Source organism: Bacillus sp. UNC41MFS5, from assembly GCF_000686805.1.
On record NZ_JMLP01000016.1, the window covers coordinates 1 to 115,343 of the forward strand.

General features: G+C 38.4%; 100 protein-coding genes and 1 pseudogene (1 of these 101 running past the window's edge). 64 read left to right on the top strand and 37 right to left on the bottom strand.

What is annotated here, in order from left to right; all coding sequences use genetic code 11:
• From BR30_RS32890 to BR30_RS0108960, 10 genes are all read left to right on the top strand, one after another.
• Nucleotides 1-229 (top strand): group II intron maturase-specific domain-containing protein (locus tag BR30_RS32890; RefSeq protein WP_026565194.1); only part of this gene is annotated, 229 nt, incomplete at its 5' end.
• Nucleotides 230-399: 170 nt separating this feature from the next.
• On the top strand, nt 400-1,572 hold the full coding sequence (gene ltrA, locus BR30_RS32895) for a group II intron reverse transcriptase/maturase (protein WP_231507656.1): 1,173 nt from the start codon (nt 400-402) through the stop codon (nt 1,570-1,572).
• A 1,090-nt stretch (nt 1,573-2,662) separates the two neighbouring features.
• The gene (locus tag BR30_RS0108925; RefSeq protein ID WP_026564730.1) at nt 2,663-3,988 is read left to right on the top strand and encodes an aromatic ring-hydroxylating dioxygenase subunit alpha; all 1,326 of its coding nucleotides are present in this window, start codon (nt 2,663-2,665) and stop codon (nt 3,986-3,988) included.
• A 75-nt stretch (nt 3,989-4,063) separates the two neighbouring features.
• Nucleotides 4,064-4,624: an aromatic-ring-hydroxylating dioxygenase subunit beta gene (locus BR30_RS0108930; protein WP_026564731.1), complete on the top strand. Its 561-nt coding sequence runs from the start codon at nt 4,064-4,066 to the stop codon at nt 4,622-4,624.
• 30 nt (nt 4,625-4,654) lie between these two features.
• Nucleotides 4,655-4,990, top strand: a complete 336-nt coding sequence (locus BR30_RS0108935) for a non-heme iron oxygenase ferredoxin subunit (RefSeq protein ID WP_026564732.1) — start codon at nt 4,655-4,657, stop codon at nt 4,988-4,990.
• A gap of 54 nt (nt 4,991-5,044) precedes the next feature.
• Nucleotides 5,045-5,911 (top strand): 3-(cis-5,6-dihydroxycyclohexa-1,3-dien-1-yl)propanoate dehydrogenase, encoded by an 867-nt coding sequence (gene hcaB / locus BR30_RS0108940; RefSeq protein WP_026564733.1) that lies wholly within the window; start codon nt 5,045-5,047, stop codon nt 5,909-5,911.
• A 248-nt stretch (nt 5,912-6,159) separates the two neighbouring features.
• A complete protein-coding gene (locus BR30_RS0108945) occupies nt 6,160-7,533 on the top strand; it encodes a PucR family transcriptional regulator (RefSeq protein WP_155928501.1) in 1,374 nt (457 codons plus the stop codon).
• 101 nt (nt 7,534-7,634) lie between these two features.
• Nucleotides 7,635-8,570 carry a DODA-type extradiol aromatic ring-opening family dioxygenase gene (locus BR30_RS0108950; RefSeq protein ID WP_026564735.1) on the top strand — a complete coding sequence of 312 codons (936 nt, stop codon included), beginning with the start codon at nt 7,635-7,637 and terminating at the stop codon, nt 8,568-8,570.
• Between the two features lie 30 nt (nt 8,571-8,600).
• Entirely contained in the window at nt 8,601-9,455 is an 855-nt protein-coding gene (locus BR30_RS0108955) for an alpha/beta fold hydrolase (protein WP_026564736.1), read from the top strand.
• Between the two features lie 99 nt (nt 9,456-9,554).
• Nucleotides 9,555-10,340, top strand: a complete 786-nt coding sequence (locus BR30_RS0108960; RefSeq protein ID WP_026564737.1) for a 2-keto-4-pentenoate hydratase — start codon at nt 9,555-9,557, stop codon at nt 10,338-10,340.
• Between the two features lie 182 nt (nt 10,341-10,522).
• Here the strand turns inward: BR30_RS0108960 and BR30_RS0108965 are convergent, their stop codons facing one another.
• The gene (locus BR30_RS0108965; protein ID WP_026564738.1) at nt 10,523-11,605 is read right to left on the bottom strand and encodes a branched-chain amino acid aminotransferase; all 1,083 of its coding nucleotides are present in this window, start codon (nt 11,603-11,605) and stop codon (nt 10,523-10,525) included.
• Between the two features lie 299 nt (nt 11,606-11,904).
• On the opposite strand from BR30_RS0108965, the gene BR30_RS0108970 reads away from it, so the two are divergent.
• On the top strand, nt 11,905-12,339 hold the full coding sequence (locus BR30_RS0108970) for an SRPBCC family protein (RefSeq protein WP_026564739.1): 435 nt from the start codon (nt 11,905-11,907) through the stop codon (nt 12,337-12,339).
• A 45-nt stretch (nt 12,340-12,384) separates the two neighbouring features.
• On the opposite strand, the gene BR30_RS36565 is transcribed toward BR30_RS0108970, so the two are convergent.
• Together BR30_RS36565 and BR30_RS0108980 are read right to left on the bottom strand one after the other, a co-directional pair.
• Nucleotides 12,385-12,552 (bottom strand): hypothetical protein, encoded by a 168-nt coding sequence (locus tag BR30_RS36565; protein WP_155928503.1) that lies wholly within the window; start codon nt 12,550-12,552, stop codon nt 12,385-12,387.
• A gap of 76 nt (nt 12,553-12,628) precedes the next feature.
• Nucleotides 12,629-13,411: a GNAT family N-acetyltransferase gene (locus BR30_RS0108980; protein WP_026564740.1), complete on the bottom strand. Its 783-nt coding sequence runs from the start codon at nt 13,409-13,411 to the stop codon at nt 12,629-12,631.
• A gap of 184 nt (nt 13,412-13,595) precedes the next feature.
• Here BR30_RS0108980 and BR30_RS0108985 point away from each other — a divergent pair, with 184 nt between their 5' ends.
• Together BR30_RS0108985 and BR30_RS0108990 are read left to right on the top strand one after the other, a co-directional pair.
• A complete protein-coding gene (locus BR30_RS0108985) occupies nt 13,596-14,558 on the top strand; it encodes an alpha/beta hydrolase (RefSeq protein WP_026564741.1) in 963 nt (320 codons plus the stop codon).
• 298 nt (nt 14,559-14,856) lie between these two features.
• Complete coding sequence (locus BR30_RS0108990) at nt 14,857-15,729, top strand: alpha/beta hydrolase (RefSeq protein ID WP_026564742.1); 873 nt, start codon at nt 14,857-14,859, stop codon at nt 15,727-15,729.
• A 73-nt stretch (nt 15,730-15,802) separates the two neighbouring features.
• On the opposite strand, the gene BR30_RS0108995 is transcribed toward BR30_RS0108990, so the two are convergent.
• Entirely contained in the window at nt 15,803-17,512 is a 1,710-nt protein-coding gene (locus BR30_RS0108995) for a PucR family transcriptional regulator (RefSeq protein ID WP_026564743.1), read from the bottom strand.
• A 269-nt stretch (nt 17,513-17,781) separates the two neighbouring features.
• Between BR30_RS0108995 and BR30_RS0109000 the strand changes: the two genes are divergently transcribed.
• From BR30_RS0109000 to BR30_RS0109045, 10 genes are all read left to right on the top strand, one after another.
• On the top strand, nt 17,782-18,675 hold the full coding sequence (locus BR30_RS0109000; protein WP_035445274.1) for an oxamate carbamoyltransferase subunit AllH family protein: 894 nt from the start codon (nt 17,782-17,784) through the stop codon (nt 18,673-18,675).
• Entirely contained in the window at nt 18,672-20,216 is a 1,545-nt protein-coding gene (fdrA, locus tag BR30_RS0109005; RefSeq protein ID WP_026564745.1) for an acyl-CoA synthetase FdrA, read from the top strand. The genes BR30_RS0109000 and fdrA overlap by 4 nt, the downstream gene beginning before the upstream one ends.
• 3 nt (nt 20,217-20,219) lie before the next feature.
• On the top strand, nt 20,220-21,647 hold the full coding sequence (locus tag BR30_RS0109010; protein WP_026564746.1) for a YlbE family protein: 1,428 nt from the start codon (nt 20,220-20,222) through the stop codon (nt 21,645-21,647).
• A gap of 99 nt (nt 21,648-21,746) precedes the next feature.
• Nucleotides 21,747-22,937 carry an ankyrin repeat domain-containing protein gene (locus tag BR30_RS32900; RefSeq protein WP_231507658.1) on the top strand — a complete coding sequence of 397 codons (1,191 nt, stop codon included), beginning with the start codon at nt 21,747-21,749 and terminating at the stop codon, nt 22,935-22,937.
• The gene (gene arcC / locus BR30_RS0109020) at nt 22,937-23,887 is read left to right on the top strand and encodes a carbamate kinase (protein ID WP_026564747.1); all 951 of its coding nucleotides are present in this window, start codon (nt 22,937-22,939) and stop codon (nt 23,885-23,887) included. Before BR30_RS32900 ends, arcC begins: the two co-directional genes overlap by 1 nt.
• A gap of 36 nt (nt 23,888-23,923) precedes the next feature.
• On the top strand, nt 23,924-25,375 hold the full coding sequence (locus BR30_RS0109025) for a cytosine permease (RefSeq protein WP_026564748.1): 1,452 nt from the start codon (nt 23,924-23,926) through the stop codon (nt 25,373-25,375).
• Nucleotides 25,376-25,456: 81 nt separating this feature from the next.
• On the top strand, nt 25,457-25,909 hold the full coding sequence (locus BR30_RS0109030; protein ID WP_026564749.1) for a nucleoside deaminase: 453 nt from the start codon (nt 25,457-25,459) through the stop codon (nt 25,907-25,909).
• A 352-nt stretch (nt 25,910-26,261) separates the two neighbouring features.
• A complete protein-coding gene (locus BR30_RS0109035; RefSeq protein WP_026564750.1) occupies nt 26,262-27,731 on the top strand; it encodes an amidohydrolase family protein in 1,470 nt (489 codons plus the stop codon).
• A 126-nt stretch (nt 27,732-27,857) separates the two neighbouring features.
• Nucleotides 27,858-29,423: a glutathione ABC transporter substrate-binding protein gene (locus BR30_RS0109040; RefSeq protein WP_026564751.1), complete on the top strand. Its 1,566-nt coding sequence runs from the start codon at nt 27,858-27,860 to the stop codon at nt 29,421-29,423.
• Between the two features lie 78 nt (nt 29,424-29,501).
• Nucleotides 29,502-30,725, top strand: coding sequence for an amidohydrolase (locus BR30_RS0109045; RefSeq protein ID WP_026564752.1), 1,224 nt, complete (start codon nt 29,502-29,504; stop codon nt 30,723-30,725).
• A gap of 28 nt (nt 30,726-30,753) precedes the next feature.
• Here BR30_RS0109045 and ncs1 read toward each other — a convergent pair whose 3' ends face one another.
• The 8 genes from ncs1 to BR30_RS0109085 all read right to left on the bottom strand — a co-directional run bounded on the left by ncs1 (nt 30,754) and on the right by BR30_RS0109085 (nt 38,972).
• Nucleotides 30,754-32,226: an NCS1 family nucleobase:cation symporter gene (gene ncs1, locus BR30_RS0109050; protein WP_155928505.1), complete on the bottom strand. Its 1,473-nt coding sequence runs from the start codon at nt 32,224-32,226 to the stop codon at nt 30,754-30,756.
• A 23-nt stretch (nt 32,227-32,249) separates the two neighbouring features.
• Nucleotides 32,250-33,554 carry an SLC5/6 family protein gene (locus tag BR30_RS0109055; RefSeq protein ID WP_035445276.1) on the bottom strand — a complete coding sequence of 435 codons (1,305 nt, stop codon included), beginning with the start codon at nt 33,552-33,554 and terminating at the stop codon, nt 32,250-32,252.
• On the bottom strand, nt 33,551-34,243 hold the full coding sequence (locus BR30_RS0109060; RefSeq protein WP_026564755.1) for a response regulator transcription factor: 693 nt from the start codon (nt 34,241-34,243) through the stop codon (nt 33,551-33,553). Before BR30_RS0109060 ends, BR30_RS0109055 begins: the two co-directional genes overlap by 4 nt.
• A 13-nt stretch (nt 34,244-34,256) precedes the next feature.
• The gene (locus BR30_RS0109065) at nt 34,257-34,997 is read right to left on the bottom strand and encodes a sensor histidine kinase (RefSeq protein ID WP_026564756.1); all 741 of its coding nucleotides are present in this window, start codon (nt 34,995-34,997) and stop codon (nt 34,257-34,259) included.
• A gap of 97 nt (nt 34,998-35,094) precedes the next feature.
• Nucleotides 35,095-36,090: an ABC transporter ATP-binding protein gene (locus BR30_RS0109070; protein ID WP_026564757.1), complete on the bottom strand. Its 996-nt coding sequence runs from the start codon at nt 36,088-36,090 to the stop codon at nt 35,095-35,097.
• Nucleotides 36,090-37,109, bottom strand: coding sequence for an ABC transporter ATP-binding protein (locus BR30_RS0109075; RefSeq protein ID WP_026564758.1), 1,020 nt, complete (start codon nt 37,107-37,109; stop codon nt 36,090-36,092). The genes BR30_RS0109070 and BR30_RS0109075 overlap by 1 nt, the downstream gene beginning before the upstream one ends.
• A 16-nt stretch (nt 37,110-37,125) precedes the next feature.
• Nucleotides 37,126-38,046 carry a nickel ABC transporter permease gene (nikB, locus tag BR30_RS0109080; protein ID WP_026564759.1) on the bottom strand — a complete coding sequence of 307 codons (921 nt, stop codon included), beginning with the start codon at nt 38,044-38,046 and terminating at the stop codon, nt 37,126-37,128.
• 23 nt (nt 38,047-38,069) lie between these two features.
• Nucleotides 38,070-38,972: an ABC transporter permease gene (locus BR30_RS0109085; RefSeq protein WP_026564760.1), complete on the bottom strand. Its 903-nt coding sequence runs from the start codon at nt 38,970-38,972 to the stop codon at nt 38,070-38,072.
• 293 nt (nt 38,973-39,265) lie between these two features.
• Here BR30_RS0109085 and BR30_RS0109090 point away from each other — a divergent pair, with 293 nt between their 5' ends.
• The 3 genes from BR30_RS0109090 to BR30_RS0109100 all read left to right on the top strand — a co-directional run bounded on the left by BR30_RS0109090 (nt 39,266) and on the right by BR30_RS0109100 (nt 43,410).
• Complete coding sequence (locus tag BR30_RS0109090; protein ID WP_035445295.1) at nt 39,266-40,843, top strand: glutathione ABC transporter substrate-binding protein; 1,578 nt, start codon at nt 39,266-39,268, stop codon at nt 40,841-40,843.
• 86 nt (nt 40,844-40,929) lie between these two features.
• On the top strand, nt 40,930-42,168 hold the full coding sequence (locus BR30_RS0109095) for an amidohydrolase family protein (protein WP_026564762.1): 1,239 nt from the start codon (nt 40,930-40,932) through the stop codon (nt 42,166-42,168).
• Nucleotides 42,169-42,189: 21 nt separating this feature from the next.
• Nucleotides 42,190-43,410 carry an amidohydrolase gene (locus tag BR30_RS0109100; protein WP_026564763.1) on the top strand — a complete coding sequence of 407 codons (1,221 nt, stop codon included), beginning with the start codon at nt 42,190-42,192 and terminating at the stop codon, nt 43,408-43,410.
• Nucleotides 43,411-43,594: 184 nt separating this feature from the next.
• On the opposite strand, the gene BR30_RS0109105 is transcribed toward BR30_RS0109100, so the two are convergent.
• Nucleotides 43,595-44,440, bottom strand: coding sequence for a DUF2935 domain-containing protein (locus BR30_RS0109105; protein ID WP_026564764.1), 846 nt, complete (start codon nt 44,438-44,440; stop codon nt 43,595-43,597).
• A gap of 328 nt (nt 44,441-44,768) precedes the next feature.
• On the opposite strand from BR30_RS0109105, the gene BR30_RS0109110 reads away from it, so the two are divergent.
• The 3 genes from BR30_RS0109110 (at nt 44,769) to fabF (ending at nt 47,228) form a co-directional block, all read left to right on the top strand.
• The gene (locus tag BR30_RS0109110) at nt 44,769-45,152 is read left to right on the top strand and encodes a hypothetical protein (protein ID WP_026564765.1); all 384 of its coding nucleotides are present in this window, start codon (nt 44,769-44,771) and stop codon (nt 45,150-45,152) included.
• Nucleotides 45,153-45,558: 406 nt separating this feature from the next.
• Complete coding sequence (locus BR30_RS35740) at nt 45,559-45,846, top strand: phospholipase A2 family protein (RefSeq protein ID WP_331280777.1); 288 nt, start codon at nt 45,559-45,561, stop codon at nt 45,844-45,846.
• Between the two features lie 140 nt (nt 45,847-45,986).
• The gene (fabF, locus tag BR30_RS0109115; RefSeq protein WP_155928507.1) at nt 45,987-47,228 is read left to right on the top strand and encodes a beta-ketoacyl-ACP synthase II; all 1,242 of its coding nucleotides are present in this window, start codon (nt 45,987-45,989) and stop codon (nt 47,226-47,228) included.
• A 424-nt stretch (nt 47,229-47,652) separates the two neighbouring features.
• On the opposite strand, the gene rlmN is transcribed toward fabF, so the two are convergent.
• Nucleotides 47,653-48,711: a dual-specificity RNA methyltransferase RlmN gene (gene rlmN, locus BR30_RS0109120; protein ID WP_026564767.1), complete on the bottom strand. Its 1,059-nt coding sequence runs from the start codon at nt 48,709-48,711 to the stop codon at nt 47,653-47,655.
• A 511-nt stretch (nt 48,712-49,222) separates the two neighbouring features.
• Here rlmN and BR30_RS0109125 point away from each other — a divergent pair.
• The 4 genes from BR30_RS0109125 (at nt 49,223) to BR30_RS0109140 (ending at nt 53,440) form a co-directional block, all read left to right on the top strand.
• Nucleotides 49,223-50,566, top strand: a complete 1,344-nt coding sequence (locus BR30_RS0109125; RefSeq protein ID WP_026564768.1) for an amino acid permease — start codon at nt 49,223-49,225, stop codon at nt 50,564-50,566.
• A gap of 206 nt (nt 50,567-50,772) precedes the next feature.
• Entirely contained in the window at nt 50,773-51,786 is a 1,014-nt protein-coding gene (locus tag BR30_RS0109130; RefSeq protein WP_026564769.1) for an SIS domain-containing protein, read from the top strand.
• Nucleotides 51,787-51,861: 75 nt separating this feature from the next.
• Nucleotides 51,862-52,644: a fructoselysine 6-kinase gene (gene frlD, locus BR30_RS0109135; RefSeq protein WP_026564770.1), complete on the top strand. Its 783-nt coding sequence runs from the start codon at nt 51,862-51,864 to the stop codon at nt 52,642-52,644.
• Nucleotides 52,645-52,711: 67 nt separating this feature from the next.
• A complete protein-coding gene (locus BR30_RS0109140; protein WP_026564771.1) occupies nt 52,712-53,440 on the top strand; it encodes a GntR family transcriptional regulator in 729 nt (242 codons plus the stop codon).
• 350 nt (nt 53,441-53,790) lie between these two features.
• Here the strand turns inward: BR30_RS0109140 and BR30_RS35745 are convergent.
• The 7 genes and pseudogenes from BR30_RS35745 to BR30_RS38660 all read right to left on the bottom strand — a co-directional run.
• A pseudogene (locus BR30_RS35745) lies at nt 53,791-53,991 on the bottom strand (helix-turn-helix domain-containing protein); the annotation flags it as partial.
• A gap of 47 nt (nt 53,992-54,038) precedes the next feature.
• Nucleotides 54,039-54,383: a DoxX family protein gene (locus tag BR30_RS0109145; RefSeq protein WP_026564772.1), complete on the bottom strand. Its 345-nt coding sequence runs from the start codon at nt 54,381-54,383 to the stop codon at nt 54,039-54,041.
• Between the two features lie 50 nt (nt 54,384-54,433).
• Nucleotides 54,434-55,660: an MFS transporter gene (locus BR30_RS32905; protein WP_231507659.1), complete on the bottom strand. Its 1,227-nt coding sequence runs from the start codon at nt 55,658-55,660 to the stop codon at nt 54,434-54,436.
• A 19-nt stretch (nt 55,661-55,679) separates the two neighbouring features.
• Entirely contained in the window at nt 55,680-56,249 is a 570-nt protein-coding gene (locus tag BR30_RS0109155) for a TetR/AcrR family transcriptional regulator (protein WP_026564773.1), read from the bottom strand.
• Between the two features lie 357 nt (nt 56,250-56,606).
• Nucleotides 56,607-57,344: a pirin family protein gene (locus BR30_RS0109160; protein ID WP_026564774.1), complete on the bottom strand. Its 738-nt coding sequence runs from the start codon at nt 57,342-57,344 to the stop codon at nt 56,607-56,609.
• Complete coding sequence (locus BR30_RS32910; protein ID WP_269320605.1) at nt 57,341-58,111, bottom strand: SDR family NAD(P)-dependent oxidoreductase; 771 nt, start codon at nt 58,109-58,111, stop codon at nt 57,341-57,343. Before BR30_RS32910 ends, BR30_RS0109160 begins: the two co-directional genes overlap by 4 nt.
• A 175-nt stretch (nt 58,112-58,286) precedes the next feature.
• Complete coding sequence (locus BR30_RS38660; protein ID WP_035445278.1) at nt 58,287-58,931, bottom strand: winged helix-turn-helix transcriptional regulator; 645 nt, start codon at nt 58,929-58,931, stop codon at nt 58,287-58,289.
• Between the two features lie 217 nt (nt 58,932-59,148).
• Between BR30_RS38660 and BR30_RS0109175 the strand changes: the two genes are divergently transcribed.
• From BR30_RS0109175 to BR30_RS0109190, 4 genes are all read left to right on the top strand, one after another.
• The gene (locus BR30_RS0109175) at nt 59,149-59,958 is read left to right on the top strand and encodes an SDR family NAD(P)-dependent oxidoreductase (RefSeq protein ID WP_026564775.1); all 810 of its coding nucleotides are present in this window, start codon (nt 59,149-59,151) and stop codon (nt 59,956-59,958) included.
• A 27-nt stretch (nt 59,959-59,985) separates the two neighbouring features.
• A complete protein-coding gene (locus BR30_RS0109180; protein WP_026564776.1) occupies nt 59,986-61,047 on the top strand; it encodes an alkene reductase in 1,062 nt (353 codons plus the stop codon).
• A 321-nt stretch (nt 61,048-61,368) separates the two neighbouring features.
• Nucleotides 61,369-61,599, top strand: coding sequence for a hypothetical protein (locus BR30_RS0109185; RefSeq protein ID WP_026564777.1), 231 nt, complete (start codon nt 61,369-61,371; stop codon nt 61,597-61,599).
• Nucleotides 61,600-61,959: 360 nt separating this feature from the next.
• Nucleotides 61,960-62,964, top strand: coding sequence for a DUF3231 family protein (locus BR30_RS0109190; protein ID WP_026564778.1), 1,005 nt, complete (start codon nt 61,960-61,962; stop codon nt 62,962-62,964).
• 273 nt (nt 62,965-63,237) lie between these two features.
• On the opposite strand, the gene BR30_RS0109195 is transcribed toward BR30_RS0109190, so the two are convergent.
• Nucleotides 63,238-64,677 carry a flavin monoamine oxidase family protein gene (locus BR30_RS0109195; protein ID WP_026564779.1) on the bottom strand — a complete coding sequence of 480 codons (1,440 nt, stop codon included), beginning with the start codon at nt 64,675-64,677 and terminating at the stop codon, nt 63,238-63,240.
• A 238-nt stretch (nt 64,678-64,915) separates the two neighbouring features.
• Between BR30_RS0109195 and BR30_RS0109200 the strand changes: the two genes are divergently transcribed.
• Nucleotides 64,916-65,128 carry a hypothetical protein gene (locus BR30_RS0109200; RefSeq protein WP_026564780.1) on the top strand — a complete coding sequence of 71 codons (213 nt, stop codon included), beginning with the start codon at nt 64,916-64,918 and terminating at the stop codon, nt 65,126-65,128.
• Nucleotides 65,129-65,426: 298 nt separating this feature from the next.
• On the opposite strand, the gene BR30_RS32920 is transcribed toward BR30_RS0109200, so the two are convergent.
• The 4 genes from BR30_RS32920 to BR30_RS0109220 form a co-directional block, all read right to left on the bottom strand.
• Nucleotides 65,427-65,708, bottom strand: a complete 282-nt coding sequence (locus tag BR30_RS32920) for a hypothetical protein (RefSeq protein ID WP_035445281.1) — start codon at nt 65,706-65,708, stop codon at nt 65,427-65,429.
• A gap of 142 nt (nt 65,709-65,850) precedes the next feature.
• A complete protein-coding gene (locus BR30_RS0109210) occupies nt 65,851-66,171 on the bottom strand; it encodes a hypothetical protein (protein ID WP_026564781.1) in 321 nt (106 codons plus the stop codon).
• Nucleotides 66,172-66,378: 207 nt separating this feature from the next.
• Nucleotides 66,379-66,927 (bottom strand): DUF3231 family protein, encoded by a 549-nt coding sequence (locus BR30_RS0109215; RefSeq protein ID WP_026564782.1) that lies wholly within the window; start codon nt 66,925-66,927, stop codon nt 66,379-66,381.
• A gap of 5 nt (nt 66,928-66,932) precedes the next feature.
• Complete coding sequence (locus BR30_RS0109220; protein ID WP_231507660.1) at nt 66,933-67,475, bottom strand: DUF3231 family protein; 543 nt, start codon at nt 67,473-67,475, stop codon at nt 66,933-66,935.
• Between the two features lie 264 nt (nt 67,476-67,739).
• On the opposite strand from BR30_RS0109220, the gene BR30_RS0109225 reads away from it, so the two are divergent.
• On the top strand, nt 67,740-68,600 hold the full coding sequence (locus BR30_RS0109225; RefSeq protein WP_026564784.1) for an alpha/beta hydrolase: 861 nt from the start codon (nt 67,740-67,742) through the stop codon (nt 68,598-68,600).
• Between the two features lie 235 nt (nt 68,601-68,835).
• Nucleotides 68,836-69,834 (top strand): biotin synthase BioB, encoded by a 999-nt coding sequence (gene bioB / locus BR30_RS0109230; protein WP_026564785.1) that lies wholly within the window; start codon nt 68,836-68,838, stop codon nt 69,832-69,834.
• A gap of 69 nt (nt 69,835-69,903) precedes the next feature.
• Here bioB and BR30_RS0109235 read toward each other — a convergent pair whose 3' ends face one another.
• Complete coding sequence (locus tag BR30_RS0109235) at nt 69,904-70,737, bottom strand: RMD1 family protein (protein WP_026564786.1); 834 nt, start codon at nt 70,735-70,737, stop codon at nt 69,904-69,906.
• A 216-nt stretch (nt 70,738-70,953) separates the two neighbouring features.
• Between BR30_RS0109235 and BR30_RS0109240 the strand changes: the two genes are divergently transcribed.
• From BR30_RS0109240 to BR30_RS0109250, 3 genes are read left to right on the top strand one after another with little or no spacing between them, the layout of a single operon-like run.
• Nucleotides 70,954-72,537: a spore germination protein gene (locus BR30_RS0109240; protein ID WP_026564787.1), complete on the top strand. Its 1,584-nt coding sequence runs from the start codon at nt 70,954-70,956 to the stop codon at nt 72,535-72,537.
• On the top strand, nt 72,534-73,736 hold the full coding sequence (locus BR30_RS0109245; RefSeq protein WP_026564788.1) for a Ger(x)C family spore germination protein: 1,203 nt from the start codon (nt 72,534-72,536) through the stop codon (nt 73,734-73,736). Before BR30_RS0109240 ends, BR30_RS0109245 begins: the two co-directional genes overlap by 4 nt.
• Nucleotides 73,733-74,824 (top strand): GerAB/ArcD/ProY family transporter, encoded by a 1,092-nt coding sequence (locus tag BR30_RS0109250; RefSeq protein WP_026564789.1) that lies wholly within the window; start codon nt 73,733-73,735, stop codon nt 74,822-74,824. Before BR30_RS0109245 ends, BR30_RS0109250 begins: the two co-directional genes overlap by 4 nt.
• A 107-nt stretch (nt 74,825-74,931) precedes the next feature.
• On the opposite strand, the gene BR30_RS0109255 is transcribed toward BR30_RS0109250, so the two are convergent.
• From BR30_RS0109255 to BR30_RS0109265, 3 genes are all read right to left on the bottom strand, one after another.
• Complete coding sequence (locus BR30_RS0109255; protein ID WP_035445283.1) at nt 74,932-76,383, bottom strand: L,D-transpeptidase family protein; 1,452 nt, start codon at nt 76,381-76,383, stop codon at nt 74,932-74,934.
• A gap of 257 nt (nt 76,384-76,640) precedes the next feature.
• Nucleotides 76,641-77,324, bottom strand: coding sequence for a DUF4956 domain-containing protein (locus BR30_RS0109260; protein WP_026564791.1), 684 nt, complete (start codon nt 77,322-77,324; stop codon nt 76,641-76,643).
• 26 nt (nt 77,325-77,350) lie between these two features.
• Nucleotides 77,351-78,049 (bottom strand): polyphosphate polymerase domain-containing protein, encoded by a 699-nt coding sequence (locus BR30_RS0109265; protein ID WP_026564792.1) that lies wholly within the window; start codon nt 78,047-78,049, stop codon nt 77,351-77,353.
• Nucleotides 78,050-78,288: 239 nt separating this feature from the next.
• Between BR30_RS0109265 and BR30_RS0109270 the strand changes: the two genes are divergently transcribed.
• Nucleotides 78,289-80,388 (top strand): carbohydrate-binding domain-containing protein, encoded by a 2,100-nt coding sequence (locus BR30_RS0109270; RefSeq protein ID WP_026564793.1) that lies wholly within the window; start codon nt 78,289-78,291, stop codon nt 80,386-80,388.
• A gap of 563 nt (nt 80,389-80,951) precedes the next feature.
• The gene (locus BR30_RS32925) at nt 80,952-81,884 is read left to right on the top strand and encodes a fumarylacetoacetate hydrolase family protein (protein WP_051633540.1); all 933 of its coding nucleotides are present in this window, start codon (nt 80,952-80,954) and stop codon (nt 81,882-81,884) included.
• A gap of 485 nt (nt 81,885-82,369) precedes the next feature.
• On the opposite strand, the gene nspC is transcribed toward BR30_RS32925, so the two are convergent.
• From nspC to BR30_RS0109295, 4 genes are all read right to left on the bottom strand, one after another.
• Nucleotides 82,370-83,497 carry a carboxynorspermidine decarboxylase gene (gene nspC / locus BR30_RS0109280; protein WP_026564794.1) on the bottom strand — a complete coding sequence of 376 codons (1,128 nt, stop codon included), beginning with the start codon at nt 83,495-83,497 and terminating at the stop codon, nt 82,370-82,372.
• A gap of 1 nt (nt 83,498) precedes the next feature.
• Nucleotides 83,499-84,737: a saccharopine dehydrogenase family protein gene (locus BR30_RS0109285; RefSeq protein ID WP_026564795.1), complete on the bottom strand. Its 1,239-nt coding sequence runs from the start codon at nt 84,735-84,737 to the stop codon at nt 83,499-83,501.
• 678 nt (nt 84,738-85,415) lie between these two features.
• Nucleotides 85,416-86,402, bottom strand: coding sequence for a glycoside hydrolase family 43 protein (locus tag BR30_RS0109290; RefSeq protein ID WP_026564796.1), 987 nt, complete (start codon nt 86,400-86,402; stop codon nt 85,416-85,418).
• 254 nt (nt 86,403-86,656) lie between these two features.
• On the bottom strand, nt 86,657-87,418 hold the full coding sequence (locus BR30_RS0109295) for an IclR family transcriptional regulator (protein ID WP_026564797.1): 762 nt from the start codon (nt 87,416-87,418) through the stop codon (nt 86,657-86,659).
• Nucleotides 87,419-87,663: 245 nt separating this feature from the next.
• Between BR30_RS0109295 and BR30_RS0109300 the strand changes: the two genes are divergently transcribed.
• The 10 genes from BR30_RS0109300 (at nt 87,664) to BR30_RS0109345 (ending at nt 100,501) form a co-directional block, all read left to right on the top strand.
• Nucleotides 87,664-89,658 carry a YjhG/YagF family D-xylonate dehydratase gene (locus BR30_RS0109300; protein ID WP_026564798.1) on the top strand — a complete coding sequence of 665 codons (1,995 nt, stop codon included), beginning with the start codon at nt 87,664-87,666 and terminating at the stop codon, nt 89,656-89,658.
• A gap of 115 nt (nt 89,659-89,773) precedes the next feature.
• Complete coding sequence (locus BR30_RS0109305; protein WP_026564799.1) at nt 89,774-90,709, top strand: dihydrodipicolinate synthase family protein; 936 nt, start codon at nt 89,774-89,776, stop codon at nt 90,707-90,709.
• Nucleotides 90,710-90,910: 201 nt separating this feature from the next.
• On the top strand, nt 90,911-91,066 hold the full coding sequence (locus BR30_RS35750; RefSeq protein WP_442852963.1) for a hypothetical protein: 156 nt from the start codon (nt 90,911-90,913) through the stop codon (nt 91,064-91,066).
• A gap of 83 nt (nt 91,067-91,149) precedes the next feature.
• Nucleotides 91,150-92,532: a glycoside-pentoside-hexuronide (GPH):cation symporter gene (locus tag BR30_RS32930; RefSeq protein ID WP_035445284.1), complete on the top strand. Its 1,383-nt coding sequence runs from the start codon at nt 91,150-91,152 to the stop codon at nt 92,530-92,532.
• An 8-nt stretch (nt 92,533-92,540) separates the two neighbouring features.
• Nucleotides 92,541-94,142, top strand: coding sequence for a glycoside hydrolase family 43 protein (locus BR30_RS0109320; RefSeq protein ID WP_026564800.1), 1,602 nt, complete (start codon nt 92,541-92,543; stop codon nt 94,140-94,142).
• Nucleotides 94,143-94,171: 29 nt separating this feature from the next.
• Nucleotides 94,172-95,653 carry a glycoside hydrolase family 5 protein gene (locus BR30_RS0109325; protein WP_026564801.1) on the top strand — a complete coding sequence of 494 codons (1,482 nt, stop codon included), beginning with the start codon at nt 94,172-94,174 and terminating at the stop codon, nt 95,651-95,653.
• Between the two features lie 290 nt (nt 95,654-95,943).
• Complete coding sequence (xylA, locus tag BR30_RS0109330; RefSeq protein ID WP_026564802.1) at nt 95,944-97,275, top strand: xylose isomerase; 1,332 nt, start codon at nt 95,944-95,946, stop codon at nt 97,273-97,275.
• A gap of 78 nt (nt 97,276-97,353) precedes the next feature.
• Nucleotides 97,354-98,853 carry a xylulokinase gene (xylB, locus tag BR30_RS0109335; protein ID WP_026564803.1) on the top strand — a complete coding sequence of 500 codons (1,500 nt, stop codon included), beginning with the start codon at nt 97,354-97,356 and terminating at the stop codon, nt 98,851-98,853.
• Between the two features lie 48 nt (nt 98,854-98,901).
• Nucleotides 98,902-99,885: an aldo/keto reductase gene (locus BR30_RS0109340; protein ID WP_026564804.1), complete on the top strand. Its 984-nt coding sequence runs from the start codon at nt 98,902-98,904 to the stop codon at nt 99,883-99,885.
• Between the two features lie 13 nt (nt 99,886-99,898).
• Entirely contained in the window at nt 99,899-100,501 is a 603-nt protein-coding gene (locus tag BR30_RS0109345; RefSeq protein WP_026564805.1) for a polysaccharide deacetylase family protein, read from the top strand.
• Between the two features lie 69 nt (nt 100,502-100,570).
• Here the strand turns inward: BR30_RS0109345 and BR30_RS0109350 are convergent, their stop codons facing one another.
• Entirely contained in the window at nt 100,571-101,185 is a 615-nt protein-coding gene (locus tag BR30_RS0109350) for a YesL family protein (protein ID WP_026564806.1), read from the bottom strand.
• Between the two features lie 172 nt (nt 101,186-101,357).
• Here BR30_RS0109350 and BR30_RS32935 point away from each other — a divergent pair, with 172 nt between their 5' ends.
• The 5 genes from BR30_RS32935 (at nt 101,358) to BR30_RS0109375 (ending at nt 107,389) form a co-directional block, all read left to right on the top strand.
• A complete protein-coding gene (locus BR30_RS32935; RefSeq protein WP_051633531.1) occupies nt 101,358-103,136 on the top strand; it encodes a sensor histidine kinase in 1,779 nt (592 codons plus the stop codon).
• A complete protein-coding gene (locus BR30_RS0109360; protein WP_026564807.1) occupies nt 103,102-103,893 on the top strand; it encodes a response regulator transcription factor in 792 nt (263 codons plus the stop codon). Before BR30_RS32935 ends, BR30_RS0109360 begins: the two co-directional genes overlap by 35 nt.
• Nucleotides 103,894-104,028: 135 nt before the next feature.
• Nucleotides 104,029-105,318, top strand: a complete 1,290-nt coding sequence (locus tag BR30_RS0109365; RefSeq protein WP_035445304.1) for an extracellular solute-binding protein — start codon at nt 104,029-104,031, stop codon at nt 105,316-105,318.
• Between the two features lie 284 nt (nt 105,319-105,602).
• The gene (locus tag BR30_RS0109370; protein WP_026564809.1) at nt 105,603-106,478 is read left to right on the top strand and encodes a carbohydrate ABC transporter permease; all 876 of its coding nucleotides are present in this window, start codon (nt 105,603-105,605) and stop codon (nt 106,476-106,478) included.
• A 17-nt stretch (nt 106,479-106,495) separates the two neighbouring features.
• Nucleotides 106,496-107,389 (top strand): carbohydrate ABC transporter permease, encoded by an 894-nt coding sequence (locus BR30_RS0109375; protein ID WP_026564810.1) that lies wholly within the window; start codon nt 106,496-106,498, stop codon nt 107,387-107,389.
• A gap of 278 nt (nt 107,390-107,667) precedes the next feature.
• On the opposite strand, the gene BR30_RS0109380 is transcribed toward BR30_RS0109375, so the two are convergent.
• On the bottom strand, nt 107,668-108,837 hold the full coding sequence (locus BR30_RS0109380; protein WP_026564811.1) for an endo-1,4-beta-xylanase: 1,170 nt from the start codon (nt 108,835-108,837) through the stop codon (nt 107,668-107,670).
• A 451-nt stretch (nt 108,838-109,288) separates the two neighbouring features.
• On the opposite strand from BR30_RS0109380, the gene BR30_RS0109385 reads away from it, so the two are divergent.
• The 3 genes from BR30_RS0109385 (at nt 109,289) to BR30_RS0109395 (ending at nt 113,622) form a co-directional block, all read left to right on the top strand.
• Complete coding sequence (locus BR30_RS0109385; protein ID WP_026564812.1) at nt 109,289-109,561, top strand: hypothetical protein; 273 nt, start codon at nt 109,289-109,291, stop codon at nt 109,559-109,561.
• A 56-nt stretch (nt 109,562-109,617) separates the two neighbouring features.
• Nucleotides 109,618-112,245, top strand: coding sequence for a winged helix-turn-helix domain-containing protein (locus tag BR30_RS38390; RefSeq protein ID WP_026564813.1), 2,628 nt, complete (start codon nt 109,618-109,620; stop codon nt 112,243-112,245).
• 144 nt (nt 112,246-112,389) lie between these two features.
• A complete protein-coding gene (locus tag BR30_RS0109395; protein ID WP_026564814.1) occupies nt 112,390-113,622 on the top strand; it encodes an NAD(P)/FAD-dependent oxidoreductase in 1,233 nt (410 codons plus the stop codon).
• A gap of 182 nt (nt 113,623-113,804) precedes the next feature.
• Here BR30_RS0109395 and BR30_RS0109400 read toward each other — a convergent pair whose 3' ends face one another.
• The gene (locus BR30_RS0109400; RefSeq protein WP_026564815.1) at nt 113,805-114,701 is read right to left on the bottom strand and encodes a LysR family transcriptional regulator; all 897 of its coding nucleotides are present in this window, start codon (nt 114,699-114,701) and stop codon (nt 113,805-113,807) included.
• A gap of 131 nt (nt 114,702-114,832) precedes the next feature.
• On the opposite strand from BR30_RS0109400, the gene BR30_RS0109405 reads away from it, so the two are divergent.
• Nucleotides 114,833-115,343: the beginning of a YeiH family protein gene (locus BR30_RS0109405; RefSeq protein WP_026564816.1), read on the top strand. The gene runs 536 nt beyond the window's last position; the window shows 511 of its 1,047 coding nt (coding positions 1-511); it begins with the start codon at nt 114,833-114,835; the stop codon falls past the right edge of the window.

Below are 115,343 nucleotides of genomic sequence, written 5' to 3' on the forward strand. Positions count from 1 at the left end.
TCCTGTTATCAGAGGATGGGGTAACTACTATCGTAAAGCTCACGTTAAAAAACTCTTCAATAAACTCCAACGCTGGATTGTAAGAAGAATATGGAGCCATCGATTTAAAAGATGGCGAAACATGGGTTGGAAGAAACTTCACGAATCCAAACTCTATTCGGATTACAAACTTGTAAACCTTATTTCATTAATTCCAGATTTAGAATCTAAAGTTGCATCTAAAGGATGACATAAAGGAAAGCGGATTACGGGAAAACTGTACGATCCGTTTGATTGAGCGGACGGAGGAAGGCTTTTGCCGACCTCCTTCGACTCTACACCAATGATGACAAGGACAACATAACTTTGTCTAGGAAAGGAACCCTACTTCGTTCATATGTTGGAAGGGGGTAAGAGTCAGTGAATGCCAAGAAAATGGCTAACTACACCAATAATGCAAAAGCTCAAGAACTCTGGAAGACGTTATATCTTTGTGCCAAGGAAAACACTGGTCGCAAGTTTCATGCTTTATATGATAAAATCTATCGTCCTGACATCCTATGGGAAGCATGGCAACGTGTGAAACGAAAGAAAGGTAGTGGAGGTGTAGATGGACAATCGATTGAAAGTATCGTCGAGGAGTATGGGGAGAAGAAATTCTTGAACGAACTCTACCTAGAGTTAAAGGAAAATAGATATCATCCACATCCGGTCCTAAGAACCTACATACCAAAAGACGACGGAAGGAAACGTCCATTAGGAATTCCAACTATAAAAGACCGAGTAGTACAAATGGCAACCAAAATGATTATTGAACCTATCTTTGAGGCAGACTTTCAGGATTGCTCATTTGGCTTTCGCCCTAAGCGTAATGCTCATCAAGCCATGGCGAAGATTCGTAAGGCAAGTAAGAAATGTTTTTGGGTAGTAGACGTCGATATCCAAGGGTATTTTGATAACATCAACCAAGATAAGCTGATGAAACTAGTGGAGCAACGTATAAGCGACCGAAGAGTTTTAAAATTACTTCGTAAATGGTTGAAAGCTGGCATTATGGAAGAGGGGAAAATAAGCAATCCAATTACAGGAACACCGCAAGGTGGTGTGATATCTCCACTATTAGCAAACATTTATTTAAATCCAATGGACAAGCTCTGGGAGAAAAAGTTTAAACACCTAGGTGAAATAGTGAGGTATGCGGATGACTTCGTCATCATGTGCAATACCAAACAGAAGGCGCTTGAAAGTATTCGCGTGATTCAAGCTATTATGGAAAAACTTGACCTTTCAATAAATAGGGAGAAATCAAGATTGGTTCGCTTATGGGACAATGTAGAAGGATTCGACTTTCTAGGTTTTCACAATCGTAAATTTCCACTCCGTTTAAAGGGTGGTAAAACAATTCATGTCATGTCGCATATACCGAAAAAGAACGCTATGAAGAAAATGCGTGCAAAGATTAAGGCGTATACAGAGCCAAGAGGAAAACTGTATATGGATCTTTATGATTTGGTGATGGGATTAAATAAGAGACTACAAGGTTTCAAAAAAAAATTACTATCAAATATCATCACAAGCAAAGAAATGGCTTAACCGGATTGATTGGTATGTGATAGAGCGCCTTACTTTATTTTATAACAAGAAAAGAAATAGGCATTCGAAACACGGAAATTCAACTGACGTGAGAAGAATGATTAGTCATATATTGGTGAAGTTAGCAAGTTAGTTTCTGTAATGCCAAAGGAAGAAGAACGTCGGAAAGCCGTATGAGGGAAAACCTCACGTACGGATTGATGAGGAGGAACTGAAAGTAGGTGAGATAGCCGAAGGCTATCCCATTGAAATCAGTTTCTTACTCTACTTCACTAAAGATGCAGTTTAAGAACCATATTTGTTAAACTTAAGGAAAAGGAAGAAAAGCTGAGGTATGAAAAATGTATGAATTTAAAGATGAGTCTAGGAGAAAAGAAAAAAAATTCAAGACATACATTTTTTTATTTTGTTAAGGTTTTAGGATTATAGTAAAAAAAATGGTTCTTCAACTATTACACTACCGGGTAGCTTTAGTTGAAGAAGCAGAAGATAAAGAAAAGGCTCAGTTTACTAGAATTGAGCCTTTTCTTTATTTACTACAAAATGCAGACTAACTATTAGAGTTTTCCATTCATTTTCAGCAAGTTTTCGGTATTACCATTTGCATATTTTTAACAAAAAGAAAAAGCCTTGATAAATCAAGGTTTTTTTGACGTCCCGAAGTTGATTAAAATGCGTATTTATCAAGCCTTTTAGTAAATTAAAATATGGTTTTACTGAGTTTTTCGGCACCGAAATGGTCGATCTCTCGTAAAACACCATTCTACCAAAGAGTTGGAGCATTTTTTTCAAAGAAAGTTACTTTCGAAATTCAGGATTATGTCTTTCGTCTAATATTTTTTATTTTGTTTTGTGTCTTGGTTTGTATTTAACGCTTAAATTGCGCGGCTTTGAAAGTACTTTGGTTACATATGTTTAAATTTCGAGTGTAGTAAAATAGGAATTTTTGTAATCTTATTTATACTAAATGTTCAGAAAATCCACAAATAAAAAGCACTTTTTGTTGTATTTTTTAATTGTAAAAAAATTTAAACTTTATACAAGAAAGCGATTTCAATTCTCGATTAAATAGAAAGGAAGGTTTTAATCTATGAGCCTTAATTTAGGAAAATGGACACCCGAAGCAATTCGTGCACTTATAGATGAGGAAAATGGAGTTTTAGATCCACGTATTTATACGGATCAGGAACTTTATGAGTTGGAATTGGAGAGGGTTTTTGGTCGTTCATGGCTGCTTCTTGGCCATGAGAGCCACGTTCCCAAACCGGGAGATTACTTGACCACCTATATGGGAGAAGATCCTGTTGTGATGGTACGGCAGAGAAATGGGAGCATTAAGGTGTTCCATAACCAATGCCGTCATCGTGGGATGAAAATTTGCCGGGCGGATTGCGGGAATGCAAAAGCGTTCACGTGCACTTACCATGGCTGGGCGTATAACACAGCAGGCGATCTTGTCAATGTACCGTTTGAAGAAGAAGCATTCTCCGGATTTAAGAAAGAAGATTGGGGACCGATGCAGGCTAGGGTGGAGATATACAAGGGGTTAGTATTTGCCAACTGGGATCCGGAAGCGCCGGATTTGTTGACTTATTTGAGTGATGCAACCCCTTACATGGACACCATGTTGGATCGTTCCGAGGCAGGGACAGAAGCCATCGGGGTCATGCAAAAGTGGGTGATTGAGTGTAACTGGAAGTTTGCTGCAGAGCAATTTGCCAGTGACATGTACCATGCCCTGTCATCTCATTTGGCTGCTGTAGTTGCAGGGTTGCCACCCGAGCAAGATTTGTCCAATTATGAGCCGCATATGAAAGGACATCAGTTCCGATCCGAATGGGGCGGTCATGGCTGCGGCTTTTATATTGATACAGCAAGAGGTTCGGTACGTGTAGGACCAATAGTCGACAAATATTATAGCGAAGGCCCGGCTTATGAAAAGGCAAAAGAACGTTTGGCTCCTCTTTTGCCATACGACAGAATGGCAACAAGCCACATGACAATCTTCCCAAACTGCTCATTTTTGCCGTATGGGATGAACACTGTGCGGACTTGGCATCCAAAGGGACCGAATCAGATTGAGGTGTGGGCCTTCGTCGTCGTTGATAAGGATGCGCCGCAGGAAATCAAGGATGAACTGTCTCGTCAAAATGTCCGTACGTTCAGTGCCAGTGGAGTGTTCGAGCAGGATGACGGGGAAAACTGGGTTGAAATTCAGAGCGCTCTTCGTGGGTACAAGTCCAGAACTGCACCGCTGGCTATGCAAATGGGGCTGAATGTTCAGGGGAAAAACAATCCGGAATTTCCGGGAAAAACCTCCTATGTATTTTCTGAAGAAGCAGCTAGAGGGTTCTATTCCCACTGGGCCCGCATGATGTCGGAACCAAGTTGGGATACATTGAAGCCCCAATCTTAAGTTAGGGTCGTTGCCTACACATATGAGGGATCGGATGTCATACGATTTAGGATAAAACAAGGGGTGGTAAAGGGTATGGATATAAAGGAGTTAATTAAACCGTTTAAATGGGAGGAAAGTAGCTCAAGTCTGGAGCTGCAACATGAAATTGAGCAGTTTTACTACAAGGAAGCGCAGCTGTTAGACCACTCGGAGTTTGAAGCGTGGTTCGAGCTGTTGGACAAGGATATTCATTATTGGATGCCGATTCGCATGAACCGAGTAGGTAGAGAAATATCGCAGGAGTATACGCCTCAAGGAAAAGGAGCGCACTACGACGATACCTTTGAAACGATGCGAGGACGTATTCGAGCGAGAGTATCCGGAGTGAACTGGGCGGAGAATCCGGTGTCACGTACACGGCACATGATTTCCAACGTTATGATTCGGGAATTGGAGGATCCGAACACGTATGAGGTGGCATCGTCATTTATCGTGTATCGCAACCGTTCGGAGCGTCAGTCTGATATTTTTCCGGGAGAGCGTCGGGATATACTGCGGCGTTCAGAGGGAGGATTGGGTTTTAAAATTGCCCGCCGAACCATTTTGATTGATCAAAGTACGCTATTGTCAAATAACTTGTCTGTCTTTTTTTAATCATTACTACAGGCTGAAAGGAAGTGCAGTATGAAGTTTACAAAGGTTTGCACGTTGTCAGATCTACCAGATGATGAGGGGTTAAAGGTAGTGGAAGGAGACACGGCAGTAGCGGTGTTTAATGTCAATGGCGAAGTATTTGCAACACAAGACCGCTGTTCTCACGCCAAATGGTCGCTGTCTGAAGGTGGTTATCTAGAGGGAGGTGTCATCGTGTGCTCATTGCATATGGGAAAGTTTTGCGCCCGCACAGGAGAGGTAAAGATGGCCCCCCCATGGAAACCTTTGAAAAAGTATCCGGTACAGGTTGATGGAGACGATGTATATGTGGCATTTGAAGACGGATACTTTGAAAAAAAAGAGTAACCAACCTAAGACCATGCTGCATGTGACTATTTATACGAGTGGGGAGCTATAATTATGAGATTGACCAATGAAGTGGTCTTCATTACAGGCGGTGCATCCGGCGTCGGCCGTGCCATTGTAGAACGATTTGTGGCTGAAGGTGCCAAAGTTGCAGTGTTTGACAAGTCAGCAGATCGTCTGAATCAGCTTGAACAAGAGTATGGTGAAAATGTCATTGGAATGGTTGGAGACGTACGCCGGTTCAGTGACCTCAAGTCAGCGGTTAGCCGGTGTACTGAACATTTTGGAAAAATTGACACGTTAATTGCAAATGTCGGTATTTGGGATTACAACATGTCGCTGGTGGATCTTCCGGAAGACAAGATTGATCAAGCATTTGATGAATTGTTCCATATCAATGTCAAGGGTTACTTGCTTGCGGCCAAGGCGTGTCTGCCGCAATTGGCGGAAACCCGGGGGAATATGATCTTTACTGTCTCTAATGCAGGCTTTTACCCAAACGGAGGCGGACCGCTTTACACATCCACCAAGCACGCCGTTGTTGGTTTGGTTCGCCAGTTAGCATTTGAATTAGCTCCTTATATCCGAGTGAACGGCATTGCCATTGGCGGTGCACTGACTGATTTGAGGGGACCTGCCTCTCTGGAAATGGACAATAGGTCTATATCGAGCATGTATCAAGAATGGTACAAAGACGATGACTTGGAACCTGGTAAGGAGAATGTAGAGTCAGCCTCTCCGATCGGACGTATATTGCACGGAGAAGATTATACTGGGTCTTACGTATTTTTTGCCTCGCGAAATGACAATATTCCGGCTACAGGAGCGGTATTGAATTTCGATGGAGGCTGGGGTATTCGGGGACTTCGCAGAAAAACGGGAAGTCAGGGATTGCTGGAGAAATTAAGGATTAGAGATTGAAAAAGTACTATTAATTCCATTTCACCAATCAGAGCAGTTTAGGTAAGGATGAGATAGCACGGCAATTGGAAAGATGGGATATTTGGTTTTTTCTGTGAAGGATGTGCCCGCATGAAATCGACAAGCACACTCAGGAGAAGTAGAATAATCTTAAAATGCTAATTTTTCAGGGGAGCTAATAAGCTTGTAACTTTCTTAAGTGGGTGAATATATTGCAAAATAAGGTCCAATATCCTAAAGCATTGGAAATGTTTATTCAAATGTCGTCGCATTTTGGAAACTATAACTTCACAGAGAAGGAGTTCGAATCGGGACTGCCACAAATGCTTCTGAACTGCCTTGATACGGTTTTAACTGAAAAAAATAACTTGCAGGCTGCCATGGATTTCAATAACCAAGCCATAGGGCAGTTTCTAAATGGCATTGGGGAAACACGATTGGCTGACGTATGCTATCAGCTTACAAACATCCCCATCATTCTTGAGGATCTAGGCTTTAACTATCTTTACTCAATAGGCCTAGATTCGGAACTGGCTCGACAATATAGCAGTAACTTAAAGAAAATCGCTAAAAATAATCTCGATGGAGATAATCATATCAAACTGACTGAGCTTATTGAGAGGCAACAAATTGTCGAACTGGTTCAATCTGATGAACATAAGAGATTAATTGCTCCGATGATATCCAGAGGCAAGATTGTTGGGTATTGCTCCTTTATAAACACCTCTTTTTCTGCAGTTGATTGGTTGAAAATGAAGCAATTGTGTCTCATCGGATCTGTGAGTAATTATAACAACGAAACAATCCTTGATACAGAACTGAAGTTAAACATCAAAGGCGGATTGTTAGAAGATATGATCCAAAATCGTTTAAACCCTGTAGTATTATTCAAAAGGGCCAGACAAATTGGAGTGGATTTGGGCAAAGAGTATCAATTTTTAGTTTTGAAGGTGGATCCAAATTTTTATCAAAATGAAAAGGATCCAATCGGCGGCATGAATTTGATTGAAGTTTTTTCAAGATATTTTATAGAGCGTAATCTGAATATCTTAATTTCGGAAGACTCTCAAACCATAGCTGCGTTGCTGCCTGTTGACTTGTTTGCGAAATATTTTATAAATGTCGATGAATTTGTCAGAAAATTACTTTGTTTTCTGAAAGTAAAATACCCTAATATACCTTTTAAAATCGGGATGAGTTCAAGATCAGAGTCTCTTGAAGATATACCGATTCTGTACAATGAAGCTCTCATTCTATTGAACATGAACTATCAGCAAAAAGAAATTATGTACTTTGATGATTTAGGAGCGGTGGGGATTTTATTTCGCGCAGGAAAAATGGAAGATATCAGGCATTTCTGCAACAAAATGCTTTCGAAATTACTTGAATACGATCGAGGGAAAGAATCAGAGTTAACCAAAACTATATATTATTACATTAAAAGTGGCCAAAATATCTGTAAAGCAGCAAGAATAATGAATTTGTCGATTGGTGGATTACGATATCGGGTGCAAAAAATATGTGAAATATTAGATGCTGATATCAATGATTTACAAACCAGTAGTCAGCTTTTCTTGGCACTGCAAGCGGGTATCATTTTGGGCGATCTGAAAATTGAGTGAATAAATTCACCATTTGGTTTTGAATTTTTGATAAATGGATTAGAACGGGGTAATCCTCGCCCGAATCGTAAAAATATATTCAGATTAGAGGGGTGGAAGACATGGCTGAAATCGTTGCAGGAATAGCAATGTCACATAGTCCAATGATTATGACCAATCAAGCTGGCGGCGGAGAAAAAGGGCAGCGTTTTCTAAATACAGTTGCCGACATGAAAAAATGGCTGGAGGATATTGGAACAGATGTGATTATCTTAATTTCAGATGATCATTTCAATAGTTATTTTTATGATCATATGCCATCCTTCACGATTGGGATTGATCGATGTGAAGGATGGGGCGACTGGCAAATTCCTGAATATCAAATTCCTGTCGAGCAAGAATTAGCGAAGCATGTTCTTGATACAGGTTTGGCGAACAATGTGGATTTTGCTTTTTCAATGAGAATGAAAGTGGATCATGGCCACACTCAAGCCGTCCACTTTTTAAACCCTGATTTAAAGATACCGGTTGTGCCGATTGCTGTGAATACAGCAGCACCACCGCTGCCTACAATGGACCGCTGTTTCCAAGTCGGAGAAGTCGTCCGCAAAGCAATTGAATCATGGGAAAGCGAAAAAAAGGTAACGATTGTCGCTTCAGGAGGGATCTCTCACTGGGTTCCAATTCCAAAGATTGATAGTGAAAAGCATGAAGATCAAGAGTTAATTAAGGTCCTAACAAATGGCCGTCAAGAAATTGAGCGGCTTGACGAATATTTGAACACACGTAAAACACGTGTGACAAGTTTGAAATCCGGACCGGTCAATGAAGAGTGGGATCGTGAATTTTTACGATTTATTACAGAAAAAGACTATCAAGCACTAAGACAATGGGACCCTGATTTTATCGAGGAAAATGGAGGCAATGGCGGTCAGGAAATTCATAACTGGCTTATGCTGCTAGGAATTCTTCAAGGGTTTGAACCAGAGGTGGCTTATTATGAGCCAATCCCAGAATGGGTGACGGGAATGGGCGTTGTCAAGTTCCATAAAGGATAAGACTTTCAAAAAACGGAGGAGGAGAACGAAATGACAATTTGGACAGATTTAGCAGATTTAGAGTTTAAGAATTATTATGTGGATGCAAATGGAATCAAAACGAGAGTACTAGAAGCAGGAACTGGGGAACCGCTTATTTTGCTTCATGGTACTGGCGGTCATATTGAGGCTTACGCCCGGAACATTAGAGGGTTGAGTGAGCATTTCCGTGTAATCTGCATTGATATGCTCGGGCATGGTTACACAGAAAAACCGGATCGGCCTTACGGAATCGATTCTTATAGTGATCATCTATTATGGGTCATCCAGGCTTTAGACCTGAAAGAAGTCTATCTATCTGGTGAATCACTAGGCGGTTGGGTTGCAGCATGGTTCGCTGCCCATCACCCAGGGATTGCTAAAGCATTAGTTTTAAATACTCCAGGAAATGTTAACAACAAGGCTGAAGTTATGAAAAAGCTGAAGGAATCCACCGTTAAAGCCGTTCTGGAAGCAAGTTATGAAAATGTAAAAACTAGACTTGAATGGTTAATGTACGATAAGAGTCAAGTCACCGATGAGCTTATTGAAGCTCGTTACAAAATTTATACACAGCCATCGTACCAAGAAGCTGTTCAGCACATTGTTGCCCTTCAAGAGATTGAATATCGGAAAAATTATAGCTGGGATCCATCCTGGTGTGGAAAGATTGATGTTCCAACCTTATTAGCATGGACCGATCATGACCCAACCTCTACAGTCGAAGAAGCAAAACCCATTCAAGAGATGATTCCTGGCAGTGAATTAACCGTCATTAACGATGCTGGACATTGGCCGCAATGGGAAAAGGCAGAAGAATTTAACAAGGTCATTATTGACTTTTTTTGTAAAATTCCCGTGAAATAAGTTTTGATATTTTCACCCAGCTTTGATAGTGCGAGTGTAGAAACCTGTACTATCAAAGTTCTTTTTATTATTTAAAAGAAAGAGGTTTTTTCTTTGAGCATGCAAGAAACAGATATAATAAAAGATGCATACGAGCATTTGCTCCATGCAGAGAAAATGAAAAAATCCGTCACGCCGTTAACCGACCTGTACCCAAGCCTGACTGTTCATGAAGCGTATCAAGTCCAATTAAAAGCGATTGATCAGAAAGTCAAGGCTGGACAGAAAATCGTTGGGAAAAAGATTGGGTTAACTTCCTTTGCCATGCAAGAGCTATTAGGAGTCGACCAGCCGGATTACGGTCACTTATTGGAGAGCATGAGTGTTCCAAATAAGGGCAGTATCGCTGTCGATTCGCTTTTCGAACCAAAGGTTGAAGGTGAGATCGGCTTTGTTCTCAATAAGGATCTTAAAGGTCCAAATGTGACAGCGGAAGACGTTTTAGCTGCAACTGAGTCCATCATTCCTTCATTAGAGATTGTGGACAGTCGAATTGTGAATTGGAAGATCAAGCTCCAAGACACTATTGCCGATAATGCTTCCTGCGGGCTTTATGTATTAGGCGACGAAAAATTCGCTGTCAATGGTTTAGAACTGACTAAGATCAAAATGAATCTTTATAAAAATGGCGAGCTTATGAACAAAGGGACAGGGGCAGATGTATTAGGTCATCCGGCCACGTGTGTAGCCTGGTTAGCGAACAAATTATCTGAATATAATGTCCTTTTAAAAGCTGGAGAAGTGATTTTATCAGGTGCTTTATCCGCAGCAGTAGTTGCACAAAAAGGGGATGTGTTTACTGCTGAGTTCAGTGATTTAGGAAAAGTGGAAATTTCTTTTCGGTGAGTATATTAATACGGTGTGTGTAGCCTAGGTTCATTAAGAGCCAGGGCTATTTTTTATAAACAAAAAGCACCGCAAATACGGTGCTTTTTGTTTTGCATTTTTACTTTAAATAATTAGCTGTAAATTCACGTTTTGCGATAGGAAACGGAAACCGTTAGCGATTTGCCCGGCCCGGTTTCTTTTTACACCTCTACCTGTTCAATCTTCACTGTCCAGTTAAACGGATCTTCTTTTTTCCCAAGTTGGATGCCGGTCACTTCATCATAAATGCGCTGCGAAAGTTCGCCGATTTGACGGTCATTTATTGTAATCGCTTGGTCATTCCAAGTTAATTCGCCAACAGGGGAAATAACAGCAGCTGTTCCTGCCCCAAACACTTCCTCAAGCTCACCGCGCGCATGTGCTGCAAATACCTCTTCAATTGAAATTTTCTCTTCTCGTACAGGGATATTCCAATATTTTAGTAATTCAATCACGGAATCACGTGTTACCCCTGGTAAAATACTTCCGTTTAATCGTGGTGTGACCACTTCGCCATTAATTTTGAAGAAGATATTCATGCTGCCAACTTCTTCTACATACTTATTCTCTTTAGCATCAAGCCAGAGAATTTGGGCAAATCCATTTTCATCTGCCTTTTCCTGCGCTTTCAGACTTGCTGCGTAGTTTCCAGCAGTCTTTACATGACCTACTCCGCCAATAACAGCGCGAACATAGTGTTCTTCTACATAAATTCTAACAGGGCTTAACTGGTCTCCATAATAAGCTCCAGATGGTGAGAGGATAACAAGCAATTTATATTGTTTCGCAGGGCGGACGCCGAGATATGGCTCCGTTGAGAAAATAAACGGACGAATGTAGAGCGATGTCCCTTCACCTTCAGGAACCCAATCTTTTTCCGTTAAAATTAATTGTTTAATCGCTTTTAATAGAAATTCCTCATCTATTTGGGGAATACATAGTCTTTCGCATGATTCATTCAAACGGCTCATGTTTTTTTCTGGACGGAAAAGCTGAATTGCACCATCAGCTGTCTTATAGGCCTTCATTCCCTCAAAGATTGCTTGTCCATAGTGAAATACCATCGCAGACGGTTCAAGCGTTAATGGTTCGTAAGGAGTAATTCTCGGATCAAACCAACCCACTTCATGTTGATAATCCATGACAAACATATAATCACTAAAATACTTCCCAAAACCAAGTGAAGTAAAGTCAGGCTTTTCCTTTAACACTTCTCTTTGAATAAATCCAATTTCTTGTTTCATGGTTAACACCTCTTGTCGATTCTCTACTTTATCTTGTTGATTAGTAGGCTTTTGCACTATAGAAATTCTAAATTGAAGTAACTTTATTAACTAACTATACCACTTAAGCAGCATCTACTCCATTCTCTAGATTAAAAAAATCGAATAATTCCAAAAATAAAGAACCGATTTCTGTATGCTTTTAGGATATTAACATAATTAACTAAGAAGATGAAGAAACTAGAAATTAATACCCAGAATGGATACACTTTTGAAAAATTAAAGCGTATCCCAATCAATTTAGATAGTGGAGGGTAATAATGGTAGATGTTTTTACAGAGATAATAATTAATCGCCCTGTTGATGTGGTATCTCACTATGCAGGTAATCCTGACAAGGCCCCAGAATGGTATGTCAATATCCAATCGGCCGAATGGCAAACGGAAAAACCATTGCAGTTGGGCACAAGAGTGGCTTTTAAAGCACATTTTCTTGGAAGGGAACTTGCCTATATCTATGAAATAACTGAATATATACCTGAAAAAAAGCTAGTTATGAAAACCGCCCAGGGGCCGTTTCCGATGGAGACCATCTATACTTGGGAATCGATAGAGGGAAATCGTACACGGATGATGTTAAGGAATATAGGGAATCCAACTGGTTTTTCAAAAGTATTTGCTCCGTTTATGGCTCCAATGATGAAACGAGCAAACATGAAAGATTTAAAAAATATTAAAGAAATTCTTGAGTCTTAACCGTACTGATGAAAAAAAACGCCACAAATGGGCGTCTAAAAGAAATCATGATTGTTCATTGTTTTCAGCGGCATTAGTAAAAGCATTGGGGTCGACCGTGTTTGCTCCATAATCAGGAACATTACTCGCATGCTCCTCGTGATACTGAGACCCCGCGCCTTGTTGATTAGGATTGGTTTTCCCTTTTTGTTGGTTATTTTGTTGATTTGGCATATACTCACCCCCTAAACCTAAAGAGTAGTATACGTAATATGGATGGAATTATTCTTACTCCCCATTTATTTACAAATCAGCGATGCATGGTCCACATTCCAATATCTTTAAAGCCCAGCCGCTTATAAATTCGGCCGGCTTCAGGATTATCATAAAATAGGCAAAGTGTTTTGCCTTCATTTATAACATCCTGAACTACCTTTTTCATAATAGAAGTGGCGAGACCTTTTCGGCGGTAATCTGTTCTGGTGCAGACACCGACAATCATTGCCGACATTGAATTTTCTGCTGCGGTTGAAACACAAGCGGTCATAACACCATTGTCTTCTGTAAAATAGGTTCTTGATGTATTTGCCTCAATCGACTGTACCAATACGTCCCGAGCATCACTTCTGACATTAAATTCTACAATTGATTTGCGGAGTTCTAAAATTTGATCAACATCCTCGATGCTAGCCTTTTTATATCCGACATTATCAGGAGACAGTAATTCATCCGTACGACATTCGGCAAAATAAGTCACTTGCTTTTTACCAAGCTGGAGCTCATCATATGCTTCAAACTTCTCTACGATATCTGATTTTCCGGATAAGAGAATAGGCTGGCTATAGCTCTTCATAATCGATACAAAACCGTTCGTATCGAATTCTCCTTTTGCATAAGGTATAAAAGATTGATGGAACCTAAGAAGTACGGCTGTAATCGTGTTCTGTTCATCAAACTCGGCCCAGAGTTCTTGGGACTCCGAAGAATAACCGAATGCCTCAATATCCCCGATGATAAATAGATTTATAGATGGTTCCTCACTTAAAAAAGCAAAAACCTGGTGATGATCTTGATCCGTAAGCTTTCTAATCACGTCCATTCCTCCTTAAAAAAATCCTATGAATCTTCTATTCATCTACAATACAGCAAAATATAACAGATTTGTATTTATTTTTGCAATAATCTAAAAGCAAAAAAAGGCATATCTTCTGTATTGTAAACGTATACATTGATGTTGAAATACTAAAATAAGATTTTACTAGTAAAGGGGAATATGGATGAAAAATAGAATTGATCCTGAATTAAGAGAGACGCTTGAATTATTTCCACCGCTTGATTTGGACAACCTGAAGGAATTTAGACAGTTTATGGCTGAGGCGGCACTTGCTATCGAAATACCAGTAGACGAGCATGTTGATATATATGACCGGATGATTCCTGGTCCAGAGTCTAACCTTAAGGTTAGGGTGAGAATTTATGAACCAAAGGAAAAACACGAGAGATTACCAGGTCTCTTGTGGATTCACGGAGGTGGATATGTCCTCGGAACGCCAGAGGATAATGATGTCTTATGCCAGCAATTTGTCATTGATGCGAATTGTGTGGTGGTTTCCGTTGATTATCGTTTAGCTCCTGAGAATCCATATCCGGCAGGTTTGGAAGATTGCTATGCAGCCCTAAAATGGGTGTCTGAAAATGCAGATGAATTAGGCATTGATTCGTCCCGTATTGGAGCAGCGGGGGCTAGTGCAGGTGGAGGTTTAACTGCAGCCCTCGCACTATTGGCCCGCGATCGAAAAGGTCCAGAGTTATGTTTCCAAATGCCGCTGTATCCGATGATTGATGATCACAATAATACACCATCAAGTTTAGAAATAACCGGAAATATGATTTGGAATCATGACCTCAATGAAAAAGGCTGGTCCATGTACCTCAATGGGGAAAATCGCACAGAAAATGTTTCGGAGTATGCAGCCCCAGCGCGAGCAACCGATCTGACGGGACTTCCGTATACGTATACTTGCGTAGGGCAATTAGATCCATTCCGTGATGAGACACTTACCTATGTAACCAAGCTTAGCCAGGCTGGCGTTGATGTGGAATTCCACCTTTATCCTGGATGTTACCATGGATTTGAAGGACTTACTCCTAACGCGGCTATCAGTCAACGGGCCGTTGCCGAGTATGTTAGTGCAGTAAAGCATGTATTGCACCGTAAGATAACTGTGAAAAATGGGTAAAACTTAGTTTCACTAAAAGTAAACAAAAAAGGCGGACAGTACCACTGTCTGCTTTTTTCTCTTCCATTTTCTTACTTTGTAGGAAACTCTAATAACCTTATTGTTTACCCAGACCAAAAATATAGGGTATTTATTAGGCATGTTGTACAATTTATAATACGTAAAATATGTCGTAAATTTAGAGTAGGGATTATCCCAATTTAAGATAATGGCTTACCGTTTGGATTTTATTAGACTAGAAAATAATCTACAATTTAGCAATTCGATTTTACTTACAAGAAGGACGTGTAGTGTTCAAATGAAGAAAACAGTTATATATAAGAGTAATGATTGTTTTTCGATAAAGGCTGATTTTTATGGAAATAGCAATGATCATGCACCAGTTATAGTTTATATTCATGGTGGTGGGCTTGTTTGGGGGACAAGAGAAGAAATAAGTGATGAGATGATAAAATTCTATAATGATAATGGATTTGCTTTGTTTTCTATCGACTATAGGCTAGCTCCTGAGACAAAATTGCCGGACATTCTGGATGATGTTCAAGATGCATTACAGTGGCTAAAATCAGAAGGACCAAATGAATTTTCCATTGATCCGAAAAGAATTGCTGTTGTTGGTAGCTCTGCAGGTGGTTTTTTGGCGCTTTGTACGGGTTCATTTACACATAAACCACGTGCAATTGTCTCTTTTTATGGCTATGGAGATATCATTGGTAAATGGGCAACAAATCCCAGCAGTTTCTATTTACAAAAGGACAATGTCACTAAAAATATTGCTAGAAGGCTTATCTCCGACCAAGTGATTACAGAGGCATCGATAGAACAGAGGTTTCTCTATTATGTGTATGCTCGACAACAAGGGATATGGATTCAAGAGATTACGGGGATAAATCCAAAAATACATAAGGATGCACTCTTAAAGTTTTGTCCAAAGCAAAATATTACTAGGGATTATCCACCAACCCTACTGTTACACGGGACAAAGGATGATGATGTTCCATATGAACAATCGGTATTTATGAGAGGAGCACTGATAAAAGAAAGGGTTGAAACCAGGTTAATCACAATTCCAAATGGAGAGCATGTATTCGATAAGGATTTTGATAATCCGGTTGTTCAAGGTGCATTTAAACAAGTGATTGAATTCCTACAATACCATTTATCGGAATAAGGTCATATCGACTTCTTATCCCCCAAAAAAATAGACGGGTCCCGTGGTTCATTGAGAACGGGACCCAGCTGATTTAAGAATTGATAGGAAGTTTTTTATTTAAGAGTCTAAATATTTTTAAAGCTAATTGTATTTGCAGTAATTCCTCTGAGTTTTTTAAATCGGTATTTAAGATTTCCTTAATTTTCTCGATTCTGTAAATGAGCGTATTTCGGTGTAAAAACATCGCCTTTGCTGTTTCACTAATATTAAGGTTATTAATAAAATAGTTCTCGAGCGTAATGATATAACTCGTCCCATGTAAATGATCATGCTCATAGATTTTCCCAAGGCTTTTCTTAAAAAACTCTTCTAATTCTGAATCTTTGATATTACTGTCCAAAAAGTGATAGATGGAATGATCCTCATAATGAGATACTCCCCCTCGTATATTAAATTTCTCCATAAGCCGAATAGATTCATTGGCTTCAGAAAAGCTCTTATGAAGGGAATGAATGGTTTCGTACTGACGGCCAATTCCAACTAAGAAGGTTGTGTTATTTATTTCCGTTTCAAGAACATTATAAATTTTATTCCCGTATTGTTTTATCTCATTTACCGATAGAGAAGGTTTATTGTCATTTTGTCCAATCATTATAATGATACGATTGTTTCTATGAAAGCATGTGACCTCAGCGTTTGAATAGTTCGAAAGATTATAGACTATGTCCACACATTTTCTGGATTTGTTCTCCAACCGAACCCTCCTTGCAACCATATCATCATAACTGTCATTTTCCTCTGATTCTAAATTAATGACTATACAGTAGTAACGATAACTCGGATTTAATCCATGCATTTCACTAAAGGTGTGAATAGTTTCGACGGATGTTATTTTTCCAGTCAGCAAATCATCAAAGAAATCCTGTTTGATTTTTAATTTTACCTCCTCGATCTCCTTTGCTTTTATACGTTCCAGTGCCATTATAGTTGACGCCTGCTCTAAAATTATAAAGTCAAACTCCGTTAATTCTTGAACAGTCTGCCATACAACAATATATCCATAAATATTATTTGAAACTGCGATAGGAAGGATGCGGCATTTTATTTCCATACTTTCTAAGTAATAAGTGCGTTGAATACTTTTTTTCATTTCACTTATCTCTTTAGGAACAGATTGAATAAACTCTTTATTGAAAATAGGTCGATTTTTAACAAGATTGAAGCAGTATGAAAGAGGTACCTTATTATTTAGATGTTCTGTGTAGTGAAGCAACTTCCAATCCGGGTCAACGAAAATAATTGGATTATTAATAGAGCCCGATAACATGGAAGAAATCCTTTCAATCCCTCCGCCCTCCAGTGTAATTCGAAAAAATAAGTTATGCATGTCTAGGGTTTTTCTATTTAATAAATCATAACGGCCAGATGCTTTCTCATTAATAATAGAAATAACCTTTGATAAGGTATATTCAAAAGGCAACTCAATCAATGGAAAACCCAATTCGTTTGCATAATCGATCATTTTCTGTGGGAGCTTTTCGAAGTATCGTTTCATTTTAACAATGAGACCAGCGCAATTAATAGCTGAAAGCTCGTTAAGTATTCTAATTTGTAAATCCTCATTATCTTTAAAAATATAACCCGTAGATAATAGGAGTTCATTAGGTGAAAGCCAGTCAAATGCCTCGGGATTTTCAATGATATTTACAATTGAAATTTCATTATCAATTCCTTTTTCCCCAGCAACTATCTTTATTCCATCAATCGCTTGTATTTCAAATAAATCCTTAACGGTCAGCAAGGTTATCACTCCTTTGTCGAAAAATCGACATATATAATTGTATAACATGCACAAACGATATCTAATTTTTTTGGTTTGCTTAAACGATGAGGTTTTTATGCATTCTATCTAAAATAAACATGTAAGGTCATAGCCTGTCAAACTAAAATAGCAGTTAAACAAATATTTCCCTTTTAGGGAAATGGAAAGTTGGGGCTTATTTTTATACTGTACTTTACAAATATATCCTTTGAAAGGGGCTGCATGTACAGACGTTCCAGATCAATGATGTGCCACAATCGAGGAATGCGAAATCTGGTGAACTTGGGTTTATCGAAAGAATTAATAATTCGGATTTAACTGGGTTTGTTCATAGCACATTTAAAAGGATTATTAATATCCATTGTCATGAAAATGGAGAATTATTTACGATTGCCAGCACCCAAATTGATAATGGACCTAATACGCTTGTGATTCATTCTCCCAGCATGGAAGAATTCAATATCGATGTCAATGATGCAGTGTATGTAAAAAATAATGTATTGCACATTTCAAATAAGCTTGCCATATCTACGAATCAAGCTGATAAATGGTTTAGTATTTTACCAGAGTACCCTGCGAACACGGAAAACATCAATCGAAATTTAAAAAGAATGATGGCATACATCGATATCCATGGGAAGGCTGGAGGAATGAAAGAGAAAGTAGTTGGCCAAAGTCCTTTTGAAGCTGAAATGTCTAAATTGCTCGAAGAACGAACCAAGTTATTATTAGAGGGATTATTAAATAATCGGATGACCAGTGCCTTGCATCATGCTGTTTCGTTAATAGGTCTTGGTCCAGGATTAACTCCCTCAGGGGATGACTACCTAGTTGGATTATTTACGATTATTAATTTGAGGAATAGCCCTCTCTATCTACATCAATCATTTTGTGAAGAAGTGTTGCAGAATGCAAAAAACTTAACGAATGAAATAAGCTATATGGCGTTAAAAAAGGCATCAATTGGTCAAGTGAGAGAGTCTGTTATTCACTTAATCCATTCCATACTTTATGGAGAAGAAGAAGACTTGTATCTCACTTTAAATAAAGTACTAAATATCGGCTCTTCATCAGGAACAGATTTAGCCTTAGGGCTTGTCTGCGGGTTGAAAGCCAATCTTAAAGCAGGAGGTCAATCATGACAGTAAAAGCAATTGTAAAAGCAAACACCTATTTTGATTCTGTATCTTTGATGTCACTGTCAACAAAAGCGAACCAAATAGAAGGCGTTGAACAGGCTATTATCGCAATGGGTACAGAAATGAATAAAGAAGTAATGAAAAATGTGGGATTAATGACATCAGAAGTGGAAGAGGCAAAATCAAGTGATTTAATCATTGTGGTTAATGCTGCAAATGATGAAAAGTGTGAAAGCGCATTCATAGGTATTGAAGAATTAATGACAAAAAAGGAAACCTCCACTGAGAAAGGTGAAGTCAAATATTCAACGATCACATCAGCATCTCAAGGTATTCCTGAAGCTAATCTAGCAGTAATTGCTGTAAATGGAGCATATGCCACGAGAGAAGCTAGAAAAGCTCTTGAAAACAATCTCCATGTCATGCTATTTAGCGACAATGTATGCATAGAAGATGAAATTGAGTTAAAGAAGTTGGCCCATGAAAAAGGTTTATTAATGATGGGACCAGATTGCGGAACAGCAATAATTGGCAATGTTGCCTTGTGCTTTGCCAATGTTGTAAGAAAAGGGAACATTGGTATCGTTGGGGCATCAGGAACAGGAAGCCAAGAAGTAAGTGTACGTATTCATGAATTCGGCGGTGGAATCACACAGATGATTGGTACTGGCGGCAGAGATTTAAAAGAGGAAATTGGCGGAATCATGATGCTTGATGGTATCAAAGCACTTGAGGAGGATGACGCCACGAAAGTCATTCTTCTTGTATCAAAGCCACCTGCACCAAGTGTTGAAGAGAAAGTATTAGCACAAATAAAACAATGCAAGAAACCAGTTGTTGTTTGGTTTGTTGGTGGAGATGAAGAGAAGGTCAAACAAGCGGGCGGACATTTTGCGAAAATGTCTAAAGAGGCTGCGCTTAAAGCGGTATTATTGGCTGGTGCTGATGAAAGCAAAATTAATAAAAGGGCACTAAACATACCACTTATTGAAGAGGTTCGTACCAAATTAACACCAGAACAAAAATATATTCGCGGGCTATTCAGCGGCGGTACCCTTTGCGATGAGGCCATGCATGCTGCAATAGAGAAGTTCGATAATGTCTATAGTAATATCCAAAGAGATCCTAACTATCGCTTGAAAGATAAAAATATTAGTCAAGAACACACATTTATTGATTTTGGTGATGATGAGTTCACACAAGGTAAACCACATCCAATGATTGATCCGTCCACAAGAATTTCAAGGTTTATCCAAGAGGCGAAAGATCCATCCGTTGGTGTCATCGTCATGGACTTTGTTTTAGGATATGGGGCGCACGAAGATCCAGTTGGAGCAATGCTTCCTGCAATCATTGAGGCAAAGCAAAATGCGGAACAAGAAGGAAGGCATCTTGAAATTATCGGATACGTTCTTGGAACAGATTTGGATCCTCAAAACCTTGAAGAACAGGTAGAAAAGCTGTTAGCTTCAGGTGTGACACATGCCAGCAGCAGCCAGAATGCAGGCCTTTTGGCAAGAGAATTTGTTGTGAAGGGAGAATAAGCCATGAGTAAAATAAATGAGCTTTTTAATCAAAAACTTAATGTTATTAACGTGGGAATCGAGTCATTTAAGGATGATCTAGTAAAACAAAATACAGAAGTGACTCATCTAGAGTGGACCCCGCCAGGCAGAGGCAACCCTGAACTTATTGCAGCCCTTGATATGCTTGAGGATCCATCTATTCTTGAAAAAATTGAAGCAGCAAATAGGGTAGCTGTTGAAAGAATTATTAACTCACAGCCAGTATTAGTTGGTTTTGAAAAAGCAATTGATTGTGTGCCAGGTATGACGAAATCAACGATTCTTCACGCTGGACCTCCAATAACTTGGGATAAAATGAATGGTCCGATGAGGGGGGCTGTGACTGGGGCAATTGTATTTGAAGGACTTGCAAAGGATTTAGAAGAAGCGGCAGAACTGGCTGCATCTGGTGATATTACCTTCTCTCCATGTCATGAGCACAACTGTGTTGGCTCAATGGCTGGTGTAACATCTGCTTCGATGTATATGCACATTGTAGAGAATAAAACCTATGGAAATATTGCTTACACAAACTTGAGTGAGCAGCTATCAAAAATCCTTCGAATGGGTGCTAATGATCAAAGTGTTATTGACCGTTTAGTTTGGATGCGCGATGTTTTCGGTCCAATCCTAAGTGCAGCCATGAAGTTAAATTCGAATGGAATTGATTTGCGTTTAATGCTTGCTCAAGCCCTTCATATGGGTGACGAGTGTCATAACCGCAACGTTGCAGGAACAACGCTTTTAATCCAGGCGTTAACACCTTATATTATTCAAACAGATTTTACACTTGAACAAAAACGAGAAGTTTTTGAGTTTGTTGCAAGCAGTGATTATTTCTCTGGTCCAACTTGGATGGCCCTTGCGAAATGTGCTCTTGACGCAGCACATGGCATTGAAAATAGTACGATTGTAACAACAATGGCGCGTAATGGTACTGAGTTCGGTATCCGTGTAAGTGGAATTCCGGGGAATACATGGTTTACAGGTCCGGCGCAAAAAGTAATTGGGCCAATGTTTGCCGGCTACAAGCCTGAAGATTCTGGATTGGATATTGGGGATAGCGCAATTACTGAAACTTATGGAATCGGTGGATTTGCGATGGCGACAGCCCCTGCTATTGTTGCTCTTGTAGGCGGAACAATCGAGGACGCAATTGGCTACTCTAAAAAAATGAAAGAAATTACAACAGCAGAAAATCCAAACGTAACGATTCCATTGTTGAATTTCATGGGTATTCCGACTGGAATCGATGTTCGAAAGGTTGTTCAGACGGGAATCATGCCAATCATTAATACGGCAATAGCCCATAAGGAAGCGGGAATTGGAATGATTGGAGCAGGAATCACTAATCCTCCAGTTGGAGCGTTTGAAAAGGCACTACGTGCTCTAAGCGAAAACATTAAGTAATAGATTCTGGTCCTAATTCTGTTAGGACCAGAACCGATTTTAATCATATTTAAATTGATAGACTTCATGTTGGGAACACAACAAAAGGAGAGAATCACTTTGGAAAATCATTCATTACACAGCAAACTGATTGAAGCAAGTGAGCAGGGCAATCTAACAACTGCAAAACAGCTTTTAGATGTTGGTGCAGACGCACACTATAAAGATGCTGTAGGTCGAACAGCGTTAATGGCAGCAACACAAAAAAATCAAATTGATGTAGTTAAATTATTACTTGAGGCTGGCAGTGACGTAAATACACGAGATATAACACAGCTAACTCCATTTATTTGTTCCGGTGCAAACGGATTTCATGAAATTTTAAGCTTAATGCTCCAGTATGGTGCGGATTTAAATAGTGTGAACCGTTTTGGAGGCACTGCATTGCTTCCATCTAGTGAGAAAGGCTATTTGAAAACCGTTCAAGTTTGCTTGGATGCTGGGGTTCCGGTAAATCATGTGAACAATTTAGGCTGGTCCGCTCTGCTTGAGTCCGTGATTCTGGGTAATGGCGGTCGGTTATATTCCGATATCATTCAAGAACTAGTAAACGCCGGTGCAGATGTGTTTCTCCCTGATAGAGACGGGAAATCAGCATTAAAGCATGCAAAAGAAATGGGCCACGATAAGATTTCAGCCATCTTGAACAAGGAATTTGAAGAAAATAATGAATCTATTAAAAAGGCTAAACAACTTGCAAGAAGCGGTCATTATGAGGAAGCTATCTTGGAAATTGAAAAGGACCTTGAACATGATGGTCAAAACCTTGATTTGATTTACTACAAAGGCTATTTCTTACAAGAATTAAAGAGATATGAGGAAGCACTTGAGGAATACAACAAAGCATTAGCCCTTGATCCAATGGATTTAGACTTCTATTTCTATACGGCCAATTGTTTAAGAGCAATGAGGAATCCGGAGGAAGCACTTTCGGAATATGATAAAGCTTGTGCATTAAACACTACAGAAACTTTTTATCGTTATCATAAATCCAATTACCTGAGAGAACTAGGCAGGCATGAAGTTGCTGTTGTTGAAATGGACAAATTACTTGCACTAATGCCAAACCGCTATGATTTTTCTTTCCATAAGGCAAACAGCCTTAGGACTCTAGGTAAACATCAGGAAGCAATTGAAGCAATTGAGAATGCGATTGCAAATGATTCGACTAACCCGTTATATCATTTGCATAAGGAACAATCTCTTGAATTGCTAGTGAGACAAACAAACGAAAGCAAGGGGAAAAATTGATGGGAAAATTAGTAATAGTTGCAATTGGAGGAAACTCATTAGTCCGAGAAAATGGTCTTGACTCTGTCAATGACCAATATGAAGCAGTATGCGAAACCGCAGTTAATATTGCAGATATGGTAGCAGAAGGTTTCAATGTTGTAGTCACACACGGCAATGGACCACAGGTAGGGTTTGGCCTAAGAAGATCGGAAATTGCCAACGAAGTAGCCGGTATGCCGGTGATACCGCTGGTCAATTGTGGAGCAGATACGCAAGGCGGGATTGGCTATCAAATTCAACAGGCTTTAATCAATGAATTTGCCAAGAGGAGTATTAACAAAAAGGTCGCTACGGTTATCACACAGGTAGAAGTGAGTATTGATGACCCCAATTTTAAAAATCCGACAAAACCTGTAGGGGCATTTTTTACACTAGAGCAGGCTGAAGAAATGAAAAAAGAACATCCAGACTGGTGTTTCATAGAAGATTCAGGCCGCGGCTATCGTAGAGTGGTCCCTTCACCAAAACCAATTAACATTGTTGAAAAAGATGCGATTAGAACATTAATCAATGCTGGGTTTGTGGTCATCGCTGTTGGAGGCGGCGGGATTCCTGTAGTAAGGAACAATAACAATGCGTTTGAGGGAATCGACGCAGTCATTGATAAGGATTTTGCAACGAGTCTACTCGCAGAACAGGTTCAAGCGGAAACATTGATCATTACCACGGGTGTTTCGAGAGTTTGTATTAACTTTGGCAAGCCAAATCAAAAGGCACTTGAAAAGATTACGGTTGAAGAAACCAAACAATATGTACTTGAAAACCACTTTCCTCCAGGAAGCATGCTTCCTAAAATTGAGGCTAGCCTAAGATTTTTAGAAAAAAATGGTTCGAGGGTCATTATCACAAACCCAGAAAGCTTAAAAGAAGCAATCAATGAAGGCGCAGGAACTCATATTGTAAGGTAATGGACAAATTTTATAGCTAAGCAAGGAGATGTAAATATGGAAGAAGCTAAAATTGAAAAAGCCTATGATAAATATAAATCATATGGTTATTCAGATGATTTACTTCCAAAGAAGCCTAGCCAAAGAGATTGGGGCATATCAAACTATACGACACTATGGATGGGCGCCGTCCATAATATCATGTCTTATATGACAGTAGCAGGATTCTTTATTCTAGGATTAAATACAAAGCAAGTACTATTAGCCGTCATGCTTTCAGCAGTTATTGTATCAACATTTTATGTTTTAAACGGTTATTCAGCATCAAAGTATGGCCTCCCATTTGCTATGCTGCTTCGAGATACCTTCGGAGTAAAAGGAGCCATCATCCCTGCGTTATGTCGTGGTCTAATAGCCGGTTTGGTATTCTTTGGTACTACCACTGTCGTTGGGGCGGAATCTTTGAATGTTATTTTTGCGAGATTCATTCCGAATTATATGTCCGTAGGTGGAGATTTTAATATTTTTGGCTTAACTGTTCCTTCGATGATTTCCTATGCCATTCTTTGGACGATTACCGTTCTATTGTTCTTAGGTGGAATGAATGTTTTAGGTAAATTTGGAAACTGGTCTTCGCCTGTTGTTTACGTATTTATCATTGGTGCAGCAGTTTGGGCAATCAACATGGCGGGTGGTTTTGGACCAATCTTATCGTATGTACCGAAAAATCCGTCCTCTAGCCCACTTGTTTTTATAGCGTGCGTAAGTGCGTTAGTATCTAACTGGGCCGGTCCAGTGGTTAACATGGCTGATTTTACTCATCGAGCTAAATCGCCAAGAGACGTTATTATTGGGTTACCACTAGGATTTATTTTCTCGTATATTCTCTTTGCCATCACTTGTGTTGCGTTAATTGCTGGTACTGAAATTGCATTTGGTGAACCTATTTTCAATATCGTTCATGCGCTTGATAAAATTGAAAATACATTTTCTGTAGTAGTATTAATATTAGCCCTAAACGTTGGTGCTACGGCGTTTGTTGTGTTTGCAAACCTATTGCCTTCAGGATTACAAATGACATCTCTATTTCCAAAAAGATTTACTGTAAAGTCAGCAGGTATCTTGACAGCGATTGTTGGAACCTTAATTTTACCATGGAAGCTTGTATCTAGCACAACAACATTGTTCTTCTTCTATAGCTTTATTGGATCCATCTTTGGACCAATCGCGGGGATTATGCTTTCCAGCTTCTATATTCATCGTAAGGGAAAGCTAAACCTTGATAATATTTATGTACCACAAGACAGTAATGGGGAGTATAAGAACGGCTATAATCCAATTGCAATGGGTGTTTTAGCAGTAAGCTTCATTCTTCCAATGTCAGGTGCATTTCTTAAGAATGTACCACTTTTAGCTAAAATGAATGATTTTGCATTCTTTAGTGGTTTGATTGTGTCGTTTATTCTATACACTATTTTTGGAAAGTATAGTAGACCGAATAACCAATAGTTTTTTTGTAGAAGCATAGTCAAAGTTTTTAAGGATATTTATTAAAATTTATGTTCAATAAATAATAGGAGGAATTTGATTATGGATTATATGAAAATGGCTGCAGAGGCAACAATTAAAGGAATGAACAATAAAGTTGGAGGTCCATTTGGCGCAACAATTGTCCGTGGTGATGAAGTGATTGCTGCAGTAAGTAACACGATGATGAGAGATTCAGATCCATCTGCACATGCAGAAATGGTTGCTATTCGAGAAGCTTGTAAGAAACTTGGAACCATGGATTTATCTGATTGTGTAATATACGCAACTTGTGAACCATGTCCAATGTGTGTCTCAGCCATCATTTGGGCAGGCGTTAAAGAAGTTCATTATTGTAACACAAGAGATGATGCTCATGATCATGGTTTTTCTGATATGCACCTACGCAAATATTTAACAGGAGAAGATACAAGTGTGCTTAACATGATCAAAGTAGAAAAAAGAGAAGATTGTGATCATCTATTTGAGCATTTTCACAAACAAAATGAGAAGTAGGATTTCTGTCCTGCACGTGAATACAAGAAAAGCAGTCAACCCTCTTTATAATTGACTGCTTTTTCTTAGTTAGATAAGTGAATGTGTAGAAATTCAATTAACTTTTTAAGAAGTCCATTTGTTCTGTTTCACTTCCTTCATGAAGGTAAATGAAAATAAATTAAAATGGAAATTGCAAGACGAAGTTTATAAAAAAAGTTGTAGCTTACTATCTTTATTTAATCACTAAGAAGTAGAAATATTATAAAAAAGGGTAATGATTTCGAATATATAAAATAGTAATTTTTTTTATAATGATACTTATGGGAGTCTAAATAAGCTTACTTCTGAATAATGAAAGGAGCTAATTGTAGTGAAAACCAAATTAATGGGAAGGTACGTTATTGGATACGATGGAGTAGACCACGTCTTAATTGAAAATGCAGAAGTTGTTTTTGAAAATGATAAGATCATCTTTGTCGGCAAAAATTATCTTGGCGAAGTGGACAAGGTAATCGATTTGGGGAAAGCCATCATTAGTCCAGGGTTTATCGATTTAAATGCATTGGGTGATATTGACCACGATATTTTACATTTAGAGGCAAGAACAAACAGACAGAATAACCTTCTTTGGTCGGAACAGTATATAAAAAATGGAAACCATGAAGTTATGACAGCTAAGGAAGAAAATTTCAAATCCCTTTATGCCTACTCACAACTGATTCTCCATGGGGTTACTACTGCGATGCCAATTACATCGGTACTTTATAAAAAATGGGCAGAAACGTACGAGGAGCTTACTGCCGCAGCAGACCATGCTGGAAGTTTGGGATTAAGAATCTATCTTGGGCCAAGCTACCAATCTGGAATTAGAGTTGTAAAACCTGATGGTGCTATCAATCTATACTGGGATGAAGAAGCCGGAAAAGCTGGATTACAACGTGCCGTAAGGTTTGTGGAAGAATTTGATGGAGCTTATGATGGATTGGTTAGAGGGATGCTGGCACCCGAACGAATTGAGTGTCAGACCGCAGAAAGTTTGACACAAACAAAATACTATAGTGATAAATTAGGAGTTCCAATTAAACTTCATGCAGCACAAGGAGGCTTTGAATATCATACCATCGTTGAAAAACACGGTGTAACCCCTATTCGTTATTTATATGACCTTGGTTTTTTAGGGCCAAAAACAGGAATCCCGCATGCCCACTTTATTGCTGGTTATAGTGAAGCGAAATTTGGTGAGGGTAATGATTTAGCCCTTCTGAAAGAAACGAATACAACGGTTATTCATTGTCCTTTAATCATTGGCAGGCATACTTCGGCATTAGAATCATTTGCTAGATATAAAGGGGCAGGTATCAATTTAGCACTAGGAACAGATACATTTCCGCCAGATATGTTTCAAAACATTCGAACAGGCAGCATATTTTCCCGATTCATAGAAAAGGAAGTCGAGGGTTCCACGTACGCTGATTTCTTTCGGGCGGCCACACTTGGGGCAGCTGCGTTCCTTGGAAGAAATGACCTCGGCCGTTTAGCTGTTGGGGCGAAAGCAGATATTATTGCAATTGACTTAAATGGATATCATTTAGGAGTTCTCGATGATCCAATCCGCACGATGATTGTGAGCGGAACAGGAAGAGACGTGAAACTATCCATAATAAACGGAAAGATTGTAATGAAGGACCAAAAAATACCTAATTTTGATTTAGAAGAAATGAAAACCAAGGGACAACAATATTTTAACAAAATGAGAAAAGGATATTTCGAAAGAGATTATCAGCAATTGACTGAAAGAGAATTGTTTCCCCCTTCCTTCAAAATTGTGGATTCTATCTGATATTAAAAAAAGAAGTAAAGATATTGATAAATAAAGTAAAGATTTTCAAAATAAAATTATCTGAATATTTTTTATAATTAGACAAACGGATATAAAGTTAATAAAAATATTCAGGGGGTAGTGATTATGAAAGCAAGGCAGGGGCTTGGAAGATTATTTTTAGTAATATTGACGGTGTTTGTCATTACCGGCTGTTCGACAAGTAAAGATGTCAGCACAAAAAGCAATGGTAAAAGCACAGAATCTAAGGACGGCGGTACATTAGTCATTGCCCGATTGTCAGACGCTGAAAACCTAGACCAACAGTTTATGTCAACAATCAATGCTGCAAGTGTTACCCATCGCAAAATCTATGAGGGTTTAGTTGGTCGTGATCATAATGCTGAAATCCAGCCATTGCTGGCGGAAAAATGGGAGCAACTAGATGATACGACATGGGAGTTTAAATTACGAGAAGGTGTTAAATTTCATGATGGGTCAGCTTTTAATGCCAATGCTGTAAAAGCTACCTTTGATCGACTTTTAGATCCAAAGGTGGCATCACCTAGAGCTATTGTTTTTAAAATGGTAAAAGAAGTTAAGGTAATTGATGACTACACCGTTCATTTTATTTTAACAGAGCCGTTTGCTCCATTACTCTCTATTTTGGCTAGTCATGAAGGCGGGATTATTAGTCCAAAAACTATCGAGAAATACGGGAAAAACATTATTAAAGAACCAAATGGGACAGGTCCATTTGTTTTCAAATCATGGACACCTGGACAAGAAATTGTATTAACAAAAAACAATAGGTATTGGGGAGAGAAGGCGAAGGTCGATAAAGTCGTATTTAAGGTTGTACCCGAGGAAACGACTAGAATCTCCATGCTAGAAACAGGTGAAGCTCAAATAGCTGAACCCCTTTCTGTACCAATGATGGACACCGTAAAGGCTTCACAAGCAATCGATGTTTACCGTAGTGAAGGATATGGAACAGAGTATATTGGCTTTAATGTTCAAAAGAAACCATTTAATGATGAAAAGGTTCGAAAGGCCATCGCCCATGCGGTTGAAATGGATTCCATTATTAAAGGTGTCTATAATAATGTGGGAAAAAGGGCTAATTCCTTATTAGGCTCAAAGGTTTTCGGTTACCATCCTAATATGGAATCGTATAAATATAACTTAAATGAAGCAAAGAGATTACTAGCTGAAGCAGGTTATCCAAATGGTTTTGAAGTTACACTTAAAACGATGGATAGCAAAGAAAGAGTGAACATGGCTGAAGTACTGCAATCACAGTTAAAAGGTATTGGTGTCAAAATAAAAATTCAGGTGTTGGAGTATGGTACGTTTGTTGACCAAGTAAATAAGGGGGACTCTGAGATGTATCTCCTTAGCTGGAGAAATGCTACAGGTGATGCTGATTATAATCAGTATAACCTTTTCCATACAAGCTCGCAGGGTGGAGCGGGGAATACCTTCTTTTACAGTAATAAAGAGGTCGATCGTTTAATAGAGGCTGCACGCAGTGAAAAAGACCAAGAAAAACGAAAAGAACTATATGCGAAGTCACAAGAAATAGAAATGAAAGAGGCTGTTTATATTCCTGTTCGAGTGATTGAAAATTTAGCGGCTGTTGGAAAAGACGTAAAAGGTTTTTCTATTAGTCCATCAGGCTATTTAGAAATAAATGATGTGTCTATTCAATAAGATACATCTTAAAAGAGGGATATCCATTTTGGGTAACCTCTTTTATCGTGGTAGTTAACAATGAAGGGATGAATAGAAATGAATAGCAAGTATTGGTTAAAGAATGCACATATAGAAACAGGGTATAATGTAGAAAATGGAAGAGCTGTAGGAACTATGACTGAGATGTGTCATTTATTAATAGAGGATGGGAAAATTTCAAAAATAATAAAACCTTCTGAGCCATTTGAATTTGGGTTACCTGTAATAGATGCAAAAGGAATGCTTTTGCTTCCTTCTTTCATCGAAAAGCATGTACACCTTGATAAAACCTATATGGGTGATCAATGGCGTGCTTGTATCCCAGCTTCAGGCGTAATTGAACGCTGTGATATAGAAAAGAATATGCTAGCTTCTATCTCATCTAGCACACAAAAACGTGCTGAAGCCTTGCTTGAAGTATTACTATCATACGGATCCACCCATGTCAGAACGCACGTTGATATATATCCTGAGGTGAAATTGCAAAATTTAGAAGGTGTTCAGTACGCTCTAGAATCCTATTCTAATAAAATAAGCTCTGAAATTGTTGCGTTTGCCCAGCATGGCTTGCTCCGTCCAGGAACAGTAGAGCTTGTAAGAGATGCCTTGAGAAATGGGGCAGGGATTGTCGGAGCTGTCGATCCAGCAACGGTCGACAATAATATTGAAGCATCATTGGTACAGTTAATGGATTTAGCAGTTGAAGGTGATGCCGATATTGATTTGCATTTACATGATCCTGGTCACTTAGGTACTTTCACGATGAAACGTCTTGCCTATTTAACGAAGCAAGCAGGATGGGAAGGAAGAGTAGCAATCAGTCATGCCTTTGGGCTTGGAGATGTAACAAGAGAAGAAGCCATAGAAATAGCAGAGTTATTAAGGGAGGCAGGTATTTCAATTGTTACGAGCCTCCCAATTGGTAGAAACATTCCTCCAGTAAGCCTGCTATCAGAATGTGGTGTTAATGTGGCCATAGGAAACGATAATATTTTTGATTCATGGTGGCCGACTGGAAATGGAGATGTTCTTGAAAGGGTTGGCCGCCTAATTGAACGGTGTCGATGGACAGATGAAGTTTCTCTCTCTCAAGCATTAAAATATATTACTGGTGGTTTGACGCCTTTAGACAGAGATGGCAGAAAGCAATGGCCAAAAGAAGGGGATGCAGCCAATATGATTTTAGTAGAAGCAAGTTGCTCTGCCGAAGTTGTTGCCAGACGGTCAAACCGTAAGGCAGTCTTTTATCAAGGTAACTTGGTTTCAGGTTCCATTAGCTAGATATTAATAGAAAAGGGGGATGAAAACATCATCTCCCTTTTGTTATACTTGCCAAATCCTTATTTGTTCTACTGGCGTGTATCAGTTTATTCAAATAAATAAATAGTAAATATAGGCCGACTGAAACGATTATCCCAGTAAACCACGAAATATTATAAATCGGTTCAAGGATATCAATAAATCTACCAATCAAGCTAATAAACCCAGCGAATAGAGTGGTAAGCAGCGCAGGCCAGTTTACTCCGTTTGAGAAATGGCCCTTACTATTTGGAAAATATAATTCTTGTAAATTGATTTCTCTTTTCTTGATAATAAAATAATCCGCAAGCATCACACCAATTACAGGGCTTAACATTCCACCGACCATATTTAAAAAAGTAAAAATGCTTGTAGGGCTCTCCATCAGCTTCCAGGGCATAATTAGTAATCCTATAATGGTACCAATGAAGGCACCAGATTTAAAGTTTAATCTTTTCGGGGATAAGGAGGCCAGTTGATACCCTGCAGGAATAATGTTACCTACAATGTTTACAGATAATGTCGTTAAACAAATGGTAAGTAGGGAAAGGACAATGGCAAATTTGCTATCAAATCGATTAATCACTTCAATTACATTCCAGATTGGAACTCCGAAAGCAATTTCAGACCCAACGATGATCGTAATACTTGCAACAGCAAACAATAAATAGGTAAGTAGAAGCCCAACAATTTGTCCGCATGACTGGGCTCTATTGGAGCGCGAATACCTGGTAACATCAGAAACGCTGAGTATTTGTGCCACCCATGTTGCTAATATCGCTGAAATACAGCTTAGGATAATCAAAGTACTATTTCCTTCTACACCTTTCCCGCTATAGTTTAAGATTGGGATAATTCCACCTGCTAAATTAATTGCCCAAATGGACATTCCGCCAAAAACGACAAATACCAATGGAGAGAGTAGCTTAGTTAACTTTCCTAAGGCATCTACCCCTGCAAAAATAAAAAAGACATGAATCATCCAAAAGAGGAGAAGGGATATAAAGTTGGCTAAAGATAATCCTAAAAAACTCCAATCTGCTCCTAGCGTTGGATAGGGCTCCCAAAATTCTGCAATTAAAATAGTTACGGCAAGGCTTCCAGCATACGTTTGCAGACCGAACCACATAATGGCTGCGATGATCCCCCTTAATACCCCTGGAATAATTGATCCTTTGCGACCAAAACTGGTACGGAGCAAGATGGAGAAAGGGATTCCATATTTCCCCCCTGCATGACCATTCAATGCCAACATTACGGCAAGTATTATCGATGAAATCATAATGATAAAAAATACCTGCCATATGGATAATCCTAACGCAAAGAAACCGCCAATGGTAACATAGGATGGAACATTATGAACCGAACCTATCCAAATGGAGAAGTAATGGCTAAACTTCCATGTTCTAGCTTCGAGTTTTGTTGGTAATAAATCTGTGTTATCCGAGAATGAATTATCAAGGATGACTTGCTTTTCTCCCAATGCTGCTTCCCTCCAATCTTCTATTAATGCATTATCCTAGTGGATACTGTTTGGAAAATAAAAACCAATAGACAAACAACACCAGAAATAATGAAGCTTATCCAGATGATCGTTAAGTTATTATTCATCGGAATAAATATATAGCCGCCCAAGGCACCAATCAAAGAGGAAAAGGGGATGATTGCTGGAATCGATTTGTTACTTAGAATCGTAAATAACATCGGTACAATGATGGCAGCGTATATATTCCCAGAGAAAAACAATAATTGTAGCGGAGTAGGTTTAAAAATACTCACGATTATTAGTAAACATATACAAATACTTCCTGAAAAAATATAAGTGAATTTCCATCTTTCATGGTCAGATAAAGGACGAAATAATTCAATAATATTTTTTACAACCAAGGAAGTCGTCGCATGTAGCTCTGCACTAATTGCTGACGAAATCGCACTAAAGCAAAATAAAACAAATAAAACAATTAGCATGGTTGATTGTATTTTATCAACAAGTTCAAACAGTAACGAATAAATATCTTTATAGCTTCTGCCAAACATAATAATCATTAGCAGGGAGGTTAGAGCTAGTGGGATTGTAGCCCATATTACTCCTGCTAGAGTAAAGGTCATTTGAACTTTTTCCTTTTTGATGATAAATAGTCTCTGCCATGTTGCTCGATCAATTATGACCTGTCCGAAGCCAATCAAAATCGCTGTGGAAATAAACCAAATCGAATCTGTATTTTTATAGAATAAAATATAAGGATGAAAAAGTTTAATCCCTTCATAAACAGGATGGACACCTTCCTGAATATAAAAATAGACAGGAATGACTAAAACAGCGCCGAAGATCAATGAGACATTAACACCTGATAACTGGTGCAGCCGCTGCATTCCACCAACACCGCCTACAAAAAAACAAAAGCCTAAAAACAATAGCATTCCTATAAACACAGGCATTGGGAACAGAATATGAATGAGGATTCCTGCTCCCATTGCTTGGATAAATAAGGAATGCAGGCTGGTAATGAGAAGAATTGTAATGACATACCAGTAGCCGCTTGGTGATAATTTTTTTCTCAGTACATCTCCAATCGTTTGCTCATCTGGAAATTTTTCTCTAATGAATTTGGCTAAAAATCCAAACAATATGAGCGCTAAAGCCCCCATTAAAGAATAGCCAATTCCACCAGTTAATCCGTATTTAATCAATGTTTCTGGAGAAGAGAGGATCGTATTGCCAGTTATCCACCTCGCTAATAGACTAACAACCCCAAAGCTTACCCCCAATTTAATCGCACCGCTTATATATAATTGATAAGATCTATTCAACGGTATGTCTCCTTTAATCGATAGTCACTCGGTGATTGTCCAGTCAATTTCCGAAAGATTTGACTAAAGTAATGCTGGCTATTGAATCCACATCTTTCTGAAATCGTGCTAATGCTTAAATCAGGATGATTAATTAACATTTTTTGAGCTTCCTTTAAACGATAATCATTTAAATATTCAGAGAAGCCCATCCCTACTTCTTCGTGAAATTTTCTGCTTAAATAGGCAGGGTTAATGTGAATCTTTGAAGCTAAATAATTTAATGTTAATTTTTCACTATATTCCTGATGGATAATTTGTAAGGCGTTTACGATTTGCTCCGTATATCGTCCCAACCGCTCATACCTGCTTAATACGTTCAAAAGCTCTTCTTCAATGACAGGCTTCGTAATATAATCAACAACCCCAATTCTTATCGAGATTTGAGCATATTCAAAATTCTGAAAAGCAGTAACCATGATAATATCCATTGAATAAGAGCGTGTGAGTTCCATCGCTAATTCCAAACCTGATTTACCTGGAAGTTGGATATCAAGAAATGCTAGAAAGATTTCATGTTCTTTGATGATTTGAATGGCTTGTGAAGCATCTAGAGCCTTAAAAAACTTCCAGTTTGGAAACTTTTTTTGAATTAAATATTCGAGCAGTTCTAATTCAAGTGGTTCATCATCAACTAAAAGAATATTCATTTGGATGCACCTCCTATCCTAGTACAAATGGGAAAACAGCTAAAACACTGGTACCGTCTTCTGAAGGTATTAAGTTTACTGAAGTCTGATCTCCTGGAAAGAGAAGATCAAGCCTTTTTGCAATATTATCTAAACCAAGTCCATCTTTATGAGATTGGACCACCTGTCCTTCTAAGGCATTGTTCCAGACAGTTACATAAACTTCCTTCTCGTTCTTTTCAATGATTATTTTTAAAAACGCATCACCAATATGTCTGTCAAATGAATGCTTAAAGGCGTTCTCGACAAGAGTTTGAATTAAAAAAGGGATGATCACAGCCTGTCCTACTGTTGAATCCATGGATATTTCGTAATGAAGTCTGTCTCGAAACCTTATTTTTTGTATTTCCAAATAATAATTAATATAGGATAATTCCTCATTAATTGTTATTAAAGGTGTATTTGTCTTATATTTAAACTTAAGCAATCTTGAAAGGGTCTCAATCGAGTGAATTAATTCTGTTTTTCTCTCTAATCTTGCAAGGCTTAAAATGGAATTTAATGTATTAAAGAGGAAATGTGGTTGGATTTCCTGATTTAATTGATTATAAAGGGCTGTTTGCAGTTCTTTCTCGAGAGCAATTTCTCGTGTTTGCTTTTCTAAAAGATCAATTCGTTTTTCAAATATAAACAAAAACAGCAAAGTAAATGCACCTAGTAAAGGGGCTAAGACACATAGCATAATGTAGATGGAGAAAGCTTCAATATTAAGCATTAAACGAGATTCTCCTTTAGATGTAGAAAAAGGGAGTCTAGAAATACTCCCTTTATTAATATGATATTTTATAAAGTTTTTTATTTCTATTATAAATTTATAGCGAAAGTTGTTCTGCAAAATGGCAGCTGACAAAATGATTCACAGCTAATTTTCTTAAGGCAGGTTCCTCTAATTTACACTTCTCCGTCGCAAACGGACAGCGGGTATGGAAACGGCATCCGCTAGGAGGGTCAATAGGGGAAGGGACATCTCCTTTTAAAATGACACGTTCCCTTTTTAGGACTGGATTAGGTACCGGAATTGATGATAACAATGCCTTTGTATATGGATGAAGCGGTGAATCGAATAGATCCTTTTTGTCAGCAATCTCAACGATTTTTCCTAAATACATAACCATTACTCGGTCAGAGATATGTCTTACTACACTCAAATCGTGTGAGATGAATAAAAAGGTAAGCTGAAATTGATTTTGTAGTTTTTTTAATAGATTTAGGATTTGGGCTTGGATGGAAACATCCAAAGCAGATACTGCTTCGTCACAAATAATTAATTTAGGATCGACTGCAAGTGCACGGGCAATCCCAATTCGCTGCCGCTGCCCTCCACTAAATTCATGGGGATAGCGATCAAGTGCTTCTTGTGGTAAACCGACATATCCCAATAATTCCAGCATTCTTTCCATCCTTTTCGGTTTTTCGACAACATTTTGAATGGCCATTGCTTCATTTAGAATCTGCTTTACCGTTTGACGGGGGTTAAGGGAGGCAAAGGGATCTTGGAAAATCACTTGCAAGTCTCCTCTTAGCTTTCGCAACTCTTTATTATTGAGGCTTAGAATGTCTTTACCAGAGTAATATACATTTCCGTCTGTTGGTTCATCGAGCCGTAAAATCGCTCGTCCTGTAGTTGATTTACCGCAGCCTGATTCCCCAACAATACTTAGTGTTTCTCCTTCGTATAGGTGAAAAGAAACGTCATCAACTGCTTTTACAAATGCTTTAGGTTTAAAAATGGAGTCTGATTTAACAGGGAAATATTGTTTCAAATGGTCCACTTTTAACAATACTTTTTTTTCAGTACCAATAACCATTATTTAACAACCCCCTCTTTTTCCACATGGTTGGTCCATTCGTCAGTGTACATCCAACAACGAACCTTAACCCCATCATTTTGTTCTATTAAATCAGGCTTCTGCAAGTGACACAAAGGTTTTTGATAGGGGCACCTTGAAGCAAAACGGCAGCCTGTCGGTAAATTATACGGACTTGGTACACTCCCTTCGATCGTTTGCAATTGTTCTTGGTCCTCATAGATCTTCGGTAAAGAATTTAACAATCCTTGTGTATAAGGATGCTTTGGATTTGTAAAAATCTTTTCAGTTGGCGCATGTTCAATGATATTGCCGGCATACATAACGGCAACTTTATCACATGTTTCAGAAACAACCCCTAAATCATGTGTAATCATAATAACGCCCATACCTATCTTTTTTTGTAAATTTTTAATTAGCTCTAATATTTGAGCTTGAATGGTTACATCTAAGGCTGTTGTTGGTTCGTCGGCAATTAACACTTCCGGAGTACAGGCAAGTGCCATCGCAATCATTACACGCTGGCGCATACCGCCGCTTAATTGAAATGGTTCTTGTTTTGCCCTTTTTTCAGGAGAAGGTATTCCCACAAGCTTAAGCATTTCAACTGCCTGATTCCACGCTTCCTTTTTTCTCATTGATTGATGTAATCTTAATGCTTCAGCAATTTGTTCTCCAACAGGAATAACGGGATTTAATGATGTCATCGGCTCTTGAAAAATCATCGAGATTTCGTTTCCGCGGATTTTCCTCATTTCATCCTCTGGAAGTGTGACTAAATCTTTCCCTTTATAAAGAACCTGCCCACCGGCAATTTTCCCCGGAGGAGAGGGGATCAGTCGTAATATGGAAAGCGATGTCATACTTTTTCCACAGCCCGATTCTCCGACGATTCCTAAAGTCTCGCCCTTTTGAAGGGTAAAGTCAATCCCGTCAACGGCTTTACTAATACCATGTTTTGTAAAGAAATGTGTTTTTAATCCCTTAACCTCTAAAATTGGACTATTTTTCTCACTCATCATTATTCACCACCCGTTAATTTAGTTCAATTCGTTTATTAAAGAACCGATAGAATACGTCCACAAATAAGTTCACAATCACAAAGATAAGTGAGGCGGCTAAAACTCCCCCTTGCACCACTGGTAAATCCCGCATGCGGATCGCATCAACAATCATTCTGCCAAGTCCGTTAATCGCAAAGATGGATTCAACTAATACGGTTCCGCCAAGAAGAGCACCAAACTGTAGTCCAACAACCGTAATGACTGGAATTAAGGCATTTCGTAATGCGTGCTTATATATAATGACATGTTCACGCAGTCCTTTTGCTCGTGCAGTACGGATATAATCCTGCCTAATGACTTCAAGCATACTGGAACGAGTCATCCGAGCAACTATTGCTGCACCACCTGCTCCTAATGTTAGAGCAGGGAGGATGACGTGAAGAATACTATCCCAGCCTGCAACCGGAAGAATTTGTAGTTTTACGGAGAAAAAATACATCATCATTAAACCAAACCAAAAGCTCGGTAAGGAAATTCCAAGTAGGGCAACTAACATAACACTTGTATCTGTAAGTGAATAAGGTTTAATCGCTGAAATTATTCCCGCTGCCATTCCTAAAACGATGGTGATAAGGATACTAAAAAACGCTAACTCCATTGTAATTGGCAGTCTAACCATTATTTCATCAAGTACGGGCTGGCTATTCTTAAGTGAACTTCCCAAGTCTCCTTGAAAAACATTCAAAAGGTAGTCAAAATATTGCACCATTAATGGCCGGTTTAATCCCAATTGCTCGCGAATGGCATTAACTGTTTCTTTTGATGCTCCTTCACCTGCAAGCAAAACAGCAGGATCACCAGGAACTAATTGCATGATAAAAAATACGACAAAAGTTACCCCAATTACGACTGGGATCGTTTGGATTAAACGGCGAAAAACAAACATCAACATTATCTACTTACCTCCTTTAAAGGTTACTTTTTCATTCGTGGGTCAAAAGCATCGCGTAATCCATCACCAAAAATATTAAAACCTAAAACGAGGATAGAAATCGCTAAACCTGGGAAAATCGCAATGTATGGCGCAGAGAATAAGAAATCCCTTCCATTACTTAGCATTGTTCCCCATTCCGGAGAAGGGGGCTGTGCGCCAAGACCTAGGAACGATAAGCCAGCAGCTGATAAAATCGCCGTCGCAAGTCGTAAGGTTCCTTGGACAATAATTGGAGAAAGAATATTTGGTAAAATATGTTTAAAAATAATGATAAAATTATTTGCGCCAAGTGACCGAATGGCGTCAATATACTCGAGACGTTTCACTTCTAACGTAGAACCGCGGACAATTCTGGCAAATAAAGGAACTGAAAATGCCCCAACCGCAATCGTAACATTAATCAGGCCAGGTCCTAGTGCGCTGATGATGGCTAAAGCTAGTAAGATTCCAGGGAAGGCGAGCATGACGTCCATCAATCGCATAATGAACGAATCAACCCATTTCCCATAATACCCGGCAACTAATCCGAAAATAATTCCGAAAAATGCGCCAAAAGCTACAGCAGCAAAACCCACTCCCATCGAGAGTCTTGAGCCAAATAGTATGCGGCTTAAAATATCTCTACCTTTATCATCGGTTCCCATCCAGTGTTCACTACTAGGCGGTAGTAATTTATCTTCTAATATAATTTTATAGGGATCGTAGGGGGCTAAGAGCGGTGCAAATAATCCGATAAAAATGTAAAAAAGAATAATAATTGCACCGACCATCGCAGCTTTATTACCCATTAAAATAGAAAGGAATTCTTTCAATTTAGATTGTTTCGGTAGATTAATTGTTTGTGTAATTACGATTGGATTTTCAGTGTTCACTTCAACTGACATGTAAAACCCTCCTTATTTTAATTTTTTTGAAAGATAAGCTGTCATTTCTGGTTGTTGTGGACCCCCTTCTAAACTTTCAAACTTTTTATGGATTATGTACAAATTATCAAAATTCGGTAAAAAGTAAATGTTTTTTAAATAATGTGTCAATATAATTAAAATTTAAGTAAATATTCTGTAAATATTATTGTGGATTGTCTTTTATAATGCAGATATGTACCAGTGGAAGGATGGTGGATAACCGATTGAAAGGTCAGAATTTACAAAATAACATACTAGGGGAGCATGTAAAAATGGAGAGAAAAGCACGCAGTATTAATAAGAGTCTACTATTTATTCTAATCGGCTTAATGATGATATTTGCTCAAGCTTGTTCAACAAAATCAACTTCTTCAAATGATTCAACAAGCAAAAAAGAAGCAACCAAACAAGGCGGTACATTAACCGTTGTAAGGCTTTCTGATGCGACAAAACTTGATCCAGCTTTTATTACGGATATTCCTTCAGCGAATATCGTTTATCAAAAAGTTTATCAGACACTAATTGCGCCAGATAAGGACTTCAAAATTCAGCCACAGCTAGCGAAAGAATGGAATGTCTTAAATGACACAACATGGGAATTTAAATTACAAGAAGGCGTTAAATTCCATGATGGAGCACCATTCAATGCTGAAGCTGTTAAAACCACATTTGATCGTATATTAGATCCGAAAACGGAATCACCGCAACGCGAGAAGTTCTCAATGATTAAGGAAATAAAAGTTGTGGATGATTATACCGTTCAATTATTACTTGAGTATCCTTATGCTCCACTGCTTTCTATTTTGGCCAGCCAAGAAGGTAGTATTATTAGTCCAAAAGCACTTAAAGAAAACCCAGAATCTTTATCACAACATCCAGTTGGTACAGGTCCATTCGTGTTTGAATCATGGAAGACTGGACAAGAAATTTCATTGAAGAGAAATGAAAACTACTGGGGGAAGAAACCTAATATTGATAGAGTAGTATTCAAAGTCGTTCCTGAAGATGCAACCCGCCTAGCGATGATTGAAACAGGTGAGGCACATATTAATGACCAAGTTCCTGTAACTGAGATTGAGCGTATTGAAGCTTCCGATAAAATGGGACTCTATCGTACAGAAGGACTAGCTGTTGAATATCTTGGATTTAACACAAAGAAAAAACCGTTTGATGATGTAAGAGTCCGTAAGGCAATCAGCCACGGCATTGAAAGAGAAGCCATTATTAAAGGTGTTTATAATAACGTTGGAACTCTTGCTAATGTGGCGATGAGTCCAAAGGTGCTTGGATACAGTGATAAGGTTAAAGCCTATGATTATGATTTAAATGAAGCAAAGAAATTGTTAAAAGAAGCTGGCTATGAAAAAGGATTAAATGTCACTTTATTAACCAGTGACCGAAAAGAACGTATTAACATGGCTGAAGTGATGCAATCACAATTAAAAGGGATTGGAATAAATGTAAAAATCCAGGTGATGGAATATGGTGCGTACATTGACATGATTGAAAAAGGTGAGCACGATATGGCTATTGGTGGATGGGGAAATGCAACAGGCGACGGAGATTACAACCAGTATAACTTATTCCATTCAGCATCACAGGGAGCTGCAGGGAACCATTTCTACTATAGTAATCCAGAGGTAGACAAAATGATTGAATCAGCGCGAAAAGAAAGAGATGAGCAAAAACGATTAAAGCTATATGAAGAAGTAATGCAAAAAGAGATTGACGATGCCGTATATGTTCCAATTCGAAATTATGAACATTTGGCTGCCTATAGTAAAAATGTAAGTGGTTTTTGGTTAAATGCTGCTAACTATCTAATGATTGATGATGTGGTAATTAAATAAGGAACTTTATGAATACTGTTCAAGGGGGAAAAGTACTTTTGTTAAAAAGTACTTTTCCTAGTTCTATAACTTAGGAGGGAATAGGAATGACAATTTTTTGGTTAACGAATGTCCGCTTAGAAAAAGGTTTCATTTATGAAAAGGATCGAATTGTCGCAACCGAGACAGAAATTTGCCACTTGAAAATTGAAGGAGATAAAATTACTGAAATTACAAATGAAATTCCAAATACAATTGCTAATCAGCACGATGCTCATGGTCAGCTACTACTGCCATCCTTAAGAGATATGCATATTCATATCGATAAAACCTATTATGGTGGACCATGGAAAGCATGTACACCTATCACAAAAGGCATTTTTACTAGATTAGAAGAAGAAAAAGAATTATTGCCCAAGCTCCTGCCGACAGCCCAGGAGCGCGCAGAGAAAATGATTGAATTATTGATTAAAAACGGGCACACCCATATTCGCACTCATTGTAATGTTGACCCCGTGATTGGACTTAAAAATCTTGAGGTAACCGTCAATGCCTTGAAAAAATATGAGGATGTTCTTACCTATGAAATTGTTGCCTTTCCACAGCATGGTTTATTGAAAAGTGACTCAGTTCAGCTCATTCGTGATGCGATGAAGAATGGTGCGACATTAGTTGGAGGTGTCGACCCTGCGACTGTGGATCGGAACATTGAAAAATCCTTAAACACTATTTTTGATATTGCGGTTGAAAACAATAAGGGTGTAGATATTCATTTACATGATCCGAATACATTAGGGGCATTTACATTTGAACGCATGGCTTATTATACGAAGGAATCTGGACTTAAAGGTAAAGCAACGATAAGTCATGGGATTGCATTAGGTGACCTGGATGGTGTGGAGCTTAATGAAATCACTGCAATTCTAAAAGAGCAAGAGATGGATGTTACCACCACTGTTCCTATAAATCGGGCGACAATTCCGATACCAACTCTTGATAAATTAGGAATTCGAGTATCTGTTGGACATGACAGTATTACAGACCATTGGTCTCCCTTTGGAACTGGAAACACGATTCAAAAGCTCGGGGTTCTTGCTGAAAGATTCCGCCTGAGTGACGAATATTCTTTAACCACTGCTCTTAAGTACGGAACAGGCGGTGTAACACCACTGAATGAAAAAGGTGAGCGTGTCTGGCCAAAGGTTGGTGATGACGCAACGATGATGCTGGTAAATGCAACTTGTTCAGCAGAAGCAGTCGCAAGAAGAGCAACGGTAGAAGCATTGTTTTTCAAAGGGAAAAAGGTTGAGAGTAAACTTGAAGATACAGACCTAGTGCGTGTTTAAACTTATAAAGGAGGAGAAAAAATGACTACCTCATATTGGTTGACGAATGTTCGGTTAGAGACAGGCTATATACAGGATGAAAAAGGAGTTTATGAAACAAAGACAGAACTTTTCCATTTGAAAATTCAGGATGGGGAAATTGTTGAAAAACAACAGCAGAGTTTCAGCATTCCATCTGGTGAGAATACTGTTGACGGTAAATGTCGTTTGGCAATACCTGCTTTCAAAGAAATGCACAACCATTTGGATAAAACCTATCTTTCACTTGATTGGAAGTCTCCGATCCCTGCAAAAAACTTGAAAGACCGATTACGTATGGAGGCTATGGAGCTGGAGGAATTAGCGCCAACAACCAAACAGCGTGCTAGTGCCATGATTGACTTACTGCTTTCACGTGGGTCGACACACATTCGGACACATGTAAATATTGACCCTTATATTGGTTTGAAAAATTTAGAAGGTATAAAAACAGCGTTGGAGGATTACTCGGATAAGCTAACCTACGAAATTGTTGCCTTCCCGCAGCATGGCTTATTAACAGAAAATGTTATTCCGCTCATGAAAGAGGCAATGAGATCAGGTGCCCAATTAGTTGGTGGGTTAGACCCAGCTGGAATTGATCGTAATATCGAAAAATCACTTTATGAGGTGATGAATCTAGCGACAGAATTTGATGCAGATATTGATATCCATTTACATGACAGAGGGAATGTTGGCTTTTATACAGTAGATAAATTGGCAGAAATGGTAGATGCAGCGAAATGGCACAATCGCGTGGCTGTAAGCCATGCATTTAGTCTAGGAGAAGTGGCAGTTCCACAACAGGAAGAAATCGCAGCAAAAATGAGCAAGTTAGGAATGTCGATTATGTCTACGATTCCAATTACAAGTACTTTGCCGCCAATTGAGTTATTCGATCAAAATGGAGTTAATGTTTATTTAGGATGTGATGGTTTTTATGACTCTTGGGGGCCATATGGTACAGGAGATGTTCTAGAAAAGGTAACTCGATATAGTGAATTGTACCGGAAAAGTGATGAACGTTCATTAGCTCAGACACTAAAGTATGCTACTGGGGGAACTACTCCATTAACGAAAGACGGTGAAGTAGCCTGGCCGCTGGTAGGTGATAAAGCAAATCTTGTTCTTGTAAATGCCTCATGTTCTGCTGAAGCCGTTGCAAGAACACCCGAGCGCGAAGCAGTTATTTTTAATGGAAAAGTTGTATTTGGAAAACTGTAAACATTGTTTTTAAGAACTTAATATTTTTTGAAGAGAAAAAAACAGTGCAATTCGCAATGAATTAGCACTGTTTTTTTTATAAAATATATTATTGTTGAACTAAATGGGCTAATAAAATGGCCAACTGATTCACTTCTATTCTATCCTCTGCTGGGACATAATTCCCTTATTCTTCAATCTTTTACTATCTAGATTGTGGGTTCACGCTTGTTAGATGAGCATCAAACATATCAATTATTTCTAAGAATCTATCAGCTTCACGGTAAACATGGTCTGCTAATAGCGGATGAATGATACTCTTTATTTTACATTGTTCAATTAAATCACGAGCGGTTTTCTTGAAGTCCCGTAGAGAGGAAACCGACACACGATTTTGATCCAGGAATTGATCCAAAAGAGGAACGGTTTGTGATTGTGGCTTCATAGAATCTAAGTCTCTTGCTTGATACAGCAATTGATCAAAATCATTACTGAAATCCCGTGCTACATCAACAAGTTTCCTTTCTGACGGATCAAGGAGATGACCAATAAATTTGGCATGGTCTGCCATAATCCTTAAGAAGAAGACATTTTCTTTAATAATCGCATCTGGAAGCGATTGTAATTTCCCTTCATTCAATTCAATTAATCGTTTTCTAAAATAATTAGCTTCCCTACTGGTATGATCGACTAATAGAGGGAAATTATTTGCTCCCGGCATTTTACATGTGAGAATTAATCCTAGTATTTTTCGTTTAAATACAAAAATATTGGCTGCTGCTTGCTGGACTTCTGTATTAAATCTTCTTATTTGTTCAGGATCTGTTTGATTGTTAAAGGAATATGCTCTTTGTTCGATGTTTTCAAATAATCGGTAGAATTGATTGGCCTCTTGGATGAGTTGTGTGTCGTCTGCTCTAAAACCTAATCGAAGAAATAAAGAATGCTCTTTCATTATCCTAGCCCAAAAACGTATTTCGTTTAATGATCGCTCAACAAACAATCCAGATGTAACACCTGTATCAGGATGTAAGCCTTCACCACTATGCATTACGACCCTCCTAATAAATATACTACGTTCGTACTATACTTATTAACTTATCCATAAAAAAATACCATCAAAAAATAAAGCTATAAGAGTAAATATATTTTTTCGTATATAAGCTGCGGTAGTACATCAATAAAAAAACATCAACTGCTTACGTTTAGAATCATGAGTATAAGCAGCATCAGCCGACCTCCTTGACATCATTTGCCAACTTTAGTACAGTCGTAATGATTTTATCTTTATTCGCTTATTCTAGCTTACGGAATAATTGAAACCTAATGGGAATTTTTTCGTATAAATATAACAAAGATTAAAAGGAGAGGTATGTGTAATGTTCCTAGAAGAACTAGAACAAAAGGAGAAAATTGCATTTCTTGAATTGGCTGGAATGATTGCCAGAATTGATGGCAAATTATCTATATATGAAAATTCCTTACTAAAAAAATATCAAAGGGAAATGGAGCTGGAGGATTATAAGCTCGAGGGTCTCTCGATAGAAGAAATTTTAACGGAATTTAAAAGTGAACGCTCCAAATATATCGTCTTAACCGAAATCTTTCAGCTTATTTATTCTGATGGAGTTTTTCACGATCATGAAAGCGAATTTGTCCATATTATAAAGACGCACTTTGGATTCGATGCAAGTGAATTTGGAACTTTCAAGGATTGGGTTGAGAAAATAAAAGAATTATCGGTAACCAAGCGAGAGCATTAGAACATCCTAATTTGAGTATCTGAAGAATATCACATGAGATAAATATATAATGGCCCCTGTCCTTATTGGACTAGGGGCCATTTATACTTTTATTGTTATTCCTCTTCCGTATAAGCTTCCGTGGTGGTATCCATGCACTCCCAGCATTCACTTCGATTCCTTTCATACTTGGATAATTCACTCCCACAAGAGATGCAAAAGTCCATCGGAATTGATTCCCCTTTCAAGTGAATTTTTATATATGTTTATTTATATTCCAACATAGCTTGTTAGAGAACCATTTACCTGCAAGAAAAACAAATTCCTACAGGAATAGTCTACAGCTGTGATAAACATCTTTTTTATAAAACAAGTCTAATCAGGTTTTTTATTTTTTCATATTAATATAGTAATAAATTTCTAGGAGGTGGAGATATTGACACGTAGAAAAAAGAGCCTGCCTCTCTGTATTTTTCCAAATTATCGCTGGTGTGGGCCAGGATGCAGCGGGCCGGGAAGACCCATTAATGATGTAGATAACTGCTGCTACCATCATGATCGCTGTTTAGACCAAGGGAATTCCCCTTGTTATTGTGACAAACAATTCATGAAATGCCTCAGCACAAAAATGAATCCGCATACGCAAAAAGGTAGAAATGCACGATTAATGTACTGGTTCATGAAACTGAGAACAGCCTTCACCTGTTCAAAATAGTTGCTATATTGGTAAAATATCTGCTCACATCTTACTAATCTAAATCTGAAAATCGTCTGGAATCAATTTGTCCATCCCCTCTGAATTCGTTACACTATAAAGTGTAGGTAACTTATAACTGGGTGGGAGAGAGCATTATTATGAGTAAGAGAGTAGTGATTACAGGTATTGGAGCAGTCACTCCTTTGGGGAATGATGCTCAAACAACATGGGAAAACATTAAAAATGGTGTATCGGGGATTGGCCCAGCCACTATCTTTGATGTAGAAAAGGTTGATATCAAAATTGCAGCCGAAGTAAAAGGCTTTGCACCAGAAGAGTTTATGGATAAAAGAGAAGCAAGAAGGATGGGGCGTTATAGCCAGTTTGCTGTGGCAGCAAGTCAAATGGCTGTAAAGGATTCGGGGATCCAGATCGGAGAAGACATTCCAGCAGAACGGGTCGGTGTCTGGATTGGTTCAGGAATTGGCGGACTAGGTGAATTCGAGGAACAACATAGGAAGTTTATTGAAAAAGGACAAAGAAGGGTCAACCCGTTTACGATTCCGATGTTTATCCCAGACATGGCAGCTGGACAAGTTTCGATTGCGCTGGGTGCTAAAGGAATCAACAATTGTTCGGTAACTGCATGTGCATCCGGTGCCAACTCCATCGGTGATGCATTCCGCGTCATTCAAAAAGGGGATGTGGAGATGATGATTGCGGGTGGAACAGAAGCGACGATTACCGAAATGACCGTAGCTGGATTTTCGAATATGACCGCTCTTTCTAAAAATCCTGATCCGAACACAGCAAGCCGGCCTTTTGATAAGAATCGCGATGGTTTTGTGATTGGGGAAGGGGCAGGAATTGTGGTCCTAGAAGAACTAGAACACGCAATTGCCCGTGGTGCTAAGATTTATGGAGAATTGATCGGCTATGGTGCGACCGGTGATGCCCATCATATTACCACGCCTGCACCAGACGGAGAAGGGGCTGGCAGGGCAATGAAATTAGCATTAGACGATGCGGATATTTCCCCTGAACAAGTCGACTATATCAATGCACATGGGACATCCACCAATTATAATGATTTGTATGAAACGTTAGCCATTAAAGAAGTTTTCAAAGAACATGCTTATCATTTATCGGTTAGTTCCACTAAATCAATGACTGGTCACTTATTGGGTGCCACCGGCGCAATTGAAGCGATATTCTCTGTTTTAGCCATTAATGAAGGAATCATTCCGCCAACCATCAACTATGAAACTCCAGATGAACAACTTGATTTAGATTATGTTCCAAATGAGGCAAAGAAGAAAGATGTTCAAGTCGTTTTATCCAACTCATTAGGATTCGGCGGACATAATGCCACATTAATTTTTAAAAAGTTTACCGAGTAGCGATAGCATATAGTTAAAAAAGGTGTCTAAAGATTATTTAGATACCTTTTTTTCACGCAACTGGACTTATTTCGACAAAAATAAAACTAACCAAACGTTTGATTAGATAACCATGAGGCCATGCCAATAAAGGGTTTCAGCCTTTTATTGTGAAACAAATTTTGTCGACACTTTATATTTTTTCACTATTAAAGTTAAAAACTAGTCGATATTAAGATTTCCTTCGGGAATTAATCACGCTTCGACAGATTCCCCCAGCATACCTTATTAACCAAACGTTTGATTAGATACATGATAAATCCTTTGATTAAAAGGACTTTTTCCCGGGAAATGGAGAAAAGAATGTCGAACTTACTTCGACATAAACAAACCGGCTATCGCTAGCCGGTCCGCTTATTTTAAAGGTATTTTAGAATTATTTGGATTATGCTTTTCTAATTTGCTTACTGCGTAACTGTCCGCACGCCGCATCGATATCTGTGCCATGCTCTTGGCGGATTTTGCAATTAACTCCGCCCTTTTTCAACGTATCATAAAATGACAATACCGATTCCTGTTCACTTCGTTGATATTGACTGTGTTCATCAACCGGGTTATATGGAATTAAGTTTACATAGACTTTCTGCCCGAGTGGACGAAGGAGTTCCGCGAGCTGCTCTGCTTCTTGCTTATGATCATTTACATCTCGCAATAGAATATATTCAATCGTAATCCGTCGGTTGGTTTTATCTACATAATACTCCATCGCTTTCATTAACTTTTCAATAGGAATCGCACGGTTTATCTTCATAATACGCGTCCGAAGTTCGTTATTTGGTGCATGCAAAGAGACGGCCAGGTTTACTTGCAACTTCGTATCCGTGAATTCATATAGCTTATCGGCGAGACCACTGGTAGATACAGTAATCCGTCTAGCCGCAATGGCGAGCCCTTTATCATCTTTGATTACTTTGATAAAGTCTAATAGGTTGTCAAAATTATCAAATGGTTCACCAATCCCCATCACAACCACATGGCTGACTGTTTCTCCAAGACCCTGTTTGTCCAGGTGCAGCTGCACATTCATAATTTGCTCAACAATTTCCCCACTAGATAAATCGCGACTTTTTGCTAATAAGCCACTCGCACAAAAACTACAGCCAATGTTACAGCCGACTTGTGTTGTTACACAAACCGAAAGGCCATATTTCTGGCGCATTAAAACTGTTTCAATTAAGTTGCCATCTTGCAATTTAAACAAGAACTTAATCGTACCATCTGCTGATTCTTGTTTAATGTGCTCCTGTAAAGTTTGGATCTCGAAGTTGTCTGCTAATAGTTGAACACACTCTGGATTAACTTCCGTCATCTCCGAGAATGCTGTGACACGCTTTCGATAAAGGTATTCCCAAACTTTCTGTGCTCTCGACTTCTTCTCGCCGTGCGCTTCAAGCCAGGCTGCTAATTGATCGATTGTTAATCCGTATATACTATGTTTATTCATATGTTCCTCCTCTTTTTCGTACGATAAAATTTAAGATATTTATCTTTACCTATATATAAATTAGTGAATTGATATTAAATCAGTTATTCACGATAAATCTAATCTAAAAAACATTATCTATTATACCAAGAAAAAACACATAATAAAAAAATACCTTTAATTGGTTGTAAAAAAAGAAAATCAATTTAACTAAGTAAAAGGCGTGATTTACTAGAATCGCGCTTTTTTATATTTTTATGAAAATTTAATAATATTTTAAAAATTTATATTGCAGCTATTGTTATGTTTAATTATAATACAAGATATAACAAATAAAAGCGTTTTCACTCATGGAGGTGAACTAAATTGAAAATTAAGGAATGAATATCACGCTTAGGCATTATCCTTTCCCCTATTTTTTAGACGAAAATGGGATTAAATTATTATCAAAACCCACAAGATGCAATCATGAAATCTCTTAAGAAAATAAAGGAATTGGGAATCTTATCATCTGGATATGGAGGAACTCTTTATGAGTAATGGTGCACTTACACGAAAGCTCGGCTTCTGGTCTGCTCTGGCAATCGCCGTTGGAACGACTGTAGGATCAGGTATTTTTGTTTCTTCAGGTGATGTTGCAAAAGCCGCAGGTAGCCCTTCTATTTCTATTCTTGCCTGGATTATAGGCGGTGTTATTGCGATTCCGCAAGTGATGGTATTAGCTGAGTTATCAACTGCTTATCCCCAAAATGGGAGTGGTTACGTTTATTTGAATAAAGCAGGGTGGAGACCTCTGGGCTTTCTGTATGGCTGGGCTACGTTCTGGGCCTTGGATCCACCGTCTATTTCGATTATGGCGTTAGCGATTGTTTCCTATGTTGCAACCTTTTTACCGTTTTTCTCTGGAGTGCCTGGTAAATTACTGGGTATTGCTATCATTCTAATCATTACTTCCATTCATTATCGAAGTGTGAAAGAAGGCGGACTTTTCCAAGTTATTATTACTGCTGTGAAGATTATTCCATTTTTGATTGTCATTGTGTTAGGACTAATGTATATGAACCCTGGTAACTTTGCTTATTCTCCTACAACTGGAGCGGTGAAAACAAGTCTAATTGGCGGCGTGTCAGCTACCACTTGGGCATATACGGGTATGGCAGCGATTTGTTTTATGGCAGGAGAATTTAAAAATCCTGGTAAGGTTCTGCCGCGTGCACTTATTAGTTCCGTATTCATTGTATTAGCCCTATACACGTTACTTGCCGTTTGTGTCATCGGTTTAATGCCTTTTGAAAAATTAATAAGCACAAATGCAGCTGTTTCAGAAGCCGTAAAGTATATCCCAGGTCTGTCTGATATTGCCTCCTCATTTGTAGCTGTTACGGCTATTATCGTTATTTTGGGATCCTTGAGTTCCTGCATTATGTTCCAGCCACGCTTGGAATATGCGATGGCGAAGGACGGCTTATTTTTCAAACGCTTTGCAAAAGTTCATCCGAAGTATGAAACGCCGAGTTTTTCGATTATTGTTCAAGTAACCTATGCCTGTATTCTTGTCATGTTTAGTAATTTAACAGCATTACTCGGGTATTTCACGCTTATTCAATTGGTTATTAATATACTAGATTTTGCGGCCGTCTATAAATGCCGGAAAAGGGATGATTATAAACCAGTGTATCGAATGCCGGCGTGGAGATTAACAACGATATTAGCTATTCTTGGTGCGTCATGGTTGGCATGGGGAACGTTCACTTGGGCTCCATGGCAAGGGATGGTAGCCGCATTAATCGTCATTGCCACAGGACTCCCTGTTTACTACTATTGGGAAAAGAAATATGGGTCGAAGTCAGAAAAAAACAACAACTCAGTAGCTTAGTAGAAGGAGATTAGGGAAGTTAGGCTATTTTTACTAACTTCCTTACTTTAATAACAGGCTGTGTTAAAGGTTATTGTTATTTTGCAACTCTGTTGATTGGAGCAGAAATTAACAGACAAGTTTAACACAGCCTAAAAAAGACATAACAAATAGTTTTTAAAATTGAATCGATAATTTCTCGATTCAATATAGAGGAGGAAAATGGCATGTTAAAATTTGATGAAGAGTTATTTCTTAAACTGGTAGAAAAAGAGGGCCTTGCGTTTAGAGGTCCAATTGAAGACATTGTAGATGGAATTTCAAAAAGAGGATACAGTAATATTTTCTTAATAGGTGCTGGTGGTACGATTGCGATGATGTATCCTTATGAATATATTTTAAAGTCAAACTCCACGATTAACGTCCATGCAGAAATTGCAGCAGAATTTATGGTCATGAATAATAAGCATTTTAGCAAAGACTCTGTTTGTATCTTTACCTCTGTGTCAGGGACAACAAAAGAAACGGTTGCAGCCGCAGAATTTTGTAAAGAACAAGGAGCTACTACCATTGCTTTAGTAGCTGAGCCCAATACTCCGTTAACACAAATTGTCGATCACTGCATCACAACAGGTTCTGAAAAACATTCCTTTGATACCTTCTTTATGCTGTTATACATGGTTGTTTTCCGTTTCATGTACAACAACAATGAATTTCCTCAATATGAGCAATTCACCAAGGAAGTTGTCTTACTTCCAAGAGCTATTCTAAGTGCTGTGAAGGCTTTTGACAAAAAAGCAGAAGAGTTCGCTATTAAGCATAAAGATACAGATTATCACATGATGATTGGATCTGGTAACTTATGGGGTAACACGTATTCATATGCCATGTGTATCCTAGAAGAAATGCAATGGATCCATGCGAAATCGATTCATGCTGCTGAGTTTTTCCATGGCACCCTTGAACTTGTTGTCGAAGATACAAGTGTGATTTTACTAAAAGGTGAAGACGAAACTAGACCACTGATGGACCGTGTCGAGAGATTTGCTGAGCAGATTACAAAAGAACTAACGGTTATTGATACGAAAGACTTCGAAATGGGAGGCATTAGCGATGAATTCAGAAAACACTTTGCTGTAAGTATTAACTGGTCCGTTCTAAGCCGGATTAGTGTTCACCTTGAACGGGTACGAAACCACTCCTTAAATCTTAGAAGATATTATCGAGTAATGGAATATTAGACCATTAATGAGCACTACATCGTAGTGCTCGTTTCTTCCATTTCACCATTATTTAGCAGAAAGTAGGGTAAAAGGATGAGAATTGCAACGGTCGGAGATAACTGTATGGATGTTTATCAAGCAAGCGGGAAGGTCTATCCTGGAGGCAATCCTGTGAATGTGGCTGTCTATTTAAAGGAATTAGGTGTCGATTCTGCCTATATTGGCTGGGTGGGTTCCGATTCATATGGTGATAAAATGATTCAGGCAATCCAAGATAAGGGGATCGATATTACGCATCTATCCCAGAAGGAAGGAAAAACGGCCGTTACGTATGTAGAATTAGTTGGAAATGACCGAAGTTTTGGGCAGTACGATGAAGGAGTCATGACTGACTTTTCCTTAAAGCAAGAGGAACTTAACTTTATTGGAACACATCAACTTGTACATTCGGGAATTTGGGGGCATGTTGAATGGTATTATCCACTTTTTAAAGAGATGGGTCTGCCTACCTCCTTTGATTTCTCGGATCAATTAAATCATCGTCTAGTAAAAACATTACCAGCGTATGTTGACTATTCTTTCTTCTCCTATACAAAGGACGATGCTTATATTCGTCAATTTTTAAAAGATATTAATAAAATTGGCTCTAAAACCGTTGTAGCAACCTTAGGAGAAAATGGATCGCTAGCCTACGACGGTGAACAATTTTATCAGTGTGGTGTCGTTGATGCGAATGTAGTCGATACAATGGGAGCTGGAGATTCATTCATTTCCGGTTTTATTTATGGAAGATTGAAAGGATTATCCATTAACGAATGCTTAGAATTGGGCACAGAAACAGCTTCGAAAACGATTAGATATTTTGGTGCATGGTGACTAGGACTGGTAATCAAGGTATAATAGAAAGTATATAATTTATTGACGGATAAGGATGAAATAAGCTATGAATTTAAATCCTTCAACCCCACAGCCGCTCTACATGCAGATCAGGCAAATGTTGAAGAATGATATTCAGAACGGAAAATATAAACCGGATGAACAGATCCCTACTGAAGCAGAACTTTGTGAAATATATAATGTAAGCCGGATAACAATCCGTAAAGCAATTGAGGAATTGGTGAACGAAGGAACCTTGACACGTATTCCTCGTAGAGGTACTTTTGTTGCGTCCAATAAGTTTCATAATGAATTATTATCCGTAAGTGGATTTTCAGAGTTTAGTCATCAGTTGGGCATGATTCCTAATTCTCGTATTTTAAGAAGTGAGGTAATCCCCGCAACTGAAGAAGTGGCAAGTCATCTCCTTATTGAAAAAGCAAGTCCTGTTCTGGAACTTGAGCGGCTCATGTATGTAAATGGTCGCCCACTTTTTTACGATATTGCTCATTATTCGTTAATGCGTTTTCCAGATTTAGAAAAGAAAATTGCAGGAGATGAATCAACTTATAAAATCCTTTTAGAAGATTATCTTACAGAAATAGTAAGTAACGATAAAATTATTGATGTGATTGGTGCAACAAAGGATTATGCTAAGTTATTAGAATGTGATATTGGAGCAAATCTCTTTAGAATTTTAAAAATTGCTTTTGATGCAAACGAACAGCCCGTACACCTTTCTACTTTTATGTGTGAGACAAATAAAGTCAATTTGACCGTCCATAGGGCAAAATAGAGAGGACCCCAAAAAGATTAAAGGGTTCCGTTTCCTATCGCAAAACTTGAAATTACAGTTCAAAATGCAACTAAATTTGCACCGTATTTTGTATTGCCTTTTGTAATGAAAGAAAATGACTCAGTTCATTAGAATTGGGTTATTTTTTCTTCTACTTACTCAACTAAAGCTACCCTATAGTTTAAGTACATTTTTTCACAAACTTATACTTTTTCTCATTTCATTTATTACAGAAATGCTACCCCGTTTGCACATAAAAAAGCTGCCTAATTAATAGCAGCTACAAACCTATATAGGAAATGTAAATATTCCTCACTACGTTTTCTTACTAATTATATATCTAACCAGCATTAATTTATCTGTGACAGATATTCAAATGCCGTTGTTCCAAATACACTTTTAAAATGTTTATTCAAATGAGTTAAATCAACAAATCCACATTCAGCTACTGCGGAATATATATCACCATTCTTTTCTATTAACTGCTTTGCACGCTCTATCTTGCAGTTAAGAAAGTATTGGTATAATCCTCTTATATACAAGCGTTTTAGGACATTAGTTAAAACACATTAATAATGTTCTCAAATTGATAGAAGAGTTAAGTGTTAATAAAAAACACAATCAGTGTTGCTATCATTACAACAAGAGCTGGTCCACTTTCTGAAAAAGGTTCTTTCACCCTAAAATGTAAGAGGATTCCCACTAACATAGTTATAGCAATCCAAGCACTACCTAATACTGTAAACAATGGACTCCAAATTCCTATACATATTCCAATAGCCCCTATTAATTGTACAACTCCAGTTAGCATACGGAACCATGTTGGTAATTTTAAATGATGAAAATTTTCTAATGCCTTCTTTGAACCAACCAATGCTGAAATACCAAGAAAGGTAAACATGAAACCAAGGATAATTTGCAAAACTAATGAAACAATTTGCATATTTTTCTCTCCCTACAAGAACATGATTAGAAAATCTTAGAATAAAAGGTTTAAGAATTTCTTTCTAGTGCTACACTCTTAGAAGCTACCGTAGGAGCCAATTTGATAAAAAAAGATAATAAAAATCCTACTAAGAGAATGGACCCTAAGATTCCGAAAGATAATAGATATTGCTCTGTTTTTAGTAAGTTAATAGCTAATATCGGACCCGTGCTGGCACCAAGGAAGAGTATAAACGCGTTAAGAGAAATAGCACTTCCCCTTGCATTTCCACCAAGTTGATTGATAATTGAGATGATTATGGGGGTTATTACTGCAATGCCGGCTACAAATCCTACACTCATTAAGACGATGAATGGCAAGTATGGGCTAAGACCTAAAGCAAGCAGTCCAACAGCAGCTAAAGCTAATCCACCTCGGAGAACAGTTGCTATTCCAATTTTTTGGGCAATTCTTCCGGAAAACGGTGATAGAAGCATCCCAAGGATCCCAACTGCTCGAATATATAGTATTTCCTGGTTAGTAAGCCCAAACTTAGTCGAACTTAAATAGCTTCCCAGTATGGTATACATTCCAACTAAAGATAATAAGAGCATAAACGTAATAGAAAAAGCTAAAAGCAACTGTGTTTGTTTTAGTAGAGTTGTCATTTGTTTAAACTTAATAAACACATTTTCTTTCGGTCTTCGCATTTCGTCTTTTGGAAGAAATCCTATAACGAGTAGAGTAGTGATAAAATACAGAATTCCTAAAATAAAGAAGATGGCGTGCCAACCTAAATATTCATTCACGATTCCGCTAAAAACTTGCCCCACTATGCCTGCCATCAGAAGCCCAGAACTAATAAATCCAACAGCTGTTAGCCTTTTAGGAGGCGGAAACATTTCTCCTGCATATACCAGTGAGATAGGAGCAAAAGCGGCAGCTATTATCCCTTGTATCCCTCTTAGGATAATAAGTCCATAAAAACTGTCTACAAATCCAATGGCAATCGTAATTACTGTTAACACACTGATGCTCGTTACTAAAAAAACTTTACGTCCATATCTGTCGGAGAATGGTCCATAAAGCAGACAACCCAGTGCATAACATAGAGAAAATGAACTTCCAATCCAAGCTGCTTGTGTCGAGCTAACATGAAAAGATTGGATAAATACAGTTGTTAACGGAATAGTAATATACATACTAGTTAAAATAATTAAACCACACCAAAATAAAATCGTGGTCATTAAAGAATAGTTCTTATTGTATGATGTTGTATTTGCCGGTTGAGTCACTAATAAAAATCCTCCTGGTTTAAGATTGATTCGGGATACCAATTCCCTTAATAACTCGGATCAATAATTCGTTGATATAATCTTCATCTGGAACTTTTTTATATATGAGTATCTGGAAGTAAATTGGACCATATAACATATCTAAAACTGCATCCGTGTTAATTGTGGATTGAACTTCACCCTTATCCATTGCAGCTTGAAGTAATTGTTTTGCTTCATTTCTTCTAAGGCTAAGATATGAGGTGTAAAATTTCTTAGCAATTTCTTCATTCTCTATAACTATGGTTAATATTGACTTACCAATCTTGCTGTTAAGAATATGGGCTAAAGCTTGAAGATGTTGTTTAAATGTGTCCTGTACTGGATTATTGCTGTTAAATTCGAATTTTGAATCTACCACCATTAAAAAAGCATCTAACACAAGGTACGCTTTATTTTCCCACCATCGATAGATGGTTGTTTTTCCGACTCCAGCATGTGAAGCTATTGCCTCAATTGTTAAAGATGAATAACTGGTGAACTCTAACATCTCAATGGTTGCATTAAGAATCTCATTTCTACTCCGAGGTTCTTTTTTCTTTCCTGTCATAGTGATTTCACCTCCTTGGTAATAAAACAGTCTCTCATAAAAAACAAAACGAAACGTATCGTATCATTTTATCTATAATGATTACAATATACTTTCTGAAACGCATTTTTGCAAGTAAAAAGTATGCACAAGAAATGTAGTTAGTTATAAGGAAGTTGAATATGAAAGACTCGCTACGAGCGAATGGCTAGTTCTTACTCGACGGGAATCCCACCCGCACACGCCCTCGTTAGTTGAATTACATTTATTAAAATTAAATAGTTTTAAGTTATTAAAGGAGTGATGCTTCTATTGTGAAAGAAAGGAGCAATACTCATTATTGAGTATTGCCCCAAGTTAGTTCAGTGAAATTATTATCTATCTTTTTAAACCACTAAAGTTACCAGAAAAAGTCATCTGTGCATTTAGGTCTACTAAAAATAGTACGAGGGTTGTATCTTCAATTAATTCAACCTCTTGTAACTCCTTTTCATTACCTGTTACAGCATCCCCTTTATATAATGTTTCCTCACCAGCTTTTATTGCTCCATTCATAACATAAAGCCAAGGTGTATAATTTTCTAATTTCGGAATCTCTAATTTTGCTCCATTTTTTGCATGTGCATCGTAAACAGCAATATTTTGGCGGATTTCTAAAGGGGCAGACATCTCTTTTGGTCCTGCAATGAGCTTCCAATCTTCATTTTTATTATTTGTATCAAAGAACTGAACTTTTGGCTCAAGGTCTGCTTCAGATGGTCGAATAAAAATTTGAAGCATCTCAACTGTACCATTAGGTGTTGTTTCTTCGTGGAAGAAGCTTCTACCTGCATTCATCAACATGTGCTTGGAAGGCGAAATCATAATTTCAGTACCATCGGAATCTTTATGCAACATTTCTCCATTCCACATATAGCTTAAAATTTCATCATTAATATGTTCATGCATTTTTACGAATGCACCTTGACCAAGCTTCGCATGGTCAATTCGGCTAAGTGCACCGAAGGCAAAGTCGTCTAGAGTAGTATCTTGCCAGATTAATCCTGGTCTTTTAAATGTTAAATTAAAAACTTTATGACCGTTTGAATACGATTGATGGTGTCTTAAAATATTCATGCTAGATCTCCTCCTGCAACGTCAGGTAGAATCATATGGCTTTTAAAACTCGTCCATCCGTCATCTACTTTAATAATCGTTCCGTTAATGACATTCGATTCCTCTGAAGCTAAAAAAGCAATTACGTTAGCTATGTCACTCGGCTCTATGATGTTATTCCTCATATGGTAACTCTTTAATTGGTCACCTAAGCCCATCGCCAATACATCTTTTAGGATGGCTGTATTTACAGTTCCAGGTGTAACTCCAACTACTCTTATTCCATGAGGTGCTAATTCTAAAGCAGCAGTCTTTGTCATGCTCTCCACCGCAGCCTTGCTCGCTCCATAGGCAAAATGGTTTTCAGATGCCAGTATTCCAAATACGCTTGCGGTATTTATAATTACGCCTTTTACACCTAATTCAACCATCCTTTTAGAAGCAGCAAATATACCATATGCTACACCAAATTGGTTAATTCCAACCGTGTTTAGATAGTTAGGAACGTTAGTATCAAGTAATGGAGAAGTACCGGAAATTCCAGCATTATTCCAAATGACATCTAGCGTTCCATATGTCTCAATTGCATATTCAACCAATGCTGAGACTTGTTCATAATTACTAACATCAACTTTAAAAAAGTTGGCTTCCTCATTGCGTGCTTTTATTTCAGAAACTGCTTCTTGTCCGTTAATTTCATCAAAATCAGCAATGATTACTTTCGCACCTTCTGCGGCAAATTTATTTGCTGTTGCTCGTCCCATTCCTGATGCTCCACCAGTAATAATAGCTACTTTTCATTTTAACCCCATGTTAAACTCCCCCTTAGATGTTTAAGATGTATCACCTTACAATCTAATTATGCGACAAGGGAGTTCTTTTAGTAAGTAGGCACTATTATTTTACATAGGAACATTTTTTATACCTACTGTTATTAATGATTTTATGATAGATCACATACATTTATTTTGATAAGGTATGCTCTCTACCCCAACTATTTAATTGCAATAATATTGCTTCGAGTGTTTTTCCATACTCTGTGATAGAGTAAACGACTTTAGGAGGTACTTGTTGGTAGACCTCTCTATTTATGATTCCTTCTTGTTCTAGTTCACGTAGATCGTTGGTTAACATTCGCTTATTAATCGATGGGATGTTTCTTTGTAATTCGCTAAATCTTTTTTCGTTTTCTAGTAACTCTGTTATAATAATAGGTTTCCATTTCCCTACAATCAAATTGATGGTTGTTAGAGCTTGGCACACATTTTCAGGGTTATCTTCGGTAGAAATAATTTTATTATCCTCTGATGTTATATGGTCTTTCCCCCAATTATTCATTGAAGATAAAACAGGTTCCAACGACTTTCCATATTCAGTTATAGAATACTCCACTTTTGGAGGGACTTCTTGATAGACTTTTCGTTTTATTATTTTATCTGCTTCTAATTCTCTAAGACGAAGTGTTAGCATCCTTTTATTGATCTCAGGTATCAATTTTTGGAGCTCGCTATACCTCTTTGTTCCCTCTTTCAATAAATGATAAATAATAATTGGTTTCCACTTACCAACAAAAGCCTCTAATGTGCTTTGTAACTCTTTATATTCCATTTTCTCACCTCTACAATAAAAATCCTTATATTTTATATAGGTCTACTAATTGTTCCTATGTAAAATAAAAGTGCCTACTTACAATCATTATAACTATAAACGATAATAAGCGTAAGAGTTGATTGATAGCTCTTAATTAAATTTGTTTATTAAAGCAAATTACTATTTCTGTTCAATAAAAGGATATCTGAACGTTATAAAGGAGGGCATTTGATTAATGAAACAGTTGCAAGAGAAAACCTTACAAGAATTAATTTCACTTAAAGGAAAAACAGCAGTAGTGACTGGTGGAGCTTCAGGCATTGGTTTTGCAATTAGTAAAAGACTTGCAGAAGCCGGTGCGAATGTGATTATAGCAGATTTAAATGAGGAAGCTGCAACAAAGGTTGCTAAGGAGTTATCAGAAACATACAACACAAATAATAATGGACTTCATTTAAATGTGAAAGAGCCAGATTCTATTGTTGCGTTGGTTCAAAAATCTGTAGAACTTACTGGTCGTTTAGATATTTGGGTTAATAATGCAGGTATATATCCATCTAAACCAATCCTTGAAATTAATAATGATGAATGGGATTTAGTTCACGACCTTAATCTAAAAGGTACGTTCATTGGAGCTAGAGAAGCGGCGAAGGTTATGATTGAGAAAGATATTAAGGGAGTAATTATCAACCTTGCATCTACAGCAGCTTTCAATGCAAGTAATGGTGCTAACCCTGCACATTATGTTTCATCAAAACATGGGGTTTCGGGTCTAACAAAAAGTTTAGCTGTTGAGTTAGGACCAAAAGGAATTCGAGCTGTTGCTGTTGCTCCTACATTAACAGAAACAGGTGGAGTGGAATTAAAAAGAAAGAATGATTTGGGCATGGATGCTGCATTAAATGCCTACGCACAGAATATCCCATTAGGACGTTTAGGAAAACCAGATGATATAGCTAAAACTGTTCTTTTCGCAGCATCTGAATTAGCTTCATTTGTGACTGGTAGCACTTTATTAGCTGATGGTGGAGATATCGCACGCTAAATTTACTTTATTAGGGAGTTGTATATTATGAATAACTTATGGAAAGAAATCAAAGTTGGAAATATGGAATTAAAACATCGTTTGGCAATGGCACCAATGACTAGGAGTAGAGCATTAACTGATGGTACTCCTTCAGAATTAAGTGTTGAATACTACGGTCAACGTGCTTCGTTAGGATTACTTATTAGTGAAGGAGCTCAACCTTCTGAAGATGGACAAGGCTATATTAATACACCTGGTATTTATAATAAGCAACATATTGAAGGTTGGAAAAAAATTACCGACCGTGTTCATCAAGAGGGTGGTCATTTATTTATTCAATTGATGCATGTTGGTAGAGTATCACATCCAGATAATACGCCACATCACCGACAAGCTGTAGCTCCTTCAGCTATAGCTCCTGGGGAAAGTATTTTCACTGTTGAAGGTATGAAAGAAATTCCGACTCCAAGAGAATTGAGAACAGAAGAAATTAAGAGTGTTGTAGATGAATTTAGAAAAGCTGCTGCTGCTGCTATTAAAGCAGGAGCCGATGGTGTAGAAATTCATGGGGCAAACGGCTATCTGATACAACAGTTTATTGGTGAAAATTCAAACCAAAGAACAGATGAATATGGTGGGACTGTAGAGAATCGTGCTCGTTTTGCGATTGAGGTCACGAAAGCAATTGTAGAAGAAATTGGTGCTGACAAAACTGGGTTCCGTATTTCGCCTCAAGTAACACTTGGTGGAATTGATGAAGGAGAACAAGGTCCAGATGTTTATCGCTATCTTGTTAAAGAATTAGCTAAATATAATTTAGCTTATCTTCATGTAATGCATGGAGGAAATGAAGATTTATTAAAAGAGATCCGCTCCCTTTGGTCAAATCCTTTATTAGTGAACAGAGGTGGAAGACCTGTAGATGAAATTAGTAAAGATATTGACGCAGGCATTGCAGATGTTGCCCCATTAGGTACTCTAGCACTTGCTAATCCAGATATCGTTGAACGATTAAAAACTGGTGCTGAATTAAATGAAGCTGATAGAAGTACGTTTTATGGTGGTGGAAAAGAAGGATATACTGACTATCCTTTCTTAAATAAATAAATCTTTTATGATAAGAAGACACTGGAAAGATTTCCAGTGTCTTCTTACATATCTATATGTGAACATTAACTAGTATTACCATTTTTAGTCTTTCACTAAACTGCCCCGTTAGTTGAACAAGCACCATTTCAAGTATTGCATATTATCTCGAAAGACGACATGCTGATGTCCTATTTTATTGTCCTTATTAATGAGGACATTAACTTAAAATTGTAAACGAAAAATTTGATATTAAATTTAACCTAAAAACAATAAAGACACACTCATTTAAATTCTTAAAGTAATAAAATATAAAAAAAACAGACGAAAGTTGGGAACAAAATGTACCAAATTAATACTGGAATCAATGGAGTGGGCTATTATGGTTTTACTCCTTTAGCTTGGGGAGGTTGGGCACAGCCAATTCATGGTATATACCCTCACCAATATTATCCATTTGGTGGTAGTCAATTTAACATAAGTCCAGTTTCAACAACTCCACATATGTCTGGTCCCCTATCTTCAGGTCCGGCTGTTCCATTCCGAAATATTCATTATTTTTTCAAAATTTAAATTCTTACTAATCTTTATATAAGATTAATCAACACTAAAATGGTAAAAAACCTCACTTATTGGAAGCGTTCATAGGACGCTTCTTTTTCATCTTTTTTACCTAAAATCTATTCACTCCACAACCACCTCTTATCGTCGTCTTTTTTCTCAAATGCGACATTAATAATCAAATTACTATTTCAACTAACCTGCTCCGTTAGCACAATAAGAAAAAGGGATCGCCGCAGCCATCCCGATCTTTAACTCTTGCACCCGTTAGTTCAACAAGAAACTACCCAACTAATCATCTAAAAGGTTTAAGTTCAAAGAAATGCATATCTATTTATGTATTAGTAAAAAATACTGAAGAGGTGAGAACAAATGGAAAATGATAATTTAAAACTTACATCTTCCGAAATAGGATCACTATGGGGGGAGTATGTAAACGGAACAATGGCCGAGGTAGTAAATAGGTATATGATTTCTATTTTAGAAGACGAATCAATAAAAAAAGTTTTTGAAATAGCCATTGAGACATGGGAAAAGCAAAAGAAGCAGCTTGTTTCCTTCATTGAGAAGGATGGATTTCCAGTTCCCATTGGATTTACTGAGTCCGACCTTAATAAAAGTGCAGAGAGATTGTTTTCTGACACATTCTGCTTAAATTATTTACATATTATGACTATACATGGTTTGTTGGGTCATACAACTGCTTTATGTGTTTCTGTCAGAAAGGACATACGGGAATTTTACAATTCATGTGATAATGATGCAAAAAGTATTTACGATTTAACCATTGAGTTATTGCTTAAAAAAGGAAAATTCCAAAGAGACCCCTATTTCTATCCTAACGAGAGCCCTGAATTTATTTCTACCAAAGATTTTACTGATGGATTCTTCGGAAAAGGGAGACTTTTATCTGCTTTAGAAATAATCAGTATTTCTCTTAACATTAAAAAGGGCATTATGGCAAAAACTCTTTCAATCGGATTCAGTCAAGTCACAGAATCGAAAGAAGTAAGAAAGTTTTTTGAGGAATTAGAAAAAACCTCAGATGAAAACCTGCAGGCCCTTTCGAAAATTATGCACAAGGATAATTTGCCAGTTCCAATGTCGTGGGAATCAGAGGTTACAACGTCAAAAGAATCTCCTTTTTCAGATAAATTAATGTTGTATCATATGGGTTTCTTGGCTCAAACTGCACAAGTATATTACGGGACAGGTCTAGCAGGAGCCATGCGAACAGACTTAGCTGTAGCTTATGAAAAGGCAATTCTAAAAACATTAGGAATTACCAAAGACTGGTTCGATATTATGGTGAAAAACAAGTGGTTAGAACAGCCACCACTTGCTCCCAATAGAAAAGAACTTGCACAAGATAAATAAGATATATCCCTCATTAGTGAGGGGTATATTTTTAATTAGCTTCTTAATTTAACGGATAATTCCACCATAAAGTAGTTATTCCTTATTCAACTACCCTGCCATTTAGTGCAGTAAAAAAGACCGCCGAAGCAGTCGATCGTTAATGAACTAACGCATGCGCTAGTTGAATAAAAAAATCCTTTATATTCAGTAATCTGTTTAAATAAATACTCTAAATTATCAATAAAAGATGACCTTTTTGTGGAAGTTCATCTTTTGATATTTAAATAAAACTTATCTATTACTAACTTCATACGCTGTTCTAACTCCTGCTTCAATCGCGCCTTGAATCCAACCTGGTGTAGTAGATGAATGTGATCCTGCGAAATGAATTCTCCCTTCTGGTGTACTAATATATTGACCTAATTCTTTTATTTGGTCGGGTTTAAACATGACAAATGCTCCTCCATAATAAGGGAATTCAGACCAATTATGTGAATATCCTATTAAAAACTCCGCAAACACTTGATTTCCAAATATATACGAAAGATCATTTAAAGCAATTTTAATACGTTCTTGTTGTGTCATATTATCCCAAATGCTAGAATCGTCTTCCCATGTGTAGCTAGCTAACATAATCCCTGTACTGTCCGATGCCTCTTGACCATGACTAGGAAAATATGCAAACTTGATTGGTAAATCGGTTGTTATTTTTCCACCATATAACCCATATTTTTCCCAAAATCTGGTTTTAAATTGAAGTCCTATTTTAGTTGAATTTGCATAATGTATCTTTCTAATAACTTTCCTCTTGTCATATGAAATAGACTCAAAGGGAAGTAAATCTACGAAATTCAATAAAGAAAAAGGAATTGTTGAAATAACAAAGTCGCTTGTAAGTTGATGCTCAGTATTAAGTATTTGATTTTCTGTATAGATTGTTACGTTTGATTCTTGTTGCATAATTTTCTTTACTCTTTGATTAGTAATAATATCGTCTTTTAGTTGTGGTAAAAATCCATTAATAAGATGATCAGTACCCCCTGAAATTTCATAAAGTTTTAGGTTCTTTGTAAGGAGTACTAAAACTTCTCTTAATATTGCAGTAAATGCAAGTTCAGAAAACCCTTCTAATCCGACCATCGTTTCAATCATATCGATTGCTTCAGCTGATAAGGATACACCCACAGGGTTATATTTTAAAAAGTTAGCCATTGAAAAATGATCATACATATTAATAACTATATCCCAATTTTTTTCGGGATCTTGGTTTATAAAATCAATAACTGGACCAACTGCTAATAATAGTAACTCTGTTGCAGTTTTTCCTTTTTCACTTGGGTAGACTTTAAACCTTAATTGGTCTGGATTTGTTCCATAATTTTTTTCATTTGTTAATATATTATTGATGTAAATCAGATCATTAGGGGTGCTATTTATAAATTCATTGACTTGTAAATTGAATTTTTTTATATATTCAAAAACTAAATGGTGAAATGAAGGTATACGCATTGCCCCAAGATCTATATATTGATTATTAATAAAAGGTTCCCTTTTTGTGTAAATTCTTCCACCAATTCTGTTATTTGCTTCAATAATGGTAACCCGATGTCCAGCTTCTTTCAAGAGTGAAGCAGCAACTAAACCAGATATCCCTGCACCTATAATGGTTACATCCTTTGGTGAATTCGTTTTTTGTAACCCATTTTGAATTATGTAAATCATTTGCTCCATTGAAAGCAGTAATTTTTGTATCAAAGATATCACCTCTACTTCAAAAAAAATAACTACCAATAAAATGTTATTCGATACAAAATCGAATTAGAATATTAACTAGGATTAAATTCATTAATCATACTAAATGATGGACGTTTAACCGATCCCTTCTTTTACTAACCTGCCCCGTTTGTGAAACAACTTAAAGGAAAGAACCTCCTTCATGTCGAATATAATAGGTAAAGGGGATGACCCAATGAATAAAGTTGAATTATTAAAAAAACTACACAATGCCAGTCGAGGTAATTTGTTTTCAACAGAGATTCCTAAAGCTACAAATGAAGATGTAAAAAAGATTGAAGAATTGGTTGGAGAATTAGTAAGTGAAGGAAAAATCAAGTTAAGAGAATGTGTACTACGAGAATACTCAGTTTATTTACACGGAATAATTAAGTATGCATCCGAATAATCGGGTGCTTTTTTATTGGGGTGAAACACAAGTGGTCTTCAAGGTATTTAATTTTTCAACCCCGCTGTCGCAACATCCTACCTTACCCCTTGTTTCAATAAAACCCTAAGATTAATTAGGTCATTTTTGAGTCACAATTACCACACCGATAGCAAAATTTCCTAGGATATCTTAAACTAACTCGACCTTTATTTCTTCACATTCAACTAACCTGCATCTCTAGTTCAATAAGAAAAAGCCGCCAAGTATGGCAGCTGACTATCTGTTCTTCTATATTAAAGCATCTTCGTACTTAGAATTAATGATTATTTTTCATTCCTATAATCAGAGTTTCAATCTGTTCTTGTGAAAGTTGCTCCCGTTCAATCTCCACATCTTTGCCTCCGCCAATCCAAACTAGATCATCATGATTTGATAAAGGTTTTCTTCCTCTTGGTACAGATTCTGTGTATTTTTCCCACACATCATTAATCTTAGCGAGTGATACATCACCTCTTTTCATCGTCAAACCACCTATACTTTTTGGCATCATCAAACCACTTATAAATTGTTTTTTTGAGAAATAAAAATCTTCTTCCATTTATTCATCTCCTTAATAGTTAATAGTATATGTAAATTACGTCATTAATCATTGTCGAATAAGAAAAAGCTGCTGCAGCAGCCAAAATTCATAAGTTCAAGCACCCATCAGTTAGTTTAATAAAACTTTTTAAATAATTTTTTTATCTTATGGTATCATCCTCACCACGATGTGCAATTTGCTCTAAAACCCAAGGATTATCTCCTTCCATCGAGTAAGTTGTAAGATAAGTTTTATTAACCTCTATCAAGTTCCACACCATTGGTTCATTGACCATCATTTTTATTTCCTTTTTACCTGTAATACTGTTGGGGTCAAATGCTATTATCCAAGCTTTTTCATATTCCTTTGAATGTGCTTTTTTTACTATATACAATTCGGAAGTTGTGGTTGAAAAAGGACCACCACAAGCTGTAACAATCAAAAGGAAAATAAAAGTTATTAAACTTGAAATCTTTTTCATTGTACACCACCACTATTTAGGCTTTATCACCAATATATTTACAACAAATTCCTTTCATTCATTCTTATACTTAACTGCTTCGTTAGCAAAAAAAAAGAGCTTCTGCAGAAACCCTTTGTTAAATTCAAGTATCCGTTAGCTGACAAGTAATTGAAATCCTTACGCTATATTCAGTTAAATTATACTTTTTGATTGCTTTCTATTCTGTCAACGACTCGGTGAACCAGGCGGATAATAGAACGGTGGCACTTTAAGCCAACCTCGTTTTTTCATTAGTGTTTTTATGGTTACTCCAAAAGTCATATATTCCTGTAAAAATTCAACCCATAATAAACTAACATCGTTACGGATAGACTCAATTATGGCGGTAGAACAAAATGATATACCTAGATATATTTTAATACCAATACTGTTTGCAAGTTCATCATCCGTCAACTTGACGCCCATCGGTACCATATTTGGGTCAGAGATAGGTTTAGATTCACTTAAAGGTGGTAATGGTACTCCTTCTAATCGCATAAATTCTGTCAGTCGTTCTATCTGAGATTTGAACATTTTTACGGAAGCATGAAAAGCTTTCCTCAATTCTGGGTCAGTTGTACTATTTATCCCTGCTTCTGAATGTACTAGTTCCTCCGCCATTTCAGAAAGGAATGACCAGAAAGACATAACCTCACCAACATGTAAGGGTGGTTTAGGCTCATCGTCCATCAACGATTGCAAAACATTTTTACAAGCTTCTAATACATCTGGCAAATTTCTCACCTTCCTGTATTCGGTGAACCTGCTGGATTATACGGCGGTGGCACTTTAAGCCATCCTCGTTTTTGCATTTGTGATTTAAAGGTTGTTAAAAAGGTTATATGTTCCTGCAAAAATTTAGCCCACATCATACCAACATCATTTCGAATGATTTGTGCTGATGCATTCGCACAATTTGTAATCGCCATCGATATTTTTTTCTTAAGGCTGTTTGCAAGTTCTTTATCCGTCAACTTAACACCCAATGGGACACTGTTTGGATCTGAGATTGGTTTCGATTCACTCGTGGGAGGTAAGGGTACTCCCTCTAACCGTAAAAATTCTGTAAGCTTCTCTTTTTGCGATTTGAACATCTCTACTGCTTCATGAAGTGCTTTTCTCAATTCAGGGTCGGTTGTGCTATTTATTCCTGCTTCCGTCTGTACCTGTGTCTCCACGCATAAAGCTAAAAATAACCAGCAAGACATAACTTCACCAACATGTAAGGGCGATTTGGGCTCTTCATCTATAAACGAATGTACTACATTTTTAATAGCCTCCAAAATATCTGGGCACATACTTAACCTTCCTTTCTTTCATTTAATTTTTCCTGAACGTATATTTTTAATGCAAGAAGTTAACTTCGTACTTTGTAACAGACACCTTGACCGAAGTATTAGGGTGTCTATTTTTTCTTTTTACAAAATGTATTATAATGCACGGGAATATAATTGCTTTTACATTGTTTTATACTAAAATGGATTTAAAAAGTTTTCTATGTTCAAATCCATTTTTAAATAGTGTTTGCAACTGGAGGATTATCACAGATGATTACAGAAGGGACTTTTAATGGTGTCGACGGAACGGACCTATTTTTTCAAGTGATTAAACCATCAACTGCTCCAAAAGCTGTGGTTATGTTAGTTCATGGACATGGCGACCATAGCGGAGGACTGCAAAATCTTAGCACCAGCTTGGTTAATAATAACTATATGGTTTATGCCTTGGACTTGCGCGGTCATGGAAGAAGCGACGGCAAAAGGGGATTCATACGGTCTTGGGGTGATTTTCGAGGCGACTTAAACGAGTTTCGAAAACTCGTTTCTCTCGATCAGCCTGATCGGCCTTTGTATATTGTGGGGCATAGCATTGGCGGCTTGATTACTCTTGATTATGCCTTGGATTATAGTGACGGCATTTCAGGGATTATTGCTATATCGCCGGCCATTTCATACGAAGTGAAACCGTTAGAGCAGTTAGGTATAACCATTATGGGAAAGGTTAAACCAGACTACAGCATCAATAAATCTCGGAGAATCTTTTTCATGAAGAAAAATACAGCGATGCGTGCTAAGTACTATTCCGACCGCTTGCGTCATAATATCGTAACACCTGGTTTGGGGAGTGGCTTGGTCCAAGCGATATCACGTTTAGAGAATCAGGCAAGGTCGATAAAATTGCCGATATTATTGCAATATGGTCTTGAGGATAAGATTACACCACCAACCAAACTGAACCAATTTTTTCACCTAGTATCCTCTAAGGATAAACAGCTCTATGAGTACCCTATGGCCAAACATCGCCCCTTTGATGAAGAGGGAAAAGAGAAGTTTTTAGGAGAATTGGTCGGCTGGTTAGATCAACAATTGGATAAAGAGCAGAAGGTGCTTTACAGGGTGAATGGTTAAAGTCAGTAAGAGGAATTGTGTCTGAAGAGAGAAAAAAACTGGAACTATAGTTTACATTTTCGATAGAATGCTATGATTAATAAGAAAAAGCGGAGATATCTCCGCTTTTTTTTGTGATTGGTCATGTGGAGTCTTTTTATTGACAGAAAAATTTTACGATTATATCATTTAATTGTTAACCTGTTAACGGAATCAGTTTACAATAAAATAATTGAAATAATATGGAGGGGTAAAGATGAATAAATGGATGGACCTTGCAGATCGAGTGTTAGATGGGTTTGAAATCACCAATCAGGAGGCAATTTCAATTTTAGAATGTCCGGATGATGACGTACTTCTATTAATGCATGCAGCTTTTCAAATCAGAAAGCGATATTATGGAAAAAAGGTAAAACTTAATATGATTATGAATGCGAAATCTGGACTATGTCCCGAGAATTGTGGCTATTGCTCTCAATCATCTATTTCGACAGCACCGATTAGTTCTTACAGAATGGTAGATAAGGATACTATACTTGAAGGCGCAAAACGTGCACATGATTTAAATATAGGGACGTACTGTATTGTGGCTAGTGGCAGAGGGCCATCTAATAAAGATGTTGCACACGTAGTGGAGGCAGTTAAAGAAATAAAGGAAACATATGGATTGAAAGTTTGTGCCTGTCTTGGGCTGTTGAAACCAGATCAAGCGAAGCAGCTGAAAGAAGCAGGGGTGGATCGTTACAATCATAATATCAATACATCAGCGCGCAATCATTCAAACATCACAACATCACATACATATGATAATCGAGTCAATACGGTGGAAACGGTAAAAGAATCCGGAATGTCTCCATGTTCAGGTGTCATTGTAGGGATGAAGGAGACAAAGCAAGATGTAGTCGATATGGCTAATAGCTTAAAGGCTCTTGATGCGGATTCCATACCAGTTAATTTCTTACATGCGATTGATGGTACTCTATTAGAAGGAGTAAAAGAATTGAACCCACTTTATTGTTTAAAGGTTTTGGCGTTATTTCGTTTTGTTAATCCAACAAAAGAAATTCGGATTTCAGGTGGACGAGAAGTCAACCTTCGTTCACTACAAGCATTGGGTTTATATGCAGCCAATTCCATCTTTGTCGGTGACTACTTAACAACTACTGGACAAGAAGAATCGGAAGATCACAAAATGTTACTTGATTTAGGATTTGAGGTTGAATCTGTAGAAGAAATGAAAGCGAACTTAAACTAGAGGTTTATTCTAATACCAAATCAAAGCAAAGAGGCACCCCGGCTGAAGTCACTGGGGGTCTCTCCTTTTTTATAGCCATCCACCAATTTCCAAAACCGTCAGGACAATCTCAATGACAATAAGTGTTACAATGATCCATTCCACAAATAATCCCCGAATTGAATGGCTGATGGTGGAAAAACCGTCCATGATGTTATATAAAATTTCCGTTTTGCTTTTCAATATTTTATAGCGATCATTCAATTCAAAAAACTCCACCATTCTGTCGTAAAAATCGCTGGCCGCGCTGCTCGTCCAGGTAATATCAGGCTTATCCAAAATCATGATATACGCAAGGGTATTGTATTCGTGACGGACGATTTTTGCCGTCGTCCGGGCCAGCTCCTTGTTGCCAATTCGCAGGTTGCCTTTTTCCAGTCTGTCGATCATGGTTTCGAGTTTGTCATGGATTTGCCCAAGTTGTTCCTCTGTCTTTTCAAGCGCCACAGATTTTGCAATGACAGTAGAAATCAATTCAGGGTAAAACTCCTCATATTCAGGAACGACTACATATTCATCCGTCAATTCAAGGTTCTCCGTCTCAGTAATATGAAGGCAGTAGTCGTCGCTATATCTGTCTGCCTGTTTAATGTCAAAATCTGGTTCGAAGGAATGGATGTAATACAATAAACTTTCGATCTCATCAACACATAAATGATTAATGAAGACAATACTGCCAAAAGAAAAAATTAGCACCATTTGCGAATCGCCTAGATTGCTATGGAGTATCGATTCTAGAACGGAGCCTCTCAGGATTAAAGGTTGTTCCCAGGTAAATTTTTTGGGAATCTCGCAATGAATAGCAATTTTGTTCAAGTCAATTTCATGGGTGACAGCAAATGCTTTAAAGGTAATTTCTTTCACTTTGATCACCTTTCCAGTGAATTGTCCTTTTTTCGATTTTATTCCGTTCTTAGCAAAAACATGCTTCCACAGAGTAGAGAGATTTAAGGACTAATTTGAGTAGTGAGCAACTTTTTTGTAATTGTAAAATATTGCATCTTATCCTTAGCAAAAAGTGTATATAAACCTCTCTCATTGGAAAAATAATACACAGTGAATTAAAGGGGGGGCACAAGAATGGTTCGGTTCCGCAAACGAAAAAAGGTAGATGAATGGAAGAAAATCATTTCACTGTCCCCTGGAGAAGAAACTATCGAACCGTTCAGTACGAATCTTTCGGAAAACGAGCAAATTTTAAAAGAAATGTTTCAAAATTGCGCTGACTTTATCATTCGTCCTATATATATAACTGGCAAACCTAAAATTCTTTTAGCTTATTTAGATGGATTAACTGACACAAAAACTCTGGAGAATATGCTGTTCAAACCGATGGTATTTGAGGGGCTTCCCAATGATAGCGTTGAAATTCGATCGATAGTACAAATCATGGAGAAACAGCTTTTATCTGTTACTCCTGTTAAAACTGTTTCACAGATGAACGAACTGGTTAATGGGGTCTTGAAGGCGAATGTCGGAATATTATTAGAAGGTGAATCACAAGCTTTACTTGTCAATTTAACAGAATTTGAAATGCGGAATGTGGAAGAACCGGCAACAGAAATCACTATTAGAGGCCCGAGAGATGGATTTACAGAATTAATCCGGACAAATACTACCCTTCTCCGCAGAAGAATCCGCAGCACAAGACTGAAATTGGAGTCCCTCTCGATTGGCGAACTTTCTCAAACCGATGTTGTTATTGCTTACATTGAGGGAATTGCTCAGGATTCACTATTGGAAGAGGTACGTAAAAGGTTGGGCCGTATTAAAATTGACGCGATACTAGAATCTGAGTACATAGAGGAATTTATTGAGGATATGCCATTTTCGCCATTCCCGCAAATTCAAAATACAGAAAGGCCTGATATTGTTGTGGCCAACTTACTGGAAGGAAAAGTCGCGATTCTCGTCGATAATACTCCGTTTGCCCTCATTGCTCCAATGACATTTTGGGATGGACTTCAGTCGGTTGAGGATTACTATGAACGTTTTTTCTATACCAATTTCATCCGGTTTGTTCGTTATGTTTTGTTTATTATGACTCTCTTTTTACCATCTTTATATGTCGCGCTTTCAACCTATCATCCAAAACTAATACCCACTAAACTCCTAATTAGTATAGCGTCAGCTCGAGAGGGTGTCCCGTTCCCGGCCATCATTGAAGCCTTGATTATGGAATTTGTGTTTGAAGGGTTACGGGAGGCTGGGATTCGACTGCCAAGAGCGGTCGGTTCAGCGGTCAGTATTGTTGGAGCTCTTGTCGTCGGACAGGCAGCTGTACAAGCAGGTATCGTGTCTGCCCCCATGGTCATTGTCGTAGCTACAACCGGAATTGCCTCGTTTTCAATTCCACGTTACAATCTTGGAACTGCGCTTAGGCTCGTTCGATTTGCCATACTGATTTTATCTGGAATCTTTGGTTTATACGGTACCACACTGGGCTTTATAATGCTGACCATTCATCTTGTCAATCTCCGCTCTTTTGGGGTTCCATATTTTACTCCTGTGGCCCCACAGATTCCCCGGGATTTAAAGAGCACTTTATTCAGGTCGCCTCGATGGGCCATGCAGTTTGGTCCAATTTTTACTTTTGGTAGTAATAAACCACGGATTCCTCCTGGACAAAAGCCGAGTCCGAAAAAAGGGGGAAGAGATGATTGAAGAAAAAGAACATTCTTCATTTAGTATTTTGTTTTTCGCTCTTTTTCATTTCAGGATGCTGGGATAGCAAAGAATTAAATGAACGGGCGATATGGCTGGCTTCAGGCTATGATAGTGCAAAAAATAACGGAGTAGAAATAAGCGGTCAAATTGTCATTCCTTCTAATATGCAAACCCAAGGCGGTTCAGGAGGAGCGACAGAAAAGGGTTTTTTTACGATTTCTGCGAGTGGAAAAAATCCAAGCGACTGTTTGGATAACATACAGTTAAAACTTCCAAGGGAGTTGTTTTCTGGTCAGCGGCGTGTAATTATTCTCGGTGAACAATTTGCCCGTCGTGGACTTAAGAAAATGATGGATGCAAATCAAAGGAGTCCCGAAGTTAGTTTGCGAACGGATATATTTGTCATCAAGGGGGCGACCGCTAAAGAAGCACTTTCTCTAACCAATCCCTTAGAAAAGCCACCTGCTACTGCGGCTTTAAGTATACATGATGAATCGGGAGGAAGAGGGAACACCACTTACTTAAATTTCATGTCGGCAGCTAACAGTGACGGTCTACGCCCCACACTGCCTGTTCTTGAGTTCAGTAGTTCTCAGAATGGAAAAAAAGCAGGGAAAGTGGGATCAGCTAATCCACCTTTGCTACGGATTGGAGGAGTTGCTATTTTTGATCAAAACCTAAAAATGCGGGGACTTTTGAATATGGAAGAAAACAAACATATGCTTTGGGTAATGGGAATTCTGAAAAAATTTACGATCAGTATTTCAAAAAAGGATAGTAATGCTAGTCTCCAATTAAACCGAATTAGTAGTAAAATTAAACCGCACATAAGTCATCATAATCAGATTAAGTTCACAGTCACTTTGAAGGGCGAGGGGTCCTTAAGGGAAAGTAATTCAAATTTGGACGTTCAGTACCACAATAATCTTAAACAGCGCGAAAAGGAATTCGAAACTTATGCCCAAAAACAAGTTCAACAAACGATAAAAAAAGTACAAACTGAGTACGGCTTGGATATCTTTGGATTTGGCGAAGTGATTCATCGAAAGAATCCAAAAATGTGGAAATCTTTGAAAAATGATTGGGATAAGAAATTTTCAGAGGCAGAGATTACAGTAAAAGCCGACGTAACGATTACGGACATTGGAATGAATGGGCCCTCATTGTTGTATAAAGAAAGTGAGGTCAAAAAATGAAACTCTCAGCACTGCAAATTTTTTGGCTGATGTTCACTTTCGAAACGGGAAATATGATTCTGATTACCATTTCCCCAACTTTTCGGGTTGCTAAGCAAGATGTCTGGATATGCTATTGTCTGGCCGGAATATTAGGCATTATGATTGTATACGTGTCCTCAAGGGCAGCCCTTCTATATCCAGGCAAAACACTTGTTGAATTTAGTAAGCTTATTTTTGGCAAGTGGTTCGGAATGCTTATTGTAATTGTTTATCTTATTCAGTGGTTTTCTGTAATCGGTGAAATCTTAAGGGAATTTTCAGAATTTACCATTACTGTACTTCTTCCAACTACACCAATGTGGATATTAGTGTTAACCATGTTATTGATACTAATCTATATAACTTACAGTGGAGGAATTGAAGGGATTGGACGGTGCAGCGAAGTGTTTGGTCCCATCGTACTCCTATCCGTTCTCATTATGTTGATTTTATCCGTATCCATTTTTAATTACCGCAATTTTCTGCCTATCTTTGCAGATTCGGGATTCCTGCCAATTATAAAGGGAACCTTAACCCCGCTCTCTTTTCTTGGGGAGTCTGTCATGATGTTAATGCTCCTCTCGTTTATGGACCATCCCCAAAAGGGCCCAAAAAGCGCAGTTTGGGGAATGGCCGTAGCTTCATTGCTTGTTAGTTCAGTCGCCATTGGAGTATTACTGATATTGGGACCAGAAATTGCATCAAAGCTACGTCACCCTGCATTTGATACAGTCAGTTATGTTACGGTAATGGATTTTATTCAAAACTTAGAAATCCTGGCTGTTCTGGTCTGGATCCTTAGTATTTTTATTAAATTATCGCTTTACTTCTTTTTAGCCAATTATGGAACGGCACAATTGTTCCATATCAAAAACTGGCGGAGAATGCTCTGGGTTACCGTGCCCATCTTTTTTTGTATATCGGTCATCTTTCCTAACCCTACGTATGGCCTCATCTATTTGAATAAGTATTGGATCAATTTTGCCCTGCCGGTCAATATGGTAGGAATCCCTCTTTTACTATGGTTGGTAGGGAGTTTGCGAAAAAAATTTCAAGCACATTCATAACATGGAAAGCCCCATTTATAAACTATCAACCTCCAACGAATAAACATACGAAAATGATTGAAAAAAATCAGGAAATCATTGGTGATTTCCTGATTCTAATTGCTTATTTAATAAATGACCACCGGCTCGTATGTGCTGAGATTATTATATACGGTACTCATAGCACTAGGCGGTGTATTGACGCAGCCGTGCGATCCTGCATTTAAGTAGGCATTACTTGCCCAGTTTGACCGAAAGCCGGCATCGTGAAATCCTTGTCCATCATTCGTAAAAGGTGCCCAATAATCAACTTGTACTTCATAACTCGGTTTTCCTCCGAGCTCTCTGCCCGTTAGTGTGGCAGGTGTTCGTTTATAGAGGATATACCACACTCCTTTTGATGTATCATTACCAGTGCTGTGTTTACCGGTTACGACATTTGTGGTGATGACTAATTTCCCTTTTTTATAAATCCAAATTCGCTGCTGTGCAATCGACACTTCCGCATATGTATCGCCGATGCCGTTGTTTGATGTCGTTTCAAAACCATAGCCTTCTCCACTCCAGCCATGTCCGACCGTATTAGATGCAGAAATGGATTCCGCCCCTTTTTCAAAAGCGGACTTAACCTGCTTGGTTTCCTTGTCCACGTCTAACGCCCAGCCATAGCCTTGCCCTTTAACTGTTACGACTGAACCTGAGTGGGTCTTAAATTTAAAATTTTTATCTAAAGTAGATTGAGATTCGTTAATTTCTGCAATCTTCTCTTTAATATTGGTATTATCAATCTTAACCTTTAAATCTTTTGAAATAGAAGCATTTTTAATTAATTCGCTGCCTTTTAAAGAATAAACTTTATCCTGTACTTTATACTCAACAGTTTGTTGAAGAAGTTCTTGCAGCTTTTTCTCTTCATTTTTGACAATCTGGCTGTCTTCTTTAATTGGCTGGATGAATACAGGGTTCAAATGGATTTCGCTAGTATACCCGTGCTTATCGAAGTCTTTTAATAGACTGGCAACATCATACTGTTCGCCATTAATACTTTTTGAGATGATAACTGTACCTTCTTCTAAAATTGCTTTTGCATCTTTAGGCGGAGTTAAACTCTTATTCATTGATACGAGCTTCTTTTCGACTTGTTTCTTCATTTCTTGGCTGCGATACTGATCGATTTTACTCGGCAATAATGAATAATTTTTCGCCTTTGAAGAAGGAAGAAGCGTCCGTTGGTTTTTTAATAACTTTTTGACATCGGTCAGATCTTCCACCGTAAATTCCATCTTTGTATCGTTTCCATCTAAAATTTGTTGTTGTCCGACATAGACTACGTTTTTTAAGACAGATGATTTTAATTTATTGAGTGCTTCATCAGCAGTTAGTCCACCGACATTTGTCCCATTAATCTCGATATGTGCATTAAAGTAATTTGCCTGATAATAGCTGATTGCCGCAAATATGATCGCAATGATAACGATTATACCTGAGGTAATAAATTTCCAGTTCTTATACCATCTCGTTGATTTCGCCCGCCGTTGACTTATTTCTCCTACTGATTCTTTTGCCACATTTTCCACTATGATTCCCCCCGCATACCTAACAACCCAGCTATCGACGTCCTTCGACTTTTTAGCTTTTGGTTTTCATCCAAACTGCAACATATTATATTATACTTTAATTTTAATACTATTCTACTAGATTTTATAGTGTGAACTTTGTCACATTTTGTCTAAGGGTGAAATTTAATATGTAATTTCCGTAAAGCCGGTAAATAAAACAAAAAAATCGAGAGAAGCTGATTATATGCAACAATAATCAGCTTCTTTCGTGGATGTAGTTAAGCAGTAAAATTCCCGTCATAGCTCAACATAATGGCTGATTTTACTCCTTCAAGGGCAGAGATATGATTGATGAAGCTCAGATCATTCTCTTTGACGCGGATTTCATAGGTGACTTCAAAATCATTGCCCGGCATAACGGATTTCGATTTAAGGGAATGCTTTTTGGCGTGTCCAGAAATGGCACCTTCTAATGAGTTTTCGATGGAATCTTCATTGTATTTGATGACTAGCAGGTAAGGATTCTCAATCTTAACTTTATTAACAAAGACGAACAGGACGAGACCGATTAATAGAGAGCCTGAAATCGCAAGGGCGATGAAGCCTGCACCGCATAATATACCAACGACGATGGACCAAAAGATATAAACAATATCCATCGGGTCTTTAATAGGGGTCCGAAAGCGGACAATCGATAAGGCACCAACCATACCGAGCGACAAGAGGACGTTGGACGAAATACCGATAATAATTAGAGCGGTTGCCAGTGCCATAATGATGAGCGAGATATTAAAGGTATGAGAGTAGATAACCCCCGTAAATGTTTTCTTGTAAATCATGTAAATGAACAGTCCCAAAACCAATGCCACCAGCATCCCAATCAGGGCATCGACAAGTGAAATACTGCTGGTCTTTTCCAAAATCTTTGATTTAAAAATATCTTTAAAATTTGTAATTTCCATTTCTTTTCCTCCAATTTTTTCTACTATTATCCAAACATTCTACTAATCTGATATTTTGAGTACGTGCCTCGCTGTCTGTCACCGAGCTGGAGTAGATATTTAATTGTATTTGGCAGGAATTCGTCATATTTTACTTCAAGGATGACAATGCCTGGTGTCGTTTCAACCATCGGTAGATCGGGATTCAAGACTTCATTGTTACGGAAACTTGTCTTAATAGAACTGTCAAAGGTGACTCGGACGTTCCCATATTCATAAATAAATACTTCCCTCTCGTAGTCGACGACTGCCACCGGTTTTAATTGAAACAGATTCATTTGTACATATAAATCCTGGATGAGTGGTCTCGGGTCGGTTTCCATCCAGGCAATGTCGCCTAGACGAATCTGTTCATATTCCTCAGCTGTAATGTTGCACTTTTGCTTATACGTCATATTGTTGCGCTTACTCTTTTTTTCAAGGTTAATGAAATGGGTATTCTTGTCGTACAGCCTGACCCGAAACTTATCCCTTTCAAAAAAGCCTTCTTTCTTCTGGTTCAGAACTTTATTGTCGAAGTTATCAAAATAAACACTTCGTATTAAATATTTGCCGTCATTTTTGGCATGGGGATCGGACTGCATTACATGCTTTAATCTATTCCTCAGCAAGAAGCAATCCATTTTGGAAATTTCATGCTTCAATTCGTATCTGCCTCTCACGCCGTTCAAGCTCATTGCTTTCATATCCATCTTCTCCTCTATGTGTAGTTCCATGATTGACATTATTAAATACCAACCTTAAACAATCCTTAAGAAAAAATTTTTGAAGATTAGTGGATTCATGTTTCTTCTATTAAAAGCAAAGAATTTGTATTTTAAAATTTCGAAGATTTATTAAGGTTAGCTTAAGGTTCATCCCTAATAATGTGGCTCATAGGCAAAATACTTCTCATAAAAAATCCATTTTCATAAAGGAGCTAACCATGTTAAAAAGAAAATCAAGCTATACAAAATTGGCAGCACCGCTCTTGTGTACAGCATTATTATTTGGCTGCAGCAATAGCAATAGCAACAGCAACAACACAGACACGGCAAGCAACAGCGTAACCCAGGTAAACGCAGAAAGTTTGAGTACGATTGGCGATAAAAATATTGCCGATGTCATCAGCGGGACAGTGACGTATGACAAAGAGGATCTATACAGTGACTGGAAAAGCGAAGATACAACATCGATTCAATTAAATGGTACAGGAGCTGTAATAGAAGGTTCCAGCGGGGCAGTCGCAGATGGCAATATCATTGCAATCAAAACTTCAGGGACCTACGTCATCAGCGGTAAATTAAATGACGGACAAATCATTGTTGATGCAGAAGATAAAGCAACTGTCAGGCTTGTGCTAAATGGAGTTGACATCAATTCCTCCACGAATGCACCTATTTATGTGAAGAAAGCAGAAAAAACGGTCATTTCCCTCGAAAAAGGAACGGAAAACACCATCACGGATGGTAAACAATACGACTTAGAAGGCTCAGAAGATGAACCGAATGCAGCCATCTTCAGTAAAGATAATCTTACTATTAACGGCACAGGGAAATTAACGGTTAAAGGCAATTACAATAACGGCATCACAAGTAAAGATGAGTTAAGAATAACCGGCGGGACCATTGAAATAGAAGCGGCCGATGATGGCTTAATGGGCCGCGATTTATTAGCGGTTAAAGAGGGCAAGCTCACCATAAAAGCAGGCGGAGACGCAATCAAATCTACAAACGATAAAGATACTTCCAAAGGGATCGTTGCGATTGAAGGTGGAACATTCGACCTTACAGCAGAAAAGGATGGGATTCAAGCTATCACATCATTATGGATCGCTGATGGAGACTTTTCCATTACCACAGGTGGCGGCAGTCCTGAAACGATTGCCACAAAAGAAGCAGGCGGTCCAATGTCAGGTCAAACCAATACCACAACAACGACTACTGAAGCGGAATCTGAAAGTGCGAAAGGATTAAAAGCCGGAACAGAGGTGGCAATCGGCGGCGGAACGTTTGATATGGATACGTTTGACGATGCCATCCATAGTAATAACAGCGTGACGATAACAGGAGGAAAATTAGCGATTGCTGCCGGCGATGACGGGATTCATGGGGATTCAGCCATCCTCACTAAGGGCGGCGATATCACCATCCGGAAGAGTTATGAAGGAATGGAAAGTAAAATCATCACCATCGCTGATGGTAACGTCGAGGTGAATGCTAGTGATGATGGTATTAATATTGGCGGAGGCAATGACGGCTCCAATCCGGACATGCAATCAACCTCTTCTGAAAACCTATTGCTGTCCATTAAAGGCGGCAATGTATATGTAAATGCAGAGGGGGATGGACTGGATTCAAACGGTTCTATTTCGATGACAGACGGTACAGTGATGGTCAGCGGTCCGACCAATGCTGGCAACGGGGCGCTTGATTATAACGGAACATTTGACATAAGCGGCGGCACCCTGATTGCTGCAGGAAGTGCCGGAATGGCGCAGGCTCCATCTGATAGCTCAAAACAGTACTCCATGCATATGACTTATCCGGAAACACAGAAGGCAGGAACACTCCTTCATTTGGAAGACAGTAAAGGAAATACCATCGTAACGTTTGCACCGGAAAAGGACTACCAAACCGTAGTGATCAGTTCCCCAAAACTTGAAAAAGGAAGTACCTGCACCCTTTATTCAGGCGGCTCAACGACTGGAAGTAATACAAATGGATTCTATAAGGATGGAGATTATTCTGGAGGTACAAAGGTAGTTAATTTTAAAATTGAGGATTCGGTCACATGGCTGAATGAATCCGGAATTACCACTCCTGCAAGCACTGGCCCTGGCGGAGGCGGTGGTCCTGGCGGCGGCCTAGACGGCGGCGGGGGCAACCGTGCTGATATGTTCTCCAATCTCGATGAAGATACGAAAGCGCAGGCCGAGGATATTATGGAAAAAGAACGAGCAGGTACGATTACAAGAGAAGAGGCCCAAACTCAACTAAAAGAATTGGGTATTGATTTTTCAGCGGGTAAAGGCCCGCAGCAATAGCACAAATCTAAACAAATTTAGTCTGAAGGGCAGAGGCAATGAATTGCTCTGTCCTTTAGTTTACGATTCGGCTCTGTTATTATTCATTGTTGATTTTCGTGTAGGTATGAGAATTCATAGGCGGAGAATTTCCGGCTAATGTATATAGAGGAAGCTTAAGAAGCAGATATAAGCGGAGAAATTCCGTTTAACTGCTCTAAATAAGACTAAATCCGTAGATTTGGAAAAATATAAGCGGAAAAACTTCCTTTATTTTTAAGGAAATATGGGTATTTTTCAGTTTAAACGGAATTTATCCGTTTATTTTTCAAACACAGTGAAATCAACATTCAGTTATAACAGAGCCTACTATTAAAAAATGAAAGAGGGTGTCAATCTAGTGGAAGTTCAAAAGAAACGACTTTTAATATAAACTATTAAACTAGGGATGGCTGGAAGTTAAATTGTTCGGAAAATTCAAAACACTAACCTTGTCCGCTAAAAAACTCTCTGATATAGTAAAAGTATGGAAATATAAAACTAGGTTAAAAAAACTTATCATGTGGAAGGGTAAACTAAACAATATGAAACTAATAAATTATAAAGTGAGTTCGAATGATCAATCAAAATTTGGTGTGAAAACAGATGCCGGTATTGTAGACATTGTGAAGGCATGGGAAGCGGCGAATGAACCTCAGAATATTCCTCTATCATTAGAACAATGGTTACAAGCAGATGAAGACTCTAAACAACGTTTTCACCGTTTTGTTAATTCAAACAAGAATAACAACGATTTCATTATTCAAGAAGACCAGATTCAATATGGTCCATGTGTACCGAAAAGTGCAAAAATCATTTGTGTGGGTCTAAATTATCGGAAGCATGCGGAAGAATCAAATATGGAACCGCCTAAAACCCCTGTACTTTTTAACAAGTATGGCAATTCACTAGCTGGTCACGGTGAGAAAGTCGAGATTCCCGCAGATGCAAAGCAAGTTGATTATGAAGCAGAACTTGGAATCGTGATTGGAAAAAAAGCCAAAAATGTATCAAAGGAACGTGCACTAGATTATGTGGCAGGGTATTGCAATGCTAATGATTTATCCGCAAGGGACCTTCAATTCCGTACGAATCAATGGCTATTAGGAAAAGCAATTGATGGTTTTTGTCCGGTTGGACCGTATCTTGTGACTGCAGAGGAAGTCGGCAATCCAAATCAGTTGAAAATTGAAACAATCGTAAACGGTAAGGTTAGACAATCTTCCAATACAGCTGACATGATTTTTTATTGCGATGAGATTATTAGTTATATTTCCAACTATATAACGCTAGAGCCAGGTGATTTGATTATCACTGGAACACCTGAGGGAGTAATACTTGGTCTACCGGAACATGAGCAGGATTGGCTGACAGCTGGAGATGAAGTAACCATTAGGATTGAGAAACTTGGTGAATTAACAAACCAGATGACATTATCCTTGGTAAAAAACGAAGAGCATCAGCAATCAACAATGTAAAAGGGAATTTTTAAGGAAAGCTAATGTGCTCGGGCAATGTTAAGCAAGTTGAAGGGAGAAGTGCATCCATCGCACTTCTCTCTTTTTTATAGGCTTCTTTTCTAAAAGATTGTTGCTTTCAGAATATGTTCAAATTGTTTTCAAGTATCAGACTTCGAGAAAGAGCTAGTATTACGGACATTTCGCTTTGTCTCTTGGCAAGATTTGTCCGTAAGAACCGCTATTACGGACATTTCACACTGTTGATTGAAGAGATTTGTCCGTAAGAACATGAGGTCAATTTTTGCTCATCTGAATTACGTTTGATGATTTTAAATTTTAGTCATTTTTTTTAGAAAATCTTTCAAACTATATAAAAACAACTATGTTTACGAACACAGCTTTTTTATAAAAAAAACCAGATCCTATATTAGAATCTGGTTCTTTCAATAGAAATTCAGATAAGGAAGGTAAACCCTTCACATATCTGAATTTCTACTATTCTATTAAGCTAGTCTCATTTTAAAATCTTGATAGCCAAATTGCTGCACAACCTGACAATCTCCATCTTTATCTTGAACAGCAATGGCAGGTAATGGCATCCCGTTAAACGTGGTGTTTTTGACCATCGTATAGATAGCCATATCACCGAAAACTAAGCGATCACCGCTCTCTAATGGCTGATCAAAAGAATAATCTCCGATCACATCTCCTGTAAGACAGGTTTGCCCGCCAAGACGATACGTATATGGCTTCTCGCCAGCTTCTCCTGATCCAAAAAGAGGAGGACGGTAAGGCATTTCCAAGACATCAGGCATATGGCAGGTGGCAGAAGTGTCAAGAATCGCAATCTCCATGCCGTTTTGATGTAAATCAAGTACGGATGTAATTAAGTACCCTGCATTTAGAGCAATCGCTTCTCCTGGCTCAAGGTAAACTTCTAAACCGTATTTATCCTGCATTCCTTTAATGCACGCTTCTAGCCGCGGAATATCATAATCTTCTCTTGTGATATGATGACCACCGCCAAAGTTGATCCATTCCATTTGCGGAAGAAACTCACCAAACTTTTCTTCGACTGCATTAAGAGTCGTTTCTAAGTCATCAGAGTTTTGCTGACAAAGGGTGTGGAAATGCAGTCCTGAAACACCTTCAAGCAAATCGGGACGAAAGTGTTCTTTAGTTACACCGAATCTTGAACCTGGGGAACAAGGATCATAGATTTCATGTCCCACTTGGGTAGAACACTCTGGATTGATGCGCAAGCCAACTTTCCTGCCAGCTTGAAGTGCTTTATCTTTAAATTTCTCCAACTGTGAGAAAGAATTGAAAATAATATGATCGCAAATAGAGATAATCTCATCGATTTCATCTGCGCGATAGGCAGGGGCAAAGACATGATTCTCTTTGCCCATTTCCTCGTAACCTAGTCGTGCTTCGTACAAACCGCTTGCGGTTGTTCCACTTAAATACTCCCCAATGAGAGGATAAAATTTTGTCATCGAAAACGCCTTTTGCGCTAAAACAATCTTAGCACCTGTGCGTTTCATGACACCGTTTAGGATTTTGAGATTTTTTTCCACAAGACCTTCATCAACGACATAACACGGTGTTGGTAATTCTTCAAACCGCATCTTAACGAACAAGCTCCAACTCTTTAGCTTCTTCAGGCAATGCATCAACAAGCACAGGATTAAAGTCTTCTACCCATGGAAGTCCCCATTTATTTAACTCTTCCATGAATGGATCTGGATCAAATTCTTCAATATTGAATACGCCTGGTTTATTCCATTTTCCAGTCATAATCATCGCAGCACCGATCATTGCAGGAACGCCTGTTGTATAAGAGATGGCTTGAGAACCGACTTCTCTATAGCACTCTTGATGGTCACAAATATTGTATACGTAATAGGTTTTATCTTTTCCGTCTTTTTTCCCTTTGAAGATACAGCCGATGTTTGTTTTTCCAACTGTACGTGGACCAAGTGAAGCTGGATCAGGTAATACAGCCTTCAAGAATTGAAGTGGAATAATTTGTTTTCCTTCGAATTCAATTGGCTCGATAGAAGTCATTCCTACATTTTCAAGGGCTTTTAAGTGTGTAATATAACTTTGGCCAAATGTCATGAAGAAACGGATACGTTTAATTCCTGGGATATTTTGCGCAAGAGATTCAAGCTCTTCATGGTATAACAAATACATGTCCTTTTGACCAACTTCAGCGAAGTTATATTCACGTTTGATTTCCATTGGCTCCGTTTCAATCCATTCGCCGTTTTCCCAGTATCTTCCGTTAGCAGAAACCTCACGGATGTTGATTTCAGGATTAAAGTTTGTTGCAAACGGATAGCCGTGGTCGCCGCCATTACAGTCAAGAATGTCGATATATTCGATTTCGTCAAAGTAATGTTTTAATGCATAAGCAGAGAATACACCTGTTACACCAGGGTCAAAGCCGCTGCCTAAAAGAGCGGTAATTCCAGCTTTTTCAAAACGCTCGCGGTATTCCCACTGCCATTTATATTCAAATTTTGCCGTATCTTCTGGCTCATAGTTTGCTGTGTCCATATAGTGTGTTTTTGTTGCAAGACAAGCATCCATAATTGTTAAGTCCTGGTATGGTAAAGCTAGGTTCATTACGATATCTGGTTTTACTTCATTAATTAAGGCAATTAATTCATCTACATTGTCAGCATCCACTTGTGCAGTCGTGATTTTGGTTTTACCGCCATCTAATTTCGCTTTTAATTCATCACATTTTGATTTTGTACGACTCGCAATGCAAATCTCTTCAAATACTTCACTGTTTTGTACACATTTATGAATTGCTACTGAAGCCACGCCGCCGGCGCCAATAATAAGTGCTTTTCCCATTCTCTTAATCTCCTAACTGGTTAATTTTTTTAAGCAAAAAGAAAGTTAATTCCTTTAAAAATTCACAACAAAAAAAGCAAGTGAATCATAACGCATAATCGCGCACAACACTTGCTTTAGATATAATCATCAATATTAAAAAAGCATACGTATACCGTAATAGAGGTCATACTACTACGATAAAGGTCCTTAAAAAATCAGTAAGGAAGCTCTATAATATTCAAAATATATCTTAATAGGATCAGAGTCTATATAGCAAATAATTACTTTTACTACTCTTATTGACCGTTTCACAAGTTGTGTGCATATGCACTGGTTGTAAAGTAACCAACTTATAAAATTTGAGCTTTTAACTCAATCAATAAGGCAACTAAAGTTGCCATTCGGCATTTGACCCGGCTGTCCGTATGGCCTTGACTTCTTGAAGGAAGTGGTCAAAAATTATCTGCTTGGAAAGATCCAGACATATTGAATAATAGCTTTCCAATTTACGCACCTTCAATAATATCAGCAACAAATATAAATGGCAATAAAAATTTTTAAAAAATTGTCGGAAATTATTAGCAGGGAAACCAGTGGGTGGTTATAGGGCCTTTTAATGGGGGAAGGTGACCTAAAAAACGTCCCCATGGTCAAAAAAAACTGACCCCAATTTATGAGAGTCAGTCGTCAATCTAATTATTGATTTCCATAAGGGTCAATCGTTTGAATCGTTCCGTCTTCATTATACTTTAGTTCAGTGTATTTCACAGAGCGCTTATGATTCACGCCATCTGATAACGAGCAATCGTGATAGAACAGATACCATTTATCATTAAATTGGACAATCGAATGATGTGTGGTCCAGCCAATGACAGGGGTAAGAATCGTCCCTTTAAACACAAATGGTCCTTGGGGATCTTCGCTTACCGCATAAACTATTTTATGAGTGGTACCGGTAGAATAGGATAGATAGTAGAGACCATTGTATTTATGAACCCATGGTCCTTCAAAATATCTTCGGTCTTCATCACTTGCAAGAATCGGATTGCCGTTTTCATCGACAATGGAAATTTCTTTTGGTTCGCTTTTAAAAGTAAGCATATCGTCGCTTAGTTCAGCTACTCTTGGCCCTAAAGCAGGTTCTGTAGCTGCTGGACCCTCAGCATCTGGAGTAAATGTTCCTGTCTGCCATTTTTCCAACTGTCCTCCCCAAAGCCCGCCGAAATAAACATATGCTTTGTCATCTTCATCCACCAAGACAGCTGGATCAATGCTGAAGCTGCCTGGTATGTAATTTTCTTCTGGTGTAAAAGGTCCTGCCGGATTAGGGCTTGACGCGACCCCAATTCTGAAAATACCATCTTTATCTCTTGCTGGGAAAAATAAATAATACGTATTATTTTTGTATGCAGCATCTGGTGCCCAAAGCTGTTTACTTGCCCAAGGGATATCTTTTAAATGAAGTGCTTCTCCATGGTCTACACATGTTGCATTTACGTCATCCATGGATAAAATATGGTAATCTTCCATCTTATATTGGTCACCATTATCATTAGATGGCTCATCATGATCAAGGTCATGAGAAGGATAAATATAAAGCTTACCTTCAAAGACATGTGCGGAAGGATCTGCTGTAAAAATATGCGTAACTAATGGTTCATTGGGCTTAGAGTTTTTCATCATCATATCTCCCCATTAAATAGTTTAGATACTTACAATTTCATTATAACTGAAGTTAGATGACTTTGTATATCCAAACAACTAACTTTTTTTATAGCCCATATATAAGTTCTGACTTATTAATAATGACTGAAAATAAAAGGGGCTGTGTAAAATGCGGGATGTTAATTTCCACCTCGAGTATTTTAGAGGCTTGGACAGCCCCAGTCTGAATAACAAGAACATGCTTTATATTAGTTGTAAACTATTTAGAAAAATCATTCATATCCATATCTCATTTGTTCCGATAGTTCATTACAGGATGTTTTGAGAAGATCAATAAATATCTGCAGCTCCGGATCGTTCACACGAGAAATTAAAGTGGAAATACTGATGGCAGCCAGGACCTGTCCCATCCCGTTGAATATGGGCACAGCTGCACATCGAACACCTTGCTCATTTTCTTGTTCATCTACTGCATAGCCCTGCTGCTTGACTTTTTCAATTTCCTTTCGAAAAACGGCTTCATTGACTATCGTGTTGGCGGTTTGATACTGGTAGTTATAATTTTTTAATAAAAGCTCCAATTCATTAGGGGGTTGATAGGCTAAAAGGACTTTTCCAATCGCGGTAGAGTGGAGGGGTAGTCTTCGGCCAATACGAGAATAACGAATAATGGATTGTTCCCCTTCTACTTTATCGATATACACGCCTTCCCGACCGTCCAAAATCCCCAAGTGCACTGTTTGCCCCGTTTTGGTAGAAAGATCGAGAAGGTATTTTTTGGCAGTTTTTCTTATATCCATATTGCTGATGACTAGATTCCCTCGTTCAGCTAGTTTCAATCCTAATCTATATTTACCATTATCCGGATTTTGATCGATATAGGAATACTCATGAAGTGTTTTTAATAGGGAGTGAACAGTACTTTTATGCAACCCCATCTTTTCACTAATTTCGGTAATTTTTAGCTCCGACTTATGCTCATCAAATAAATCTAGAATCTTCAGAGCCCGTTCAACAGATTGAATAATAGGCATAAATAACCCCTCTAGTTTTATATTGTAAAATCATATCTTATTATAACAAACATTATGGATTAATAAATGTCGATAAAAAATTTTAAAAAAATAATTTTCCCATTGTAACGGAATAGTCAGAATAAATATAGATATGCTATAATCAAATTGCGGCCAAATAATAAAACTTAGTTTTATATTATAAAACTTTATGCGTACATAAAATCATTACTTGGTAGTAAATAAATTAAACATTGGAGGTTACTATGTCATTAAACTCAATATTAGGTGAAGGAGATCAATCCCTTTATAGCATAAAGACTCATGGCGCTGGGCCGGAAGGTTCACTTCCACTGACGCCCGAAATGTTAAGAGAACTGCCAAGCGGTGATATTTTTGGTATGACTCAAAATGCCGGAATGGGCTGGGAACCATCCAAGCTCCTTGGAAAACAGGTGCTGATTATCGGAACATTGGCAGGCATTCGGGATCATGATGGCACTCCAATTGCATTAGGATACCATACTGGAAACTATGAACTAGGATTGCAAATGAGGGCTGCTGCTGAAGAAATTACTAAGCTAGGAGGCGTACCGTTTGCCAGTTATGTAAGCGATCCATGTGATGGCCGCTCTCAGGGGACAACAGGCATGTTTGACTCCCTTCCATATAGGAATGATGCAGCAGTTGTGATGAGACGCCTAATCCGGTCCATCCCGACAAGACGGGCCGTTATAGGTGTTGCCACCTGTGATAAGGGTCTCCCAGCCGTGATGATTGCCTTGGCATCCATGCATAATCTTCCAACCGTCCTTGTTCCGGGCGGTGCAACACTTCCGCCTACAGATGGGGAAGATGCGGGCAAGGTTCAAACGATTGGTGCAAGGTTTTCAAATGGTGAGCTTTCATTGGAGGAAGCCGCAAGACTTGGTTGTGTAGCATGTGGCTCATCCGGTGGTGGTTGTCAGTTCTTAGGAACCGCTGGAACCTCACAAGTGGTTGTGGAAGCACTGGGATTGGCACTGCCTCATTCTGCTTTAGCGCCGTCTGGCCAGCCTGTTTGGGAAGAAGTCGCGAAACAGTCAGCACGCGCAGCGCTGGAATTGGAAAAGAGAAACATTACTACAAAGGATATCATTACAGATAAAGCAATTGAAAATGCAATGGTGCTTCATGCAGCATTTGGTGGTTCAACCAACTTGCTGCTGCATCTTCCAGCTGTTGCACATGCTGCCGGCTGCAAAATTCCTACTGTAGATGATTGGGAAAGAATCAATAAATTGGTGCCTCGCTTAGTAAATGTATTGCCAAACGGTCCAGATAACCATCCAACAGTTCGTGCTTTCTTAGCTGGAGGAGTACCTGAAGTTATGCTTCATCTAAGGAAATTAGGCCTGTTGCATGAAGATGTACTTACGGTGACAGGGGAAACTCTTGGAGCAAACCTTGATTGGTGGGAAACCTCAGAAAGACGTGCGAAATTTAGACAACTATTGGTGGAACATGATGGAATTCAACCAGATGAGGTCATCATGAGTCCAATTCAATCAAAACAACGAGGATTAACCTCAACAGTTACGTTTCCGAAAGGTAACATTGCACCTGAAGGTTCTGTCATTAAATCAACTAGCATTGATCCTTCCATGGTCGGAGAAGACGGTGTTTATCGTCATACAGGTGAAGCAAAGATTTTTACATCTGAAAAAGCAGCGATCAGGGCGATTAAAACAGGCGGAATCGAAGCAGGTGACATCATGGTTGTTATGGGTGGAGGACCATTGGGGACAGGAATGGAAGAAACTTATCAATTAACTTCTGCATTAAAGCACTTATCTTATGGGAAACATGTTTCCTTACTTACAGATGCACGTTTTTCAGGCGTTTCAACTGGGGCATGTATCGGACATATTGGGCCAGAAGCGTTGGCGGGGGGACCAATTGGTAAATTACGTGATGGAGATGTAATTGAAATTATTGTCGACAGAGAACAGCTGGTCGGTACTGTTAACTTTATCGGTACAAAGGACAATAGATTGTCGATTGAAGAGGCAACTAGAGTATTAGATGAACGTGGGACACATCAAAGCCTTAAGCCAGATCCTGGATTACCGGATGATACTCGATTATGGGCTGCACTTCAATCCGCGAGTGGAGGAACTTGGCGAGGTAGTGTTTATGATACTGATCGAATCATTGAAGTGTTGAATGCAGGCATGAAAGCACTAGCGGACGAAAAGAAAGAAAAAAGTGTGACTAAGTAATTTTTAAGAGAGTAAAAGTTTCATTGAATGTATTAAAGCTCATTAAACAAATATTTTTATCCCAGCGGGCTCAGGTAGAATTAGAGCCTGCTGGGAATCCAAGGAGAGAGATTCATTGAAAAAAGCACAATTTCTAACGCCTGTTGTTACTGCTTTTAATGCTGAGGGCAATTTGGACCATCAGGCTAACAAAAATATCTATGATTTTTTAATTAATGGGGGAGTAGACGGTTTAGTCATTATGGGCAGTACTGGAGAGTTTTTCGCCATGAATGATGCTCAGAAGAAAGAATTGATCGACCTTGTGGTTAACCATGTGAATCATCGGACCAAAGTGTATATCGGAACTTCGTGCATGACAGTGGAAGATACGATACAGCTTTCCAACCATGCTATTGATACCGGTGCGGATGGTGTCATGATTATCAGCCCATATTATTTTTCACTTTCGGATGAAAGTGTTGAATACTATTATGATCAGGTGGCAGATGGGGTAAAGGGTGATATTTATTTGTATAATTTCCCTGCAAGGACAGGCCATGACTTGTCTCCGCAAGTTACCCTCAATCTCTTGAGGAAACATAAGAATATTAAAGGATTTAAAGATACTGTCACGGAAATAACGCATACAAGAAAATTGATTCAAACGGTGCGGGACGAATTCCCTGAATTTATTGTCTACTCCGGATTTGATGAAAACTTTGCCCATAATATACTTTGTGGAGGTAATGGCTGTATTGGGGGGCTCTCCAACTTATATCCAGCAGTATTTTCTGAGTGGGTAAATGCTATAAACATGAATGACCTGGAAAAAGTGGCTGAGATCCAAAATATCGTCGATAAAATGATGGGGCTATACGATATTGGAACTCCGTTTATCCCGATTATGAAGCAAGCGATGGTCCTTAGAGGGATCGAATTAGATGGATATTGTCAAAAGCCGCTTATCCAGCCAAATAACAAACAAATAGAGTCTATCAAACTGCTTTTGCAACAATTAGATGCATTGATTGTTCAAGTTATTCCTAATTATAAAGGGGCTTTAGCGTAAATTCGTAAATAAAAAGGTAGAAAATATTATCCTAAGAAGGAATAGATTTCCTTGTTGTAAGGTGATATAATCTAGCTAAATAAGATTATATTATAAAATCGTGTTTTATAATATAAAACTATTTTGAAGTCTATTCATAGTGCACTGGCAGGAATCCCTTCCTCAGCCAGTGCAGAGGCACAAATAAATTGAGTAAAAGGAGTGAAGCAGCGTTTTATGGAAATGAAGAAAGAAGGCGTTGGTAAAGCAATTGCTGAATCAATTGTGCCCCACGAAGAATTATTTATTACCACAAAGCTTTGGAATGCTGATCATAGTTATGAAACAATGTTAGTGGCCTTTGATGAAGTTTGGTAAATTGGATAGTAGTATTATCTCCACTTTGTTTATATGACCAACAAACTAAGTGTTTATAAATAATAATTAAAAGGGGAATCAGAATGAATACAAGTGTTGCTCAGCAATTAACAGTAGATCAACCCGAAAAAATCACAATGAAGGAAAAGATTGGCTATGGTACTGGTGATTTAGCCTGTAACTTCATTTACCAAACTGTAAGTAGTTATCTATTATTTTTCTATACAGACGTTTTTGGCATCACGGCTGCAGCAGCTGGATTAATGTTCCTAGTTGTTCGGTTGATCGATGCGGTTCTCGATCCATTTATTGGAGCAGTTATTGATAAGACAAATACAAAATATGGAAGATTTCGTCCATACCTTTTATACGGAGCCTTTCCATTTGCGGGTGTAGCAATTCTCTGTTTTACAACTCCAGGATTTTCGGATCCTATGAAACTTGTATATGCATATGCTACTTATATTTTATTATCGATTACGTATTCAGTGATTAACATTCCTTATGCAGCGCTTACTTCAGCCATTACTCAAGATAACAAAGAAGTTGTCAGCTTGACTTCAGTCCGGATGCTGTTCGGAAACACTGGTGGATTGATCGTTTCATTCGGTGTACCCCTTTTAGCTGGAATCTTCACAAATATGACTGGAGAAACAGGCACAGGATGGCAAATCACCATGACAATCATGGGGATTTTAGGAGCCTTTTTGTTGATGTACAGCTTTTATAACACAAAAGAACGTGTTCAGCTTAATCATTCAAAAGAAGCAGAGATTAACTTTAAAGATATCTGGATTCAATTAAAAACAAATCGTCCACTTTTAATCGTTTGCTTTTTCTTTATACTTAATTTTGGTGTAAACTCCATTGTTAACTCTGTTGGTATTTATTATGTCACGTATAACGTTGCAAGACCGGAATTAGTAAAATGGTATGGTTTAATGGGAACGCTTCCTGCACTTATCCTTATGCCATTAATGCCTTTGATGTATAAATTGATGGGTAAGAAAAAGCTATTATTTACAGCTTTATCATTAAAGGCACTCGGCTTATTAGCTCTTTTCCTTATTCCGCCAACCATGGTTCCATTTGTATTTGCAGGACGTTTAATTGCAGCACTCGGTACAATTACAGCAGGTGCATTTACATGGGCGTTAATTCCTGAAACCATCGATTATGGCGAATATAAGACTGGTAAACGTGCAAGCGGTGTCATCTATGCATTGGTTGGATTCTTCTTCAAGTTTGGTATGGCAATCGGAGGAATTGTTCCAGGATTGATTTTGGCCAACTTCGGTTATGTTGCTAATCAAGCGCAGACTCCAGAGGCATTGAACGGTATTTTGATTACCATGACTGTCATTCCGGCCGTATTTGTTATCATCGAGCTTGTTGCCATCTTCTTATATAACTTGGATGAAAAGGAACATAAACGAATTCTTAATGTATTAAAAAAGAGAGGATGATCACCAAAATGAAGATCCAAAATCCTGTATTAAAAGGTTTTAATCCAGACCCTAGCATTTGCAGGGTCGGGGATGATTATTATATCGCGGTATCTACCTTTGAATGGTTCCCTGGGGTTCAAATCCATCATTCTAAGGATCTGGTAAACTGGCATCTTGTATCACGTCCGTTAAATCGGGTTTCCCTTATTGATATGAAAGGAAACCCCAATTCAGGCGGTGTGTGGGCACCATGTTTAACCTATGCTGATGACAAATTCTGGTTGATTTATTCCGATGTGAAACAACATTCGGGAGCGTGGAAGGACACTCACAATTACTTGACTACCTGTGAAACGATTGATGGTGATTGGAGCGACCCGATCTATTTGAATAGTTCAGGTTTCGATCCTTCCTTATTCCATGATGTGGATGGAAGAAAATACATCATCAATATGCTTTGGGACCAAAGAACGTATAAACACTCTTTTGGGGGAATTGTCTTACAAGAATATTCTCATGAGGAAGGTCGTTTAATCGGAAAGCCGAAAGTGATTTTTGAAGGAACAGACATTAGGCTGACTGAGGGGCCGCATTTATATCATATCAACGGTTATTACTATCTAATGACAGCAGAGGGTGGAACGAGATATGCTCATACAGCAACGCTAGCAAGATCAAAAAATATTGAGGGACCTTATGATTTGCACCCAGATCATCCATTCCTTACTTCCTGGCATGATCCTAGAAATCCTTTGCAAAAATGCGGACATGCCTCTATCGTTCAAACACATACAGATGAATGGTATTTAGCGCATCTCACTGGCAGACCGCTGCCTCAAGATGATAAACCGGTACTTGATTATCGAGGTTTTTGTCCGCTGGGAAGAGAGACGGCCATTCAAAAACTTGAATGGAAGGACGGTTGGCCATATGTTGTGGGAGGAAAACAAGGCTCTGTTGAAGTAGAAGCACCAAAGATGGAAGAGGTTAAATGGGAACGAGATTATGACGAGGTTGACCACTTTGACAGCCCAACTTTGAACCATCATTATCAGTCATTAAGGATTCCATTAACAGAAGATATTATGTCCTTGACCGACAGACTGGGACATTTACGCCTTTATGGAAAAGAGTCATTAACGTCATGCTTTACTCAAGCCTTGGTTGCGCGGCGCTGGCAGTCATTACATTTTGATGCTGGTACAGCGGTTTCCTTCCAGCCAAATACATTCCAGCAGGCTGCAGGCTTGGTTTGCTATTATAATACAGAAAATTGGACATCTGTTCAAATTACCTGGAATGAAGAAAAGGGTCGGATCATTGATATCATGAATTGTGATAACTTTGCTTTCTCACAACCGCTTCAAGGGTCAGAAATTCAAGTTCCAGAATCGGTTGAGTATGTTCATTTAAAAGTTAAAGTCAGAAATCATACCTTTCAATTCGCTTATTCTTTTGATAACGAAACTTGGACGGATATACCTGTAACCTTTGAATCTTATAAACTATCGGACGAATATGTCCGGCTTAATGGATTTACTGGTGCATTTGTTGGTATGCATTGTCAAGATACAAGCGGAACAAGTCAACCTGCTGATTTTGACTATTTTTCTTATAAAGAAATTTAGTCCATTGCATTGAAAGGAAGGGAATAGACATGGACTTGCTTCAAGTAAAAAATGAAAAAATTACTGATTCTACTGGTAACACCATCCAACTAAGAGGTACATGTATTGGCGGATGGATGAATATGGAGGACTTTATTAATGGTTACACCGGGACGGAGCACGCTCTTCGTCATACTGTTGCAGAAGTGATTGGTAAAGAAAAAGCTGAATTTTTATTTGACCGGATGCTGCATTACTTCTTCGGTGAAGATGATATTCAGTTTATTAAAAGCTGGGGAGCAACCACCATACGCATTCCTTTAAATTATCGTCATTTTGAGGATGATGAGGCACCATTAACTTACAAGGAATCAGGATTTAAACGCTTAGACAAGATTATTGATTTATGCGAAAAGTATGGGCTTTACGTTATACTTGATCTTCATGCTGTGCAGGGCTTCCAAAATACTCACTGGCATTCCGATAATGATGTACGTCATAGCTTTTTCTGGCATGATAAAACGTATCAAGACAGATTTGTCGCTTTATGGGAAGAGTTTGCTCGACGTTACAAAGGCAGAGGAGTTATTGCTGGGTATAATGTCATGAATGAACCATGTGTGAATACACCGCACGGCGATTTCCCACATACCTTCTTTGGCAATTATCAACCTGACTGGGACAGGATGAATCGTATTTACCGACGCGTCGTTGAAGCAATTCGCGCGATTGACCCAGACCACATTATTTTCCTAGAGGGGGATAACTATTCAAAGCTGTTTGATGGTTTAGAAGCTCCTTTTGCGAAAAATCTTGTATACAGCAGCCATAACTATACGGCAGCCGGTTTCGGACCTGGTGCTTACCCTGGGGTAGCAGATGCGAAAACAGCCCGTGTAGAAAGTGGAAAGTACTGGGATAAGGCTGTCCAAGAGGAAGTATTTTATCATCACCAAGGTACAGAGTTTGCACAAGAATATAATGTTCCTTTATGGGTAGGGGAGTTCGGTTCCGTTTATAATGGACCAGAAAATGAAATTACGGATCGCCTGCGTGCGATGGATGACCAACTTAGTATCTTTGAAGAATTTGGAGCTCATTGGACCACTTGGACGTATAAAGATGTCGGTGTGATGGGATTAGTGACACTTGATCCAGAATCGGAATACATGCAGAGGCTTTCTTCCATTTTTAAAATGAAACATGCATTAAATACAGACGATTGGATGATTTGGCTGCCAGGCTTTAAGGCAAGACAATCTGTTGAGGAATTAGCTAACCATTTGGAAGAGGTGGTCAATCCGGAAATGTCTCACGCTTATAATCTTTCCAGTCTTTCTCAAGTCATTCTGACTGTCTATGCCGGCGCACTGATCCAGCCAGAGTACGCAAAGATTTTTAAAGAATTTTCCGAGGAAGAAATTGACCTTATCATGCAGTCGTTTGCCTTTAAAAACTGTAAAGTTAACGAAGGCTTGCTTGAGGTATTGAAAAAACACACAAATGAAAAAGTTGAGGTAGGAAATAATTAAACAAAATACAGCATTTGATGATGCACGTAATCGCTTAAAAAATATTTTTTCATCCTAATTTAAAGGCTGATTTCTAAAAGGGTGGTAAAAAGACCTTTTGAAATCAGCCTTCTCTTAAATAATTTGTGATGAAAAAGGAAAGATGGCTGATGCGGACCATGTTAAAAATACTTTTATAAACTTAGTTTATCTGATGGACAAACTAAGTTTATGATGCTATAATTTGATTACGAAGTGAAAGCATTTGCAAAGTTATTCTGAACCCATAAAACTCTAGGAGGAATAATCCGATGGCTTATTTCGAAACAATTAATAAAATTCAATTTGAAGGTGCGGCATCTAAAAATCCATTAGCATTTAAGTATTATAATCCAGAGGAAAAAATAAATGGCAAAACAATGGAAGAAATTCTTCGTTTCTCCGTTGCATATTGGCACACATTTACTGCAGATGGTACCGATCCATTTGGCGTAGGTACAGCAATCCGTTCGTGGAATCACCTGAAAGGATTAGATTTAGCGAAAGCACGTGTGGAAGCTGCATTTGAACTTTTTGAAAAATTAAATGTTCCTTTCTTTGCTTTCCATGACGTTGATATTGCTCCTGAAGGACGCACGTTACAAGAATCAAATGAGAACCAAGACGTAATCGTTGCAATGATAAAAGAATACATGAAAACCAGCAAGACAAAATTATTGTGGAACACGGCAAACATGTTTACTAACCCTAGATATGTTCATGGTGCGGCTACTGCTCCGAATGCAGATGTGTTTGCTTACTCTGCAGCGAAAGTGAAAAAAGCGTTAGAAGTAGCAAAAGAGCTTGGTGCCGAAAACTATGTATTCTGGGGCGGCCGTGAAGGGTACGAAACACTTCTCAATACAGACATGAAGCTGGAACAAGATAACTTAGCACGTTTCTTTCATATGGCAGTAGATTATTCGAAAGAAATTGGCCTAAACGTTCCATTCCTAATTGAGCCAAAACCAAAAGAGCCTACTAAACATCAATATGATTTCGATGTGGCTACTGGTCTAGCATTCTTGCAAAAATATGATTTAACAGACTACTTCAAGTTTAATATCGAAGCAAACCACGCTACTTTAGCTGGTCACACGTTCGAGCATGAATTAAGAACAGCTCGTATTAACGGAATGCTTGGTTCTGTCGATGCTAACCAAGGGGATACACTGCTTGGATGGGATACGGATGAATTTCCAACTGACTTATATACAAACACTTTAGCTATGTACGAAATTTTGAAGAATGGCGGCTTAGGAAAAGGCGGCTTAAACTTCGATGCAAAAGTAAGAAGAGGTTCATTCGAAGCAGAAGACCTATTCCACGCACACATTGCAGGTATGGACGCATTTGCGATTGGCCTAAAAGTTGCTAACAAGTTAATTGAAGATAAAGTCCTTGATAGCTTTATTGAAGAGCGTTACAGCAGCTATACAAACGGAATTGGCTTAGACATCGTAGAGGGAAAAACAAACTTCCGTGAACTGGAAGCGTATGCCCTTCAATTAACAGAAATTAAAAACATCTCAGGCAGAACAGAGCGCCTAAAAGCTTTAATTAATCAATATTTACTTGAAACACTTTCAAGCGTAACTGTTTAATAACTACTTAATATAATCATCGAAAATGTGCTGGCAGTCTATTACTCCAGCACATTTTTATAGGAAAGGATGATACGGATGAAATACGTAATTGGTGTTGACCTTGGAACGAGTGCCGTAAAGATATTACTTGTCAATCAACATGGTGAAGTTTGCAAAGAAGTGTCTAAATCATATCCTCTCATTATTGAAAAATCAGGCTATAGTGAACAAGACCCGGAAGAATGGGTAGAAAAGACCTCGGCTGGATTAGCGGAACTCATTGAACAATTCGATGGAGACGTAAACGATATCGAGGGCATCTCTTTCTCTGGGCAGATGCATGGCCTTGTTTTATTAGATGAAAAAAACCAAGTACTTAGAAATGCGATTCTGTGGAATGACACAAGGACGAGTAAACAATGCCAGGAGATTTACGACGTTGTTGGCAGTCAGCGTTTATTAGAAGTAACGAAGAACCCTGCACTTGAGGGCTTTACTTTACCTAAAATCCTCTGGGTAAAAGAAAACGAACCTGAAGTTTTTGAACGGGCCAGCGTATTCTTGCTTCCAAAGGATTATTTGCGCTATCGGTTAACAGGAAATATCCAAATGGAGTACTCTGATGCGGCTGGAACCTTACTATTAAATGTAGCAAAGCGCGAATGGAGTCATGAAATAATAGAAGCTTTTGGTATATCAGCTGAATTCTGTCCTCCTCTGGTAGAATCTCATGCATTTGTGGGTACTGTTAATGCTGAATTTGCCCAAGAAACGGGATTGTCTGAAGCTGTAAAAGTGTTCGCGGGTGGAGCGGATAATGCTTGCGGGGCAATTGGTTCAGGGATTTTAACAGAAGGAAAAACCTTATGCAGTATCGGTACTTCTGGCGTTGTTCTTTCCTATGAAGAACGAAATGACCTCGATTTTGAGGGAAAGGTTCATTATTTTAATCACGGTGAAGAGAATGCTTATTATACGATGGGAGTAACGCTCGCAGCCGGCTATAGTTTAAGCTGGTTTAAAGATACATTTGCTAAGGAAGAGGCATTTGAACAGTTATTAGCAGGTGTGGATGAAGTACCGGCAGGAAGCAACGGTTTATTATTTACACCTTATATAGTAGGGGAAAGAACACCGCATGCGGATTCAACGATTCGCGGCAGTTTTATTGGGGTCGATGCTTCCCATGAGCGTAAGCACTTTGCCCGTGCAGTGCTCGAAGGAATTACCTTCTCCTTACATGAATCGATTGAGATTTTTAGAAGCAACGGTAAGACGATTGATTCCATTATCTCTATTGGCGGCGGAGCGAAAAACGACACATGGCTGCAAATGCAGGCAGATATTTTTAACGCAAAAATTGAAAAGCTTACAAGCGAGCAAGGTCCTGGAATGGGTGCAGCGATGTTAGCTGCTTACGGCTGCGGCTGGTATCCGTCCCTAAAAGAATGTGCGCAAGAATTTATTCAAACTTCAAAAACCTATAATCCGATTCAGGAAAATGTGGAAGCATATAAAAAGCTATTTACAATTTATCAACAAGTTTATCCACAAACAAAGGAATTAAATGAGCAATTAAGAGAGTTTAGAAAGTAACGGAGAGCTGGCCTAGGTCAGCTCTCTTTGTAAAGGAGTGATTATAAAATGAATTATCGTGAACTAGGTAATACAGGAATCATGATCAGTGAGGTTAGTTTTGGCACATGGGCAATCGGTGGTGCTTGGGGGAAAACCAATGACACTGATGCACTGAAATCTTTGGAATATGCCATTGACCAGGGTGTTAATTTTTTTGATACGGCCGATGTATATGGGGATGGTCATAGTGAAGAGTTACTGGCAAAAGCCACTAAAGGCAGGGAAGACCAGATTTATGTCGCAACAAAGTTCTGCCGGCAGGGCGATATTTATGATCCAAAAAATTATAGCAATGAAAAAGTTAGCGCCTATTGTGAAGACAGCCTTCGCCGTTTGAATAGAGAGGCGATTGATTTGTATCAAATTCATTGCCCGGCAACGGAGATTTTGAAGGATGGCAGTGTTTTTGAAGTACTGGATCGGCTGAAGCAGGAAGGAAAAATCCGTCATTATGGAGTTAGTGTGGAAACCGTTGAAGAAGGTCTTATTTGTTTGGAATATCCAAATGTGAAGAGCCTGCAAATCATCTTTAATATGTTCCGCCAAAAGCCATTAGAGAAATTAATCCCGGAGGCTTATCAAAAAGGGGCAGGGCTTCTAGTAAGATTACCGCTTGCCAGTGGCCTGCTCACTGGTAAGTTTACTCTCGAGCATATATTTGAAGCTGATGACCACCGCCGTTTTAATGAAAATGGAGAAGCTTTTAATGTAGGGGAAACCTTTGCTGGTCTTGGATTCCAGAAGGGTGTTGAATTAGCTGATCAATTAAAGTGGATTGCAGAAGGCCGGAAATCGATGGCGAGCGCAGCACTGCGCTGGATTTTGGACCAAAATGAGATTACTTGTATTATTCCTGGATTTAAAAATGTTAAACAGGTCGAGGACAATCTATCGGCATTGGTTACTAAACCATTTTCAAATGAAGAAATGATTGAGATTCAACGATTCTATCAGGATAGAGTAAAGGATCATATTAGAGGTCCGTATTAAGGGGGTGTTCATTATGATTAACGAAGTTCCTACATCGCATAAGGCAGTGGCGATTACGTTTGATGATGGGCCCAATCCCACCTATACACCCCAAGTATTAGAGATTTTTTCGGAGGCAGTTGGAAAAGCTACCTTCTTTATGATTGGTGAGCAAATGAAGAAATATCCTGAGGTGGTAAAACAAGTGGCTGCCCTAGGACATGAAATCGGCAATCATACGTTTACTCACCCGAAATTATCTCAATTAAGTAACAGCGAATGTTTAGAAGAAATCGAACAAAATGAGAAATTAATAGAGGAACTGACCGGACAAAACCCTGTTGTCTTTCGTCCTCCTTATCTCGATTATAATCAGGGCACGGTTTCATTACTCCAGCAAAAGGGATATCCGATGATTGGTGCACTGAATTTAGAGGCTCAGGACTGGGAACAGCCCGGGGCAAGGCATATCCTCGAAAAATCAAGAGACGTGATAAAAAATGGCAGTATATTAATTTTTCATGATGGTTATGGGGACCGTTCACAAACGATAGAAGCGGTTCGAAAGCTAGTTTCTGAGATAACATCACAAGGCTATCAACTTGTAACGGTGAGCGAACTATTAAAATTAGCATAAAAAGAGGAAGCACAATAAGAGTTTGTGCTTCCTTTTGCTACTCCAGTTTCACGAGTAATTCTATGAGTGTTAAGCGGCTGCCTGCCCTTGTTTCTTTTCGATTTTTTGAAAGGCTAGATAACAGGATGCCATGATGATTCCCGCCGTCATGCTCCCGCCAAAGATAAACAATAGTGCCGGTATAAACCTCATGACAAAAATCGCAGCGATAAACCCAATAATCATCATCATATTGGGAACCGGATTCACTAACATGATGAAGAAAGCGTTTTTAAATAACTGGATAAATTTCACTTCATAGTGAACGTAAACAGGGAATATATACAAAACCGTCATGATCATTGCAAAAATAATGAAGTATAAAGGTATTTGAAGGCTTGTATCGATCTTGATATAGTTCAGGTCAATATAAATAATACACGCTAATAAAGCGAGAACCAGTCCTAATCCATTACTTCTAAGAAACTCTTTTTTATAGGTGCCCCAAAAGGTTTGAAACACAGGGATATCACTTTCACCCATGATCCATTTCCGTATAACCGTAAACATCGCCGTGGTTGCAGGGCTAATTCCAAACAACACGAGACCAAGGAGAGAGCAGCCAATCCATAATAAATTAACATAGGCAAATTTAGTGATCCACTCGGTAAGGGTATAAAGACCACTCATAGATAGCTTATTCATAAAAAGTCCCCTTCTTATGGTGCTTAGTTTTATACAATTATAGACCATTGAAGCTATATTGAACATGACCAACTTTTAAAAAATTGACATATTTTTGATTTTTAAAAATAATATTACAAAATTCGACAAATTGCTGTATTGTAGATAAAAACTATCCTAGAAGGGCGATAATATGTTCTCAAGATTACAAAAATGGAACACATTAAGAAATCAAATACTCGTCGTATTTTTAGTCGTTATGCTAATTGTTTTATTGATTGTCGGACTGTTAACTTTTAATAAAGTGTCAACTTTGCTGAAAAATAATGCCGAAAAACAAATTCAACAGACAGCAGTCGAGGCAAATGGAAGATTAGAATCTTTGTATAAACAAATTAACATGGCCTCGAAATTGGTCATGACGAATGATTCAATTCAAAGAATCTTAACAAAAGCGTATGGCGGATACCCTATTTCTTTTGCCGAGCGCCAGCAATTAAAGGGAATTGTGAATACCATACAAGCTAATACAGAGGGGATTTTTTCTTTTGAACTTTATACCAATACGATGAATCGTTTAATTCCATTAGACGATACAAATCTAGTCACTAGGATTGACGGAAAGTGGATTCAGCAGGCTGATAGCGCGAATGGACGACTGGTTTGGATCGGTGATGATCCGCGGAACTCAGATAATATCCTCGCATTGAGACGAGTGAATTTAATGGGGCGTGACTACGCAAATGGAGGATACTTGCTCATCAGTATTTATCGAAATTATCTTCAGTTTGTGGACCTAGATGAAACTAATATTGAAAATCAGTATTCGATATTATTAGATCAAAATTTAAAGCCAATCCTATCAAACTATAATAAGTCTCTCGAACCGATTATAAAGAATGAAGTCCCAACTCTTTCTTTGGACAACCAGGAGTATATGATAACAAAACAAAGGTCTAATGAAACCGGGTGGACAATGGTCATCTTAACCCCTGTTAAGGCTCTTACAAAAGGAATTAGTGTATTACGTTCGGGATTTATTATATCTGGGATTATTGGCTTCATTATCTTTTTAATTAGTTCACTCTTTCTATCGACTTTTATTACAAGACCGATTATTAAATTAACAAAAACGATGCAGCAGGCAAGCGCAGGCTCATTAACAATGAACCCCAGTGTAACCACTGTCAATGAAATCAATGAATTAAATAGTACCTATAACCAACTGGTTAAAGAAACCAATCATCTGATTAAAATGGTGTATCAAAAGGAAATTACCCGAAGCCGTAGTGAATTAAAAGCATTGCAAGCACAAATTAATCCCCATTTTCTGTTTAATACATTGGACGCTCTTAAGTGGACGCTAGAGGATAAAGATGAGGAAGAACTGGCAGAGTTTGTCGTTGCCATGTCAAATTTATTCCGTTATACGATAACCAAGCAAAACGATGGAGATTGGGTTTCTATAAAGGATGAAATCCAGCATATTGAAAACTATATGGAGATTATGAAGATGCGTTTCGGTGAGCACTTAAAATGGAAGTTAAACATGCCGCTTGAAACAGGGCACGTGAAAATTCCAAAACTGTTAATCCAGCCATTAGTCGAAAATGCGGTTCTCCATGGAGCAGGGAATACAATGAAGCCATGTACGATATCGGTTACAATCCAGCCAACGGCGGATCAAGAGTACCTGCACATACTTATAGAGGATGACGGTCCAGGAATCCATCCAGAAAAATTAGATTCGATTAAACAGGCTATTCAATCAGGCGGGATCATCTCTAAAAGCGGTAATGGAATGGCAATCTCCAATGTACACAAACGTTTAGAATTATACTATCCTGATCGTCTAAGAAGCGGACTTACCATTATGAGTAAAGTAAACATTGGCACAACGGTTTCATTTGTCATACCGGTAAAGGGGGAGGAAAACCATGTTGAAGACAAAGACAATTTTGATCGTAGATGATGAACCAAGAACACGCCAAGGGCTCAAGAAAACATTAGATACTTGGGCAAATGGGCAATATCAAATAAAGATAGCTTCGAATGGAGAAGAAGCTATTGAACTGATGAAGCAACAACAAAAAGTGCATATCCTCATCACAGACATCCATATGCCAGAAATAACGGGTTTACAATTATTAAAGATCGCCAAAGAACAAAATATATCCCCTGTCATCATTGTGATTTCGGCATATTCTGAGTTTGAATATGCCCAGGAAGCCCTTCGATTAGGTGTTATTAATTATTTACTAAAACCCATTAGTAAAAAAGCGTTAATAGAGGCTGTGGAGGAAGCGGTTCAAACGGTGGAGAAAAAAGAACGGGCTGGATTGATCGAGAAAGTGGTGGATACGAAACTCGTTGATGCCAATACCCATAATCCTTCTAACCGTGAGCCGGTTAGGGAAGCGATGGATTATATCAACAACCATTTAAAAAATGAGTTATCCCAAAAGGAAGTAGCTGATCATGTTCATTTAAATCCAAGTTATTTAAGTGTCCTATTTAAAGAACATGTCAAATTAACCTTCAGTGAATATGTAACCCGACGGAGAATCCAGCGTGCGAAGGAATTATTGGTATCTACTAATCTTCCCATTAACGATATTGCAGAAGAATCCGGCTATAAAACGGCTAAATATTTTATTAAGATCTTTAAAGAACTAGAGGGAATGACACCAAGCGCATACCGAAAGGACAATAATGAAAGGGTTTTCTAAAAATAGTAGTATTTTTCCTAATCGTTGTGACCTATTTTTCAGAACTGTCTGAATGTAGACTATAAATGTAAGTAATATCTAGAAAAGGTCATAGGGGGAATCACATTGTTAAAAAAGAAAACGGTTGCAATATTTATGTCTGTAATCATGCTTGTCTCTCTAGTGCTTGCGGGTTGCTCTTCCTCAAGTTCATCTGAGGAAAGCAGTTCAGATGGTAAAAAAGTTATCAAATTCATGCATTTATGGCCGGAAGGCAGCTCCAATGCTCAGTTCTCCATTGTAAAAGACATCATTAGTGAATACGAAAAAGATCATAATGTAAAAATTGAAACGGAAATTTTAAATCCTGATCAATACAGAGAAAAGCTTAAGGTCTTAGCATCATCCAATGAACTTCCTGATATTGGCATGACATGGTCAGATGGATTCATAAAGCCTTATGTAGAAGGTAACATGTTAGCTCCACTAGATGATATCGTTGAGGGAGATGCAGATCTTAAAGATGCGTTTATCCCTGGTGTAAAAGAATCGTATGCAGTGGATGGAAAAACATATGGCCTCCCACTAGAATTAAATATTTCCTACGTGTTCTACAACAAAGAAATTTTCAAGAAATTTAATCTTGAGGTTCCAAAGACTTTCTCCGAGTATAAAAATGTTGTAAAAACCTTAGCAGATAATGGCGTTATTCCTGCGACAGTAGGTGCAAAAGACGGCTGGCCGGCATCATTCTGGTTTATGTATCTAGCAGATCGGATTGGCGGGCCGACTATTTTAACAGATGTTATTAAAGGTAAAACAAAAATGGATGATCCAGCTATTGTAAAAGCAGCCGAAGAGGTACAAAACCTTGTTGATATGGGCGGATTTGTTAAAGGCGCGAGCGCATTATCAAATGACGATGCAAAAGGTTATTTCATGAACGAACAAGCAGCGATGTTCTTAACGGCTACTTGGGAGCTACCAAACTACACAACAAGCCCAGATGTTAAGCAAGAATTTAAAGATAAGATTGGCTATTTCAAGTTCCCAACTTATGAAGGCGGAAAAGGGACAAGCATCAACAGCTACGTAGGCGGCCCTGGTGTTGGTTTATTCGTAGCGAAAGATTCTAAAGTTCAAAAGGAAGCAAAAGATTTTGTTGGCTATCTTGTGAAGAGATGGGGAGAAAAATCAGTGACAGATGCTGGCGTTATTCCTGCAACGAAAGTAGACACATCTAAGCTGGACCTTGCACCAATGTACATTGAAATCTTGAAAGATTTAGGTGAAGCATCAAACGTAACTACTTACTTTGATACTCAATCAAGCCCGGCTGTATCAGAATTACACCATGATTTAGTTACAGCTCTATTCGGAAAACAAGTGACTCCTAATGAGTTTGTCAAACAACATGCGGAAGAACTTGCTAAAGAGAAAAAGTAAAATGACCTAATAGAATTTCAGGTGTAGAGGGCATACAATTTATGCCCTCTATCATTTTAACTTCTTTTCAAAATGGCTGTGTTAAAGATGAATGTTGAATTGGCACTCTGTTGATTGGAGTGGAAGGCACGAAGACTCCTGCGGGAGTACGGGGCAGGGGAGACCCCACAGGCGCTAAAAGCGCCGAGGAGGCTCCCCGGCACGCCCGCGGAAAGCGAAGTGCCTGGAACGGAAATCAACAGACAAGTTTAACACAGCCTTTCAAATAAGAAAGGAGTATTCATATGAGAAGTGTAATGTCAAACAAATGGGTAATAAGCCTTTACGTACTTCCTGCCTTAATTCTTATCCTGTTATTAATTTATATCCCAATTGTCTTAACTGGATATTATGGTTTGATGGACTGGAACGGCATCGGCAAGATGAAGTTCATCGGTTTAGAAAATTACATTGAATTAACAAAGGACACAAAGTTTTGGCAAAGTGCATGGCATTCCCTATTACTCGGTCTTTTTTCAACTTTAAGCTTGGTTGGATATTTAATTTTATCCTTGATTTTAGCAAGTAAAATCAAAGGTGCAAACTTTTTAAGAAAAATCTATTTAATCCCGATGTTATTATCTTCAGTAGCGATCGGACAGCTTTGGGCGAAGATTTTTGACCCAACGAACGGTATGCTTAACAGATTGCTAGTGTTGGTTGGTGTTGAAAATCCTCCGCTTTGGCTAGCGGATTCTAATATCGTATTATTTGCGCTATTCTTTCCAATCGTTTGGCAATATGCAGGTTTCTACATCATTATTTTCTACGCAGCGTTAAAAAATGTTCCTGAAGAACTGATCGAAGCGGCGAAAATAGATGGAGCGACGCCAATTCAAATTGCTTATAAAATTAAGGTTCCTCTTATTGCAGGCGTCATAAAAGTCATGGTTATCCTAGCCATTGTCGGTTCATTAAAATACTTTGACCTGATCTTCGTGTTAACCGGAGGAGGACCAAACGGTGCGAGTGAGGTTATGGCATCTTACATGTATACAGAAGCATTCAGTAAATATAACTTCGGTTACGGAAGTGCGATAGGATTCGGCTTATTGATCATCTGTCTTGTGGCAACATGGCTAATTCAAAAATTACTTAATACAAAAGATGTTGACTATTAAAAAGGGGAGTGAAAAGGATGAGTAAGGTTGCAGTTGAAATACAAAAAACGACCCTATCAGCTTCTTATAAAACCAGTAAATCACTAGGAAACAAAATTGGATTTGGAATTTTGTACTTCGTACTGGCAGTCATTGCGATTATTCAGGTTTATCCGCTAGTATGGCTATTCCTGTTTTCCTTAAAGACCAATCAAGAGGTATTTGGGATGTCACCGTTTGCGCTTCCACAAGCTCCACAATGGGGCAACTATGCAAAGGCTTGGACAGCGGGTCACATCGATGTTTACTTTTTTAACAGTGTGTTGTACACGGTCGCAGCGGTTGTACTTACTGTTATTCTTGCGAGCTTTGTAACGTTCGCGATCACAAGAATGGAATGGAAATTAAGTGGATTAGTTCTAGGTTTGTTTATGGCCGGATATATGATTCCACTTCATTCAACCTTAATTCCATTATTTAATTTCTTTAAAACGGCCAATATGATTGATAATCCAATGTCCGTTATCCTATCGTATGTAGCATTTAACTTGCCGATTACGATCATGATTCTATCAGGATTTTACAGAACAATCCCAAGGGAGATTGAAGAGGCAGCGGTTGTTGACGGCTGTTCGATCCACCGAATCTTCTTCCAAATCACACTTCCAATGACAGTACCTGTTCTATCTACTACTGTCATTATCAACATGATTTACAACTGGAATGAATTCGTATTTGTTAACACATTCCTAAGCTCTGATAAATGGAAAACCATCACAGTTGGGGTGAACAACTTCGTAGGACAGTATTTGACTGACTGGGGTGCTATTGGTGCAACTCTAATGATTAGTATTATCCCAGTATTGATTGCGTACTTTATTTTAAGTGACCGTATTGTCGAGGGAATTGCTGCAGGGTCTGTAAAAGGGTAATAGTGAGAAAAAAGCTGACTTGGGTCAGCTTTTTTTGATTCTCTTGCAAATGAGGAAGACGTGAATGAAATAATCAAAAGAAGAATCGTGCCCTCTCAAGCCGATTTCAATGGCCGGAGGGAACGAATAGCAATTAATCGTGCAACTCCAGCCAAATTTAGCGGTAAGTGGTAACTATTAACCAATAAGGGCCGACTTGTTTCATTTTATTTCGATTAGACGTAAAAAAACCAGCTCCTTCTTTGAGAGGAGCTGGTTTTGGCTAGTTACCTATTTTCTTAGTCCATAATAGCCCAATATGCAGGCTTAGTTTTATATTCTGGATCAAACACAAATGGGGCGTCTTTTCCTACACCATCATTGTATTGCTTTGCTCTGTCGTCTAACCAAGTATGGTTATCCGCTATGCCCCAAAACGTTACGTTGCTGATTTTATCACCTAATTTTTCATATAACTGGAATAAAGCATCATATCTGGCTGCCTGAGCTTTCAATCTTTCACCTTCAGCCACAATAGCTTCATAAGTAGGGAAAGCGGGTCTTGGCGGCCAACCATATAGGCTGACATCTAGCTCAGTTATTTGGTTATCTAAGCCGAGATCAGCGAACATGTTAATGGATTTTTCGATGTCCGCGTTAGAAGGCCAGCCGATTTGGATGTGAGACTGATGACCGACACCGTCGATTGGAACACCTTGCTGTAATAAATCATTAACAAGGTTATATAAGTTCGTTCTTTTTGGCTCTACTTCTGTATTGTAATCATTAATATAAAGCTTGGCATCTTTTGCAGCATATCTTCTAGCAGTCTCAAAAGCTACTTTAATATATTCATCGCCAGTGATTTTGTACCAGGCCGATTCACGCAGACCTTTTTCATTTTGAGGAGCATCGTCAATAACCTCATTCACAACATCCCAAGATTTTATATCATTTTTATAACGCTTTACGATCGTTTTAATATGGGTTTCTAAGCGTTTTAATAGAAGTTTTTTATTCTTTTCACGCTGCTTGGAGTCGGTCTCATCTACCATTGGGTTGCCTTTCTCATCAAGGAAGAACCAATCCGGTACCTGACTGTGCCAGACAAGGTTGTGGAAACGAAGTTCCATTCCATTTTCTTTTGCAAATTTCACTATTTTATCTGCCTCAGTAAAATTAAACTTACCTTCCTCGGGCTGAATATTAATCGGCTTCATGATATTTTCAGCTACGATACTGTTAAAATGCCGTTTTAAAACTTCAGCGTCAGTGCTATTTAACTGATAGGGTTCGACAGCTGCACCAATGGCGAAAGAATCTTTATATCTTTCAGCGATAGACGGTACGGTTAATGCATGAGAAGACTGGTTACTTGTTACTTCAGCAGCTGCCGTAGACATTCCTGCAGGTAATAATAAAGCTAAAGCTAATCCAGTAATGAGGGGTTTACGCATAACTTTTAACATGTATTAATATCTCCTTTATAAGTTATTAGTTGTGGGTGTTTGAAAGGGCTTTCTAAAAAGTCGAACCTAAACCTCCTTATTGTTAGTTTAAAAGCCAGGAGATACGTTGGGGAGTCATTATGTATTAAAGATCTTCTAGGTGTAGTAGTCCTGTCCTAAATATAGTATAACTGTTATAAACTTAGTTTGTCTACCGGATAAACTAAGTTTATTTGCAATTTTCTAAAAATAATAAAAAGGTATGAGAAGGTGTTGTTTTGGCATGTCATAACCTTAAACATGAACATCGAAAAGGGGAATCTCCACGGCTTCCCCAATGAGATCGCCAGAAAGGCCCCACCACGGATTTCCCGCATGAGGTCTAAAGATTACTATAGATTAATCTTGTTATTCACTCATATAATTAGACATAATGAAAAAATTGTTTTTAGAATTTTATAGTGGGGGAATTATGAAACCGTATCTAATTATTAGCCAAATCTTATATGTACTTTCTTTGATTCCCTGGTTTGTTATTTGGGGGTTGTCAATTATGAGCTTTGACGGCGGTGTGAATCTCGCTAATGGCTCTTTTGTTCTAGTGATCTCGCTATTTCCGTTTGCGGTTATCGTAGCTTCCATTCTTGCTTGGGTGTTCCGAGTGAAAAAGCCGCGATTTGCCATCATGATCAATTTAGTCCCGATGTTATGGATTATCGCTTTTTTTGGTTTCATGGTTTTGTAGTTTCATAACGCGGTTCTTTGGGTTGGCAGAGATTTATAGAAAGAGAGGGTAGTGAGTTGAGTACTAATTTATCGACACAAAATAATGCGGAAAACTTTCCGAACCGAAATTTTCTATTATCAACTAAATTTCACCTGCCCCATCCACCCAATCAACACCTAATCCGAGACAGACTATACAATAAATTAAATGGTGCCCTGCAATGTAAACTCACAGTGGTTACCGCCCCACCCGGATATGGGAAGTCCACGGTCGTAAGTGATTGGGTCCGAGATCAACAAATTAACGCTTGTTGGGTGTCGCTTGATGAAGGTGACAACGATGTGCTTCGCTTTTGGGCGTATGTAATCGCCACACTGGATAAAATCCATCCAGAAGTGGGGGGTATCTATGAAACATTGTTGCAGCCGTCGTTAATGTTCTCATCCGAACAAATGATTATCAATCTGATAAATAGGCTGATGGACATTCCGGATGAGGTCGTCCTCATTTTTGATGACTATTATCATATTGAAAGCTTCGAAGTTCATCAATCCATATCGTTTCTTTTGCACCATTTGCCAAGTCATATACATATTTGTTTAATAAGTCGAAATGAACCAGGATTCCAAATTGGCGCACTTCGGGCCAAGGGCCAAATAAATGAAATTAACAGTAATGAGCTGAAATTTACGATTGAGGAAATCTCAGCCTATTGGCTAAAGCAAACGGGTGTGTTCCCAAAACCGTCAGTCCTTCAGCTCCTAGCTGATTCTACGGAAGGATGGATTGCTGGAATTCAGCTGGCTACTCTTTCAGAAAGATCCGGTCAAACTGATACCTTAAATCAGTTTAATGGCAGCCATCGATATATCGTTGATTACCTTATGGAGGAAGTATTTCAACATCTTTCCGATGATCTGAAATTATTCTTAATGAAAACATCCATTCTTCATCGAATGAATAGTGATTTATGTGATAAGATCACAGATCGAAGTGACTCTAGCCAATTACTCAAGCAAATTGAGCTGTCAAATTTTTTCCTTATACCGTTAGATAGCCAGCAATATTGGTATCGTTATCATCATCTCTTCGCCGACTTTTTAGCCGCCCATTTGAAAAAGGAAATGCCAGAAGCCTATAAATCCCTGCATCTAAAAGCTTGTTATTGGTTCATTCAGTCTGGATCTAAGGAAGAAGCGATTCCATATGCGTTAATGGCTGAAAATTATGAACTAGCAGCCGAATTAATTTTGAGTATTGTCTCACCTTTGCTAAGAAGAAGGGAAGTAACAACCTTAGAAAAGTGGTTAAATCAATTACCCACACCCATTATCGAACGTCCGGAGATTTTAATTGTATTAACATGGGCGGAAATGTTGGCAGGTAAATATAAAAATGTAAGTCTTTTTCTTACAAAAATAAAGTCAGCTTTTTCAAGAGAGAATCATAGCGAACTAATCCTCCGTCTACAAGAGGAAGTGGTAGTGTTAGAAAATTTTAATGCCTTATTAATGGGGAATTATGAAGGAGCTATTAAGTTATTACGCCAATTAGCAGAACGGGACACTATGCCTGACGTTAAAATATGGCTTGATTATGGAATTGAGCTAAATTCAGGAGAACTCCCTATCCTTCGCGGGTATTATGGGATGAATGGAAGAGGAAAGCAGGCCCACTTGTTTCATCAACTATACCATACCTTTATAGAAAAAAATCAGTACCAGGAAACGGCATATGCTGCTTATCAGCGTGCAGCTTTTAGTGAAATTCATTACGAACGAAATCAAGATGGGTTGGCACTTGAATATGCGGAGACGGCAATCAGGCTCGCGAGGTCATATAGGTTAGTGGGGGCATATGTCCCGGCAGTGGTTATCAAATCAAAGATAGAATGGGCGAGTGAAAAGTCTAGTAAATCCTTTGAGAGTCTTACTCTAGCAAAAGCATACCTAAATGATTTAAACCTGCAATCTAGTCACTGGAGTCAGCTTTTAACGGCACAGATCGTTCGATTTCAGCTTGCAAATGGTGAGATGGAACAGGTGAATAAATGGGCGGAATCCTGTCGATTTCAAGATTTAACAGAACTTCCTCCTAACCGGGAATTTGAGCTGCTGGTCTATATCCTAATTCTAATTAAAAATGGGCAATTAAAGGAAGCCGATACCTTTGGGAAGTTCCTCCTAAATCAAGCAGAACAAAATGGACGAATGATGACCATGCTTGAATCTCACCTCTATTTAGCCGAGATCTCCCGCGGACTAGGAAAAGGCTTTGAAAGTCTCACCCACTTGAATCAAGCATTGAGACTTGGCGAAAAGCATGGTTACCAACAAATTTTTTCCGATATCGGTTTTAATCCAAAAGAATTGTTTCAACAATACCTTCTAGTGCGAAATAAACGTCACCAGTTGGAACTATTCACAGACGTTTCACAAAACTATCTTACTTCAATCCTGCAACAGGTTGGGATAGATGATTCATCTGAAGAGTCTAGTAACCGAAGCGGAGTTCACAAACTGACGGCTAGAGAAATAGAGGTTCTTCACTGGTTGTCCATGGGCTTATCCAATAAAGAAATTGCCGCAAAGTTGGTAGTAACTGAAGGGACTGTGAAAATCCATCTCAATCGCATTTACAGCAAGCTTGGAGCAAAAGGCAGAGTCGAGGCCATTCGAAAAATGGAACATAAAAGTTGGTAATTCACACGGTTAACATAATGAGATAGGATTTGCGCCGATTTGAATATATAACCCCCACTATAACCTTTGTTAGATTAACAGCAATAGATGATTTGATACCATAGGGATATCAACAGCAAAGGCTGTGATTGGAGGTTACGATAAATGCAGAATCTATATGATGTGATTATTGTGGGCGGCCGGGTTGCGGGGGCTGCATCGGCGTATGAACTGTCTAAGAAAGGCTACAAAATCCTGCTTCTGGAGCGGAGTCAATTTCCAAGTGATATCCTCTCCACCCATAACTTTTTTAACAATTCATTGCTTATGTTAAAAGAAATGGGAGTCCTAGGGAAGCTGCTGGCAACGGGTACACCAACCTACAACCGGGCTTTCATTCAATTTGATGAGGAAGTGATTGATGGAAGATTTCCCGAGGTGGATGGAGAACCCAACTGTTTATGTATTCGCCGAACAATCCTAGATCAAATCTTATTCGAACATGCGAAAAAACAAGAGAATGTAACGGCCCTTCAAAAGTTTCGTGTAACCGATATTTTAATGGAGAATGGAACAGTTGCTGGAATTCAGGCCATTGATCCGAACGGAAGCACGGTTGAATTTAGAGCAAAACTGGTCATCGGCGCCGATGGTAGAAATTCTACTATCCGGAAAAAGGTAAATAGTGAGAAGTGGAAATCTGTTCCTACCGATTTTGCTTCTTATGTAGGCTATGTCAAAAACTTTACCCAAAAGGGAGAACGATGTGCTGAATTTTATAAAATAAAGGATAAATTAATCATCGCTTTTCCAACAAGTGATCAGCTGCATGTGATTGGGATTATGTTTCCGCTTGAAGACAAGGAATGGATGGAACGGTTCAAAGTTAATACTGAAGGTGCTTTTCGTGCTCTGGTCGATTTTGGTTTTGGTAATACTGATTTTCCAGATCGATTACAGGCAGCCGATTTTACATGTCAGGTTAAAGGATTATTGGGCTATGACAATGACTGGTACAACGGAATGGGCCAGGGCTGGGCACTAGTTGGAGATGCCCTTTCCTTTAAGGACCCAGCCGTGGGTCAAGGTATGCATGATGGTCTGTACGGGGCACGAATTCTTGCTGAAGTCCTCGGTCAGCACAAAGATTGGTCCATGAACTGGGAGCAAATGGCGGACCAATACAACCAAAGAATGAACGAAAAAATGCTTGCTAGGTTTGAAATGGCTTGCCAATTTACGAAGAATAGGCCATTCATGGAGGAACAACATTTGGTCAATCGATTAATCGGGATGAACCCAGACCTAACCCAAACCTTCCTAGGGTTTTATAATTATGCCAATGAACCAAAGGAGTTAGAAAGTAAGATTCAAAGTATGATTGAGAGTAATCGTTAGAGGTTCTTTAGCTTGGGAGCCACGGGGACGAAGAAAATAAACTACTAAAATGGATGCTGATTAAATAAGTGCTGCTTATTCAATCAGCATTTTTTTTGCGTGCCCAGCAAGCAGGGGTGTTACTACCTGTTGCAGGTAAAGAATGGCGCCCTATTGTAAAATGCAACAAAATTGCAACCACTTCATAAATCAGGTATGGCCTTATTACTTTCTCTTAATAGTTCTAAAAATACGCTTAACGCTTTAGTCTGGAATGGCGATCGTAAGACAACTGAAAATTTCCGTATCATTGGAAGTTGTTTTACGTTTATGACATTTAAAGAGCCCATTGAACATTCCTTACGAATCGCCCAGTAAGAAAGGAGACTAACACCAAGACCTGCTTCTACAGATTCCTTAATTAGTTGTGTACTTCCAAACTCCAATGTTTTTTTCGGAATGATTTCACATAATCTGAACATTTTCTCAGTTACTTCTCTAGTTCCAGATCCATTTTCCCTGACAATCCACGTTTCTTCCTCTAATTCTGATATGTTAATTTCACCATTTTTTTGTGCCAATCTATGTTTTGGTGATACCACCAGATACATGGAATCTTCTGCAAAAGGTTCGATTACTAAATTTTTATCTTTGAATTCCCCTTCCACAATTCCCACATCTAATTGGTGCTCCAAAACTAATTTTGCTACCTCTTTTGTGTTCCCAATCGTAATGGTTGGAGTGATTAATGGATATTTCCTATACATTTTTGCAATAACATGCGGCAAAACGTATTCCCCATATGTATAACTGGCACCAATTGAAAGAGGGCCACTCGACTTGTTGGTTAGATCATCTATTAAGTAATGCATTTTTGTATAGAGACCTAATATCTCTTTTGCGTGATGATAGACAATTTCCCCAGCTTTATTTAAGCGTACAAATTTATTACTGCGCTCCAACAATTTTGTCCCCATGGTCCTCTCAAAAGATTGAATATACTGGCTTACTGCAGGTTGAGTCATATGTAATTCTTCTGCTGCACGTGAAAAGTTTTCCATCTCTGCTACCGTTACAAAGACTTGTAACTGTTGATCCATTTTTATCAACCCTTTTACAGTTTATTTTTTATTATATAGTTTTACTTATGATAAGCATCATAAATAATTATTTTTCTTATAGATAGAAAAGGTTTAGTCTGAGATTGTTAATAAATATAGGTGGTGATGAGATGGAAGCGCAATACACTAGAGTAAATAAAGAGCCTATCCAACCCCTAAAAAAAACCTCATCTTTTGGCCAATGGATCGGTGGAATTGGCTTTACCTTTATGATTGCCTTACTGGGCTACTTATTGGCAAAAACGCCTGGATTTGATCATGTTGGTCAATTAGCATCCGCGATTGTGATCGCAGTCATGTATCGGCAATTTTTTGGTTACCCTGAATTCCTCCGTTCAGGTATAGGATTTTCTTCGAAAAGATTATTACGGTTTGCGATTATTTTGTATGGACTTAAGCTCAATATAGGTACGGTTTTACAGGATGGTTTAGGATTACTTGTTCGAGATACTGGGGTTATTATCTTTGCTATCTTGGTAACAGTATGGCTAGCTCGAATGTTGAAGGCAGATAAAAATATATCACTTCTACTTGGAGTAGGTACAGGGGTGTGTGGTGCGGCAGCCATAGCTGCGATAGCGCCAATTATTAAATCAAAAGATGAAGATACCGCCATGGGTG

What these genes read in the sequence shown, in the direction of transcription:
- BR30_RS0109040 (WP_026564751.1), top strand. Translation starts at nt 27,858, where the DNA reads ATGAAAGCAAGGCAGGGGCTTGGAAGATTATTTTTAGTAATATTGACG.
- BR30_RS32925 (WP_051633540.1), top strand. Translation starts at nt 80,952, where the DNA reads ATGAAACTAATAAATTATAAAGTGAGTTCGAATGATCAATCAAAATTT.
- BR30_RS0109345 (WP_026564805.1), top strand. Translation starts at nt 99,899, where the DNA reads ATGATTAACGAAGTTCCTACATCGCATAAGGCAGTGGCGATTACGTTT.
- BR30_RS0108930 (WP_026564731.1), top strand. Translation starts at nt 4,064, where the DNA reads ATGGATATAAAGGAGTTAATTAAACCGTTTAAATGGGAGGAAAGTAGC.
- xylB (WP_026564803.1), top strand. Translation starts at nt 97,354, where the DNA reads ATGAAATACGTAATTGGTGTTGACCTTGGAACGAGTGCCGTAAAGATA.
- BR30_RS0108965 (WP_026564738.1), bottom strand. Translation starts at nt 11,605, where the DNA reads ATGAAACAAGAAATTGGATTTATTCAAAGAGAAGTGTTAAAGGAAAAG.
- BR30_RS0109030 (WP_026564749.1), top strand. Translation starts at nt 25,457, where the DNA reads ATGGATTATATGAAAATGGCTGCAGAGGCAACAATTAAAGGAATGAAC.
- BR30_RS0109125 (WP_026564768.1), top strand. Translation starts at nt 49,223, where the DNA reads ATGAGTAATGGTGCACTTACACGAAAGCTCGGCTTCTGGTCTGCTCTG.
- BR30_RS0109320 (WP_026564800.1), top strand. Translation starts at nt 92,541, where the DNA reads ATGAAGATCCAAAATCCTGTATTAAAAGGTTTTAATCCAGACCCTAGC.
- BR30_RS0109350 (WP_026564806.1), bottom strand. Translation starts at nt 101,185, where the DNA reads ATGAATAAGCTATCTATGAGTGGTCTTTATACCCTTACCGAGTGGATC.
- BR30_RS0109375 (WP_026564810.1), top strand. Translation starts at nt 106,496, where the DNA reads ATGAGTAAGGTTGCAGTTGAAATACAAAAAACGACCCTATCAGCTTCT.
- BR30_RS0109200 (WP_026564780.1), top strand. Translation starts at nt 64,916, where the DNA reads ATGAATAAAGTTGAATTATTAAAAAAACTACACAATGCCAGTCGAGGT.
- BR30_RS0108945 (WP_155928501.1), top strand. Translation starts at nt 6,160, where the DNA reads ATGTTTATTCAAATGTCGTCGCATTTTGGAAACTATAACTTCACAGAG.
- BR30_RS0109300 (WP_026564798.1), top strand. Translation starts at nt 87,664, where the DNA reads ATGTCATTAAACTCAATATTAGGTGAAGGAGATCAATCCCTTTATAGC.
- BR30_RS0109070 (WP_026564757.1), bottom strand. Translation starts at nt 36,090, where the DNA reads ATGGTTATTGGTACTGAAAAAAAAGTATTGTTAAAAGTGGACCATTTG.
- BR30_RS0109240 (WP_026564787.1), top strand. Translation starts at nt 70,954, where the DNA reads ATGGTTCGGTTCCGCAAACGAAAAAAGGTAGATGAATGGAAGAAAATC.
- BR30_RS36565 (WP_155928503.1), bottom strand. Translation starts at nt 12,552, where the DNA reads ATGCCAAATCAACAAAATAACCAACAAAAAGGGAAAACCAATCCTAAT.
- frlD (WP_026564770.1), top strand. Translation starts at nt 51,862, where the DNA reads ATGAGAATTGCAACGGTCGGAGATAACTGTATGGATGTTTATCAAGCA.
- BR30_RS0108985 (WP_026564741.1), top strand. Translation starts at nt 13,596, where the DNA reads ATGAAAAATAGAATTGATCCTGAATTAAGAGAGACGCTTGAATTATTT.
- BR30_RS0109145 (WP_026564772.1), bottom strand. Translation starts at nt 54,383, where the DNA reads ATGCAAATTGTTTCATTAGTTTTGCAAATTATCCTTGGTTTCATGTTT.
- BR30_RS0109140 (WP_026564771.1), top strand. Translation starts at nt 52,712, where the DNA reads ATGAATTTAAATCCTTCAACCCCACAGCCGCTCTACATGCAGATCAGG.
- fabF (WP_155928507.1), top strand. Translation starts at nt 45,987, where the DNA reads ATGAGTAAGAGAGTAGTGATTACAGGTATTGGAGCAGTCACTCCTTTG.
- fdrA (WP_026564745.1), top strand. Translation starts at nt 18,672, where the DNA reads ATGACAGTAAAAGCAATTGTAAAAGCAAACACCTATTTTGATTCTGTA.
- hcaB (WP_026564733.1), top strand. Translation starts at nt 5,045, where the DNA reads ATGAGATTGACCAATGAAGTGGTCTTCATTACAGGCGGTGCATCCGGC.
- BR30_RS0109160 (WP_026564774.1), bottom strand. Translation starts at nt 57,344, where the DNA reads ATGAATATTTTAAGACACCATCAATCGTATTCAAACGGTCATAAAGTT.
- bioB (WP_026564785.1), top strand. Translation starts at nt 68,836, where the DNA reads ATGAATAAATGGATGGACCTTGCAGATCGAGTGTTAGATGGGTTTGAA.
- BR30_RS0109095 (WP_026564762.1), top strand. Translation starts at nt 40,930, where the DNA reads ATGACAATTTTTTGGTTAACGAATGTCCGCTTAGAAAAAGGTTTCATT.
- BR30_RS0109185 (WP_026564777.1), top strand. Translation starts at nt 61,369, where the DNA reads ATGTACCAAATTAATACTGGAATCAATGGAGTGGGCTATTATGGTTTT.
- BR30_RS0109075 (WP_026564758.1), bottom strand. Translation starts at nt 37,109, where the DNA reads ATGAGTGAGAAAAATAGTCCAATTTTAGAGGTTAAGGGATTAAAAACA.
- arcC (WP_026564747.1), top strand. Translation starts at nt 22,937, where the DNA reads ATGGGAAAATTAGTAATAGTTGCAATTGGAGGAAACTCATTAGTCCGA.
- BR30_RS0109295 (WP_026564797.1), bottom strand. Translation starts at nt 87,418, where the DNA reads ATGCCTATTATTCAATCTGTTGAACGGGCTCTGAAGATTCTAGATTTA.
- BR30_RS0109325 (WP_026564801.1), top strand. Translation starts at nt 94,172, where the DNA reads ATGGACTTGCTTCAAGTAAAAAATGAAAAAATTACTGATTCTACTGGT.
- BR30_RS0109260 (WP_026564791.1), bottom strand. Translation starts at nt 77,324, where the DNA reads ATGGAAATTACAAATTTTAAAGATATTTTTAAATCAAAGATTTTGGAA.
- BR30_RS0109365 (WP_035445304.1), top strand. Translation starts at nt 104,029, where the DNA reads ATGTCTGTAATCATGCTTGTCTCTCTAGTGCTTGCGGGTTGCTCTTCC.
- BR30_RS0108970 (WP_026564739.1), top strand. Translation starts at nt 11,905, where the DNA reads ATGGTAGATGTTTTTACAGAGATAATAATTAATCGCCCTGTTGATGTG.
- BR30_RS0109285 (WP_026564795.1), bottom strand. Translation starts at nt 84,737, where the DNA reads ATGGGAAAAGCACTTATTATTGGCGCCGGCGGCGTGGCTTCAGTAGCA.
- BR30_RS0108935 (WP_026564732.1), top strand. Translation starts at nt 4,655, where the DNA reads ATGAAGTTTACAAAGGTTTGCACGTTGTCAGATCTACCAGATGATGAG.
- BR30_RS0109190 (WP_026564778.1), top strand. Translation starts at nt 61,960, where the DNA reads ATGGAAAATGATAATTTAAAACTTACATCTTCCGAAATAGGATCACTA.
- BR30_RS0109400 (WP_026564815.1), bottom strand. Translation starts at nt 114,701, where the DNA reads ATGGATCAACAGTTACAAGTCTTTGTAACGGTAGCAGAGATGGAAAAC.
- BR30_RS0109290 (WP_026564796.1), bottom strand. Translation starts at nt 86,402, where the DNA reads ATGATGAAAAACTCTAAGCCCAATGAACCATTAGTTACGCATATTTTT.
- BR30_RS32920 (WP_035445281.1), bottom strand. Translation starts at nt 65,708, where the DNA reads ATGGAAGAAGATTTTTATTTCTCAAAAAAACAATTTATAAGTGGTTTG.
- BR30_RS0109060 (WP_026564755.1), bottom strand. Translation starts at nt 34,243, where the DNA reads ATGAATATTCTTTTAGTTGATGATGAACCACTTGAATTAGAACTGCTC.
- BR30_RS0109180 (WP_026564776.1), top strand. Translation starts at nt 59,986, where the DNA reads ATGAATAACTTATGGAAAGAAATCAAAGTTGGAAATATGGAATTAAAA.
- BR30_RS0109090 (WP_035445295.1), top strand. Translation starts at nt 39,266, where the DNA reads ATGGAGAGAAAAGCACGCAGTATTAATAAGAGTCTACTATTTATTCTA.
- BR30_RS0108950 (WP_026564735.1), top strand. Translation starts at nt 7,635, where the DNA reads ATGGCTGAAATCGTTGCAGGAATAGCAATGTCACATAGTCCAATGATT.
- BR30_RS0109380 (WP_026564811.1), bottom strand. Translation starts at nt 108,837, where the DNA reads ATGTTAAAAGTTATGCGTAAACCCCTCATTACTGGATTAGCTTTAGCT.
- rlmN (WP_026564767.1), bottom strand. Translation starts at nt 48,711, where the DNA reads ATGAATAAACATAGTATATACGGATTAACAATCGATCAATTAGCAGCC.
- BR30_RS0109250 (WP_026564789.1), top strand. Translation starts at nt 73,733, where the DNA reads ATGAAACTCTCAGCACTGCAAATTTTTTGGCTGATGTTCACTTTCGAA.
- BR30_RS0109370 (WP_026564809.1), top strand. Translation starts at nt 105,603, where the DNA reads ATGAGAAGTGTAATGTCAAACAAATGGGTAATAAGCCTTTACGTACTT.
- BR30_RS32930 (WP_035445284.1), top strand. Translation starts at nt 91,150, where the DNA reads ATGAATACAAGTGTTGCTCAGCAATTAACAGTAGATCAACCCGAAAAA.
- BR30_RS0109385 (WP_026564812.1), top strand. Translation starts at nt 109,289, where the DNA reads ATGAAACCGTATCTAATTATTAGCCAAATCTTATATGTACTTTCTTTG.
- BR30_RS0109045 (WP_026564752.1), top strand. Translation starts at nt 29,502, where the DNA reads ATGAATAGCAAGTATTGGTTAAAGAATGCACATATAGAAACAGGGTAT.
- BR30_RS0109130 (WP_026564769.1), top strand. Translation starts at nt 50,773, where the DNA reads ATGTTAAAATTTGATGAAGAGTTATTTCTTAAACTGGTAGAAAAAGAG.
- BR30_RS0109155 (WP_026564773.1), bottom strand. Translation starts at nt 56,249, where the DNA reads ATGACAGGAAAGAAAAAAGAACCTCGGAGTAGAAATGAGATTCTTAAT.
- BR30_RS0108955 (WP_026564736.1), top strand. Translation starts at nt 8,601, where the DNA reads ATGACAATTTGGACAGATTTAGCAGATTTAGAGTTTAAGAATTATTAT.
- BR30_RS38660 (WP_035445278.1), bottom strand. Translation starts at nt 58,931, where the DNA reads ATGGAATATAAAGAGTTACAAAGCACATTAGAGGCTTTTGTTGGTAAG.
- BR30_RS0109270 (WP_026564793.1), top strand. Translation starts at nt 78,289, where the DNA reads ATGTTAAAAAGAAAATCAAGCTATACAAAATTGGCAGCACCGCTCTTG.
- BR30_RS0109025 (WP_026564748.1), top strand. Translation starts at nt 23,924, where the DNA reads ATGGAAGAAGCTAAAATTGAAAAAGCCTATGATAAATATAAATCATAT.
- BR30_RS0108960 (WP_026564737.1), top strand. Translation starts at nt 9,555, where the DNA reads ATGCAAGAAACAGATATAATAAAAGATGCATACGAGCATTTGCTCCAT.
- BR30_RS0109340 (WP_026564804.1), top strand. Translation starts at nt 98,902, where the DNA reads ATGAATTATCGTGAACTAGGTAATACAGGAATCATGATCAGTGAGGTT.
- nspC (WP_026564794.1), bottom strand. Translation starts at nt 83,497, where the DNA reads ATGCGGTTTGAAGAATTACCAACACCGTGTTATGTCGTTGATGAAGGT.
- BR30_RS0109395 (WP_026564814.1), top strand. Translation starts at nt 112,390, where the DNA reads ATGCAGAATCTATATGATGTGATTATTGTGGGCGGCCGGGTTGCGGGG.
- BR30_RS0109100 (WP_026564763.1), top strand. Translation starts at nt 42,190, where the DNA reads ATGACTACCTCATATTGGTTGACGAATGTTCGGTTAGAGACAGGCTAT.
- BR30_RS0108990 (WP_026564742.1), top strand. Translation starts at nt 14,857, where the DNA reads ATGAAGAAAACAGTTATATATAAGAGTAATGATTGTTTTTCGATAAAG.
- BR30_RS0109210 (WP_026564781.1), bottom strand. Translation starts at nt 66,171, where the DNA reads ATGAAAAAGATTTCAAGTTTAATAACTTTTATTTTCCTTTTGATTGTT.
- BR30_RS0109110 (WP_026564765.1), top strand. Translation starts at nt 44,769, where the DNA reads ATGTTCCTAGAAGAACTAGAACAAAAGGAGAAAATTGCATTTCTTGAA.
- BR30_RS0109010 (WP_026564746.1), top strand. Translation starts at nt 20,220, where the DNA reads ATGAGTAAAATAAATGAGCTTTTTAATCAAAAACTTAATGTTATTAAC.
- nikB (WP_026564759.1), bottom strand. Translation starts at nt 38,046, where the DNA reads ATGTTGATGTTTGTTTTTCGCCGTTTAATCCAAACGATCCCAGTCGTA.
- BR30_RS32935 (WP_051633531.1), top strand. Translation starts at nt 101,358, where the DNA reads ATGTTCTCAAGATTACAAAAATGGAACACATTAAGAAATCAAATACTC.
- BR30_RS0109175 (WP_026564775.1), top strand. Translation starts at nt 59,149, where the DNA reads ATGAAACAGTTGCAAGAGAAAACCTTACAAGAATTAATTTCACTTAAA.
- BR30_RS0108925 (WP_026564730.1), top strand. Translation starts at nt 2,663, where the DNA reads ATGAGCCTTAATTTAGGAAAATGGACACCCGAAGCAATTCGTGCACTT.
- BR30_RS0109105 (WP_026564764.1), bottom strand. Translation starts at nt 44,440, where the DNA reads ATGCATAGTGGTGAAGGCTTACATCCTGATACAGGTGTTACATCTGGA.
- BR30_RS0109195 (WP_026564779.1), bottom strand. Translation starts at nt 64,677, where the DNA reads ATGGAGCAAATGATTTACATAATTCAAAATGGGTTACAAAAAACGAAT.
- BR30_RS0109360 (WP_026564807.1), top strand. Translation starts at nt 103,102, where the DNA reads ATGTTGAAGACAAAGACAATTTTGATCGTAGATGATGAACCAAGAACA.
- BR30_RS0109085 (WP_026564760.1), bottom strand. Translation starts at nt 38,972, where the DNA reads ATGTCAGTTGAAGTGAACACTGAAAATCCAATCGTAATTACACAAACA.
- xylA (WP_026564802.1), top strand. Translation starts at nt 95,944, where the DNA reads ATGGCTTATTTCGAAACAATTAATAAAATTCAATTTGAAGGTGCGGCA.
- BR30_RS0109065 (WP_026564756.1), bottom strand. Translation starts at nt 34,997, where the DNA reads ATGCTTAATATTGAAGCTTTCTCCATCTACATTATGCTATGTGTCTTA.
- BR30_RS0109225 (WP_026564784.1), top strand. Translation starts at nt 67,740, where the DNA reads ATGATTACAGAAGGGACTTTTAATGGTGTCGACGGAACGGACCTATTT.
- BR30_RS0109265 (WP_026564792.1), bottom strand. Translation starts at nt 78,049, where the DNA reads ATGAAAGCAATGAGCTTGAACGGCGTGAGAGGCAGATACGAATTGAAG.